Source organism: Paraburkholderia jirisanensis, from assembly GCF_054782355.1.
In genome coordinates this window covers 229,231-330,761 of sequence record NZ_BAAGSQ010000012.1, presented here as the reverse complement: position 1 = coordinate 330,761, position 101,531 = coordinate 229,231, and the positions used below count along the sequence as shown (strand labels likewise).

The following is a 101,531-nucleotide window of genomic DNA, read 5'->3' as shown; positions in this document are numbered from 1 at the left end:
GCCGCGCCCGGCGTGCGCGCCGCTGGCTCCCGCTGCCGCGACGGCCGCCGCGCCCGCCTCGTCCTTGCGCCACGGATGCCAGCGCACCAGCACGACGCCCACCACGCTCACCAGCACCGCCAGCAGCAGCCACCACACCACCCGGCCGCGCTGGCGCGCGCGGGGCGCCACGCGCGGCACGCTAGCCGGAGTCGGTTGGCGGGAAGGTTCCGAATGCTTTTGTTGTTCGTCCATCGGTTCGGTTCTGGTGGCTGGCGTGTGGTTGGGCGGACTCTGCGGCGCAGCGCGACGCGACCTGCGGCAGGCGCGCAAAAACGTGTCATCGGCTGGCGCGACGCCGATGACGGCTGCGATGCGGCGTGAAACGAGGGCAAAGAACGTAATTGCGGAAAGCGTGACTGCGATGCGTACGCCACGCGCAAGTTCCGGCGGCCTGCCGCGCCCGCGCGTGCAAGGCGCCGGCCGCCGACGGGGGAGCGGCAGGCCGCACGCTTCGCGGCAAGCCATCGAGGCTTGCAAAGCGCTTTCGCCGATTGGCATACCCCGCAAGAAAGCATGATGCTACGTCCCGCCCTGGTTACAGTCCAGCGCGGGTTTCTTTCGTCGGGTTACGCAGGTTACAGTTTGAAAACATGCGTGACGTGGCCGCCGCGATGCGGCCACCGGGGGACCCTGCGTCCCCCTGCGCGTGCTTCGCTAGTCGTCCAGCCGTAGTTGCGCGGTGCCGCCGATCTCCCGTGCGATCAGCTCGACACACTTGATGAGCGACGGCGCGCCGCGGTTCTCCAACCAGTCGCGCGGGCATTGCAGCGCCGAGCCGCCGCAGTTGACCGCGTAACGTTCGCCGGACGGACCGACGAAAGCGGTGGCGATGGCGTTCAGGCCTTCGTACCATTCGCCGATCGAGATCGCATAGCCGCGCGTGCAGGTTTCCTGCATCGCGCTTTCAAGACGATTACCGATCGCGGCCCAGTCGTCGCCGGCGGCCGTCTGCAGGCCGGTCAGCAGCTTCTGGCGTTCCGGCACGGCCAGCGCGCACAGGTAGGCGCGGCCCACCGAGGTGCGCGCCATGTCCATCCGCGAGCCGATGTCGAGGCGCGATACCAGCACCGCCGAGCGCGGCTTGATGGCGTCGATCACGACCATTTCGAGCCGGTCGCGCACGGCCAGATGCACCGACAGCGAGGTACGCTCGGCAAGCTCGGTCAGATAGGGCCGGGCCCGTGCGCGGATATCGAAGTTGCGCAGAAAGCCGTTGCTCAGTTCGAGCACCGACGAGGTCAGCACGAAGCGTTCGCTGTCCGGCAGCCTGAACAGAAAGCCGGCACTGACCAGCGTCGCCGTAATGCGCGACACGGTCGGTTTGGGAATGCCGGTTACTTCGGCGAGCTCGCGGTTGGAAAGCGGCGCATGCGCGCCGGCTACTTGCCGCAGAACGGTCAAGCCTCGCGCGAGCGCGGTGACCTCTTCTGCGGAACCGTCTTTTTCACGGGCGGGTTCGGTGAGAGGCGCGGCGATCATCGATTGCCTTTTCATGTAGGTTTTTTGAAACTGGATTTCGGATTAACAACATGCCGTATGGCGGTAAATATTTGGTGAGACGCCCGGCGGAGAAGGCTGCACGTGTTTAAGTGCCTGTTTCATTGTATTTGACATGCATTTTTTCCGGATCCACAGCTGGTCAGTTTTTGCTTGACTTAGTCAGCATAACCGTAAAAAATGGAACTTCATTCCGAAAGTGACTGTTTCAGCATACTGCACCGGCATGGTGTGACAAGCATTACGATTATCTGGTTCTGCCTGTTTCGTGCTGTGCCGGTGTCGTATCAGTGTCGTATCGCAGCAGTATTCTCGGCGCATATCGGGTTTCACAAAGCGCTGAATCAGCTGCCACGCGGTTTTTTCGGATCCCGTCTCTCAGGTTCTAGCACGGCCCTCGGAATGGCTAGAACTTTTTAAGGCGTCACGGTCACGTGACGCCTTTTTTTTCATGGCGGGAAGATTGGCTAGCGCCACGCAGGGCGGCTATTGGTGCGCCTGCGCCGTTACGGGCACGGGGGAGTGAGATGCGTCGCGGCGACGCAGTTTCAATGTCGCGACTTTGAAAGGCGATGTCCAAGTCCGAGATCGGTAGCGATTTGCCACGTATAGACGCGTGAGTAATGCACGCCGAAGCGCGTGCCGATCAGTTCGCGCAGCCGCCCATTGGTCCAGGTATCGCTGGGAAAGCCATGTTCTTTGGCTGAGCCGCGCAGGGCGTCGCCGATCCATTGGCGCGCCGCGTCGTCCAGTACCGATGAGCGTCCGCCGATGCTGACGCGGCGCAATGCATCGAGGCCGCCGTCATCGAGTATCGATTTATAACGTCGCACGGTGTAAGACGATATCTGCAGTGTGGTGGCAACCGTATCGACACTGGCGCCTTCAGTCAGCATCCGGCCTGCCATCATCCGGCGGGCCACGCTCGGCAGATTATCTGTAGTAGAGCGCATAGAGTCCTCGTATATGAAATCCGGTGGCGGCGGGGGGGAGCCGCTGGGCCGGTATGCTTTTTGTGATTTCCGCGCAAAGCGGGCCTTGCCATGAAACTGTTATCGGACATTGCAGCTTCACGGCAATCTTGAAACGAATTGGGCAGGGCGTTTTTTATTATTAATAGCGCTTTTTTACCGATTGTTGCAAGCATCAGCAAAAAAATCATCATTACATGTATGTAATCCGAATTTGCTATCGGCTTTTGATGCGCAGTGCATGGTATTGCGCAATACCTTTGCTAATCAATGATCCGTACGTGGTAAAGTTACCGACTGTATTCCTGCTGCGGCTCGAGCGAACTTGCTGTGTAGTCTGAGGGGCGGCTCGCATGTGATTATGCGCAGCGTTAAAGGTTTATCGTCATAAACCCCCGGTTAACGGTTAATCGCCGGTTTATTGATTTATAAACCGGATTGTTGACGTTTCTGAGAATTGCGAAATAAACACCGGCGCCATTCAGGTGTTTGAAATAATCCGATATTCAGCCGCCATTCCAGCCTCAGGTAAGCGCTGAAAATGGAAGTTCGGTGATCGCTCGCGTGGCCGGCTGTGGATTTCCCAATGCGGAAATCCACAGCCGGCCACTAACCGGCCGATGGCCGAGCGCCGGTGCTCCTAGCGTCCAGCCAGAGCGGGCGGTTGCGCCGGCTTCGGCACGTCACCCCATCCGCCGCCGAGTGCCCGGATCAGGCTGACCGTCGAAGCCGCCTGCACCCCTTCGAGCTGCACCGCGGCGCGGCGCGACTGCAGTACCTCGCGGTCCGCATCGATCACGTCGAGGTAGGCAATCGCGCCTTCGTCATACTGCACGTGCGACAGATGCGCGGCGCGCTGCGATGCCGCCACGGCGCGTGCCTGGGCCTGGGTCTGGTCTTCGAGAATGCGCAGATCCGACAGGTTGTCCTCGACCTGCTGGAACGCGACCAGCACCTGCTCGCGGTAGTTCGCAACCTGCTCGTCGAAGGTGGCGCGCGCGTTCGCGAGGTTGCCCTTGCGGCGGCCGCCGTCGAACAGCGGCACGGTCAGCGCCGTGCCGGCCAACGGTCCGGCGAGGAACGCCCAGCTGCTCGCGCGGAACAGGTCGCCCAGCGTCGCGGCTTCGAAGCCTGCGTTGCCGGTCAAATTCAGTGACGGGAAGTAGGCCGCCTTGGCCACGCCGATGCGCGCATTGGCCGCTGCCATCGCCCGTTCGGCCGCGGCGATGTCGGGCCGGCGCTCGAGCAGCGCGGACGGCAGGCCCGGCGGAATGCGCACTTCGACGGGCGTCAGCGGATTCGCGGCCATCGTGAACTCGGACGCGTTCTTGCCGAGCAGCACCGCCAGCGCATGTTCGGAAGCCGCGCGCTGCCGCTGCACGGTCATCGCATCGGAGCGCGCGCTTTCCAGTTCCGACTTCGCGCGCGCGACATCCAGCTCGCTGATCTCGCCGTCGTCGAAACGATGCTGCACCAGCTTGAGCGCCTGCTCGCGCAGCTCGACGGTGTTGGTGAAGACGTCGGTCTCGGCGTCGAGCTCGCGCAGCGCGAAGTAGTTCTGTGCGACGTCCGCCTGCAGCGCGAGCAGCACCGAGCGCTGCAGCGCCTCGCTTTGCTGCGCGTCGGCCTTGGCCGCGTCGTAGTTCGAATCGACCCGCCCGAACAGGTCGACTTCATACGATGCGCTGGCTTGCGCGCGCCAGATCGTTTGCTCCGGAACCGATGTGCCGTCCGGCTCCAGGAACGACACGGCGGAGATCTGCTGGCGCGTCGGCCCGAAGCCGGCGTTGACCGACGGGAAAAATCCCGCGCGCGCCGCCTCGGTCAGCGAGCGCGATTCCTTCACGCGGGCCAGCGCCGCCTTCAGGTTCTGGTTCGCGTCGTGCGCCTGCTGTTCGAGCGAATCGAGCGTGGCGTCGCCGAAGACTTTCCACCATTCGCCGCGCGTCAGGTATTCGGCCGGCTGCGCGGTTTTCCAGCTGCCGTCGGTGGGCACCTTGATCGCCGTTTCGCTGAAGTCGGGTGCGGTTTCGCGGAACGTCGACGTGATCGGCACGTCCGGCGTCTTGTACTCAGGGGCGAGCGAGCAGCCGGCCACCGCGAACAGCGCAGCCAGCAGCGTCGAGCCTTTTGCCAGGTTGGCCAGGTTAGCCAGGGTTGCTCGCTTTGCGACGTTTGCCCGCGCACCCATCGGAAGTGTGTTTCGCTTCATGTTCGCTTCATTCCTCATAGACGGCTGCGGGGACCTGCACGTGCGGATGATTGCCATGCTTGTCGACCAGATGTTCGTCGCCGCTCAGCTTGCGCAGCACCACGTAGAACACCGGAGTCAGCAGCAGGCCGAACAGCGTCACGCCGAGCATGCCGAAGAACACGGCGATACCCATCGCGCGGCGCATCTCCGCGCCGGCGCCCGACGAGATCACGAGCGGCACCACCCCCATGATGAAAGCGATCGACGTCATCAGGATCGGGCGCAGCCGCAGCCGGCTCGCCTCGATCGCGGCCTCGACGATCGAGCGTCCGTCCATCTCGAGCTCACGCGCGAATTCGACGATCAGGATCGCGTTCTTCGCCGACAAGCCCACCAGCACCATCAGGCCGATCTGCGTGAAGATGTTGTCGTCGCCGTGCGTGGCCCACACGCCGAGCAGCGCGGACAGCAGGCTCATCGGCACGATCATGATCACCGCGAGCGGCAGCGTCAGGCTTTCGTACAGCGCGGCCAGCACGAGGAACACCAGCAACACGCTGATCGGGAAGATCCACAGCGCCGAATCGCCGGCGAGGATCTGCTGATAGGTGAGGTCGGTCCATTCGTACTTGATGCCGCGCGGCAGCACTTCGGCCGCGATGCGCTCAGCCGCTTCCTGCGCCTGGTCGGACGAGTAGCCGGGCGCGGGGCCGCCGTTGATGTCGGCTGCCGTGTAGCCGTTGTAGCGCACCACCATTTCCGGCCCGTAGGTCGGCGTGACCTTCACCAGCGACGACAGCGGCACCATCTCGCCGGCGGCGTTGCGGGTCTTCAGCAGGCCGATATCGGTGGCGCTGGCACGGAACGGCGCATCCGCCTGCGCGCGCACCTGATACACGCGGCCAAAGCGGTTGAAGTCGTTGATGTACAGCGAACCGAGATAGATCTGCATCGTGTCGAACACGTCGGTGACCGACACCCCGAGCTGTTTCGCGCGTACCCGGTCCAGATCGACGTTCAGCTGCGGCGTGTTGATCTGGTAGCTGGAGAACGTGCGACCCAGTTCGGGCGTTTGCGCGGCTTTCGCGAGGAATGCCTGCACCGCGTGGTTGAGCGCTTCGTAGCCGAGCGCGCCGCGGTCTTCGATCTGCATCTTGAAGCCGCCCAGCGTGCCGAGGCCGAGTACCGGCGGCGGCGGGAACACGGCGATGTACGCGCCCTTGATGCCGGCGTACTTCTGGTTCAGCGCGGCGGCGATCTCGTCGCCCGATTCGCCCTTGCCGCGAGTGGCCGACGGCGCCAGCTTCGCGAACATGATGCCGGCGCTCGACGAGTTGGTGAAGCCGTTCACCGACAGGCCGGGGAACTCCACCGCGCGCTGCACGCCCGGCTGCTTCAGCGCGATGTCGGTCATCTCGCGCACCACCTGTTCAGTGCGGTCGAGCGACGCGCCGTTAGGCAGCTGCGCGAAGCAGATCACATAGTCTTTGTCCTGCGCGGGCACGAAGCCGCCCGGCACGACCTTCGACATCAGCACCGCGAGGCCGAGCAGCACCGCGTACAGGCCGAGCATCACCGAACGATGGCCGATCACGCCCTTGATGCCGCGGCTGTAGTTCTCCGAGCCGCGGTTGAAGACGTGATTGAAGCGCCGGAAAAAGCCGCCCAGCACCTTGTCCATCACGCGCGTGAGCCAGTCCTTCGGCTCGTGATGGCCTTTGAGCAGCAGCGCGGACAGCGCCGGCGACAGCGTCAGCGAGTTGAACGCGGAGATCACCGTCGAGATCGCGATGGTCATCGCGAACTGCTTGTAGAACTGGCCGGTGAGGCCGCTCATAAACGCGAGCGGCACGAACACGGCGACCAGCGTCAGCGCGATCGCGACGATCGGTCCGCTCACTTCGCGCATCGCCGCATAGGTTGCTTCGCGCGCGGATAGCCCGTTGCCGATATTGCGCTCGACGTTCTCGACCACCACGATCGCATCATCGACCACGATGCCGATCGCCAGCACCATGCCGAACAGCGACAACGCATTGATCGTGAAACCGAACGCCAGCATCAGCGAGAACGTACCGACGATCGACACCGGCACCGCGAGCAGCGGAATGATCGACGCGCGCCATGTCTGCAGGAACACGATCACGACGATCACCACCAGCACGATCGCTTCGATCAGCGTGTGGATCACCGCCTTGATACTGTCGCGCACGAATTCGGTCGGGTCGTAGGCGATCTGATAGTCGACGCCGTCCGGCATATCGGCTTTCAGCTCTTTCATCGTCTTGTAGACGTTCTGCGCGATCGCCAGCGAATTCGCCCCAGGCTGCTGGTTGATGATCATCATCACCGCTTGCTGGTTGTCGAGCATCGCGCGCAGGCCGTATTCCTGCGCGGCCAGTTCGACGCGCGCGACGTCGCCCAGATGGGTGACCGCGCCGTCCGGCGAGGTTTTCAGCACGATGTCGCGGAACTCTTCGGCCGAGGTCAGGCGGCCGCGCGCATTCACGTTCAGCTGCAGCGCCGCAGTGGACGGCGCACCGCCGACAATGCCCGCCGCCACCTGAATGTTCTGCTCGCGGATCGCGTTGATCACGTCGGTGGCGGTCATGTCGTGCTGCGCGACTTTCTGCGGATCGAGCCAGATCCGCATCGCGTAGTCGCCCGAGCCCCACAGCTGCACTTCGCCGACACCCGGAATCCGCCCGAGCCGGTCCTTCACGTTGATCAGCGCGTAGTTGCGCAGATACGTCATGTCGTAGCGGTTGTTCGGCGACACCAGGTTCACGCCCATCGTGAGTGTGGGCGAGCTTTTGATGGTGGTGACGCCAAGCCGCTGCACTTCCTCCGGCAGACGCGGCAGCGCCTGGTTCACGCGGTTCTGCACCAGCTGCGTGGCGAGGTCCGGGTCCATGCCGAGCTTGAACGTGACGGTAGTCGTCATGTTGCCGTCGCTGTTGGCCTGCGACTGCATGTACAGCATGTTCTCGACGCCGTTGATCTGCTCTTCGATCGGCGACGCGACGGTCTCGGCGATTACCTTCGGATTCGCGCCGGGATATTGCGCCTTGACGACCACCGAGGGCGGAATGATCTCAGGATATTCGGCCATCGGCAGATTCACGAGCGCGATGATGCCGCCTAGCAGGATCAGCATCGACAGCACGCCCGCGAAGATCGGCCGGTCGATGAAGAAGCGGGAAATATTCATGATGGTGTGTCCGTCTGGTGCGGGGCCGTCAGGCGGCGTCGCCGGCGGTGTGCGCGGCGGTCGCCATATCGACGTTGTGCGGGCGGATCAGGTCGCCGGGGCGTGCATGCTCGACACCGTTGACAACGATGCGCTCGCCCGGCTTCAAACCCTGGGTGACCACGCGCAGGCCGTCATGCAGGTTGCCCTGCTGGATCTCGCGGTACTGCACGTGATTGTTGCCGTCGACCACCAGCACGAACTTCTTCGCCTGGTCGGTGCCGATCGCGGCATCGTCGATCAGCACGGCGGGATGCTGCTGGCCGCCGCCGACCTGCACACGCGCGTAGAGGCCCGGCACCAGCGTGCCGTCCGGATTGTCGAAGCGCGCGCGCACGCGAATCGTGCCCGAGCTGGTGTCCAGATGGTTGTCGACGAAGTAGACCGAACCCTTGCGCGGATAGCCGGTTTCATTGGCGAGCTGCAGCGAGACCGGCACCGGATGACCGGTGTCGCGACCGAGGTAGGCGAGGTAGGTCTGCTCGTCGACGTCGAACGCCGCGTAGATCGGCGAGACGGAGACGAGCGTGGTCAGGACCGGTGCGTTGGCTCCGGTCGACACCACGTTGCCGAGCGTCAGCAGCGCGCGCGACACGCGGCCGTCGACCGGTGCGCTGATCTGCGTGTACGCGAGGTTGACCTTGGCGGCTTCGAGCGCGGCCTGCGCGGCCTTCACCGCGGCAGTCGATTCGAGCGCGCGGCTTTGCGTCTCGTCGTAATCGCGTTTGGCGATCGCATTGTCGGGCAGCAGCCGGTCGGCGCGCGCGGCGTCGGCGGACGTGTATTTCGCGTGCGCGACGGCTTGCGCGAGCTGCGCGGCGGCGCGATCGACTTCCGCTACGTAAGGGCGTGGATCGATCGTGAACAGCGGGTCGCCCTTCTTGACCAGCGCGCCATCCTTGAAATGCACCGCGACGATCGTGCCCGGCACCAGCGGACGGATCGACACCGAGTCGATCGCTTCGAGGCGCCCCGAGTATTCCTGCCAGTCGATGATCGGGCGCGAGATGACGGTGGCGACATCCACTTCGGCAGCGGGAGGCGCGGGGTTGTCTGCGGCTACGGCTTGCGAGACGGCGCCGCCGCCGTGATCGCGTAATGCGACGAGCCCCGCGGCTGCACCGATAACGATCAGGGCACCGCATGCCCCAATCAATCGCTTTGATTTTTTCAGCATATTGATAATCTCCGCCGGATCAGAATGGCGCTTGAAAACAAGGCAGATAAGTAATGGGCAAACGAATTGCGCACGTCTATTGCAAGACGCGCCGCGCTGATGCGCACCACCGGGATATCTGCCGCGAAAGAGCGTGACTACATACGCGTGACACCACGCGCGCGCAGTCCACACGAAGCACATAACACCCGACGCGGCGATTCGATGCCGGGCGGATTGGATTCAATGGGAAAAATATTCGATGCCGCGATATCCGCGGTTAATACGGACAATTCGGCGCGCACTTCCGGACACACTGGATGCTTGATCGGCATGCCCGCAACGGTTCGCAGGCAACTGCAAAAGCCGCCGATAAAACGCAGGGATTGTCGCCGTAAGCTGCAAGGTCCGTAAATGCCACTGCATCGACAAAGCTTTTGCGTGAAATGGCGGCTTTGTTTAATGTTTTGCGGGGAATAAAAAGCGCGGATAAACGTTCGCGAAGAGTCCGGGCGATTGCCGGATTGGTTCGCGGCGGCGCGGCGTCGGCGTGAAGCGACGACGTGAAGCGGCGACCGGCCCGACAATTATTCGTCGGTAAGCGGCGCTGTGTCGTGCATGTTGCGCGCGTTGCGATCGGTGCGCCCATCGCGTTCGCTACTCGGCGAGCCCAGCCATTCGCCGAGCGTGCGGCGCGCCCGGGAGATGCGGCTCATCACGGTGCCGGGCGGCACGCCGAGCGTACGTGCCGCTTCATCGTAAGTCATGCCTTCGATGCTGACCAGCAACAGCGTGACACGTTGCGTGTCGGGCAGGCGTGCCACCGCGCGGATCAGTTGCTGGTTCATCAGGTGCATCTCCGGCGTGCCGGCGGCATGATCCACCACGGCTTCGAGCAGGGCGTCGTCCCAGTTCACGCCGGAGCGGCCGCGCACGCTGCGCGCGCGCAGCTCGTTCAGCCATGTCGTATGGATGATCGAAAACATCCAGCTAAGCGGCGCGGTATCGGGCTGCAACTGGTCGGCCCGTTCCAGCGCGCGCACGCAGGCGCGCTGCACCAGATCCTCGGCATCGTGCCGGTCGCCCGTGATGCGCAGCGCGAATGCCCACAGGCGCGGCAGCAGTTCGGGAAGGATGCACGGTAAGTCGGGGCGGCTCATCGCCAGACTCCTTAAATCGCGTTGCCCCGCATAGGGTCTGCGCAACGCTGCGGCGGCGCCTCGATGCCGGATGTCGGGGCCGCGCAGATCATCGTTGACGACGAGCTTGCAGCCCGCTCCAGCCATCTGATGCAGCACATGTTGGCGTGCCGGTGTCGTTTATCAACACTGTCAATGACGGGCCCCGGACAATAGTGCTTTGCGAATCGGCAAACCTTGCACGCCGTGCGGTCTGGGTTTGCGAAGCGTGCATGACGCGCATTCGTACGCGTGTCGCCTGCGCGTTGCCGATGTGTTGCGTACATGTCGCACGACGGGGCGCGCCACACGTCTGCCGCGGCAAGTTTCGCTATCATGTAGCCCGAGTTGTCCGCCATCGTTCCGGAGTTTTCTTGCAGCCGCGTCTGTCCGATTCAGCCAATACCGACCGCAACCGCTTTACCGCGCTCTACGCATTGATGGCGATCGGGCTGTTCGTGGCGGCCGTGATGTTCGTCTATGAAGCGCGCACCATCGTCGCCGATGGCTTGCGCGACGAAGAGGCGTTCGGCGTGCTCGGCGCCGCGAACCGCATGCTGCACGATCTGGAGAATGCGGAGACCGGCCAGCGCGGCTATCTGCTGACCGGCGACGAGCGCTATCTGGTGCCTTACAACGACGGCGTGCGCGATCTCGACGATTCGGTGCTGCTGCTGCAGCAGGCGGTCGGAGACGATGCGAAATCGCTCGAGCTGGTACGTCGTATCGAACACACCAAGACCTTGAAGGTGACCGAGCTGGCGCGCTCCGTCGAACTGGCGAGCCGCGGCGAGCGCAGTGAGGCGATCGCGCTGGTGCAGACCAACGAAGGGCAGCAATACATGGAGACATTGCGCCACGATCTCGGCGAGCTGCTGTCGGACTGGCGCCAGACGCGCGCGCTCGCCGTGCGCGATGCCCATGACAGGCTGGTGTATGGCGCGGCGGCCGCTGCCGTGCTCGCGGTGCTGATCTGCGTGCTGCTGGTGTACACGCTATACGTGCAGCGGCGCGCGTTCGGCAAGATCAGGGCGCATAGCAAGGCGCTCGACCGGGCGGCCGCGCAGGATCCGCTCACCGGGCTGCCGAACCGTCGCAAGTTGCTCACCGAAATTGCCGAGCTCGGCAAACGCGGCGCAGCGGGCGCCGCCGACCTGCCGCGCATTGCGCTGCTGTACCTCGATGTCGACGGCTTCAAGAGTGTCAACGATGCGCTGGGCCACAGTGCCGGCGACGCGCTGTTGCGCAGGCTGGCCGACACCTTGCGCGCGGCGACGCGCCACGAGGAAACGCTCGCGCGCGTCGGCGGCGACGAGTTCGTGCTGCTGCTGCCCGGCTATAGCGACGACGCGCAATTGCGCGAGCTGGCCGGCCGTCTGATCGAACGTGTCCGGGAGATCGGCGAGCGCGACTATGGCGGGCGCTTCGCGCTCGGCGTGAGTATCGGTATCGCAAGCTGGCCGGACCGCGTCGATGCGATCGATCAACTGCTCGATGCGGCCGATGCGGCGATGTACGTGGCCAAACAGTCGGGCCGCTCGACGCATCGCTTTAGCGCAAAGGCCGGCCGGCATGGCGGCAATGTGGTGACGCTGCGCTGAGCGGCGGTTGGCTTGGCCGAAACGCGTAGCCGCTAGCGTGCGACGAGCGCCACCGTGCCGAGCCCGAGCAGTGTCGCGATCACGGAGGTCGAGACGTGGATCGCGATTTCTCCCATCGCCCAACCAAAGCGGCCTTGCTGCAGGTTCTGCACGATTTCGGCGGAGAAGGTCGAGAAGGTCGACAGCCCGCCCATCAAACCGGTGATCACGAACAGCCGCCATTCGGGCGGCAACTGCGCATTGCGTCCGAAATACGCGACCGCTACGCCGATGATGTAGCCCGCGATCACGTTCGCGGCAAGCGTGCCGAGCGGCATCACGGGGAACAGGCCGTTCAGGCGGATGCCGAGAAACCAGCGGAACAGTGAACCGAGTGCGCCGCCGATGCCGACGGCAAGAATGGACAGGAACATGGGAAGCCTGAATAAGTCGGAACCTCGACAAACCCGGCTGAACGACGACGTGATGATGCCGCGTCCGCAGTCATCCGGGCGAAGCAGGCATCATCAGCCACGAAGGCGGCTACCTGGAAAATGCAGTGACATGCGGGAGAATGCCATCTCCAGCGCGCGAGTCTAGCATTGAGCGTGGCACGCGGGGAAGAGCGGGGCAAGCGGCGTGGGCCGCCCTGTCAGCCCCGTCTATGCGCGCTCGCGTGGCGCTTGCCGCCTAGAGTACCGTCTCGCGCTCGGGTGTCGACGAGATCCGGTGAATCGACAGATCGGCGCCGTCGAACTCTTCTTCCTGCCCGAGTCGCAAACCGACCGTCACGCGAATCGCGCCATACACCAGCGTGCCGCCGGCCGTCGCGATCGCAATGCCGCCCAGCGTGCCGATCACCTGCGCGGCGAACGATACGCCGCCGAGGCCGCCCAGCGCGCGCAGTCCGAAGATGCCTGCCGCAATGCCGCCCCACGCGCCGCACAGCCCGTGCAACGGCCAGACCCCGAGCACGTCGTCGATGCGCCAGCGGTTCTGCACGCAGGTGAACATATAAACGAACAGCGCGCCGGCCAGTGCCCCAGTGATCAGCGCGCCGAGCGGATGCATGATGTCCGAACCCGCGCATACCGCGACGAGGCCGGCCAGCGGCCCGTTATAGGTAAAGCCCGGGTCGTTGCGGCCGGCCAGCCATGCGGTCAGCGTGCCGCCGACCATCGCCATCAGCGAGTTGACCGCGACGAGGCCGCTGATCTTGTCGATGGTTTGCGCGCTCATTACGTTAAAGCCGAACCAGCCGACCGCAAGCACCCACGCGCCGAGCGCGAGAAACGGAATGTTCGAAGGCGGATGCGCGGCGATCCGGCCGTCGCGCTGATAGCGGCCGTGGCGCGCGCCGAGCAGCAACACCGCGGGCAGCGCGACCCAGCCGCCGAACGCATGCACGACCACCGAGCCGGCGAAATCGTGGAACGGCGCGCCGAACGCGTGCGTGATCCAGCTCTGTATGCCGTAGCGGTCGTTCCACGCGATGCCTTCGAAGAACGGATAGATAAAGCCGACCAGCACGAAGGTGGCGAACAGTTGCGGATTGAATTTGGAGCGCTCCGCGATGCCGCCCGACACGATCGCCGGAATTGCGGCCGCGAAGGTCAGCAGGAAGAAGAAACGCACCAGCGCATAGCCGTTATGCGCGGCGAGCACCTCGGCGCTGTCGAAGAAGCGCACGCCATAAGCGATCGAATAGCCGATGAAGAAGTACGCGATCGTCGATACCGAAAAATCGACGAGGATCTTCACCAGCGCGTTGACCTGGTTTTTCTTTCGTACCGTGCCCAGTTCGAGAAATGCGAAGCCTGCGTGCATCGCGAGCACCATCGCTGCGCCGAGCAGCAGGAAGAGGGTGTCGGTGCCGGTTTTTAGAGTGTCCATGTGGCCTGAACCTGTCTGCGCAAAAAGCGGGCATGGAACGCAAGAAGCAGGCCAGAGATGAGCCAAGTTGGAGCGAAAAAGCGTTCAGGCGGTGCAGAGCCGCACCGAATTGGGATCTGATTTATCTGGCGAGCGCCAATCAGGTGTGGCGCTCGCACCAGATCGTCCGCATGAATGCACATAAAAAGTGCGAGTGATCCGAAAGTGGGCGTGCGTATGTTCCATGAATGGGCGAAATCTTCCATCCCGCTAACAAATCTCTATTTTGAATAAGAAAGCGGGCGATCTTTGTCATCCCACTCAAACGACGACATAATGTGCCGTTCCGCGTGCACCGCCCGCCGGATTGACGAATTTCCTCCGCGCCTGAATGAGACTGACCACCAAAGGGCTGTTGCTGATCGCGATACCAGCGGTATTCGAGCTGGCGTTGCTGTCGGGCATCGTCAAGGCGCAGGCGGACGCGCGCCTTGCCGAACACTGGAGCGCGCATAGCGAAGACGTGCTGCGCCAGACCACCGGGATTCTCGAGCCCGTGCTGCTCGATTCGCTGCGGCTGCGCGGCGCGGTGGTGGGCGGCGCGCGCGACGTTGCAACGCCGTTGTCGCTATGGGTCGATACCGACCGCCGTATCGACCAGCTCGCCGAGACGGTCTCGAACGATCCGGTGCAGGTCGAGCGCGCGATGCAGATCCGTCAGTCGGTTCAGGCCTACCGGCAATGGTCCGACCGAGTGCAGGACCTGTTGCGTTCAGGCCGGCGTCACGACGTGCTGCAACGCTTTCGCGACCTGTCGAGTGCTGATGTACTCGACAACTTCCGGGTGCAGGTCACCGCGTTCCAGAGCGAAGAGCGCCGCCTCGATACGCTGCGCATCACGGCCGCCGCGGCGGCACGCGAACGGCAGCAGATCCTGACCGTCGCGGCGGTATTCGGCTCGCTCGCCTTCGTCGCGGTCGCCTGCTGGCTGTTCGCGCGTGGCGTCGGCGGCCGGCTCGATCTGCTGACCGACAATGCCAGCCGGCTCGCCAGCAACGAACCGCTCGCGCCACTGTCGGCCGGCACCGACGAAATCGCCCAGCTCGATCACACGCTGCATGAAACCAGCCGGCGGCTGCTCGAAGCCGAACGCTTGCAGGCGCGCTTCCAGTTCGATCTCGCGCGCCGCGCCGGCGAACTGGCGCGCACCAACGAGTCGTTGCGCCAGCAGACCCAGGAAAACGAAACCTTCATCTACAGCGTGTCGCACGATCTGCGCGCGCCGCTGGTGAACCTGCAGGGCTTTTCGAAGGAACTGATCCACGCGTGCGACGACCTGCGTAAAGCGGTGCGGCAATCGTCGCTGACCGATGCGCAGCGCGACCATATCGAGCAGCTGATCGACGGCGACATCAGCGAGGCATTGCACTTTCTGCAGACAGCCGTGCTGCGCGCGTCGCACATCATCGATGCGCTGTTGCGGCTGTCGCGCGTTGGGCGCGTCGAGTACCGGCGTCAGCAGGTCGATGTGCGCGATATCGTGCAGCGGGTGGTCGATGCGATGCAGGTATCGATTCGCGCACGGCGGGCGCGCGTCGTCGTGCAAACGCTGCCGCGCGTATGGGGCGATCCGACCGCGCTCGAGCAGGTGTTTGCGAACCTGATCGGCAATGCGGTCACCTATCTGAATCCGCAGCGCGACGGCATCGTCGAGATCGGTACCGCGCCGTCGCCGCCGGGCGTGCAGTCGCTGCGCATTTTCTATGTGAAGGACAACGGTCTCGGCATCCCCGAGGTGGCGCTGCCGCGGCTGTTCAATGCGTTTCAGCGGCTGCACGGCGACCTCGCCGCGGGCGAGGGCATTGGGCTCGCGATGGTGCGGCGCGTGGTCGAGCGCCACGGCGGGCGCGTGTGGGTCGAATCGATGGAAGACGTCGGCACGACGTTCTTTCTGTCGCTGCCGGATGCCGCCGCGCGGGCGCCGCAGGAAGAAAACACCGCTGCCGAAGCCGACCTCGGCGGCCAGGAACTGGGCTTTGCGATCTGGCCGCTCAGTACCAGGTGAACAGCTTGCGCGGCCTGAGCAGCCGCGCGCCGCGTACGAACCAGTAGCTGCCGAGCGCGAGCAGCAGCAGCGCACCGAACAGCAGCGCCGATGGGGTGTAATGCGGTCCGTATTTTCGCCCAATGAACGGGATAAGGCCGTCCGCGCCATGCACGATGATCAGCAGCGCGCCCCACGACGCCACCACCGCCTGAATGATCAGCCGCGTACCGGTGCGGCGGCGTGCGCGATTTTCAAGCGACCATTCGGAGCGCGTGCGCAGGCAAAAATAGGCAACCCACAGCAATGCGGCTGCCAGCATGATGAGCCAGTTCGTCAGGTCCATTGCAAGGCATTCTGGAAGTCAGCCGTCGACTTTAGAGATGCCGCTGCGCCCGGACTATCAGATAACTCTCAATCGCGCGTTGCCGGGCACTGCAATTGCGCTGCGCATCGACCGCTATGCGCTACAGTTCGATGCGCGTGCCGAGCAGCACAAAGAACTGGCGCAGCCATTCGGGATGCGCGGGCCACGCAGGCGCGGTGACGAACGGCGCATCGGTCACCGCGGAATCGACCGGGATGTCGGCGTAATCGGCGCCTGCCATCCTGATTTCCGGCGCGCAGGCCGGATAGCCGGAAATATGCTTGCCGCGAATCACATCGGCGGCCGCGAGCAGTTGCGCCGCGTGACAGATCGCCGCTACCGGTTTCTGGTTCGACGCGAAATGGCGTATCACGTCGAGCACTTTCTCATTGAGCCGCAAATATTCGGGCGCGCGGCCGCCGGCGATCGCAAGCGCGTCATATCCGGCGGGATCGATTTCGTCGAAGGTCGCGTTCAATGCGAACAGATGGCCGGGCTTCTCGGTGTAGGTCTGGTCGCCTTCGAAGTCGTGAATCGCCGTTTTGATGCGCTCGCCGGCGCGTTTGCCGGGACATATCGCATGAACCGTGTGGCCGACCGCCTGAAGTGCCTGGAATGGCACCATCGTTTCATAGTCTTCGGCAAAATCGCCCGTCAGAAACAGGATTTTCCTTGCTGCCATCGAATGCCTCCAATGAGGATGGAACACGTTGAGCGCTAGCGAGTCTACTCCATCGAATTTGACCGACGCGTTAACGAGGCAGCAATGGCAATCAATCAGATCGAATGGCGAACCTTGCGGGACGGCGACACGCCCGTGCTCGCCCTGCTGTTTCGCGAAGCGGTGATGCAACTTGCCGCTTCGCACTACAACGAAGCCGGACGCGCCGCGTGGGCGCGCTCGGCCGACGACCTCAAGGAGTTCGGTGCGCGGCTCGCGCAGGGCCTGACGCTGGTCGCATGCGCGAACGACGGTATTGCCGCGTTCGGGCAACTGCATCCGAACGATCACGTGTCGATGTTGTATACCGCGCCGGCGTTTGCGGGGCGCGGCATCGCATGGACGCTGCTGGCGCGCTTCGAGGCGGTCGCGCGTGCCGCGGGTACGCCGCTGCTCACTGCGCATGCAAGCGCGAGCGCACGGCGCAGTTTCGAGCGCGCGGGCTTTCACGTGCTGTCGGAAGAGGACGTGGTGCGCAACGGCGTATCATTGAAAAGGTTCCGTATGCAAAAGCCGCTTGTCACGGCGCGAATTCCACAATGATCACTTCTCTTCGCTATCCCCTTGCGCGCCGCGCATTGTTTGCCGTCGCGCTGCTCGGCGGCCTCGCCGCCTGCCAGAAGAACGACGCGTCCGCGGGGCAGAGCGCCAGCAGCAAGCTCAACGACATGAGCCAGCAGGCCGGCCAGAAGCTCGATCAGGCCGCGAGCTACGTCGGCCAGCAGGTCGACACCGCGAAGGCCAATATGCAGGGCGGTATGGCGACGGCGGCGTCGGACGCTTCAAGCCCATCCACCACGATCAGGATCGATCCGAACCAGCTTGCCTCGACTGCGCAAGCCAATCTGCAGAGTGCGGCGAGCGCGACCAATGCGGCGCTCGGCAAGGCTGCGGGCACGGCCGGTGTCGGGCTCGAGTCGGCAGGGCGCAAGCTGCAGCAGTGGTCGAGCGATACCAGCGCGAATTCGGCTGCTGGCGCGTCGTCATCGGGCGATACCAGCGACGCGCAGAAGCAGATGGATAAGTAGCACTCTGAAGATTTTTTGAAGCGCAGGTGAATGGGCGGTTTCGATCGCCCGGCATCGCGTGTTGGTGTGTGTGCTTGTGCTGAATGTGCTGAATGTGCTGAATGTGCTGAATGTGCGATGCAGGATGGGATGTAAAGCGTGACGTGACGCGCGATGTAACACGTGATGTAACGCGTGTTGCTGCGCCGTGGAACCGCTGCCGCGCGGTTGTGCAAGCGCTCTAACAATCCGTTACGCATGCACGCGCCCTTGCACGGCAAGTGCGGCTAAACTTTGGCGTCCGCAGTTTTACACCGATCGTCATGAAGTCAATTCCGCCGCGGCGTAGTGGTCAGTGCGCGCGCCGAACTGCGCCGAATGCCTACGGTCGTTCGGCCAGCTACGCTGTCCTCCCTGTATGCGGCGCACCTGCTGTGCGCCACGCTTCTCTGCGCGCCATGCTCTGCGCGTGGTGCATTTCGCTGCTGATCGCCTGCTGCGCGCTGTCTATGCCGCGCGCCGCGTATGCGGCGGGGCCGGCCGTGCTGCCGGCGTTGCAAAGCCTGATCAATAGCGCCACTGCGGCGCCGGCATCGTCCGCGTCGGCAGCCGATGCGGCGTCCGCGCCGACACCTGCGAGCCAGGCCGAACTGTCGCGTTCGCTCGATAGCGTAATCAGTACCCTCGATAGCGATCGTCAACGCACCGCGCTCGTCACGCAACTCAAGAAGTTGCGCGAAGCGACCCAGACCGTCGGTCCGGTCGCGCCCGCGCAGCCGAGCCCAGGCTTGCTCGGCGCGATTGCGCAAGGCATCGCGTCGTTCGAGTCCGACGTGCATCAGGGCCGCACGCCGATGAACTACTGGTCGGGCCGCATCAATGCGGCGGCCAACGAGTTCTATACAATCGTGTCGAGCCAGGGGCGCGAAAAGTTCGGCCCGATCCTGCTCGACATGTTCGCCATGCTGGCCGGTTGGGGCGCGTGCGCAGCCGGGCTGATCTTCATCCAGCGCAGGGTGTATGCGCGCTATGGCATCGTGGTGCAGCTGAACGCGAATCCAACTACGCGTGAATTGCTGATCTTCGCGTTGCGCCGCGTCGGGCCGTGGATCTTCGCGTTTCTCGCCGCGCTGATGTTCGCGCGCGCAATGCCCGATGCACTCGGTCGCACCATCGCGATGGTGATCGCGTATGCAATCGTCGCGGGTGCGGTGTTTTCGGCGATCTGCCTGATCATGTTTTCGCTGTTCGGCTCCGGGCATCGGCGCGAGGCCGTGCATCTGCTGATCGAGCACGCGCGGCGCATGCTGTTCGCGATCGGCATCTGCAGCGCGCTTGGCGACGCGGCAGTCAACTACGACGTCGCGCATCAGCTCGGCACCAATCTCGCCGCGCTGGTGTCGACGGTGTCGAACATGACGGCCGCTGCGCTGACCGCTTACTTTGCGATCGCGTTCCGGCGGCCGGTCGCGCACCTGATCCGCAACCGTTCGTACGAGCAGCGGCACGGCCACAAGGTGGCGACCGATGCATTCGACGTGCTCGGCTCGCTGTGGCATCTGCCGATGCTGGTGCTCGCGATCGCGTCGGTGGTCGCCACCATCGGCGGCATCGGCAGCGGCGAGAACGTGCTGCAGATTTCGGTGGTCACCGCGCTGCTGCTGGTACTGGCGTTTTTCCTGTCGGCCATCGTGATGCGTGTGACGCGCCCGCAAAGCGCGCGGCGCCGCCGGCGCTCGCCGTATGTGACGCGGCTGCTGCGTTTCGTCGGCACGCTGACGATGCTGTTTATCTGGCTCGCGTATTTCGAGCTGGCCGCGCGGCTGTGGAACATCTCGCTCGCGCGCATTATCGAAGAGAGCGTGACCGCGCAAGGCATCGCGCATGCGACCACCGCGATCATCGTCACGCTGTTCGTGTCGTGGCTCGTGTGGATCCTGGTCGATACCGCGATTCTCGAAGCGCTCAATCCGAGCAGCCCGCGCAACAAGTCGCGCAATCCGAGCATGCGTGCGCGCACCATGCTGCCGCTGTTGCGCAACGTGTTGTTCGTGCTGATCCTGACCATCGCCGGCATCGTGACGGCGGCCAATCTCGGTATCAACGTGACGCCGCTGCTCGCCGGCGCGGGTGTGATCGGGCTTGCGATCGGCTTTGGCGCGCAATCGCTGGTGGCCGATCTGATTACCGGCCTGTTCATCATCATCGAAGATACGATCTCGGTGGGCGACTGGATCGATATCGATGGTGGGCACGCGGGGACCGTCGAGTATCTGTCGATCCGCACCGTGCGGCTGCGCGACGGGCAGGGCGCGATCCACGCAATTCCGTTTTCGCAGATCAAGATCGTGAAGAACCTGTCGCGCGATTTCGCGTATGCGGTGTTCGAGGTGCGTGTGCCGTTTTCCGCCGACGTCGATGAAGTCACGCAATTGATTCGCGCCGTCGGGGCGGATCTGATGGCGGACTTCCGCTATCGGCGCGAAATGCTCGGGCCGGTCGAGGTGTGGGGGCTCGATCGCTTCGATCCGAACTGGATGATCGTCAAAGGGCAGATCAAGACGCGCCCGCTGCAACAGTGGAGCGTCGCGCGGGCGTTCAATCTGCGCGTCAAGCGCAAGATGGACGAGGCCGGCATCGAAATTCCGGTGCCGCAGATGCGCATCTTTACGTCCGGGAAAGAGGCGAGCGAGACGCTGAATGAGGAGCTGGCTGAGGCTGCGGGCGCGGTGGAGCCGCTTGCGGAAGGTGCGGCGGCTTCTGTGCAGCCGATGAAGGGCGCCCGGGCCGCTACCACGCTGCGGCCGATGGCAGGCGCGGCCGTGCCGCCGGCGCGCGATGTGTCGCATGAGCCGCGGCCGGCGCCGCCTTCAACCGGGCAGACGGCTTCGGTGCCGCCGCAGATTCCGACTGCGGGTGACGGTGGGAAGGGGTGAGAGGCGAGGGTTGCCTCGCTTGCGCTTTTGCACTGACGCTTGCGCGAGCACGTGCGGCGAGTTTCAGCGGGCGGTTGGTTTGCTCAGTTGGCTAGCTTGCTGGAAAGGCACAATACATGCGCGCTCAGCCGGTGACGCGCACGCGCCGGGTTGGGTTGATTCTGGCGCGCGGCCGGACGCTCGCCCGGCCGAACGCTTCGCTTCAGGACAGCGTGCCTTCGTCGATGGCCGGGCAGCGCACGATGTCGTTCACATGTGTCGCGAACTGCGTTTCGTGCACGCCATAGACATGCAGTGAGATCGCGAGCGCATCGCTCGCATTGCCGAGCTGATGGATGCAGCCGCGGCCCGCGCGCGTGAACGACACTGCGCCGTGCGGGCGTGGCTGCGCGCGCATGTGCGTCGCACAGTCTTGCGCTTCATTCCAGTCATAGATCGATTCGCTCAGCGTGCCTTCGAGCACGACATAGCCGCACCACGTGTGATGCGCGTGCACGGGGCTCGCCTGGCCGGGCTGCCAGACCAGCGATGCGATCGCATAGCGGCCATCCGGGTCGGCGGCGAGAATGTGGCGCTGATATTTCTGCGGTGCGCTGACGCGTTGTGCAGGCGTCAGCAGGCTGGGGTCGGCGGCGGCTTCGACAAGGGCGATACGCACGCTGCGTGCGAAGCGTGCTTCGCGCGATGGATCGGCGCTGCCGCTGCTGGCGTCGAAGGCGGCGTCGAGCGCGGCGCGCAGGCGTGCGATCGCATCGGCTCGATACGGCGCGGCATCGGCGGATGGTGCGAAATGTTGTGCGCCGGCGGCAAGCGGCGAAGTGACAGGGTGGCGTTCGAAGGCGAGCGGATTGACTTCGTGGCTCATCGCGGGCTCCGGTTATTGCTTGTTTCTGCGTTGATTGGGCAGAAACATTTATACCGGTTTGCGCGGAGAAAGAGTTTTCATATAATTCCCTCTGATCCAGAAAAAGTAGAATATTTTTCTACCTGAAGGCGGGAATAAAAATGGACATTATCGATAGAAAGCTGCTCGAACTGCTGCAGCAGGACGCGACGATGCCGGTCGCGGAGCTCGCGCAGCGCGTGAACCTGTCGCAGACTCCGTGCTGGAAGCGGGTGCAGCGGCTCAAGGAGGCGGGCGTGATTCGCGCGCAGGTGGCACTGTGCGATCCGCGCAAGCTGGGCGTCGGCACGACGGTGTTCGTCGCGGTGCGTACCAACCAGCATACCGAGGCATGGGCGCGCGACTTCACGCGTGCAGTGCAGGACATTCCCGAAGTGGTCGAGGTGTACCGGATGAGCGGCGAGACGGACTATCTGCTGCGCGTGGTGGTGTCGGATATCGACGATTACGACAGGGTGTACAAGCAGCTGATACGGTCGGTGCCGCTGTACGACGTGAGCTCGAGTTTTGCGATGGAGCAGATTAAATATTCGACGGCGCTGCCGGTGCGCGCGGCCGCGGTGACGACGGGCGCGTGATGTGCGCTGCAAGCCGCCCGCAAGGCAGGGCGGCGTAGAATGCCCGCTTTGTTGTCGAATCCAAACCGCAGGCAGAGCTGTCAGATGAACCAACCGAACCAACCGCGCAAGAAGAATCCGACCTTCGGTGTATCGATACTGATCGTTGTCGTGGTGTCGCTGGTGATAGCGACCGTGCTTTACAACGCCATCACCGAAAAGCGCGAGTTCGACCGCGAGAATTCCGGCGATGCTACGGCTGCATCGACATCGGCGCCAGCGCCTTCGCCCTCTGCCGCTACGGCGGGCGCCGCGAGCAACGCGGCGCACTGAACATTGCGCTGCGGCGCATTGCCGCACGCGATGTCCTGTTTGCTCGTGTGCTTGCGTGTTGTCTTGTGTCAATTCTCCGGCAGCCGGATGACGCTTGCATCCTTACGTATCAGATAAGACGCCGCCAGCATCTGCTTGCATTGATGCGCGAGCTGCTTCAGCTCATTGAGCGCGTCGGCCTTGTCCTTGCTCTCCTGCGCTTTCTCGGCTTCGACGACCATCGTGTCAAGCTCGCGCGTCAACAGCTTGCTGATGTCAGCCTGATCGGTTGGCGGTGCGGTGCCGGCTTCGGCCAGCGACAGATTCTCGCGCACGATGCTTAACGCGCGCTGGAGCGGCTGCGGCGCCTTGCCGTCCGCCTGGATCAGCGAGCGCAGCAGCGGCGCGGCCACTGTGATTTCGGACGCCAGCACGTGGCTGCGCACCAGCAGATCGTTCAGTTCGGGAACGAACTTCTGCGCGGACTTCGGCTCGAGCATCATGCGCTGGAACGCCTGGCCGAGGTTCGCGAACGCGACATGCACGTTCTTGCGTGCGAGGCGGTAACGGTAGTCGCGATCGAGCGCGGTAGCGGCTGCCGCGGCGCCCGGTGACGGGCTCGCGGCGCGTGGCCCGGCGGCGCGCTGTGGTGCCGCTGCATCGCGCGCGGGAATCGCATTCGCGGTGGCCGCGGCGAGTGTGGCGACCAGCTCCGCCTGCCGGTTGTCGATGCCGTCGGTATCGTTGCCGCGGGTGGTGGTGGCGAGTTCGGGCGCGCGGCCGTTGGCGGCTGTCGCATCTGCCATCGCTACCGCCGACGCGCGCGCGCCCGCTTCGGTGACGGCCGCCGGCACCACGCCCGCGGTGGCCGGCTTACCACCCCACCACCAGCTTGCCTCGAGGAACTGGCGCGTGGCCGAGATCATGCTGTTCACGAGCGAGCCCATCAGCCGGTATTCCCAGTACGGAAACAGATGGCTCGCGGCAATCGCGATCGCGCCGCCCACCGCGGTGTCGATCGCGCGCTCGCCGATAATGCGCATGCTGCCCGGCGCAAGCAGATGGAACAGCAACAACACGTACGACGAAGTAAACACCACGCTCGCCGCATAGTTGAACAGCAACAGGCTGTAGCTCATCACCATCGAAGCGAACATCACGATGATCAGGATGTGCGGTTCCTTGACGAACATCATCAGCACGATGCTCGCCGCGCAGCCGATCAGCGTGCCGACGATACGCTGCCCGTTGCGCTGCTTGGTCAGCGAGTAGCCGGGCTTCAGGATGATGATGGTGGTCATCACGATCCAGTACGCATTGGTGAGCGGCAACAAACGCCCGAGCCAGAAGCCGATCGCGACCGCGAGCGTCACGCGCAGCGCATGCCGGAAGCTCGGCGAGGCCATGGTCAGGTTGGTGAAAATCTGCCGGAACGGCACACGCCGGCTCGACACGAAACGCGACAGCGCCTGGTCGACGCGCAACTCGGTTTCGGTGGCCGACGCTTCGTTGACAAGACTGTTGCGCATCCGGTCGATCAGCCGGGTTGCGCTCCACAGGCGCCGGAACGATTTGGACACGGCCGCGTAAGCGTCCGGGTTCTGCGTGGGCAGGCCCTGCTTGCGCATCTGTTCGAGCTCGTACTCGATCGCGCGCAGTTCAGCCTTCACGTTGATGCGCATGCGCGGCGCACGGTTTTGCAGCACCGCGAGGCCGATGTCCTCGAGATCGGCTGCCGCCTTGCGGATCAGATCGCGGTAGAAAATCAGCACGTCGGACCCGCCGAACGTATTGCGCACCAGCGGGTAATCGGTATGCGCGCCGACGAACAACTCGTGCAGGTCGACCGCATTGATGAACAGGTTGAACAGCGTAACGCGGTTCGGTTCGAGATGGCCGCTTTTCAGCTTTGGCAAGTTGCGCAGCACGATGTCGCGCGCGGCGTCCTGACGTTCGACTGCGGCGATCTGCTTCGTGACGAGATTGCGATAGCACTCGTCGAGGTTGTTATCCAGATCGAAGAAATCCGCCCGCGCGAGCAGATAGTCCGCGCAGGCGAACACGCTTTCGGCCAGCGCCTGCTGTTCGATCCGATGCATCATCCAGCGGCTCACCAGCGTGGACCAGTACGTGTACCACAGGCCGCCGAGCAGGATCCACGACGCGTTGACGAGCGCCTGCAGCGGCGTGAAATGCTCCTCGAGCGTGAGGGTCATCATGAACAGCGTGGCGAAGCTGATCTGCGGCCAGCGGTTGCCGTACACGACGATTAGCGACAGCACGAAGGTGAGCGGCACCACGGTGCACCACAGCGCAAACGGGTTGACCGTGGCGAGGCCGGTGGCAAGCGCGGACAAAAAGCCGATCACACTGCATGCGAGCATCTCGTTGTGCTTGTACTTCAGCGGCCCGGGCATGTCGACTGCGCATGCGCCGAGCGCGCCGGTGGCGATCGTGAAGCCCAGTTCGCGATCGTGAAACACCGTCAGGCACAGGATGGCCGGCAACGACACGCCGATTGCAATGCGCAGGCCGCCATAAAAATACTGGCTGTACAGAAACTTTTTTATTTCGACCGAATAGCGCATCGACGGACCGGACTCTCGTGCCTGGTGAGTGATTGAAGAACCGGGAAGCATGACAAAACCGCTGACGAGTCTAACTGATTTTGCCGTCGTTCTGACCTCGTCCGATCGGCCAGGTTTCGCGTGTCCGGACACGTTGTTATGCTGTCGCATCGTTTGTCGCACTGTCGGCGTGCGGGGTGCCGGGTCTGTGTGCGCTGGGTCTGTGTACACTGGCGTCCCATCGTTGCTGAGCCAATCATGAGCTGCCGCTATACCATTCCTCCAGGCGAAATCGAGTTGACTGCCGTGCGCGCGCAGGGCGCGGGCGGGCAAAACGTCAACAAGGTATCGAGCGCGATACATCTGCGCTTCGATGTGCATGCTTCTTCGCTGCCTGAAGTGTTGAAGATGCGTTTGCTGGCATTGTCCGATCACCGCATCACGCGCGAAGGTGTGGTGATCATCAAGGCGCAGCAGCACCGTACGCAGGAGATGAATCGTGCCGCGGCGCTAGCGCGGCTCGATGAACTGATCGACAGCGTCAGCGTGACGCGCAAGGCACGCGTCGCGACAAGGCCGACACGCGCGTCGAAGGAGCGCCGGCTCGACGGCAAGGCACGGCGCAGCGATACCAAGTCGGGGCGGCAGAGGGTAAGTGGGGAATGAGCGGGCAGCGAGTTGGGAGTGAACCTCGCAGCCTGCAAGCTTGCGCGTCGGTTTAACGTTCGGCGCCGCCGCGCTTGTGCGGCAGGAAGTCGACGCAAAACACATGCATCTGGCCATCCCGGTGCACCGCGACGGCAGCGGTGTAGCAGTCCTCGCCATCGGTCAGCGAGCAGTGCGGGCCCATCATTGCCACCCGGCCCGGTGCGGCGAGCGCGTGCTTGAAGTACTCGCGGCGCGACCAGTTATTGCGCGTATCGGGAAACAGCGGCGCGAGACGCGGTGACGGCGGTGGCGTATCGCATGCGGTGATCGACGGTTGCGTCTGCTCGCCGCGCTCGTTGAGCAGGAACACGCGGCGCGCGTCGGTGAGGCGGAACACCGGCTGCGCGGCCGCACGCAGATCGCCATTGGCCAGGTAGATTTGCGCGCCTGCCAGCACTGCTTCGGTGAAGCCTTCGAACTCGGGCCGCTCGTAGGGCGCATGGGTGCGTTCGAAGTCGGTAAAGCGCGCCCACATCTGCTCGATCAATTCCGGAATGCGTGCACTCGCGGTGTTGATCGAAGGCTTCGGCTGGCCGAACCAGAAACCCTGGACGAAATCGACATCGGCCTGCATCAGTGTCATCAGTTCGTCTTCGGTTTCGACGCCTTCGGCAAGCACCATCGTGCCGGACTGATGCAGCATCGTGATCAGATGATTGATCAACGCATTGTCGCCGTCGCGTCGACCGGCCCGCGCCACCAGCGAGCGGTCCAGTTTCACGATGTCGGGACGGAACCGCCATACGCGGTCGAAGTTCGAAAAGCCGGTGCCGAAGTCGTCGATCGCAATCAGGAAGTCGCGGGGTTGCGACGCGGCCAGCATGCTCGCTACCGCCGATTCGTCGTCAGCCGGCTGCTCGAGCACTTCGATCACGACGCGCTCCTGCGGCAAGCCGAAGTGCTGCGACAGTTCGTCGATGAACGGCCGTTGCGGCCAACCGGTTTCGAACACCTGGGGCCGTGTATTGAGGAACAGCCAGCCGGTGTCGATGCCCTGTTCCATGAAGTTGGCCACGTGCAGACAGCGCGCAAGCCGATCGAGTGCGCGCGCATCGGTGGTCGAGCGGGTGCCTGAAAACAGGACGGCGGGGGAGATCGGATGGCCGATCGGATCGGACGCGCGCAGCAGCGCTTCATAGCCGACCACACGCTGATGTGTAATCGACACGACCGGTTGAAACACACTGCGCAGGGTAATCGTGCGCCACGGCGCGGCCCAGCCGGTCTCTTCCAGCACCATGTGCTGCAGAAGGCCAGTGAGCGTCGTATCGTCGACGTTTGGCATGGCGTCTAAGTGTCCTATGCAGCGTGCGGCGCGTGGTCAGGCTGAGTGTCGGGATGGCCCCGGGGATGGCCGTCGAACGAAGCGCGCGGCGCGCGACAAGGCGCAGCGCGGAGTTCGCAATCGTGCCGGCCGGATTCGTACTAAGCCAGTTTGACGAAAGCAGTCTAACAGTTCGTATGCTACGCGAATGTTCGGGTTATCACAGACCCGCGGAAGAATTCCAGTCTGTCGAATGGCATGCGGTGAATCGGCTCGATACGCGCGGCGAGATTTTGTCGCGACAGGTATGCTGCTGATTTTGCACAAATCACGGAGGTCGGCAATGAGTGAAATCGCAGTGGTCGCTATCTCGGTTGCAAAGCCGGGTTTCGAAGAGCAATTGCGTGCACAACTCGAAGGCATCGTCGGGCCGTCGCGCAAAGAGCACGGCGCACTGCAATACGATTTGCATCGCGATCTGCGCGAGCCGCGCCGCTTCGTTTTCTATGAACGCTGGGAAAGTGAAAAAGCGCTTGCCGCGCACGCCAAATCCGCGCACATCGCCGTGTATCGGGCGGCCGTGGCGGAGTGGCTCGAGCACTCGGAGATTCGCGTGCTCAACAAGATTGTCTGATCGACCCGGCGCGACGCGCGGCACGCAACACGCGCGCCGTTGCGCGTCAATGCGTAGCTTGCGGGACGTCGAGAATAAGGATGATGGTCCAGTCGGCATCGCCTTCATGATGATACTGGCGCTCTGCGACGATGAACGGCTGTTGTTTGCCGGCCGGGCCGAGGAATAGCACGTCGCCTTCCATCGGCAGGCATTCGACCGGCGGCAATGCGAGGAACGCTTCCTGATTGCCGCGCGGCATCAGCTTTTCGATCTTGCGAGATGCCGCTTCGGTCCATTCGATATCGAGCTGGATGTTGCTCATGCTTGGTCTCCGCACCACAGGTGCGCATGGGTTGAGTTGGAGTCAGGTGCGCGACTTTAGCACACCGTCTACTGGCGCCTGAGCGTACCTGAAAGCAATGCAAAAGGCCGGAACCGTCGGCGACGGTTCCGGCCCTGGACCCTGCGTGTTGCGCTTATTGACTCTCGCCGGACTCGCCTTTCTTCTTGTGATGCATTTGTCCTTTGTGATGGCGCGGCGCCGGCGTGCTCGGCATCGCTTGCTGACGCGATTGCAAATCCTGCGCGCGTTGTTCGATGTCCGCGGCTTTCGATGGGTCGGTGCTCATCGTAATGCCGCTATTGTCGGTTTGCGCGTAAGCCGCGCTGGTCAATGCCGTAAAGGAAACCAGGACTGCGAGGGACACTTTCTTCATCGCGACCTCCGGAGAGAGTGGTTATGGACCCAGGTGTGGCCTGTCCAACTGGAAAGACAGTGCATTCTATCCAGCAATGTCCGCTCCAGCAGGCGAGGTGTAACAGAATTCACAGACCGTTACGTTTGGTTACAATAGCTCGGCGTAGCGGCAAACGCCCGTCCATACACCTTTTCGGCCGCGCACGATTCGTGCCGCGTGTTAAGGTTTAATCTGCTGAAAGGTAAAAATGGGCGATCGTGGGTGACGAATCGCGCACGCGGCTGGCAGGGATGTTAAGGGTCGTTCGCATAAACGCCGCATAAATTGAATCGGATCGCTAAGCAAAATTTTATCGAGACATTTACGCGTTTCGCGCTAGTGTCGATTTTCAACATGTCAAAACCAGCCGAGCGCGCGATACACGTGAAATTGTGCAATGCCGATTAATTCGTGAAGTGCGAGTTCGGCGCCGGCGAGATTGTCGAGGCGCGGCAGCACGCCGCGCCGTGCGTGACGTGTATTCGCTATCGCAGGCTGCGGCGCAAGGCCGAACAGGTGGAAGTCGAGCAGCGCGCGCGGCATATGGTATGCAGAGGTGACGAGCATCAACGAATCGTAATATCCGTGCGGCAGAATGGCCGCTACGTTGCGCGCATTTTCGTAGGTATTGAGGCTGCGGTTCTCGAGAATGACGTCAGTACGTGCGACGCGCTCGCCGAGCAGCCATGGCAGGTACGTGTCGGCTTCCGTCGCTTCGTGTCGCTGCGGATTACCGCCGCTGACGATCACCGTACACACCGCGGCCGTGCGCTTGCATTGCGCGTACAGTTGGGCGCTTTTGTCGATGCGCGCGCGTGCGTCGCGCTTCGGGATCAGGGTGCCGTCGTCGTCGTATTCGGTGCCGCCGCCCAGCAGAATGATCGCGGTGCGCGGCGCGAAGGCGACCGTGACGCTGCTGCCCGGTGCGCCCGGCGGCTGCGCCTTCGCCAGCAGCGGCGCGGCGAGCCAGCCGGCCGCGAGGAGCCAGAACAGCAGTGCCGCGCCGATCGCAATAGCGGCGCGAGCGCGCCTCATCAGCAGAAATGCTGCTAAAAAAAGCGCCAATAAAGTGAAAAGAATCAATTTGATTGGGGTAACGTAATGGTTTCGGAACCTCGGGTTCCGAAGCAGTCGCAAGGGCGGGATCGCGCCGCAACGGCAGCATCACCGCAACGCGAGGTGGGACGTTACCATGCCGGTCAACGGGGTCCGGAATAAATAAACCGCGGCCGGTGCAAGGGCTGCGAGGCGCGCGACACGCTTGACGTGTTTCGTCAGCGTCGCTAGGTGGTAGGCCAGGTGTCGCGCAATATGTGTCATGGCTGCACTTTAAGAAAGAAGTGAGATGACCACTTATTCCAACGAAGCCGTACTTGAAGCGCTGCGGCGGGCGCAATATCGCCAGGTACCGTGGGCTAAACGCCCGGGCGTATTCGAATATCTGCGTGCTCTCGGCATGATGGACACGGTACGACAGCGTACTGTTGCGCCCGCTCCGGGCTTTCATGCTCCCGTCGACATCGCTGTGCTGACCGAGCTCGGCCGGGCCGAGTTTGCGCGGCTCGCGCGTGACGAACAAACGATGGACTGGAGTAATCGCCGGATGAGCGATTACGTTGTCGCGCGCCCGCGTGCGGCTGTGATGTAGCGACGCATTCCGGCTAGTTCCCCGACGCCTGGATTCCTGCGCCGGCCCGTGCCACACGGCGATTGCGCCGAGCGGCGGCGCGAGCGTCCATTGTGCTTCGTGCTTTATGCCGATTCGATGCGCGTGCCCGAACCCGCCATGGCACGCGGTGCCATACCTGCACTGGCGCATGCCCGCAGCCGCTCTGACGAGCGGCAAAAAAAAGCCCGTATCACGAGGATACGGGCGTACCGGATACTTCTGCCACGCTGTGCTTATGGCAAGGAATCAGACTGGCGCAACGAGCGGTGGTTCCCAGCTTCGTCAAAGCGCAAGCCAATCGACATCGACCCCAAGCCAACGTATCGCAAGCGGCGTCACGGATGCGTTTGCTGGGGGCGGCGGCGCGCACCGTCGCCACGCTGTGCTTCGGGGCGCGCGCGCACATTGCTCGCGATGTCGCCGCGCAAGTCACCGCGCGGCGCTGGCGGCGTGAACTCGTGGTTACGCGTTTCAGCCTGCTGCCACGCCTCTACTGTGGCGGGCTGGTCAGGCTTCCAGTTCCAGCCTTGCGGCCGTTGTTGGGCTACGCAAGGCGCGGCAAGCGCAGAAACGACAATGCCGCACAGAAGCAACATTGATCGCATGTGAGAGGGCTCCCGTCAGGCCGTGGAGGTACCGACTGGTTGGCATACCTGTACCGTATGCCTGCCTGAGAAAGCATGCTGTAAATAATAGTAAATGGATGTTTCATCCCCGGGCGTGGCGCCAGGCTGGCTGGCGCACCTTGGCGCGTGCGTCGACGTGGGGATCGGGCGCCTGCTGGCGAACTGCATCGCAATGCGGGCACGGGTGCGCAGAGGAATCTATCGGCCGGGATGGCTCGACGATGCGCATTGCATTTCGGCGACGGGGCTGGCTGATGTCGCCACGCGGCGCGACATCCGATTTACGCAGATACAAATCGGGCGCCGACAGGCGCCCGCGGTCGGATCAACTGGCTGCGCTCAAGCCATCTTGACCGGCGCGCGCCACGATTCCGGATTGGTCCAGAACGCGCCGCGCAGACGGTCGCGGCTGGGCGGTGCAGGCGGCTTGGCGGCGGTGGCGCCGATCCGGCCGCGCAGCGAGATCTGCCGGCCGCTGGTGCCGAGCCGTTTGACTACTTCGGCAAGCGTGCCGTCGGATTGCCACTCGTCGAAGCGGCGGCGGCAGGTCGGCGGCGACGGATAGCGGCCCGGCAGCTTGGACCAGCCTTCGCCCGTCGACAGAACCCACAGCACTGCGTTGACGACAGCGCGCGCTTCCACTCGGGGCCGCCCGCGGCGTTCGCTCCGTGCCGGCTCCGCACAGAACAACGCTTCGACCAGGGCCCACTCGTTGTCTTTCAAATCGTCGAACAGCATCATGTTTCACCTCAGCGAAGCTAACTCCGGTGCGCTGCCCCGCGCCGCGCACTCTCGATGCACTCGAAACGAGTGCCAGGCGGGGGTCGGGCTTGCCGCGGCGGGCATCCGGGTGAACCGGATTCGGCGCCGACCCTTGTGTCAATCGCAACGCATGAAGTGTGCCAATGGGTCGGTTAACGCCTTGAAGCCCCGTGCTAACAGGCCGACACGGGGGCTAGCCAGGCCCGTATGAGAATCCAAAAAGCCCCCGACGGAAATCAGGACTATCACCAATCTTGTGCAATGAAGCCCGCCTGCCGTGCGTTTGCGCCTTATTTTTGAGACGTAGCGAAAGAGGGCACAATGGCTGTCCAGCAGCCGCAAACCTCATACAATGCGCATCAAATACTCGCATTGATGAGGTAGCCAAATGAATGTGACGCTGCGGCAGCTGCGCGTCTTCATCGAAGTCGCGCGGTTGCAGAGCTTCAGCCGCGCCGGCGATGAGATCGGCCTGACCCAGTCGGCGGTAAGCCGTTGCGTGCGCGAACTGGAGGCGGAACTTGGCTTGAAACTGGTCGACCGGACCACCCGCGAGGTGCAACTGACCGACGTCGGCGGCAACCTCGTCGCGAGCGTGTCACGCCTGTTGACCGATCTGGACGACGCACTGCGCGAAATCCGCGAAATCGGCGAGCAGCGGCGCGGGCGCGTGGTGGTGGCGGCGAGTCCGACGATCGCGTGCCGGCTGATGCCGCAGGTGATTGCCGCGTGCGGGCGGCAGTTTCCGTATATCACGCTGGGTTTGCGCGACGACGTGCAAAGCGACGTGGTGCGCAAGGTGAAGTCCGGCGAGGTGGATTTCGGCGTGGTGGTCGGGCCGATTGCCGCCGACGACCTGTTCATGGTGCCGCTGATGACCGACTCGTTTTGCCTCGTGTCGCGCGCCGATCATCCGCTGGCTGCGCGCAAGCAGGTCGAGTGGAAGGCGCTGGAAGGGCAGCGGCTGGTGATGCTGGATCAGGCGTCGGGCAGCCGGCCGATCATCGATGCGGCGCTCGATGCGCATCACGTACGGGTCGACGTGGTGCAGGAGCTGGGACATCCGGCCACCGTGTATGGGCTCGTCGAGGCGGGTATCGGCGTGAGCGTGCTGCCGTGGCTGGCGCTGCCGCTGCCGGCCGACGCCACGCTCGTCGCGCGGCCGTTGACGCCGCGCGCGGAACGCACGGTCGAACTGGTCCGGCGCCGCGACCGCTCGCTGTCGCCGGCGGCCGAGTCGGTATGGAGCCTGATCACGCAGGTTCCGGCGCGCACCGAAGACCTGCTTTGAATTGGTGCGGCCGGTGCCCGGGCGGGCTGAACCGGTGCGGCGGGTTGGTCCCGCGCTCAAGGCCCGCCCAGCGCAACGGGCGGGCGTCGACAGGGCAGCGCGAATTTCGACGCAGCATGCCGCCTGAGCAGGCTGCGGCACACGCTAAACTGTTGCCTTTCGACGACTTTGTCAGGATGCCTTCGATGAGCGAAACGGGCCGGTCTGGTGTGTTCCTGCCGAATGCGCGTGACGCGGTTCGTGCGCTGCGGCCCTCGCAGATTCGCGAAGTGGCGAACGCAGGTCTTGGCGTGGCGGACGTACTGCCGTTCTGGTTCGGCGAATCCGACCGCGTGACGCCGCCATTCATCCGCGATGCCGCGAGCGAAGCGCTTGCGGCCGGCGCAACTTTCTATACGCACAATCTCGGCATCGCACCGTTGCGTGCCGCGCTTGCCGATTATGTGAGCGGCCTGCACGGCGCAACCGCGGTCGAACACATCGCGGTGACGAGTGCCGGCGTGAACGCGCTGATGCTGGCCGCGCAACTGGTGGTCGGCGCCGGCGACCGGGTCGTCGCGGTCACGCCGCTGTGGCCGAATCTCGTCGAGATTCCGAAAATTCTCGGCGCGCAGGTGGAAACCGTCGCGCTCGAATATCGTGCGAACGGCTGGGCGCTCGATCTCGACCATCTGCTGGCGGTCTTGACGCCCGACACGAAGCTGCTGATGGTCAATTCGCCCAACAATCCCACCGGCTGGGTGATGACGCGCGACGAGCAGCGCGCGGTGCTCGAGCATTGCCGCCGTCACGGCATCTGGATCGTCGCGGACGAAGTGTACGAGCGGCTTTACTACGGCGGCCCGCAGCAGGACGCTGCGCGCAGTGCGCCGTCGTTGCTCGATCTCGCGGCGCGCGACGAGCGCGTGATCTGCGTCAATTCCTTTTCGAAGGCCTGGCTGATGACCGGCTGGCGGCTCGGCTGGATCGTCGCGCCGGCTGCGCTGATGGACGATCTCGGCAAGCTGGTCGAATACAACACGTCGTGCGCGCCGGCCTTCGTACAACAGGCGGGCGTGGCCGCGGTACGGCACGGCGAGGCGTTCACGCAACAGCTGATCGGCGAGCTGAAGGCCTCGCGCGATCATCTGGTGCAGGCGTTGTCGACGCTGCCGGGCGTCGATGTGAAGGCGCCGCCCGGCGCGATGTATCTGTTCTTCGCGCTGCCGGGCGCGGCGGCGGGCAGTCTCGAGTTGTGCAAGGCGCTGGTGCGCGAAGTGGGGCTCGGTCTTGCGCCAGGCAGCGCCTTCGGCCCGGAGGGCGAGGGTTTCGTGCGCTGGTGCTACGCGTGTGATCCGGCGCGCCTCGATGAAGGCGTCGCGCGCCTGCGCCGCTTTATTGGGCGGCATGCGCAATGAGTCGCTCGCGGGGCGCTTGCTGCTGCACAGGCGCCCGCTCTGTAGCGCAAGGCGCTGCGACAGGCTGTCGCTCAGTGCATTCTTAACGTTTCTGATCGAAAACGCGTGAAGCTTCCGCGATTCAGCGCTACCGCGCACAAGTGGGTCCGGCCTCGCTTTACGCACGGAATGTTTTTGCGTAATATGGCAGCCAGTCACGCGACTCCTTCCCGGAATATCGCTGTTTCGTCGTCCGGCTGGGATGGCCCGAAAGCCTTTCATGCCTCCCCCCGGTGCGTGCTCCCATCAATATGACCGATCAAAATCGGGCGAGCGCGTCTTCTGTTCTACATCGTCTGCTTGTCGTCTGTTTGATCCGGTTCTTTGACCACAGGGTCTGACCTAGCTGCATGAATACCCAAGAGGCGAAGATCGTCCTCGAGACCGCATTGATCTGCGCGCAGGAGCCATTAAAGCTTGGTGAGTTGCGTAAGCTCTTTGCCGACAACGTGTCGGCTGATACGGTTCGCACGTTGCTTGAAGATCTGAAGCACGACTGGTCGGGACGCGGCGTTGAACTGGTCGCGCTCGCGTCTGGCTGGCGTTTTCAGAGCAAGCCGGCAATGCGCTCGTATCTGGATAGATTGCATCCGGAGAAACCGCCCAAGTATTCGCGCGCCGTGCTCGAGACGCTTGCGATCATTGCGTACCGGCAACCGGTCACGCGCGGCGATATCGAAGAGATTCGCGGCGTGACGGTGAATACGCAGGTGGTCAAGCAGCTCGAAGATCGTGGCTGGATCGAAGTGATCGGGCATCGCGACGTGCCGGGACGCCCGGCGCTGTATGCGACCACCCGGCCGTTTCTCGACGACCTCGGGCTGAAAGCGCTCGACGAACTGCCGCCGCTGGATGATCCATCGGCGCAGGCGAACATCGATCTGCTCGCGCAGCACTCGATCGAGTTTGCGGACGGGGAAGGTGGGACGGCGGCTGGTGCCGGTGCGGCTGGGCATGAGGGGCTAGCGTCGAACCATGTTGAAAGTGCGCCAGCCGATGCAGACGAAGCCGCGCCTGATGCCACATCGGCATTGGCGGCTGGCCTGGCAGTAGCGCCGGACACGGCAACCGGTTTGCAATCGCGCGAGGCGGAGCAAGGTGAAGCAGGCTCGGCGTTTGCGCAGCAGCACGGGGCGGGCGATGCGGATTCGACGTCGACGAGCGTAACGGAGGTAACGGAGCAGGCGCAGACCGGCGCCTTTGCCGATGCGCAGACGTCCGCGGCGAAGCACGCGCACGACGAGTCCGATGGCGGCGTGCCGGCTCAGGCGGATGCCGGCGTCGACTCCGAAGCAGTGGCCGATGCAGCGCACCCGGAACACCTTGCGTACGAGCGCTCTGACGACGAGCCCAGTGCATTACCGGCGACGCCAGCAACAACGCAAGCGGCCGACGAAACAGCGCCGGCACGCGGGAACGCAGCCGCTGCGCAAGAAGAACCAGCAGTTGCAAAGAATATGACCGGAGACGACGAACCTGCACCTACAGTGCAAGCGTCGTCATCCGAACCCGCTGCGCACGAGCCTGAACCGCACGTCGCAGCGAACGCGCAACACGAGCCCCACGCGGGTGCCGCCGGACTGGATCACGAGCCCGGCGCCCAGCCGGGTCTCGCCCCAGCCGCACGCGAGCCGGACGCACTTCGCGCCGACGCGGAGCAGGCGGCCGAGCCGCACTCGACACAGGCGGCGCACGACGGTTCAGAAGACCGTCGCGATGCCGCTCAGGATGATGGCGTGATGACGGACGACGAACCCGAATCGCGCAGCGCCTGACATAAACCGAACCGATGCCGCGTCCGCAATGGGCGCGCGCCACCAGACTTTTTTGAGGTTGTTTTGACAGACATCCACGACACCGATTCGTCTGAATCCGAGCGCGCCGTGCGTGCCGCGCCTGTGGAAGACGCGCGCACCGCGCCCGCCGCGAATGGGGCCGAACGCGCGAGCGACGCGCCTGAAACCGAAGGCGACGAGCGCCCACGCCGCGGTTTGCGCCGCGGCCCGCGCAGCCTGATCGCGCGGCGTCGCGCCGGCGCGAAGGGCAAGCCGGCCGGCGCTGAAGGCGCCGCCGCACAGCCGGCACCGGCTGTGCCGGAAGCGCCTCCGGACGGCGAAGTCGTCGCGCAGGTGCGCATGCCCCGCAAGGATGCGGGCGCGAAGACGCAAGGCGGGCGCCGCAACGGCGCGAAGCGCGACGATGGCCAGGCGGCGCAACCGCGCGACGGCCGGCCGCGCCAGAATCGCCGCGGCGGCGACGACAAGGCGCCGCAGGGTGGTGCGCAGAACGCCGCGCCAAGCCCCGCTCAACAGGATGACCTGTTCTCTTATGTAAGTTCTCCGGCATTCGACGCCGACAACGACGCCGGCGGTGCGCAGGGCGGCGGTGTACGCGCCCCGATGTTGCGCCGCGGCCGTCCGGCCGCGCCCAAGCGCGTGCTGTCGCCGGACGACGACGCGCCGAAGCTGCACAAGGTGCTCGCCGAAGCCGGCATGGGCTCGCGCCGCGAGATGGAAGAGCTGATCGTCGCCGGCCGCGTGTCGGTGAACGGCGAGCCGGCACACATCGGCCAGCGCATCATGCCGACCGATCTGGTGCGCATCAACGGCAAGCCGATCAAGCGCAAATTGGCCAACAAGCCGCCACGCGTGCTGCTGTATCACAAGCCGACTGGTGAGATCGTCAGCCATGCGGATCCGGAAGGCCGCCCGTCGGTATTCGACAAGCTGCCGCCGATGAAGACCGCCAAGTGGCTCGCGGTCGGTCGTCTCGACTTCAACACCGAAGGTCTGCTGATGCTGACGACCTCCGGCGATCTGGCCAACCGCTTTATGCACCCGCGCTATAGCGTCGAGCGCGAATATGCGGTGCGGGTGGTCGGCGAGCTGGCCGAAGGGATGCGCCAGAAGCTCCTGTCCGGCGTCGAGCTGGACGACGGCCCAGCAAATTTTCTGCGCATTCGCGACGGCGGCGGCGAGGGCACCAATCACTGGTATCACGTCGCGTTGGCCGAAGGGCGCAACCGCGAAGTGCGGCGCATGTTCGAAGCAGCTGGCCTGATGGTGAGCCGGCTGATCCGCACGCGGCATGGCCCGATCACGTTGCCGCGCGGCCTGAAGCGCGGCCGCTGGGAAGAACTCGAAGAAAACGACGTGCGCAGCCTGCTGGCATCGGTCGGGCTGAAGGCGCCGGCTGAAGAGAAGGGCGCCCGCAATGCGGCGCCGGAGCGGCGTCAGCCGGACCCGATGCAGACGTCGATGGGCTTTATCAACCGTGAGCCGGTGCTGATGTCGCATGGCCGTTTCGACTCGCAGCCGCGCGGCGGCGCGGGCGGTGGCGGCCGGCGCGGCGCGGCGGGCGGCAGTGCGTTCAACGCGCTGAACGGCGGGCTGGGCGGCGGTCCCGGCGGCCGCAACGGCAATCGCACGGACAGCCGGCGCAGCAACAGCGGCGGCGGTAGCAACGGCACCAATGGCCGCGGCGCACGCGACGGCCGCGAGGTCGACGGCAACCGTGCGCCGACCAGTGGCGGCAATCGTGCGCCGACCGGCGGCGGCGGTCGGCCGGGCGGTGGCAATCGCATGCAGGCGGGTAATCGCGGCAATGCAAACCGCGGCGGCAGTGGCGGCGGCGGTGGCGGCAATCCGAACGCTGGTGGCGGCAATAATCGCGCCCCGCGCGGCCGCACGCGCGGTCGCTAGGCGCAGGCACCACCAGGGCGCACGCGGCGGCAGGTGCTACACAAACTGCCGTCGGCCCATGCGTAACCCGCGCGGCGTCAGATGCGCCGCCGCGGCTTGAGAACGCAGCGGCGCGCAATCAGGTGGCAGATCATGCGCTCCGCGCGTGGCAGGCGGGGTGTCGATACGCGATCCGAAGCGCCAACCTCGCACCCCAACGCGATGCCGACCTGAAAGCCAATTGCGCCCTTGCCGCGATCCTCGACATCGAAGCACTCAAACGCGGGCTTTTGCAGCAAGGATTGGCGCCAAATCGCGCGCGAATGCGCGGGTCCCGCGCGTCGGGTGGTTTGCGTTTGGGCCGAAAAATGGCTACAATCACAAAGTCGCTGGGCGTGCGGTTGGTAAGAAGTTCTTCGCGTGCGGCTCAGGTGCGACCACCGGCAATAAGATGATGGGCGTTTCGCCCATTTTTTTTTGCCGCGCAGGTTCGAATACGGCGAGCTTTTACGGCTCGCTCGCTATATCGGCAGCGGGGTTCGGCATCTTGAGTGGCACGGGCACCGTGCGCCGGCCTGGCGCGCAGCCCGCAGGTGTTCCGATGGCAACCCGGCACAGGCTCGCCGCGCGAACATCTTAGAGGGCACTGTGCAACTGACGGAACTGATTGAAACGACGGTCGTGGGTCTCGGCTACGAGCTGGTCGATCTCGAGCGCACCGGGCGCGGCATGATGACCATCTATATCGACCAGCCTGCCGGCATCGCGATCGAAGACTGTGAAAAAGTCACGCGTCAGCTCCAGCACGTTCTGACGGTCGAGAATATCGATTACGAACGGCTCGAAGTGTCGTCGCCTGGCCTCGATAGGCCGCTCAAGAAACTGGCAGACTTCGAGCGCTTCGCAGGCAGCGAAGCGGTGATCACGTTGAAAAAGCCATTAGACGGTCGGAAATCGTACCGCGGCATTCTGCATGCCCCGCAGGGCGAGACGATCGGTCTTGAATTTGAAGGGAAGGAAGGCGCCGCGTTGCTGGATTTCACGCTCGCGGATATCGATAAAGCACGCCTTGTTCCGAAAGTTGACTTTAGGAGCCGCAAACAATGAGTCGCGAAGTGTTGATGCTGGTGGATGCGCTGGCACGCGAGAAAAACGTCGACAAGGACGTGGTATTTGCCGCGCTCGAAGCGGCGCTCGCGTCGGCATCCAAGAAACTCTTCGACGAGGATGCGGACATCCGCGTCCAGATAGACCGTGAAAGCGGCGAGCACGAAACTTTCCGGCGCTGGCGTGTCGTGCCGGATGAAGCGGGCCTGCAAGAGCCGGATCAGGAAATCCTGCTATTCGAAGCGCGCGAGCAGAAAGCCGATGCGCAGATCGACGATTTTCTGGAAGAGCCGGTGCCGTCGATCGAATTCGGTCGGATCGGCGCACAGGCCGCCAAGCAGGTGATCCTGCAGAAGGTGCGCGACGCGGAACGCGAGCAGATCCTGAACGACTTCCTCGAGCGCGGCGAAAGCATCATGACCGGTACGGTCAAGCGTCTCGACAAGGGCAATTTCATCGTCGAATCGGGTCGCGTCGAAGCGCTGCTGCGCCGCGACCAGCTGATCCCGAAAGAAAACCTGCGCGTGGGCGACCGCGTGCGCGCCTACATCGGCAAGGTCGATCGCACCGCGCGCGGCCCGCAGATCGAGCTGTCGCGTACCGCGCCCGAATTCCTGATGAAGCTGTTCGAGATGGAAGTGCCGGAAATCGAGCAAGGTTTGCTCGAGATCAAGGCCGCCGCTCGCGATCCGGGCGTGCGCGCGAAGATCGGCGTGGTCGCCTATGACAAACGCATCGATCCGATCGGTACATGCGTTGGCATTCGCGGCTCGCGCGTGCAGGCAGTGCGTAACGAGCTCGGTGGCGAAAACGTCGACATCGTGCTATGGTCGGAAGATCCCGCCCAGTTTGTAATCGGCGCGCTCGCGCCGGCAGCCGTCCAGTCGATCGTCGTTGACGAAGAAAAGCATGCGATGGACGTCGTCGTCGACGAAAACGAGCTGGCGGTCGCTATCGGCCGCAGCGGCCAGAACGTGCGTCTTGCCAGCGAATTGACCGGCTGGCAGATCAACATCATGACGCCGGACGAGTCCGCCCAGAAGCAGAATCAGGAACGCGGTATCCTGCGCGACCTGTTCATGGCGCGTCTCGATGTCGACGAAGAAGTAGCCGACATCCTGATCGACGAAGGCTTCACGAGCCTCGAAGAAATCGCCTACGTCCCGCTGAACGAGATGCTCGAGATTGAAGCGTTCGACGAGGACACGGTGCACGAATTGCGCAACCGCGCGCGCGACGCGCTGCTGACGATGGCGATTGCTAACGAGGAGAAGGTCGAGGGTGTTGCGCTCGATCTGAAAAGTCTCGACGGCATGAGCCCGGAATTGTTTGCGACGCTCGGCGAAAAGCAGATTCACACGCGTGACGATCTGGCCGAGCTGGCAGTAGATGAATTGGTCGAAATGACCGGAATTGAAGAGGACGCCGCCAAGGCGTTGATTATGAAGGCCCGTGAACACTGGTTTGAGTGACGACATGACCATGAACCACTGACCTGAACGCGGCCCTTCGATGCCGCCTCGAAGCCTGCGCTTTAACCGTGCGCATTTGCCATGTGTATTTGCAATGTGCATTTGCCACGATTAAAGCCTGCTTTGAAGCCGCCTCGAAGTGATATGGCCGCACGACCCGATGCTAACCGCAAGGAACTGGTCCTTGCACTAAGAGGAATGAATGGCGAGTAACAACGTAGCCCAATTTGCCGCGGAACTGAAAATGCCTGCAGGCGTGCTGCTCGAGCAGCTGCAGGCGGCGGGGGTCGAGAAAGCAAGTGAAGACGACGCTTTGTCCGAAACGGACAAGGCACGTCTGCTCGACCACTTGCGCAAGTCGCACGGCTCGAACGATGCCGACAAGCGCAAGATCACGCTCACGCGACGGCACACGTCGGAAATCAAGCAGTCCGACGCGACGGGTAAGGCTCGAACCATTCAGGTCGAAGTGCGCAAGAAGCGTACTTTCGTGCGTCGGGACGAGGCAGGGGACCAGGAAGCGGCACCCGGTCAGGCGCTTGATCAGGCGCCTGAAGCGGAAGATCTCGAGCTGCAGCGTCGTGAGGAAGAGGCGCGCCACGAGGCCGAACTGCTCGAACAGCAGGCTCTGGAGCTGAAGGAACGCCAGGAGCGTCTGGAGCGCGAAGAGGCGGAACGCCAGGCGCGCGAACAGGCGGCCGAGGCCGAGCGCCGCCGCGCCGAAGAAGAAGCGAAGAAGCGTACCGCGGCATTGGCCGAGGCCGCTGCGCGCGAGCAGGCCGAGCAGCAGGCGACGCAGGCTGCCGAACAGGATGACGAGCGTGCGGCCGCCGAACGCGCCGCGCAACGCGAAGCAGCGAAGAAGGCTGAAGACGCTGCGCGTGCCGCTGCCGACAAGACGCGCGCTGAACAGGAAGAAGTCGCGAAGCGCCGTGCGAAGGCCGAAGCCGAAGCCCGTGCGATTCGCGAAATGATGAATACGCCGCGCAAGGCCGCGCAAGCCAAGACACCGGAACCCGCGCCGGCACCGAAGCCGGTCGAACAGCCGAAGGCGGCCGAAGCGAAGGGCACGCTGCACAAGCCGGCACGTCCGGCTGGCGAAACCGCGCCGGCGCGTCCGGCGGCGAAGAAGCCTGCTGCAGCAACGCCGGCTTCGACCACCACGCCTTCGTCGGCGCCCGGCGCCGACAAGAAGAAGCCCGGCGGCGGCAAGGGCGGCTGGCAGGACGACGCAGCCAAGCGGCGCGGCATCAAGACGCGTGGCGACAGCAGCGGCGGTGTCGACCGCGGCTGGCGCGGCGGCCCGAAGGGGCGCGGCAAGCATCAGGATTCGACCACCTTCCAGGCGCCGGTCGAGCCGATCGTACGTGAAGTGCACGTGCCGGAAACCATTACGGTGGCCGACCTCGCGCACAAGATGTCGGTGAAGGCTTCGGAAGTCATCAAGGTGATGATGAAGCTGGGTCAGATGGTGACCATCAACCAGATGCTCGATCAGGAAACCGCGATGATCATCGTCGAGGAGCTGGGTCACCGCGCAGTGGCGGCGAAGCTCGACGATCCGGAAGCGATGCTGGTCGAAGGCGAGGCAACCGATGCGGAAGCACTGCCGCGTCCGCCGGTCGTCACGGTGATGGGCCACGTCGACCACGGCAAGACCTCGCTGCTCGACTACATCCGGCGCGCCAAGGTGGCGGCCGGCGAAGCGGGCGGCATTACGCAGCATATCGGCGCTTACCACGTCGAAACGCCGCGCGGCGTCATCACGTTCCTCGATACGCCGGGTCACGAAGCGTTCACGGCAATGCGTGCACGTGGTGCAAAAGCAACCGACATCGTGATTCTGGTGGTCGCCGCCGACGACGGTGTGATGCCGCAGACGAAGGAAGCAATCTCGCACGCGAAAGCGGGCGGTGTGCCGCTCGTCGTGGCGATCAACAAGATCGACAAGCCGGATGCGAATCCGGATCGCGTCAAGCAGGAACTGGTGGCCGAAGGCGTGGTGCCGGAAGAATACGGCGGCGATTCGCCGTTCGTGTCAGTGTCGGCGAAAACCGGCGCTGGCATCGACGATCTGCTCGAAAACGTGCTGCTGCAGGCCGAAGTGCTGGAGCTGAAGGCACCGGTCGAAGCACCCGCCAAGGGCCTCGTGATCGAAGCGAAGCTCGACAAGGGTAAGGGTCCGGTTGCGACGATTCTCGTGCAGTCCGGTACGCTGAACCGCGGCGACGTCGTGCTGGCAGGTAGCGCCTACGGTCGCGTGCGGGCCATGCTCGACGAAACCGGCAAGGCCACCAAGTCGGCAGGTCCGTCGATCCCGGTCGAAATCCAGGGTCTGTCGGAAGTGCCGGCGGCCGGCGAAGAAGTCATCGTGATGCCGGACGAGCGCAAGGCTCGCGAAATCGCGCTGTTCCGTCAGGGCAAGTTCCGCGACGTGAAGCTGGCCAAGCAGCAGGCCGCGAAGCTCGAGAACATGCTCGAACAGATGGGCGAAGGCGAAGTGCAGAACCTGCCGCTGATCGTCAAGGCCGACGTGCAGGGTTCGCAGGAAGCGCTGGTGCAGGCGCTGCTGAAGCTGTCCACCGACGAAGTGCGGGTGCAGATCGTGCACGGCGCGGTCGGCGGCATCAGCGAGTCGGACGTCAACCTCGCGACGGCTTCGAAGGCGGTCATCGTCGGCTTCAATACGCGGGCCGATGCGCAGGCGCGCAAGCTGGCGGAAACGAACGGCGTCGACATTCGCTACTACAACATCATCTATGACGCTGTGGATGAGGTTAAGGCTGCGATGTCCGGCATGCTGCCGCCGGAGAAGCGCGAAGTCGTCACCGGTACGGTCGAGGTTCGCCAGGTGTTCAAGGTGCCGAAGGTCGGTTCGGTGGCCGGCTGTATGGTCACGGACGGCGTGGTCAAGCGTACGTCGTCGGTGCGCGTGCTGCGCAACAACGTCGTGATCCACACCGGCGAGCTCGATTCGCTGAAGCGCTTCAAGGACGACGTCAAGGAAGTGCGCCAGGGCTTCGAGTGCGGTATGTCGGTGAAGAACTTCAACGACATCGTCGAAGGCGATCAGTTCGAAGTCTTCGAAGTCACGGAAGTCGCGCGTACGCTGTAAAAACGCGGCGCCGCGCATAAAGGGGCGGAGCGGGCGCAAAGCCGGCTCCGCCCTTTGTTTTATCGAGCCATCACATGCCTAAAAAACGTACTTCCCCGAATCGCAACGTGCAGATCGCCGATCAGATTCAACGCGATCTGTCCGATCTGCTGCGCGAGGTTAAAGATCCGCGCGTCGGTCTCGTGACGATCCAGAGCGTCGAACTGACGCCGGACTATGCGCACGCCAAGGTGTATTTCACGACGCTGACCGGCGACCCGGAGCAAACCCAGGTCGCGCTGAATCATGCGGCCGGCCATCTGCATAATCAGTTGTTCAAGCGCCTGCATATTCACACGGTGCCGACGCTGCACTTCCACTACGACAAGACGATCGAGCGCGCGGTGCAGATGTCGCGTCTGATCGACGAAGCGAACGCCGATCGCGCGAAAGACGACTGACGATTGACGTTCCGCCTGTGCCGATATGACTGAAGCCTCAAAGAAAGAGCAGCGGCCGCGCGTGCCGCGCCGCGCGTTGGATGGCGTACTGCTGCTCGACAAGCCGGTGGGCCTGTCGAGCAACGATGCGCTGATTCGCGCGAAACGTCTGTATCTGGCGAAAAAAGCCGGCCATACGGGCACGCTCGATCCGCTCGCGTCGGGTTTGCTGCCGCTGTGTTTCGGCGAAGCGACCAAGTTTTCGCAGGACCTGCTCGAGGCCGACAAGACCTACGAAGCGACCATGCGCCTGGGCATCACCACCGCCACCGGCGATGCGGAAGGCGAGGCGCTCGAAGTTCGCGAGGTTCAATGCACGCAGGAGCAGGTGGTGCATGCGCTGGCGCGTTTTCGTGGCGACATCGTACAGGTGCCGCCGATGTATTCCGCGCTGAAGCGCGACGGCAAACCGCTGTACGAATACGCGCGTGCCGGGAAGACGGTGGAGCGCGAAGGGCGCCAGGTGACGATACACGCGCTCGAGATGAGCGCGTGCGCGTTGCCGGACGTCACGTTCCGCGTGACCTGCAGCAAAGGCACGTATGTCCGCACGCTGGCTGAAGATGTCGGCGCGGCGCTCGGCTGCGGCGCGCATCTGATCGCGTTGCGGCGCACCGCTGTCGGCGCGCTGACGCTCGAGCACGCGGTGACGCTCGACGCGTTGTCCGACGCCGCCGAAGGCGAGCGAGACCAGTGGCTGCAACCGGTCGACGCGTTGTTGTCGACGTTTCCCGAGGTGCGGCTCGATGCCGAAGCGACGCGCCGTTTTTTGCATGGCCAGCGCTTGCGTCTCGCGGATCTGTCGATCAGCGACGCGGCGCGGCAGGCGCCGCGCGTGCGCGTGTATGCGGCCGAAGACGCGCGTCTGCTCGGCGTTGCAAAACCGGGCGAGGGCGTGCTGGCGCCGGAGCGTCTGGTGGTGAGCGCGGCGTCCTGAGCCGCAGCGACGACAATTGCGACGGGCAACCGCAGCAACCCGCACCAACCGCAACCCGCACCAACCGTAGCATGCTGCACGCACCAACCACCCCACATCGCGGCGCGCTCACAGGCGCCGCCGCCCATCACTTCTTGATATCGTCCGGGTTATACGTGACGTACATCTTCGTATAACCCTTCGTATCGAACGTGCCCGTCCAGCCGCGCGGCAGCGTGACGGCTTCACCCGCATGCACGGTCATTACCGAGCCATCCGCCGACGTCAGCGTGACGCTGCCCGAGATGAAGTACATGAACTCGTTGTACGGGTAGCCACCCGCCATATCGTCTACTTCATGCAGCGGCCCGGACCGGTACATGCCGGTCTGAAACGCATTGTCTTTGGACGTGAACGTCACGACGTCGGTGGTTGCGTTGCCGTTCTTGTTCTCGTGCACCGCATCCTTGCGCTGAAAGAGGTTCCCGGCGATCTCGGTCTGGGTGGCCTTGATCGGTTTGATCACTTCCGCGTGCGCGGCGCCCGACAATACGGCAAAGCCGAGCGTGACGCCCGCTGCAAGCCGGTTCAGAAAACGACTGTTCATAAAGGTTCGGCAAAAAGCCATCGGCAGATATTGAGATAGCCGAATCTACCGTTTCGGCGTGTTCAAGTCACTTGACCGGCGCGGCCGGGTTCGCGTACGTACGGTTCCGTTTCGCGTGCGTACGCGTTGATCGCGTCGATGCCTCGTGCAGCACACTTCAATGCGCCGCCGAGGCAGCCGCGCCCGCATCGCCGCCGCCCGAGCGCTCAGGTTTGGTGATCCAGATCAGCGCAATCAGCGCGAGGAAGATCCCCGCCGAGATATAGAACAGATCGTTCACGCCCAACTGCGCGGCCTGCTGCGTCGCCATCGAATTGAACAGGCCATACGCCTGTTGCTGGCTGAGTCCTAACTGGCCCATCTGTTGCACCGACGCATCGAAGGTCGGGTTATACGGATTCGCCTGCGTGGCGAGCCGCGCATGATGCAGGATCGAGCGATGATCCCACGCGGTCTGGAAGATCGACGTGCCGATGCCGCCGCACATGATCCGCACGAAGTTCGACAACCCCGAAGCAGCAGGAATCCGGCTACCCGGCAGCCCCGACAGCGTCAGAGACACGAGCGGAATAAAGAAGCCGGCCATCGCGACGCCCTGGATCAGCGTCGGCACGGTCAACGCGAACGTGTCGACGCCGGTCGTATAGCGCGAACGCATCCAGAAACACAGCGCGAAGATGATGAACGACGCGGTCGCGATATAGCGCGGGTCGGTGCGCGGCAGTATCTTGCCGGTGACCGGCGAAAGGAGGATCGCGAACAGCCCGACCGGCGCCATCACAATGCCGGCGTCGGTGGCCGTATAGCCGAGGTCGGTCTGCAGCCACAGCGGCAGCAGCACGAGATTGCCGAAATACAAGCCATAGCCAATCGATAGTGCGACCGTGCCGCCGGTAAAATTGCGCAGCTTGAACAGCGACAGGTCGACCACCGGATGCGCGTCGGTCAGTTCCCACACGATAAAGAACGCCAGCGCGATCACCGCGACCAGCGCCAGCACGACGATCGTGGTCGACGAGAACCAGTCGAGGTCCTTGCCTTTGTCGAGCATGATCTGCAGCGAGCCGACCCAGGTGATCAGCAGCGCGAGGCCGACCTTGTCGATCGGCGCTTTTTTGATAATCGAATCGCGCTCACGGAAGATGGCCCATGTCGCGAGCGCCGCGATGATGCCGACCGGAATGTTCACGTAGAAAATCCACGGCCATGAGATGTTGTCCGAAATCCAGCCGCCGAGAATCGGTCCGGCGACCGGCGCGGTCAGTGTCGTCATCGCCCACATCGATAGCGCCATCGGCGCTTTCGCGCGCGGGTAGCTGGCCAGCAGCAAGGTCTGCGACAGCGGAATCATCGGGCCGGCCACCGCGCCCTGGAACACACGCGACGCGAGCAGGAACGGCAGGTTCGGCGCGAGCCCGCACATCCACGACGAAATCACGAACAGCACGATCGACGCCATGAACAGCCGCACCTGGCCGACCCGGTCGGTCAGCCAGCCGGTGAGCGGCACGGAAATCGCATTGGCGACCGCGAACGACGTGATGACCCACGTGCCCTGATCGGATGCCACGCCGAGGTCGCCGGAAATGGACGGAATCGACACGTTGGCAATCGACGTATCGAGCACGTTCATGAACACCGCGAGCGATACCGCAATGGTGCCGATTACCAGCCGTGCGCCTTCCAGCGGTGGATGGGCAACCGGTGCTTGAGCCTGAGCCATGGGCGAGCGTGCCTTATAGCGAGAGTGGAAGAGGCGTCGCGCTTACATGACCGCCGCGTTTTTCGGGCCGCGTCCGGCCGCGGCCTTTTGCGGCGCGTTCGCCGCGGGTCCGGCGTTCTGCGCGATGATGCGGGCGATCTCCGCATCGGCTTCGTCGCCGTACTTCGCGAATACGTCGGTCTGGTAGATGGTGTTCTGCGCGTTGCCGAGCTGGCCGCCGTTTTCGTTCTTGATGTCGACGTCGGCCTGCATCGACAGGCCGATGCGCAGCGGGTGCTGCTCGAGCTCATGCGGGTCGAGCTCGATGCGCACCGGCAGGCGCTGCACTACCTTGATCCAGTTGCCGGTGGCGTTCTGCGCCGGCAGCAAGGAAAAGGCGGAACCGGTACCAGCGGAGAAACCAACAACTTTTCCGTGGTATTCCACCGACGATCCGTACACGTCCGCGGTCAGCTTGACCGGCTGGCCGATGCGCATGTGCTTGAGCTGCACTTCCTTGAAATTGGCGTCGACCCATACCGCGTTGAGCGGCACGATCGCCATCAGCGGGGTGCCGGGCGATACGCGCTGGCCGACCTGCACCGAACGCTTCGCGACATAGCCGGTGACCGGCGCAGGCAGCGTATTGCGCGCGTGGTTCAGATACGCGTCGCGCACCCTGGCCGCTGCCGCCATCACGTTCGGATGGTTGGCGATGGTGGTGTTCGCGGTCAGTGCCTGGTTCGACGCGAGTTGCTGCTGCGCGGCGTCGAGTGCGGCCTGCGCGCTGCGCACCGCGTCGCGTGCGTGCGAGATTTCTTCCTGCGATACCGCGCCGGTTTGCGCCACCTGCATGCGGCGGTGCAAGTCGTCTTCGGCACGCGACAGGTCGCTGCGACGTACCGCTACTTGTGCCATGTACTGGTTGTCGTCGGCGAACAGGCCGCGCACCTGGCGCACCACCTGCGCGAGGTTCGCTTCGGCCTGCTGCAGTGCGACCCGCGCATCGGCCGGATCGAGCACGACTACCGGGTCGCCGATCTTCACGGTCTGGGTGTCGTCGGCGTTCACCGCGATCACGGTGCCGGTCACCTGCGGCGTGATCTGCACGACGTTGCCGTTCACGTACGCGTCGTCGGTCCCCTCGACAAAGCGCGCGACGAGGAAGTAGTACAGACCGTATGCGAGCCCCGCCAGCAGGATCACGATGACGATCAGCGTCATCATGAACTTGCGTTTGCCGTTACCGGCGGGTCGTGCGCTCGGGGCGGGTGGTTGAGGCGTGCTCATGGTGTGCTCCGTATACGTTCGTTTCGTGTAATGGACGCGGACCGGTCGAGCCGGTCAGCGTGCCGCCTGGCCCATGGCGGCAGTGGTGGTATCGGCTTGCATACTTGCGCCGGAGTCGGCGTGGGTGACGGAGTGGTCGGTGCTTGCGCTGGCATTGCCGTTAGCGCCGCCCGGCGCCGCGGCTACCGCCGGCGCGGAAGCGGGCGCCGGCGCCGGCGTGGCAAGCCCAGTCCCGCTCGCGTCGAAGCCGCCGCCCAATGCCTTCACCAGCCCGATCTGCAGATCGCGGCGGCGCATCTTCAGGTTGGTCACCGCCTGCTCGGCGGCGAGCCGGTTGTCGTCGGCGTTCAGCACCTGCAGCTGCGGCGACAGCCCGGCCTTGTAGCGGATTACCGCCAGTTCGTATGCCTTGCTCGACGCATCGAGCGCACGCTGCGCATCGGCGGATTGCCTGTCGTTCGAACGGATCGACGAAACCTGCGTCGCGACTTCGTTCAGCGCATTGATCAGCGTCTGGTTGTAGTTCGCGACGTCGAGGTCGAAGTCGGCGTAGTTGCCTTTCAGTTTCGCGCGCAACGCGCCCGCATCGAAGATCGGCAGATGGACCGCCGGGCCCACCATCACCTGGCGGCTGGACCACGTGAACAGATCGCTCCAGCCGAACGCATCCAGCCCGAAATTGCCCGTCAGGCTGATATCAGGGAAGAACTCCGCCTGGGTGCTCTTCACGTCGTGCAGCATTGCTTCGACCTGCCAGCGCGCCGCGACGAGGTCGGGCCGGCGCGACAGCAGATCGGCCGGCACGTTGTCCGGCAGCGTCACCGCGCCGCCCGGATGGACGATCGGCTCGGCGATCTGCAGACCGCGGTCCGGGCCCTTGCCGAGCAGCGCACCCAGCTGGTAACGCACCACGGTGATCTGGCCGTCGAGCTCGGTCAGGCTCGACTGGCTGGTCGCAATATTGCCGCTCGCGGTCTGCCGTTCGACGTTGGTGTCGAGCCCGGCGGCGACGCGTCCGTTGGTGATCGTGCCGATCGTCTGACGGTTGTGGATTTCGCGCGCGGCGATGTCGCGCAGCGCATAGAGCTGGGCCAACTGGTTGTAGGTGCTCGCCACGCTGGCCGACAGCGTCACGCGGACCTGCTGCACTTCGGCTTGCGCGACCTTTTCGCGCGACACCGCGGCGTTCAGCTTTGCGCGGTTCTTGCCCCACAGGTCGAGGTCCCACGTCGCGCTGGCGAGCAGGTTGTGCTCGCTGTCCCACTTGCCGCCGATCGGCGCGACGAACAGGCCGTTCGGCGAATAGCGCTCGCGGGTCCACGAATAGCTGGCGTTGAGTTGCGGAAACAGCGCCGAGCGCGAGTTCTCGATATACGAAGCCGCCTTCGCGAGACGCGCCTGCGCCTGCGCGATCGACGGGCTGCCTTGCAGCGCCTCGTCGATCAGCCTGGGCAACTGCGGGTCGCCGAACTGCTCGGCCCAATCGAGCGTCGGCCATTGGCCGCCCTCGGACGGCAGGCTTTGCGCGGAGTCGAACTGGCTGGCCGGCGCGAGCTGCTTGTCGCTTTTGATGCCCGCGTAGTTCACGCACCCGGCCAGCGCGAACACGGCCGCGGCCGCGGTTGCCGCTGCAACGACGGCGGCAGCCCGACGCGGCTGGCCGGGCTGCAATGAGAAGTCAGACTTCATCTCTCCCATCCCTTTGTTATCTAGTCGATCCGGATCTGGGTCATGGACACTGCAAGCAATTTCCTACGGCTTCAGCTCGGAATTGATTGCCGTGTCACGGGTTATGCCCGCTGCATCGACGTTGTTGTTGGCCAGTACCCGCCTCAGCAGGCTTTTCAGAAAGCCGGTTTCTTCGGGCGAGAAGCCGGACAGCAGCTTGCCCGTTACGTCGTTGAAAATGGCCGGCAGGCGCGCGGCGATCGCACAGCCCTCGTCGGTCAGCGCGAGCCGCACGACGCGCCGGTCTTCGCTGCTGCGCACCCGCGTGAGCAGCCCGCGTTTCTCGAGCCGGTCGATCAGACGGGTTACCGCGCTGGCGTCGATGCCGTATTCGCGCGCCAGTTCGGCGGCCAGCAGGCATTTGCCGCTTGCCACCATGAACAGGATGCTGGCCTGCGTGCTGGTAATGCCGAGTTCGGTCATCGCGCGCTGCGTGACCATGTTGGACATCGTCGATTTCACGCGGGAAATCAGATAGCCGACGCTTTCCGCGAGTTGGTAGTCGCGAATCTCTTGCGGCGGCGTGGGGGACGGGTCGCTCATGGATTCTCGTGAAACGGCAATGGTTGACTAGGCATGAGTATATGAATGCTTAATTGACATGGCAAGCGTTTTTTGCAGATCGGGGAAAGGTGTGTTGCCGGATGCGGCGCGGCCCAGCTGCGGCGCGATGGCCACATGCTGGCTGTGCGATTGCGTCGATTCGCCGGCGCGGTAGAGAGCAGGGCGAGCGCTTTCCGTAAGGGATTACCAGAAACCCGACATGTGCCCATGCTATAATGTGAGGTTCCCAGAAGCCCGTCCGCTTTTATTCCGGTGTCCATCCAGGCCCGACAGCTGGCGCGCTCATTCGTCCCCAGGTTCCTATGTCCCGCGCTCTTCGCAACATCGCCATCATTGCCCACGTCGACCACGGCAAGACTACCCTCGTCGACCAGCTGCTCCGCCAATCCGGCACCTTCCGCGAGAACCAGCACATCGCTGAACGCGTGATGGATTCGAACGACATCGAAAAGGAGCGCGGCATCACGATTCTTGCGAAGAACTGCGCGGTCGAATACGAAGGCACGCACATCAACATCGTCGACACGCCGGGCCACGCCGACTTCGGCGGCGAAGTGGAGCGCGTGCTGTCGATGGTCGATTCGGTGCTGCTGCTGATCGATGCGGTCGACGGCCCGATGCCGCAAACCCGCTTCGTCACGCGCAAGGCGCTTGCACTCGGCCTGAAGCCGATCGTCGTCGTCAACAAGATCGACCGGCCGAGCGCGCGTCTGGACTGGGTGATCAACCAGACCTTCGATCTGTTCGACAAGCTCGGCGCGACCGAAGAGCAGCTCGACTTCCCGGTGGTGTATGCATCGGCGCTGAACGGCTATGCCGGTCTCGAACCCGACGTGCGCGAAGGCGACATGCGGCCGCTGTTCGATGCGATTCTGCGCCACGTGCCGGTGCGCCCGGCTGACCCGGACGGTCCGCTGCAGCTGCAGATCACGTCGCTTGACTACTCGACCTACGTCGGCCGGATCGGCATTGGCCGTATCAATCGCGGCCGTATCAAGCCGGGCCAGCAGGTGGCGTTGCGCTTCGGCCCGGAAGGCGAGGTGCTGAACCGCAAGATCAATCAGGTGCTGTCGTTCGAGGGTCTCGAGCGCGTGCAGGTGGAAGAGGCGCAGGCCGGCGACATCGTGCTGATCAACGGCATCGAGGAAATCGGCATTGGCGCGACGATCTGCGCGCCGGACAAGCCTGAAGCGCTGCCGATGATCACCGTCGACGAACCGACGCTGACGATGAACTTCCTCGTGAATTCGTCGCCACTGGCGGGCAAGGAAGGCAAGTTCGTCACGAGCCGCCAGATTCGCGACCGTCTGATGAAGGAACTGAACCACAACGTTGCGCTGCGCGTGCGCGATACCGGCGACGAAACGGTCTTCGAAGTGTCGGGCCGCGGCGAGTTGCACCTGACCATCCTGGTCGAAAATATGCGCCGCGAAGGCTTCGAGATGGCAGTGTCGCGTCCGCGCGTGGTGCTGCAGGAAATCGACGGCGTGAAGCACGAGCCGTACGAAATGCTGACGGTGGACGTCGAAGACGGCCACCAGGGCGGCGTGATGGAAGAGCTTGGCCGCCGCAAGGGCGAAATGCTCGACATGGCGTCGGACGCGCGCGGTCGCACGCGCCTCGAGTACCGCATTCCGGCGCGTGGCCTGATCGGCTTCCAGAGCGAATTCCTGACGCTGACGCGCGGCACCGGCCTGATGAGCCACGTGTTCGACGCATACGGCCCGATCCGCGAAGGTTCGGTCGGCGAGCGCCGCAACGGCGTGCTGATTTCGCAAGATGACGGCGCGGCCGTTGCATACGCGCTGTGGAAGCTGCAGGACCGCGGCCGCATGTTCGTGAAGCCGGGCGATCCGCTGTATGAAGGCATGATCATCGGCATTCACAGCCGCGACAACGATCTGGTGGTGAACCCGATCAAGGGCAAGCAGCTGACCAACGTGCGCGCGTCGGGTACCGACGAAGCAGTGCGCCTCGTGCCGCAGATCCAGATGTCGCTCGAATACGCAGTCGAATTCATCGACGACGACGAACTGGTCGAAGTGACGCCGGCTTCGATCCGTCTGCGCAAGCGCCATCTGAAGGAACACGAGCGCCGCCGCGCCAGCCGCGAAACAGCGGAATAAGGTTGTGAGAGAAAGGCGCCCTCGGGCGCCTTTTGTTTTTATGGCGTCAGCCACTGCATCAAGTCGCGATGCAGTGCAGTACGCACACGAAGCGCGGCCGGCTGTTCTTAGTAGCGCACGATTTCGGGGTTCGTCCGGGTGCGATTGCCGTCCTTGTCATAGTCGAACTCGCGATCCCTCACGAGAATTCCGCCATCTCGCACCTGCTGATCGGATTCGTGCGTACGCTTGCCGTTCGTGTCGAAGTCGTACCTGACCGAATTACCGTTTTCGTCCTCCAGATACTCTGATTTCATCGTCTTCTTGTCGGGGTAGTAGCTGGCTCCGCCGGTGACGGTAGTGCCGTAGAAGTCCGGCTTCGGATCCGGCTGCGAGAGTGCAAAAGCGGGGTATGCAGCGCCTTGCTGGGCGGCTCCGGTTTGCGGGGCGGCAGCGGGCGCTTCCGGGTAGTTTTGCAGCGCCGTCGAAGCAGCAAGGGTATTGATATTCATAAAGCTCCTTTCGATCAAAGGTAGTGAGTGCCTGGGCGCGCGACGCCAGATAGGGTGTCGCGGCCGCAGCCCAGCGGCATAACGAATACCGTGGATACGGCACCGGCTGGCTGGGCATCTCGACTATGCGCAAGTCGCGTCATGCGTGGGCAACGCCGTTGCACTACATCCCAATCGCGTTGCCTTGATGCAGAAAGTCCGCCTATACCGCGCTATACCGTCTTTGCGCGGCTATTTCTATTTAAGCAACTGCCTATTGTCTTTACCTTTTGGCAGACTGTTGCAAATGCGCCGAACCCCGCGCACAGGCCCGTCTTGTCAGGCTCCGAGCCCTTTCCCAGAAAGGCTTCGACCCTTGTCAATCGGGCATTCCGCATAGTTCTGTGCTATTCTCCGCGGATGCCAGTTTTAGGTCCTTCCAAGCAAGACTTGATTCGCGCAATCCGCTAAACGGTCAGGCCGTGTCGCGGAAGGTTCAACAACCCGCTATTTCTCGAGAAGCTCGAAGAAAGGTGAGCGTAAACATGATGAAGCAATTCCAGCTGAACTCGTATCTGTTCGGCGGCAATGCTCCGTACGTAGAAGAACTGTACGAAGCGTATCTCGACAATCCGGCGTCAGTGCCCGAGAACTGGCGCAGCTATTTCGACGCGTTGCAGAACACGCCTGCGTCGGATGGCACGAACATCAACGACGTAGCTCACGCTCCGATCGTCGAATCGTTTGCGCAGCGCGCCAAGGCCAACGCCTTTGTGCAGCGCCCCACCGGCGGCGCAGCTGAAGATTCCACCGCGCGCAAGCAGGTGTTCGTCCAGTCGCTGATCGATGCCTATCGCTTCCTGGGCTCGCAATGGGCCAATCTCGATCCGCTCAAGCGTCGCGAACGTCCCGCCATTCCCGAACTCGAACCCGCGTTCTACGACTTCACCGAAGCCGACATGGACCAGGTGTTCAACGCGAACGCGCTGTACTTCGGCGTCGAGCAGGCATCGCTGCGCGATATCGTGAAGAATCTGCGCGACACGTACTGCGGCACGATCGGCGCCGAGTACATGTACATCAGCGACCCCGAGCAGAAGCGCTGGTGGAAAGAGCGTCTGGAGTCGATCCGCTCCACGCCGAATTTCACCAACGACAAGAAGAAGCACATCCTCGGCCGCCTGACCGCGTCCGAAGGCCTCGAGCGCTTCCTGCACACCAAGTACGTCGGCCAGAAGCGCTTCTCGCTGGAAGGCGGCGAGAGCTTCATCGCGTCGATGGACGAAGTCGTGCATCACGCGGGCGCTGCGGGCGTGCAGGAAATCGTCATCGGCATGGCCCACCGCGGCCGTCTGAACGTGCTGGTGAACACGCTGGGCAAGATGCCGGCTGACCTGTTCGCCGAGTTCGAAGGCAAGCACGTCGATGACCTTCCGGCAGGCGATGTGAAGTACCACAAGGGCTTCTCGTCGGACGTCGCGACCGAAGGCGGCCCGGTCCACCTGTCGCTCGCGTTCAACCCGTCGCACCTCGAAATCGTCAACCCGGTGGTCGAAGGTTCGGCGAAGGCTCGGATGGATCGCCGCGGCGACGACATGGGCCTGCAGGTGCTGCCGGTGCAGATCCACGGCGACGCGGCCTTCGCGGGCCAGGGCGTCGTGATGGAAACGCTGAACCTCGCGCAGACGCGCGGTTACGGCACGCACGGCACGCTGCACATCGTCATCAACAACCAGATCGGCTTTACCACGTCGGACCCGCGCGACTCGCGCTCGACGCTGTATTGCACGGACGTGGTCAAGATGATCGAAGCGCCGGTGCTGCACGTGAACGGCGACGATCCGGAAGCGGTCGTGCTGGCCACGCAGATCGCGATCGATTACCGGATGCAGTTCCACAAGGATGTCGTGGTCGACATCATCTGCTTCCGCAAGCTGGGTCACAACGAGCAAGACACGCCGGCGGTCACGCAGCCGCTGATGTACAAGACGATTGCGAAGCACCCGGGCACGCGCGCGCTGTACGCTGAAAAGCTGGTTCAGCAAGGCGTGATCACCGCGGAGCAGGGCGACGAGTTTGTCAAGGCGTACCGTAAGGCGATGGACGAAGGTCACCACACGGTCGACCCGGTACTGTCGAACTACAAGAGCAAGTACGCAGTCGACTGGGTGCCGTTCCTGAACCGCAAGTGGACCGACGCAGCCGATACAGCCGTGCCGCTCGCGGAACTGAAGCGCCTCGCGGAACGCATCACGACGATTCCGGACAACTTCAAGGTGCACCCGCTGGTCGAGCGCGTGATCAACGATCGCCGTGCGATGGGCCGTGGCGAAGCGGCACTCGACTGGGGTATGGGCGAGCATCTGGCATTCGCGTCGCTGGTCGCATCGGGCTACGCGGTGCGTCTGACCGGTCAGGATTCGGGCCGCGGCACGTTCACGCACCGCCATTCGGTGCTGCACGACCAGAACCGCGAGCGCTGGAACGACGGCACCTACGTGCCGCTGCAGAACGTCGCCGAAGGTCAGGCGAAGTTCTCGGTGATCGACTCGGTGCTGTCCGAAGAAGCGGTGCTCGGTTTCGAGTATGGCTACTCGACCGCCGAACCGAACACGTTCGTCGCATGGGAAGGCCAGTTCGGCGACTTCGTCAACGGTGCGCAGGTCGTGATCGACCAGTTCATCTCGTCGGGCGAAGTGAAGTGGGGCCGCGTGTCGGGCCTGACGATGCTGCTGCCGCACGGCTACGAAGGCCAGGGCCCGGAGCACTCGTCGGCGCGTATCGAGCGTTTCCTGCAGCTGTGCGCAGACCACAACATGCAAGTGGTGCAGCCGACCACGCCGGCGCAGATTTTCCACCTGATGCGCCGTCAGATGATCCGCCTGTTCCGCAAGCCGCTGATCGTCTTCACGCCGAAGTCGCTGCTGCGTCACAAGGAAGCGGTGTCGGACCTGTCGGAACTGGCGAAGGGCTCGTTCCAGCCGGTCATCGGCGAAGTCGACGAAGCGATCGAACCGAAGAAGGTCAAGCGCGTGCTGGCCTGCTCGGGCCGCGTGTATTACGACCTGGTCGCCCATCGCCGCGAAGCGAAGGCGAACGACGTCGCGATCTTCCGGATCGAGCAGCTGTATCCGTTCGCGCACAAGCAGTTCGAAGCGGAAATGAAGAAGTACGACAACGCGACCGAAGTGGTGTGGGTGCAGGACGAGCCGCAGAACCAGGGCTCGTGGTTCTACATCGAACACCATCTGAAGGAAGGCATGAAGGAAGGCCAGAAGCTCGCGTACAGCGGCCGTCCGGCATCTGCATCGCCGGCTGTCGGTTACTACGCGAAGCACTACGAGCAGCAGAAGGCGCTGGTCGAAGGCGCATTCGGCCGTCTGAAGAGCGCAGCGATCGTCAAATAACGAGAACACGCGAACCGGGAAAGCGCAGCACGCTTTCCCGCACCGCCTTCAACGGTCCTGCCGCGAGCCATGAACTCATCGACCCCTCGCGACAGCGCCCCGCGGTGCGGCAGGTTCGCCTAAACCGCCGTTACCCATAAGCGCGTCTACGCGCCTATACGAATACCCAGGAAAATCAAATGGCTATTGTAGAAGTCAAGGTTCCCCAGCTGTCCGAGTCCGTCTCGGAAGCCACGATGCTGCAGTGGAAGAAGAAGCCCGGCGAAGCCGTCGCGCAAGACGAAATCCTCATCGAAATCGAGACCGACAAGGTCGTGCTCGAAGTGCCGGCACCCTCGGCCGGCGTGCTCGCACAAGTGATCAAGCATGACGGCGATATCGTGACCGCCGACGAACTGATCGCCAAGATCGACACCGAAGGCAAGGCTGGCGCCGCTGCCGCCGAAGCCGAAGTGAAGCCGGCACCGCAAGCGGCTGCTGCCGCACCGGCTGCTGCTGCACCGGCTGCCGCCGCTGCTAACGCAAATGCCGCTTCGTCGCCTGCCGCGACCAAGCTGATGGCCGAGAAGAACCTGTCGGCTGGCGACGTCGCCGGCACGGGCCGCGACGGCCGCATCACGAAGCAGGACGTGCTGGGCGCGGGCGCTGCTGCGCCGGCACCGGCTGCTGCCAAGGCTGCTCCGGCTGCCGCCCCGAAGGCTGCCAAGCCGTCGCTGCCGGACGTCAAGGCGCCGGGCGCCGACCAGTGGCTGCACGACCGTCCGGAACAACGCGTGCCGATGTCGCGTCTGCGTGCGCGTATCGCCGAGCGTCTGCTCGAGTCGCAGCAGACCAACGCGATCCTGACCACGTTCAACGAAGTGAACATGGCTCCGGTGATGGACCTGCGCAACAAGTACAAAGACCGCTTCGAGAAAGAACATGGCGTGAAGCTCGGCTTCATGTCGTTCTTCGTGAAGGCAGCGGTGCACGCGCTGAAGAAATTCCCGCTGGTGAACGCGTCGATCGACGGTAACGACATCGTCTACCACGGCTACTTCGACATCGGTATCGCAGTCGGTTCGCCGCGCGGCCTCGTGGTGCCGATCCTGCGCAATGCAGATCAGCTGAGCCTCGCCGACATCGAGAAGAAGATCGCCGAATTCGGCCAGAAGGCCAAGGACGGCAAGCTGTCGATCGAAGAAATGACCGGCGGCACGTTCTCGATCTCGAACGGCGGCGTGTTCGGCTCGATGCTGTCGACGCCGATCATCAACCCGCCGCAGTCGGCGATCCTCGGCGTGCACGCGACCAAGGAACGCGCCGTGGTGGAAAACGGCCAGATCGTGATCCGCCCGATGAACTACCTCGCGCTGTCGTACGACCACCGCATCATCGACGGCCGCGAAGCGGTGCTGTCGCTGGTCGCGATGAAGGATGCGCTGGAAGATCCGGCGCGCCTGCTGCTCGACTTGTAATCGTTCGTACCGCACGCCACATACGCGTAGTGCAATGCGCGTAGTCAGTCAGTAACGAAGCGATGCGCGCCACGAAACGTGGCCGCGCATCGCTTCGCCATCGAAAGGATAGTCATGTCCAAAGAATTCGACGTCGTCGTGATCGGTGCCGGTCCCGGCGGCTATATCGCGGCAATCCGTGCCGCGCAGCTCGGCAAATCGGTTGCCTGTATTGAGAAGTGGAAGAACCCGGCCGGCGCGCTGAAGCTCGGCGGCACGTGTCTAAATGTCGGCTGTATTCCGTCGAAGGCGTTGCTTGCTTCGTCGGAAGAGTTCGAGAACGCATCGCACCATCTCGCCGACCACGGCATCAGCGTGGAAAACGTGAAGGTCGACATCGCGAAGATGCTGGCCCGCAAGGAAAGCATCGTCGAGAAGATGACCAAGGGCATCGAGTTCCTGTTCCGCAAGAACAAGATCACGTGGTTGAAGGGCCATGGCAAGTTCACCGGCAAGAGCGACGCCGGCGTGCAGATCGAAGTGAGCGGCGAAGGCGAAACCGAAACCGTCACCGCGAAGAACGTGATCATCGCGACCGGCTCGAAGGCGCGCCATCTGCCGAACGTGCCGGTCGACAACAAGATCGTCGCCGACAACGAAGGCGCACTGACCTTCGATACGGTTCCGAAGAAGCTCGCCGTGATCGGCGCCGGCGTGATCGGTCTGGAACTCGGCTCGGTGTGGCGCCGCCTCGGTGCCGACGTGACGGTGCTCGAAGCGCTGCCGGAATTCCTCGGCGCGGCTGACCAGGCACTCGCGAAGGAAGCCGCCAAGCAGTTCAAGAAGCAGGGCCTCGACATCCACGTCGGCGTGAAGGTCGGCGAGATCAAGACGACCGACAAGAGCGTGTCGATTGCCTACACCGACAAGGACGGCAACGCACAATCGCTCGACGCCGACCGCCTGATCGTGTCGATCGGCCGCGTGCCGAACACCGATAACCTCGGCCTCGAAGCGATCGGCCTGAAGGCCAACGAACGCGGCTTCATCGACGTCGACGACCACTGCGCGACCAGTGTGCCGAACGTGTACGCGATCGGCGACGTGGTGCGCGGCCCGATGCTCGCGCACAAGGCCGAAGACGAAGGCGTGCTGGTGGCCGAAATCATCGACGGCCAGAAGCCGCATATCGACTACAACTGCATTCCGTGGGTGATCTACACCGAACCGGAAATCGCATGGGTCGGCAAGACCGAGCAGCAGCTGAAGGCCGAAGGCCGCGAAGTCAAGACGGGCCAGTTCCCGTTCATGGCGAACGGCCGCGCGCTTGGCATCAACAAGGCGGATGGTTTCGTCAAGATGATCGCCGATGCGAAGACCGACGAACTGCTCGGCGTGCACATCATCTCGGCGAACGCATCGGACCTGATCGCCGAAGCCGTGGTGGCGATGGAATTCAAGGCGGCGTCGGAAGACCTCGGCCGCATCTGCCATCCGCACCCGTCGCTGTCCGAAGTGATGCGCGAAGCGGCGCTCGCCGTCGACAAGCGCGCACTGAACATGTAATTCCGTAAAGCCCGATTCCTCGCATTGGGTATCACGACGAAGGCGGGCAGGGTGACAACCCTCCCGCCTTTGTCATATCTTGCTGCCGCTGCATAAGATGAACGTCACCGAATACTACGAAAACGAACTGCAGACGCGGGGCTACCAGTCCGATCCTGCGCAACGTGCCGCGGTCGATCGCCTGCAGCGCTGCTACGAAGAGTGGCAGGCGTACAAGGCGCGCCGGCCGAATGCGTTCATGAAGCTGATCATGCACCCGGACTTGCCGCGCGGCGTGTACATGTGGGGCGGCGTTGGGCGCGGCAAGAGCTTCCTGATGGACAGCTTCTACAAGATCGTGCCGCTGACGCGCAAGACGCGTCTGCACTTCCACGAGTTCATGCGCGAGGTGCACCGCGAACTCGAGGAACTGAAGGGCCAGGCCGATCCGCTCGACGAGCTCGCGCGCCGCATCGCGAAGCGCTACCGGCTGATCTGCTTCGACGAATTCCACGTGTCGGACATCGCCGACGCGATGATCCTGTACCGCCTGCTCGACCGGCTGTTCAACAACGGCGTGCAGTTCGTGATGACCTCCAACTACGATCCGGACACGCTGTACCCGGACGGCCTGCATCGCGACCGGCTGCTGCCGGCGATCGAGCTGATCAAGAGCAAGCTCGACGTGATCAACGTCGATGCGGGCGTCGACTACCGGCAGCGCACGCTATCGCAGGTCGAGGTGTATCACGCGCCGCTCGGACAGGTTGCAAGCAACGCGCTGCGCGATGCGTATACACGCCTCGCCGCGGTGCCCGACGAAAGCCCGCTGCTGCGCATCGAGAAGCGCGAGCTGAAGGCACTGCGCCGCGCGGACGGCGTCGTATGGTTCGATTTCGCAACGCTGTGCGGCGGCCCGCGCTCGCAGAACGACTACCTGGAGCTGGCGTCGCGCTTCCACGCGGTGATCCTGTCGGACATCCCGCAGATGACGCCGCGCATGCAGTCCGAAGCACGCCGCTTCACGTGGCTGATCGACGTGTTCTACGACCACAAGGTCAAACTGCTGATGTCAGCCGCAGTGCCGCCCGAGCAACTGTACGTCGAAGGCCCGATGGCCAACGAATTTGCGCGCACCGTGTCGCGCATCGTCGAGATGCAGTCGCAGGAATATCTGGATACGCCGCGGCGTATTGTCGACACTTCGCTGACCTGAGCGGCGCGCCGCGCGCGCCAGGCTGAACGGGACAGACAGGCGCCGCCCTATGCCAAATGGCATAGGGCGGCGTCGCATTTTCAAGATTCGGATTGTTCTGATATCCGGGCCAGGGGCGAGTCGATATCTTCGTCGAGGTATCGACAGAGGAGAAAAAGACCTTGACCCCGTACCGTGATATCACTGATGAAGAGTGGCTGCGCGTCGCGCCGCTGCTCCCCGAACTGAGACCGCGTGCCGAATTGCGCGGCCGTCCTTTAGCCAACACCCGCTCCGTCCTCAATGGCGTGCTGTGGGTAATGTTCAGCGGCGCCACCTGGTCCGCCATGCCGCGCAAATACCCGTCCTATCAAACCTGCCACCGGCGCTTCAAGGCGTGGCATCAATCCGGTGTGCTAAAGCGTGTGCTCGAACAGCTGTTCGGCACAGCCGCGCACGACCTGTGCGATTCGATGGAAGCGCGCATGCGCCTGAATGTGCCGGGCCCGGTAAAGGAGATGCCGGCCGTACCGGCCGAAGCACCGTCCGTACCGCTTACCTATACGCCGGCGCAGGGCACGCCGCTGGTGTCTCCGGCCTTCGACTTTGCGCGTTCGTTCAAGCGCGCGGCGTGACGCGGTGTAGGCCGCCATGCCGCGGGTGGCAGCTCGGGTCAGCCTGACGTCGATCGTCGTCAGGCTGCCGGGCTGCCCACGCCATCTGCGCCAGCCGCGCGCGAAACATAAATACACATTTTCTTCTTGCTGTTCGCCATCGCGACGATCAGGGTTTCCATTCGGAAGACCGGAACACGCGTCACCCGATTCTCCTAAGAGGAATACGATGCCGCGCATCCTGTTGCGCAACGCGCTTGCGTGTCGGCGGTGAAGCGGCGGCGAAGCCGACAAGCACAGTCTGATTGAATCACCCCATAATTGGCATGATCTGCGAAGCCAACGGACCATGACCAGAGCGGGAACGATATGGATCGACTCGATGCGATGGGCGCCTTCCTTGCCGTGGTGGACGAGGGCGGGTTCGCTGCCGCCGCCCGCAAACTGAAGATCTCGCCGCCGGTGGTCACGCGTGCGGTCAGCGATCTGGAAGCGGCGATGGGGGTGCGGTTGCTGATCCGCACGACGCGCATCGTGCGGGTCACCGAAATCGGCGCGCGTTACGCCGACGACTGCAGGCGCATCCTTTCCGACATCGCCGCCGCAGAGGAAACCGCGGCCGGTACACACGGCTCGGTGCGCGGCCGTCTGGTCGTGACGGCCTCTGCGCTGTTCGGCAGAATGTACATCGTCAGTATTCTCAACGAATACCTGTTGCGCTATCCGGAAACGGAGATCGACTGCCGCCTGGTGGATCGCGTCGTCAATATGGTCGACGAAGGTGTCGACGTTGCGATCCGCATCGGCCCACTGCAGGACTCCAGCTATCAGGCGATTCGCGTGGGCGAGGTCCGGCGCGTGGTTTGCGCATCGCCGGCGTATCTGGAGCAGCATGGCGCACCCATGTCGCCTGACGAACTGGCGCGGCACACGGTGATTTCCTCCGCCGGCGTGACGCCGTCGAACGACTGGCAGTTCATGCGTGACGGGCAACCCGTTACGGTACGCATTCAACCAAGGCTGAATCTCACCACCAACGACGCCGCACTCGCTGCCGCACTCGACGGCTTCGGCATCGTTCGCACGCTGTCCTACATGGTGGCGCAGGATCTCGCCGCCGGGCGTCTGGTCGAACTGCTGCACGACTTCCGGCCGCCTTCGCTACCTATCCATGTGATGCATCATGAAGGGCGCCATGCGGCGCAGAAAGTGCGCGCCTTCCTCGATATGGCGATCGAGGCGCTGCGCAGCGACCCCGCCTTGCAGTGATCACTCTGCCGAATTCACAATCTCACACCGGCACGCAAGTGGCTGCTTGACCTTCCCGCCACGGGAAGCTTGAACCTTGAGGCGTACCCCAACCTCAAGGAGTCTTGTCATGCAAAGCATCCAGTCCACCTCTGCCTCCGCTTCGATCGAACGCGTCGAGCTCGACATTCAAGGCATGAATTGCGCATCGTGCGTACGCCACGTCGAACATGCGCTGCGTGAAATCACATCGGTCAGGAAGGTCGTCGTCGATCTCGCCTCCGGCCGCGCGAGCATCGATTCGATCGATGCGATTGATCCGGAACAGCTGATCGCCGCCGTAGAAGAAACCGGCTATACGGCCACCGTCGTTCAAGGCACGGCACATGGATGACCCGGTCACGTTCCAGTTTCCGGTCTCAGGCATGACGCACGCAAGCCGTGCGGCCGAAGTCGAGCAGGCACTGCGGAAAGTCGACGGAGCGGGCAAGGTTTGCGTCAGCTTCGTCGATCAGCAGGCTCGTCTGCAGGCTCCGGCCGGCAGCTTGTATGCGTTGCTCGACGCCGTGCATTCGGCGGGCTGTTGCGTACCGGAAAACGCGCTGGAGCTGTCGATCGTCGGCATGACATGGGCCTCGTGCGTCGGCCGGATCGAACGCGCGCTCGGCGAGGTGCCGGCAGTCAAAGGCGCCCGCGTCGATCTCGCCACCGGGCGTGCGCTCGTCAAGATCTGCGGGAGCGTCGATCCCGCCGTGCTTGTCGCTGCCGTCGCGAAGATGGGCTACGCCGCCCGGCTCGTTCAGAACGCCTGAGCCGAACCACTCTACTGCCTGGCCGCAAGGGTCTATTCGCGCTCAGAGCGATTCTCACGATCAGGTAACGAGAGGATATTGAATGCAGCGGAACAATATCGTTCTCCGATGGTTCCGGTCCGACAAGGCAGTACGACTGACTGCATTGATTCCCGACACACCTCACATCAATGGAACTGAAAATGACCCAGCAGGCACTTATCGTCGTAGACATCCAGAACGACTATTTCCCGGGTGGAAAATGGCTACTGGCCGGCGTCGACGCCGCAGCGGATAACGCGGCACGCATCATCGACCACGCGAGAAAGAATGGCGATGCCGTCATTCATGTTCGCCACGAAACGCTCGGCGGCAACGCACGCTTTTTTGTGCCGGGCAGCGAAGGCGCGCAGATTCACCCCAAAGCAAAGAATCTCGCAGACGAACAGGTCATCCTCAAGAACCAGCTGAACCCGTTTCGGGAAACGGCGCTGAAAGAGGTGTTGGACAAGCTGGGCATCGAACGCGTGGTGGTGGTCGGCAACATGAGCCACATGTGCATCGATGCAGTGACCCGCGCCTCCGACGATTTCGGCTATCAGACCACGGTGATTCACGATGCGTGCGCGACGCATGACCTCGAATTCAACGGCGTAAAAGTACCGGCTGCCTACGTGCACGCTGCTTTTATGGCCGCGCTGGAATTCGGTTATGCAAAAGTCGTCTCGACGGATGAGTTTGTGTCGCAGGCGTGATATCGAAGCGCGCGATGACGTGCCGGCGCATCGATAGTCGATGGGCCGGCACGCGCCACGCAGTCTAGAGACATCGCTTTCCCGAGAAAGATATGGACCGCTTCAGGGCAATGGAAACCTTCGTGGCAATCGCCGATGCGGGCAGCTTTACGATTGCCGCCAATAAACTGCAAGTGTCGCCGTCGGTGGCGACCCGGCTCGTGAAAGAACTGGAGAGCCACCTCGGCACCCGCTTGCTGACGCGCTCGACACGGATGTTCAGATTGACCAGTGCGGGCACACAGTATCTGGCGGAGTGCCGCCGGCTGATCGCCGACATCGTCAACGCCGAGGTATCGGCCGCCGACGCGCATGGTTTGCCGCAAGGGCGACTGACGGTGTCCGCACCGGAGTCGTTCGGCAAGTTCTATGTGACGCCGGTGGTTTCGGAGTACCTGTTGCGCTTTCCTGACGTGCAGGTGGTCGCATGGTTCATGAACCGTTCGATGAACCTGTCCGACGACGGAGTCGATGTTGCGTTCCGCATCGGCAAGGTGCCCACCACGAATTTTGCAGCCGCTACGGTAGGCAACGTGCGCCATGTGCTGTGCGCGTCGCCCGGGTATCTCGAACGCTACGGCACGCCTGTGCGCCTCGATCAGCTGACGGAGCATCGCATCATTCATGCGGTGGGCGGGTCGTCATCGCCGGAGTGGCGCTTCTTCGACGGCGTAAACCCGCTCGCGATCCGCTTGCGTCCGCGGCTGACCACCACCAGCGAGTCCGCTATCGATGCCGCTGTCGCGGGCCTGGGCATCACCCGCATGTTGTCGTGCCAGATTGCCGATCAGTTGCGCGACGGTTCGCTGAAGATCGTTCTGGCCGACTTCGAACCGCCCGCGCTGCCGGTTAGCGTGGTCCATCGCGGTGGCCTGTATGTCGGCCGCAAGATCAGCGCCTTTATCGACCTTGCCGTGGATACCTTGCGTTCAGACCGTTCGCTTAACTGAGCGCGCGGTGCACGTATCCGCAGCAGAATTTCTTTGGCAGATGTGATGTGATGGACCGAATCCATGCGATGACCACCTTTGTCTCCGTCGTCGACGGCGGCAGTATTTCTGCCGCCGCGCGCCGGATGAACACGTCGACATCGGGTGTCAGCCGGACCATTTCCATGCTGGAAGCTCGGCTGAACGTCAACCTGATGATCCGCACCACGCGGGCATTGCGCCTGACCGATGCTGGATCCGTGTTCTACGACGAATGCCGTCGCATCCTCACCGACATCGAAAGAATCGAACTGCTGGCAACCGGTACGCACACCGCGCCGCGCGGACCGCTTACGGTGACTGCGCCGGCGCTGCTCGGCAAGATGTATGTGGTGCCCATCCTCACCGAATACCTGCGGCTGTGTCCGGAAGTCGATATCGATTGCCGGCTGGACGACCGCGTGGTCAATCTGATCAGCGAAGGGGTGGACGTGGCGATCCGGGTCGGCGAATTGCCTGATTCGTCGGCACAGGCTATCCAGGTTGGAAAGTTGCGACGCGTGGTGTGCGCGACGCCGGCGTATTTTTCCCAGCACGGCATGCCGCACAAGCCGAAGGATCTTGCCGAGCACGTGACCATTCACGCGGCGGGTTTGCTGGGCTTGCCGGAGTGGCGCTTCCTTGTCGATTCGACGCCGGTCGGCATTCGCTTGCGGCCGCGCCTGACGACCAGCACCACCGAATCCGCGATTGCCGCGGTGAAATCGGGGTTTGGCATTGCGAGCCTGTACGCGTACCAGGTCGACGAGGCCTTGCGCAACGGCGAACTGGAAATCGCGCTTGCGGAATACGAACCGCGACCGTTGCCGATTCATATCGTTCATCGCGAGGGTATGTACGCGGCGCAGAAGGTTCGCGCCTTCATCGATCTCGCGATCAGGCGTTTGCGGTTAGAGGATTCCTTGAATGGCCGCCTGTGACGGCTAGCACTTGCAGCGCGACTCTAGCGATTCTGCGGGAAAGTGCATTCGCCAACGTGAATATTCTAAAGCGGCTGTAACGGGAGGATATTGGTTACAGCAGGACGTGCCTTCCCGTATTTTGGAAACGAAAAATCTCTTTATTGACGATCCGATCGAGCCTTGCCATGACGTCCAGAACTCAAGCTACCCCCACACCCGAGCCGACGCGCGGCATGCCCGGATGGCTGACTTTCCTGCTTGCCGCAGCGTGCGGCCTGATCAGCGCGAATCTGTACTACGCGCAGCCTTTGATCGGCCTGATTGCGGCCGACCTCGGCATGTCGCCTCAACTGGCCGGCTTCATTGTTACCGTCACGCAGCTTGGCTACGCGATCGGCGTGATCCTGATCGTGCCGCTGGCAGACCTGATCGAGAATCGCCGTCTCGCGCTGATCCTGATCGGCGTCAATGTCGTCGCGCTGGCGGGAGCCGCATTCTCGACGGATGCCCAGCTGTTTCTGATAGCCGCATCACTGGTGGGTCTTGGCTCGGCCGCGGTGCAGATTCTGGTGCCGTACGCGTCGCATCTGGCACACGCAAGCGTACGCGGCCGCGCCGTGGGCAGCGTGATGAGCGGCCTGATGCTCGGCATCATGCTGTCGCGTCCGTTTGCGAGTTTTCTGGCCGACCATGCTTCATGGCACACGGTGTTTCTGTGCTCGGCGATTGCGATGGTCTTGCTCGCGATCGCGTTGCGCATCGCGATTCCCAAACGGGAGCCGCACGGCACGCATAGCTACGCAAGCCTGCTGGCGTCGATGCTGACGCTGGCGCGCACAACACCAGTCTTGCAGCGGCGCGCAATCTATCACTCGTTCCAGTTCGCGGCCTTCACGCTGTTCTGGACGGTCACGCCGCTGCTGCTCACCGGCCCCGTGTTCCGTTTGTCGCAAACCGGCGTCGCGCTGTTTGCACTCGCGGGGGTAACCGGTGCGATCGCGGCACCGATCGCCGGCCGGATGGCAGACCGTGGATGGACCCGCCCGGCGACCGGCATCGGCATGCTGGTCGTTGCAATCGCGTTTGCCATCACGCGTTTCGCGACGCACGGTTCGCCGCTGGCGTTAGCGTTGCTGGTGATCGCCGCGGTGCTGGTCGACTTCGGCATCACGACTACGCTTGTCACCGGGCAGCGCGCGATCTTCGCGCTCCGCCAGGAAATACGCGGCCGCCTGAACGCGCTCTATATGACCACCTGGTACATCGCCGGCGCAGCGGCGTCAACGATCGGCGGATGGGCCTACGCCAAGGGGGGTTGGTCACTCGCTTCATGGATCGGGCTGGCACTGCCTGTCGCGGGATTGCTGTACTACTTCACCGAGCAGCGGCAGCGGGTCAGCGACGCGGTGATCGAGTCATGAAACAGACGCCTGTTTCATGTTCGCGGAGTCATCCCGCGCCCCACAGGGAGTGTTAAATGCTTGCGCTCGTCCGTACCGCACTCAAGCGGCCGTATACCTTCGTCGTGCTGGCAATCTTCATTGTGATTGTCGGGCCGCTTGCCGCGCTCAATACGCCGACCGATATCTTCCCGGATATCCGCATTCCGGTGATCAGCGTGGTGTGGCAATACACGGGTCTGCCGCCGGACCAGATGGCCGGCAGAATCCTGTCGCCGTATGAACGGGTGCTGACGACGACCGTCAACGATATCGAGCATATGGAAGCGGAATCGGTCAACGGCTTCGGTATCGTCAAGCTGTTCTTTCAACCCGGTGTGAATATCGCCAGCGCCAACGCGCAGGTGACCGCGGTGTCGCAGACGATGTTGCGCCAGCTGCCGCCGGGCACCACGCCGCCGCTGATCCTGAACTACAACGCGTCCACGGTGCCGATCATCCAGCTTGCGCTGTCGGGGCAGGGGCTGTCCGAACAGAACCTCGGCGACCTTGGGCTCAACCAGTTGCGGCCATCGCTTGTGACGGTGCCCGGTGCGTCGATTCCGTATCCGTTTGGCGGCAAGACCCGCCAGGTGCAGATCGATGTCGACCCGGCCGCGCTGCAGTCGCACGGACTGTCCGCGCAGGATGTCGCGAACGCACTGGCGACGCAAAACCTGATCACGCCGGTCGGCACGCAAAAGATCGGCGATTACGAATACGTGGTGCAGTTGAACGACGCGCCGTCCACCGTAGCAGGACTTGGCGACATGCCGATCAAGGCCGTCAACGGCACAACGATCTATATGCGCGATGTCGCGAGCGTGCGCGACGGCAGTCCGCCTCAGACCAACATCGTGCACGTGAACGGTCGTCGTTCGGTGTTGTTGTCGGTGCTGAAAAACGGCGTGGCGTCCACGCTTGGCATCGTGTCGGGCATCAAGGACCACGTGCAGGACGCGAAGCGCTGGCTGCCGGAACGGCTCGACATCGACGCGATCGGCGATCAATCGGTGTTCGTGCGTGCCGCGATCGGCGGCGTCGCTCGCGAAGGCGTGATCGCCGCGGCACTGACCAGCCTGATGATCCTGCTGTTTCTCGGCAGCTGGCGTTCCACGCTGATTATCGCCACATCGATTCCGCTTGCGATTCTCGGCTCGATCGCAACGCTGTCGGCAGTCGGCGAGACGCTCAACATCATGACGCTGAGCGGGCTGGCGCTGGCGGTCGGCATTCTGGTCGACGACGCCACCGTCACGATCGAGAACATCAACTGGCATCTCGAACAGGGCAAGGAAGTCGAGCCGGCGATTCTCGACGGTGCCGCACAGATCGTCACGCCGGCGTTCGTTTCGCTGCTGTGTATCTGCATCGTGTTCGTGCCGATGTTCTTCCTCAAGGGCGTCGCGCGTTTTCTGTTCGTGCCGATGGCGGAGGCGGTGATCTTCGCGATGATCGCTTCGTTCATCCTGTCGCGCACACTGGTACCGACGATGGCGAAGTATCTGTTGCGCGCGCATCGACACGATCGCGACGCGCCCGAAACCCGCCGCCCGGGTCTGCTCAGCCGCTTTCAACGTGGCTTCGAAGCGCGCTTCGAGCGTGTACGAGGCCGCTATCATGGGCTGCTTCAGTTTGCGCTCGAGCATCGCGCACGCTTCGTGATCGGCTCGTTTGCGTTCGTGGTGATCTCGTTTGCGTTGACACCGATGCTGGGGCGCAATTTCTTCCCGGCTGTCGATGCAGGACAGATCGTGCTGCACGTGCGTGCGCCAGTCGGTTCGCGCGTCGAGAAGAGCGGCGAGATTTTCGCCGGCGTGGAACGTGCGATCCGGCAGATCATCCCGCCGTCGGAGCTGGGTACGGTGGTCGACAACATCGGCTTGCCGGTCAGCGGCATCAACCTCGCGTACAACAATACGGGGACCATCGGCTCGCAAGACGGCGATATCCAGATCGCGTTGAAAGAAGGCCACCGTCCGACCGCCGGCTACGTGCGCGAGATGCGCGAACGTTTGCCGCTCGCTTTCCCTGGCGTGACGTTCTCGTTTCCGCCCGCCGACATCATCAGCCAGATCCTGAACTTCGGCTCGCCGGCACCGATCGACGTGCAGGTGCGCGGCAACGATCTGAGCGCGAATTTTGCGTACGCGAACCAGTTGCTGCGCGACATGCGGCGCGTGCCTGGGGTGGTGGATGCGCGGATTCAACAATCGCAGAACGTGCCGACCCTCGACGTCGACGTCGACCGCACGCGTGCGCAACTGGTCGGCATCACCGAGCGCGACGTGACCAACAGCATGGTGGTCAATCTCGCGGGCTCGAGCCAGGTCCAGCCAACCTACTGGCTGAACGACAAGAACGGCGTGCAGTATCCGATCGTGATCCAGACGCCGCAGTACAGCCTCAATACGCTGGCGTCGTTGCAGAACCTGCCGATCACCGCGGGCACGCAGGGTACGCCGCAGATTCTCGGCGGCCTCGCGTCGCTGCAGCGAACCACCACGAATGCGGTGTTCAGCCAGTACAACATCCAGCCGATGGTCGAAATTTTCGCGACCACGCAGGATCGCGATCTGGGCGCGGTGGCAGCCGATATCCAACGGGTGCTGGCCCGCAACGCGAAGGCCTTGCCCAAAGGATCGTCGGTGGCTGTGCTCGGCCAGGTCCAGACGATGAGCAGCGCCTTCGCCGGCATGTTGTTCGGCCTGCTGGGCGCGGTCGTGCTGATCTATCTGCTGATCGTGGTCAATTTCCAGTCGTGGGCCGATCCGCTGGTGATTGTGTCCGCGCTGCCTGCGGCGCTGGCGGGCATCGTATGGATGCTGTTCGTCACGCACACGCCGCTGTCGGTGCCGGCGCTGACCGGCGCCATCATGTGCATGGGCGTGGCGACCGCCAATTCGATCCTCGTCGTGAGCTTCTGCCGCGAACGTCTGGCCGAGCATGGCGACGCATTTCTCGCTGCCAGCGAAGCCGGCTTCACACGCTTTCGCCCGGTGCTGATGACTGCGCTGTCGATGATCATCGGCATGGTGCCGATGGCACTGGCGCTCGGCGAAGGCGGCGAGCAGAACGCGCCGCTCGGGCGCGCGGTGATCGGCGGGCTGATCTTTGCTACTACCGCATCGCTGTTTCTGGTTCCGGTGGTCTTCTCTATCGTTCACGGACGCCTGCAAAAGGCCGGCATTCCGTCACCCATCACGCGGGGTCCCGACCATGTTGTCTGATACTGCCACTCGCTACGTCGTGCCGCGACGCAAGCTGATTCTGGTTACTGCCGTGGGCGTTGCGATTGCCGTGACGCTGGTGGTCGCGGGCGTCGCGCTGCGCATGGTCGACGCGCGCAACCTGCGCAACTGGACCGATACACAGGCAGTTCCAGCGGTCGAGGTCGTCAAACCCGCTGCGATACCCAGCGGCCCGACGCTCGATCTGCCTTCGCGGCTCGAAGCGTTTTCGCGCGCGCCGATCTTCGCGCGAGTGAACGGCTATCTGAAATCGTGGAGCGTCGATATCGGCACACCGGTGAAAGCCGGCCAGTTTCTCGCCGAGATCGAAACCCCCGAGCTCGATCAGCAATTGCTGCAGGCACGGGCCGACCTCGTGACCGCTCAGGCGAACTACGATCTGTCGGCCACCACCGCCAAACGCTGGCAGGCGCTGGTCGATACCGATTCGGTGTCGCGCCAGGAAGTGGACGATCGCCTTGGCGATTTCGCCGCGAAGAAGGCCACCGTCACTGCGGCGCGCGCGAATGTCGAGCGGCTGGTCGCGATGAAGGGATTTCAGCGCATCGTCGCGCCGTTCGATGGGGTCATCACGTCGCGCAACACCGATGTCGGCGCGCTGATCAATGCCGGCAGCGGCGGCGCCGGACAGCAACTGTTCACGGTCTCCTATGTGAGGCAACTGCGTCTCTACGTGCAGGTGCCGCAGAACTACACGCCGTTGATCCGGGTCGGCACGACTGCGACGCTGACGGTGCCTGAGCATCCGGGCGAGAAATTCACCGCGCGGGTGATCGCGTCTGCGGAGTCCGTCGACGTGAACTCTGGAACCACGCTGGTCCAGCTGCTGGTCGACAACAGCGAAGGGCGCCTGTTGCCGGGCGGCTATGCGAGCCTGCATTTCAGCTTGCCGGTGGACACGAACGCAGTGCAGGTGCCGGCGACGGCGCTGGTATTCGATCGGCGCGGCCTGATGGTCGCGACCTTGACCGCCGACAACCATATCGCTTTCAGGCAGGTCACCATCAGCCGCGATCTTGGCGATGTGGTCGACATTGGCTCAGGCCTTTCCGCTGCGGATCGCGTGATCGATACGCCGCCGGATGGCCTTGCCAATGGCGACGCGGTGCGTGTAGCACCGCGGGCCTCTGCCGCGAACGCGTCGAATGCGACCGCCGCTGCGCCTCGCGCCGCATCGGGTCCGGGCCGGGTGAGCACTGCGAGGAGCCCGAATCATGGCTAACCGTACCGGACCGGTCAGGTCGCGCGGTCGTTACAGGCTGCCGCTGATGCTGGCTGCACTCGCTGTCGTTTCCGCCTGTTCGTTGGCCCCGACCTACGAGGTGCCGCCCGCACCGGTCGCCGCGCAATACCGCACGCTCGGGCCATGGGTGAGCGCGGAGCCCGCCGATCGTTTGGATCGCAACGGCTGGTGGAAGATGTACGCCGATCCGCAGCTCGATCAACTGGAGCAGCAACTGCTCGCCAACAACAGCGATCTTGCCGCGGCTTATTCGCACTATGCGCAGGCCCGTGCATTCGTCGACCAGGTTTCGTCAGCGCTTTATCCGAGCGTATCGGCTTCGGCGGTACCGCAGCGCAGCCGGCAGTCGGACACGCGCCCGTTGCGCGCCGGCGGTCCCGACAACTACAACTCGGTGACGATCGATGCCCGGGTCGACTATGAGCTTGATCTGTGGGGACGCGTGCGCGACTCGGTAGCGGCCAGCAAGGAGGCTGCGCAGGCTTCCGCGGCAGATCTGGCATCCGTCCAGCTGAGCCTGCAAATCGCGCTGGCAGACAACTACATTCAATTGCGCGGCCTCGATCAGCAGACCGACTTGCTGACGCAAACAGTCAGCGCCTACCAACGCGCGCTTCAACTGACGCAGACCCTGCATAACGGCGGCGTCGTTTCGGCACTCGACGAAAAGCGCGCGCAGACGCAGTTATCGTCGGCGCAGTCGCAACTGTCCCAGAACCTCGGGCAGCGCGCGCTGATCGAGCACGCGATCGCCGTACTGGTCGGCGCGTCGGCATCGGAGTTCCAGCTTGCGGAGCAGACCGCGCTTATCAAGCTGCCGGTGGTTCCCGCGGGCATTCCGTCGACGTTGTTGCAGCGGCGGCCCGACATCGCCGCAGCGGAACGCCGCGTGGCCGAGGCCAATTCCAGAATCGGCGTAGCGCGAGCCGCGTACTACCCTTCGATCATTCTGAGCGCGCAGGGCGGCTTGCAGAGCACCGCCTACGCCGGTCTGATCAGCGCACCGAATCTGTTCTGGACCGTCGGTCCGCAAATCGCGCAATACGTATTCGACGGTGGCATGCGCCGCGCGAAGCTGGCGTCGTCAAAGGCCGCGATGGCGGAGGCCGGCGAGCGGTATCGGAGCGTCGTGTTGGGCGCGTTCCAGCAGATCGAAGACAATCTGAGCCTGCTGCAGGACCTCGGAACAGCATGGCAGCAGCAACAGGACGCAAGCGTCGCGGCACAGCAATCGGTGGCACTCGCGCTGAATCGATACAAGGGCGGCGTGGTCGGCTATCTCGACGTGGTGCAGGCACAGACCGCGCAACTGGACGCACAGCGCGCCGTACTCGACATTCAGACCCGGCAGTTGAGCGCCAACGTTCAGCTGATCAAGGCGTTAGGCGGCGGCTGGTCTGCCGACACGCTTGCCGATAGCGACGACAAAGGCCACACGCGCAGCCGCGCGAATTGAGCTCATGGATACCGCCTGCTTCCGGCAGGCGACCATCGCGCCAGGATGCGTCAGGCCGGCCAGCGAGTGTCGCTGGCCGGGCGTACGCATTCACTGGCCCAGCAGCTTGCCAAGCAGCCGGCAAAGTTCGTCAAACTCCATCGCCGAAAACGAACGAAGGCGGCTATTCAGCACACCCGGAACGATTTCGGCAACGCGCAATGCGACTACCCGGCCGGCTTCCGTCAGATGCAGATTGACGGTGCGGCGGTCTTTGCCATCACGCGAGCGTGCCAGCAGCCCCTGTTTTTCGAGGCTGTCGAGCAACCTCGTCATCAGCCCGGAATCCAGCCCGAGATGCCGCGAGATATCTCCGGGCGTTCTCGCCGTGCCGCGAAACAGCGACATCAGGATACCGATATGCCGTGCTTTTACGTTCAGGTCCTTTAGCGCTGCATCGACATCGAGCATGATGACGTTGCGCGCCTTGTTCAGTGAAAATCCGACGCTATCAATCTGGTCGAAATTGTCTTGCGTGTAGTACGACATTTCCAGTCCACTTTATTTAAATACAGTTGCTGATGCGTCAGCTTTAGGCGAGTAAGTCATTGTCTGTGAGGGGCAGCAGGAAACCTGAATACTAAGGCAGTGCGCACGCCTGTGAGCTCGCATGACTTTACTTTTTCACGAAAAGTGATTTCTAGAATGCAGTGAGACGATGCGCAATGAGCCGGAATTTCCTAAGCGCCCGGTGTTTGTGTCGGGCGATATCCGCCTGCATGGGCTGGCACGGCTAGCGGCGATCGCGGGTCTTTCTTCTCCAGGCTGTTGGCGTATCGCCAACCAGACGTTTGAAGGTCGCGCTGAAGTGCGCATGCGAGCGAAAACCGCTGCGAAAAGCGATGTTGATCACGCTGTCGTCGGACTGCAGCAGCAGATATCGCGCGTGTTCAAGCCGCCGGTGCAGCAGGAATTTGTGCGGAGAAAGTCCGGTCGCGGCGCGAAACTGTGCGGCAAAGTGCATACGCGAAAGGCCGATGCTGGCAGCCACGTCGGCCAGACCGATCGGCTCCGGCAAGTGGGCTTCGATATAGTCGATCGCCCGCCTGACACGCGGTGGAGACAACGCATTGGCAGCGCCGACCGGTTCGGTTTGCAGGTGCGTGAATTGACGGGCGAGCAGCCGCGAGGTAATCGCATTGCAGATACTGTCGGCGTAGAGTCTGCCGAACAGCGGGTCGTATTCCTGCACGCTGGCAAGCGCGCTCGCCAGTTTTTCAAGCGCGGGGTCGTGGGTCAGGCGATGGTCGGCGATCACGATGTCACCGGGGTGCGCATGGCCGCATGCTTCCTCATAAAACTCGGAAAGCGTGGCCTGCGGCACGAACAGATGAAGCGAGTCGCAGCCCGAATGAAACACCGCCGCGACGCTGCGCCCCGGGCTCGTGACTTGCGTGGCGCCCGGCCTCGCGTGGCCGTCGAAGACCACCCGGCCGCCGACGCGGAATGTCAGTGTCATCGGCGCGAGGCTCACGCAGACCGTGTGATGATCGGCGCCCGAGCGGACGACTTCGGTCGGATGCGCACCGTCGAGGCTCCAGCGCGAGACGACAATGCCGTGCTCCGGATGCGACGGCTCGGTGCCTGCCGCAACCGGGCAACGCCAGCGCTCTTCCGCACCGACCATGTCGAGGCTGGCACGCTTGACGGCGACGGATTGATCGATGGGCTGGTCGACTTCGGTGTCGACATTATCTTCAAGACATGATGCGCTCATTGCTCGACCCTGCTCGCGGGAAACTCCTGATGCAGCTGGTGATCGGGACATGCTGGTCGGACGATCATAGTGGAAATAACGGCAAACGAGCGCTGACACGAGCGACGGTCATGGCATTCGTTTATCTGTAACGTCAGTTGCTGATCGCGAAGTATGAGGAATCAATTTATCTCGTATTGCAGTTGCGTCGTATATCTTTTGATTAAGGCATTTAAGAAAATCCGCTTCGATGCAATTGTGCGTAAACTGGTAGGTCAACGCTTAAGGATCCGCACGGGAAGCTATTGATATCGCCCGATGTTTGTCGATGCAGTTGTCATCGTTAGTTAGGCTATTCGTGCGTAAGCTAAACTAAAAATCAAAAACCTAAGCGTGGCGGGCAATTCGTCCGTGACAATCAGGTCGGACGATTCACATTGAGCGGCGCGGTCTGGCTAATGAATATGTCGAACCCGATTTTTTTCACCCTACCTTTAGAGATTGCCCATGATGAATCGACGGACCTTCCTTGCAGCTTCCCTCGCGGGCATGTCGGGGCTGTCCGGGTGCGCGGGTGTGAAGTCCGGCGCGACGCAGGCAAATGCAGCGCCAGGCGCGGGTACGGCGCGGCGTCTTATCGTCGACCAGCGTTCGATCGAAGTACGAGGAAAGGCTGCCACCGTGTTCGGCTTGCATCAACCGGACGGCACGCGTGGCGTGCTTCTGAATCCCGGCGAACGGTTCTGGGTCGATCTCGACAATCGCGCGGCCGAGCCGACTTCGGTGCACTGGCATGGCCAGACGCCGCGTCCCGACCAGGATGGCGTCGCTGAATTCGGCGTGTCGGCGATTCAGCCATCCGGGCGCCGCACGTACGACTTCGTGCCGCTGGCCGGCACGCACTGGATGCATTCGCACGAAGGGTTTCAGCACCAGAGCTTGTTGTCGGGGCCGCTGATCGTCCGGACCGACGCGGAGGTGCGGTCGGACTCGCAAGAGGTCGTGATTTTTCTCGAAGACTTCATGTTTGCCGATCCCGCGTCGGTAATGGCGAAGCTCGAGAAGGGGCCGGCGCAAACTGCTGCAACCACACCGAAGCCGAGCCCGGGCCCGATGAAGATGGCGCCGTCCGGCGCGATGCCGGCGGGCGGTATGAAGATGGATATGCCAGGTATGGCCGCAGGCGGCAAGATGGACCTGAACGACGTCGACTACGACGCGTATCTGGCGAATTCACGCACCCTCGACGATCCCGAGATCGTACGCGTGGAGCGCGCGGGGCGGGTGCGCCTGCGGGTGATCAACGGCGCGTCGTCCACTAACTTTCACATCGATCTCGGCGCGTTGAACGGCACCGCGATCGCCGTGGACGGCGATCCGATCCAGCCGATGCAGGGACGGCGCTTCGCGCTCGCGATGGCGCAACGCATCGACATTCTGATCGAGTTGCCACAAGGCGATGGCGCATGGCCGATTCTGGCTTTGCGCGAAGGCTCGCGTGACCAGACCGGCATAGTGCTCGCGACTTCCGCCGCGAATGTCGCCAGGATTCCGGGTCTCGCGGCGCTGGAAGCGGGCCCCGTGGGTTTCGATCAGGAGATCCGTTTATCGGCGCTGCGACCGCTCGCGCCCCGGCCAGTGGACGCGACCTTCATGCTGATGCTGGGCGGCTCGATGCAGCCCTATGCGTGGACCATCAACGGCAAGCGCTGGGAGAACCGCGATCCCGTCCAGGTGCGCGCCGGCCAGCGCGTGGCCCTCACGTTTCACAACCTGACGATGATGTCCCATCCGATGCATCTGCATGGTCACCATTTCCAGGTGGTCAATGTCAACGGACAGGCTTTTTCCGGCGCGCGGCGCGACACCGTGCACGTTCCGCCGCAATCGAAAGTGACGGTCGCGTTCGACGCGGACAACCCGGGCCGCTGGCTGCTTCATTGCCACAACCTCTATCACATGGAAGCCGGCATGATGACCGAAGTCAAATACGTCGCATGACAGGTGCCTCCAATCCGCTGTGTTCGTTTTCCTGAAAGGAGCAACGCATGAATGTCAAAGACTCAGTCGCCTTTGTCACGGGCGCCAACCGGGGCCTTGGCCTCGCCTTCGTCGAAGCGCTGCTGGCTCGCGGCGCGAGAAAAGTATATGCAGGCGTGCGAGATCCGGGTGCCAGCGTATTGCCGGGTGTCGTGCCGGTCAGGATCGATGTAAGCGATACCGCATCCGTCGCAGCAGCGGTCGCGCAATGTACGGACACGACGCTGCTGATCAACAACGCGGGCATCGCACGCGTGATGGGAAGCACGCTGGACCCGGCATTGATCGATGCCGCGCGCGAGATCTTCGAGACCAATTTCTACGGTTTGATCCGCACCACCCAGGCGTTCGCGCCGCTTCTGACTGCGCATGGCAGCGGTGCGGTGGTGAACGTGCTGTCGGACGCGAGCTGGTTCTCGCGGCCGATGCTCGCGGCGTACTCGGCGAGCAAGTCCGCTGCATGGAGCTATACCAATGCATTGCGTGTCGAGTGGCGGGAGCAGGGCATTCAGGTGCTCGGACTGCATGTCGGCTTTATGGATACCGATATGATCCACGGCTTCGACATGAAGAAGACCAGCCCTCAGGCGGTTGCTATGGCCACGCTCGAAGCCCTCGAGCAGGGCCGCGAAGAAGTGCTGGCCGACGCGGGCACGCAAGCGATGAAACAGAGATTGTCCGGCGAACGGCCAGACTATCTGTACCCGCCTGAGATTGCCTGAGTAAAAGGTAAGCGAAGCGGACCTGCACGGTTCGAAGCGCTCGTCGTTCAACGAGTGCCGTTGGGCACTGTTGCGTTCGAAGCGCGAACGCGACGGGCCCGGCCTCGTCCCCGTTTTGTGCGCATCGGTTCAAGCGCGCGCTGCCCGCATCACTACCCACCCTAAGAAACAAACCAGCATGAAACTCTACTATCACAATCTGTCCGGCCATTCGCACCGGGCACGCCTGTTTCTGTCGCTGCTCGACGTGCCGCACGAACTGGTGTTCGTCGATCTGAAACAGCGCGAACAAAAATCGGCAGCGTTTCTCGCGCTGAACCGGTTTGGCCAGGTGCCCGTGCTGCAGGATGGCGAAACCGTGGTCAGCGATTCCATTTCGATCATGGTCTATGTTGCCAAGTCCCTTGGACGAACCGACTGGCTGCCGGAAACCGCGCTTGCCGCGGCCCGCGTGCAGCGTTGGCTGGCAGTCGCGGCCGGCGAGCTTGCGCGTGGTCCGGTGGCGGCGCGGCTGGTGACGGTATTCGGCGCGCCGCTCGACGCCGGGGACGCGATCCGGCGCTCGCATGCGGTGCTGACGCTGGTCAACGAAGAATTGTCCGCGGCCCAGTGGCTCGCAACGGACCATCCGACGATCGCCGACGTCGCGCTCTACAGCTACATCTCGAGCGCGCCGGAGGGCAACGTCGACCTGTCCGGCTATCCGCACGTGCTGGCATGGCTGGCGCGTGTCGAGGCGTTGCCGGGTTTCCTGCCGTTCGACAAGACCGCTGTCGGGCTTGCCGCCTGAGAGGACCCGCATGACGGCGTTACCCGAAGAAGGCAGTCAGTCGCCATGGCATGAAGGGGAGCTCACGTTGCAGCGTAGCGTGGGCGTGGTCGAGCGCATGGTTAGCCCGGGCCTGCGGCAGATGTCGCGCGCCTACATGCCCGACCAGCATCGCGAGTTCTATGCGCAGCTGCCGTTCGTGGTGTTGGGCAGTGTCGACCCGAACGGCGACGTGTGGGCGACCTTGCGTGCCGGGCCGCCCGGCTTCATGCAGTCTTCGATCCCGGAGCGGCTTCGACTGACGCTCGCGCGCGAGCCGGACGATCCGGCGGACGCCGGCATGGAAGAGGGCGACGGCATCGGCATGCTGGGTATCGAACTGCATACGCGCCGTCGCAACCGGCTAAACGGCAACGTGCGGCGCACCGCCGGCGACGGATTCGAGATCGAAGTCACGCAGGCGTACGGCAACTGTCCTCAGTACATCCAGTTGCGCAACGCGTCGTTCGTGAGCGAGCCGCCCGGCAGCGTCACGCATATGACGACGCTTTCGCCGCAAGCGCGGACGATGATCGAAGCGGCCGATTCGTTCTACGTGGCTTCGTATGTGGTGCGCAACGGGGTTCGCCAGGTGGATGCTTCGCACCGCGGCGGCAAGCCCGGCTTTATCGCTGTGAGCGACGACGGCACGCTGACCATCCCCGATTTTTCCGGCAACCTGTTTTTCAACACGCTTGGCAATTTTCTGCTGAATCCGCGTGCGGGGCTGGTGTTCGTGAATTTCCGCAGCGGCGATCTGCTGCAGATGACCGGCAGTGCCGAGGTGGTGCTGGACGCGCCCGAAATCGCCGCGTTCATGGGCGCGGAGCGGATGTGGCGGTTCCGGCCGCGCACGCTGGTGTTCCGGCCGGCGGCCTTGCCGCTGCGCTGGCACGACATCGAGCAGGGTATCTCGCCGAACGTGCTGCTCACCGGCAGCTGGGACGATGCGGCGGCGCGGATGAAGGCCGCCGAGCTCGCGCAGCAATGGCGCCCGTATCGGATCGAGCGGATCGTCGACGAGAGCGTGCTGGTGCGCTCGTTTTATCTGACGCCGTCCGATGGCGCGGGGATGCCGCAATCGCTGGCCGGGCAGCATCTGCCGATCCGGCTGGCCTTGCCTGACTCGCCCAAACCGGTGATCCGCACTTATACGCTGTCGAGCGCGCCTTCCGATCCGCGCTTGCGTATCAGCGTGAAGCGCCAGGGGCCGGTCTCCGCGCACCTGCATACCGTGCTCAACACAGGCGATATCGTCGAGGCGCGTGCGCCTGCCGGCAGTTTTACCATCGATGCGTCGGTACGGCGGCCCGCGGTGCTGATTGCGGCGGGCATCGGCGTGACGCCGTTGCTGTCGATGGCGCGGCACCTGATTCACGAAGGCAAGCGAACGCGTTATCTGAGGCCCGCGTGGCTGTTTCAAGCGGCACGAAACCGGCTGGAACGCGCATTCGACGACGAACTGACGAAGCTGGTAGAGGAAGCCAAAGGTGGCTTGCGCGTGATCCGTGTGCTGACCGACACCAGCGGTGCCGAGGCGGGCAAGGACTATGAAGAGTCCGGACGGATCGACGTGGATGTGCTCAAACGCCACTTACCGTTCGAAGACTACGATTTTTATCTGTGTGGACCGGCCGGATTCATGCAGCAGATGTACGACGCACTGCGCAACATGAGCATCGCAGACAGGCGCATTCATGCGGAAGCGTTCGGTCCGGCGGGTGTGACGCGCACAGTGGACCAGAGCGTGGCCGCTGTTCCGGCCGGCAAGCCTGCGAGCGGTCCGGTGCCGGTCCTGTTCATGCGGTCGGCCAAGGAGGCGCGTTGGGAGCCGGGCGGCGGCACCTTGCTCGAACTGGCGGAACAGCGCGGCCTGTCTCCGGAATCGAGCTGCAGAGGCGGCAGCTGTGGCACGTGTCGAACGCGGATTCTCAAAGGATCGGTTGTCTATACGCTGGTTCCATCGTTTGACGCGCCTGTGGACGAGGCACTGATCTGCTGTTCGCTGCCGGCCGAAGGGTGTACGGCTTTGCATCTCGACCTCTAAGGCTTCGGGCGCCGCGCGGTGGTGTCTGCCTGTTCGCGTTTGCGCAATTATGAATTCTCGCGCGAGCAATGCGATGCCTTTCAGGCGTAACGCGCGCCGCGCTATGTCCAGTCCGATCGCCACGCAGCGGGCCTCTGCGCGATTCGGCACAATCGCGCCCCGTTGTGTCGACCAGGATGGTTGCGGCCACAACCATTCCGGGAACGTCAAAATCGCGCTTGACCTTCCAACAGTGGAAAGCTTGATTCTTGAAGCCATACCACTGAAGGGGAATTGCCATGTTCGGTTTTGATTTTTCCGACCTCGATTCGCTGTACTTGCATTCGATGTACGACAGTGTCGACCGGTGGGTCGACGGGGCGCGCGTCGTTGCCGACATTGACGATCGCGACGCATCCGATGCCGGTCATCGGCACGCCCACACCGATGAGGTTGACCATGTCTGATTCGATCACTTTCGATTTGCCGATCTCGGGTATGACCTGCGCAAGCTGCGCGGGACGGGTCGAGCGTGCGTTGACGCAGGTGAGCGGCGCGTCGGCCGTCAGCGTCAATTTCGCAACGGAAAATGCGCGTGTGCAGGCGCCGGCCGACAGCTTGCCGGCTCTGCTCAAGGCCGTCGACACCGCAGGCTACGCGGTGACCGACGCGCAGGTGGATCTGGAGATTGGCGGCATGACGTGTGCGTCTTGCGTGGGACGCGTCGAGCGCGCAATCGGCAAGCTGCCTTCGGTCAAGAGCGTGAGCGTCAATCTTGCCAACGAGCGTGCGCATATCGCGACGATCGGCAAGGTCGATCCGGCGATCCTGATCGCTGCAATCGAAAAGGCGGGCTATACGGCGAGCGCCGTGAAAGATCGCGCAGCGGGCGCGGACCATCGCGCTCACAATCTTGCGCGGGAGCGTTGGGCGTTGTGGCTGGCGATTGCGCTGTCCGTGCCACTGGTCGTGCCGATGTTGCTGCAGCCGTTCGGCGTGCATTGGATGTTGCCTGCATGGGTGCAGTTTGCGCTGGCTACGCCCGTGCAATTCGTGCTCGGTGCGCGGTTCTATGTCGCGGCATGGAAGGCGGTGCGAGCGCGTGCCGGCAATATGGACCTGCTGGTCGCGTTGGGTACCAGCGCCGGTTATGGGCTGAGCGTATACGGTTGGGCGTTCGCTGAACCCGGCAGCATGCCGCATCTGTATTTCGAAGCATCGGCGGTGGTGATTGCGCTCGTGTTGCTTGGCAAGTACCTCGAGAGCCGCGCGAAACGTCAGACCGCCGGTGCGATCCGGGCGCTTGAAGCCTTGCGTCCGGAACGTGCGACGCAGTGGGTCGATGGCCAGGAGCGCGAGGTTGCGATCGCGGCGCTGCATATCGGCGATATCGTCATCGTCAAGCCGGGCGAGCGCTTTCCAGTGGACGGCGAGGTGCTCGAAGGCCGCAGTCACGCTGACGAGGCACTGATCAGCGGCGAGAGCCTGCCGGTTCCGAAGCAGCCGGGGGACAAGGTCACCAGCGGCGCGATCAACGGCGAAGGGCGCCTGATGGTCAAGACCAATGCTGTCGGCGCAGAGACGGTGCTGGCCCGCATTATCCGCATGGTGGAAGACGCGCAAGCGGCCAAGGCACCGATTCAGAAGCTGGTGGACAAGGTCTCGCAGATCTTCGTTCCGGCCGTGCTCGTGCTGGCTGCTATCACGCTGGTGGGATGGTTGCTTGCCGGCGCGTCGCTGGAGATCGCGGTGATCAACGCTGTCGCTGTGCTGGTGATCGCGTGCCCTTGTGCGTTAGGGCTCGCAACGCCGACGGCGATCATGGCGGGTACCGGTGTCGCAGCGAAGTTCGGTATTTTGATCAAGGATGCAGAGGCGCTTGAACGCGCTCATGAAGTCACTTCGGTGGTGTTCGACAAGACCGGCACACTGACCTCCGGCGCCCCGCGCATCGCACATTTGCACGCGGTCAATGGCGACCAGGACGAATTGCTCAAACTGGCCGGCGCCTTGCAACGCGGTAGCGAGCATCCGTTGGCGAAAGCCGTGCTCGATGCTTGCGACGAGCATCAGTTGAGCTTGCCGCCGGTGCAGGACAGCAGTTCGCTCGCCGGCCGCGGTATCGCGGGCATCGTGCAGGGCCGCGACCTCGTGCTCGGCAATCGGCGTCTGCTGGAAGAAACGGGTTTGACGGCGGGCGCGCTTGCAGATTCAGCACGCGATTGGGAAGCCGAGGGTCGTACCTTGTCGTGGCTGATCGAGCGTGGCGAACACGCTAACGTAGTGGGCCTGTTCGCGTTCGGCGATACGCTTAAATCCGGCGCCGGCGACGCGATTCAGAAGCTCAGGAGCCGCAACATCGGCAGCCATCTGCTGACCGGCGACAACTGGGGCAGCGCTCGCGTGGTGGCAGAGGCGTTGAATATCGACGACGTCTATGCGGAAGTGCTTCCAGAGCAAAAAGCGGCCACCGTAACCGCGTTGAAACGCACGGGTGTGGTGGCGATGGTCGGCGACGGTATCAACGACGCCCCGGCGCTTGCCGCTGCGGACATCGGCATTGCGATGGGCGGCGGCACCGACGTGGCGATGCAGGCAGCCGGCATCACATTGATGCGCGGCGATCCGCGTCTGATTCCGGCCGCGCTGGAGATCAGCCGCAAGACGTACGCGAAGATCCGGCAGAACCTGTTCTGGGCGTTCGTCTACAACCTGATCGGTATTCCGCTGGCCGCCTTCGGTTTGCTGAACCCGGTACTGGCGGGCGCGGCGATGGCGTTGTCGAGCGTGTGTGTCGTGAGCAATGCGCTGTTGCTCAAGTCATGGAAGCCGAAGGACATCGGTTAAACAGACATTGGTTTTGGATATGGACGGAGACGCAACATGAACATCGGACAAGCAGCCATGCGTGCTGGCCTGAGTGCAAAAATGATTCGGTACTATGAGTCGATCGGGTTGCTCGCGATGGCACGTCGCAGCGATAGCGGTTATCGTGTGTACACGGAAGAAGACCTTCACACGTTGGCTTTTATCAAGCGCGCGCGGAATCTGGGATTTTCGCTGGAGGGCGTCGGCAAACTGCTGACGCTCTGGCAGGATCGGGACCGGGCGAGTGCCGAGGTCAAGGCGCTCGCAGCAGAACATATCGCCACGCTCAACCAGAAGATCAGCGAGTTGCGGGCGATGAGCGAGACGTTGGAAGCGCTGATCGAGCATTGTCAGGGCGACACGCGACCCGACTGCCCGATCCTGCTCGATCTGAGCTCGTGCAACGCGTGCGCGCGGTCATAGCCTGCTGTGAAAGCTTAAGCGAAACCCCTCAGCGGATCGCCCGGGCATCCAGCTATTCGCCGGGATATTTGCCAGACGACCGACGAGGCAAGGTCGCGCCGAACCGGCGCGACCGGCACGCGCAAGTCAAACCGCTACCTGTTCAATGTTCCGCGAGCAGTTCGGCGAGCTTCTGGATGTCGACGTTGCCGCCGCTGATCAGGATGCCGACACGCTTGCCCGCAAGCTGATCCTTCAACTGGCGCGCGGCAGCGAACCCGAGACAGCCGGTCGGCTCGACCACCATCTTCATCCGTGCTGCAAAGAAGCGCATGCACTCGACGAGCTCGGCGTCGCTCGCGGTGAGCACATCGCTCACGACGTCGCGAATGATCGGGAAGGTGTGGTTGCCCAGGTGCTGGGTCTGCGCGCCATCGGCGATGGTCTTCGGCGTGTCGATATGAACGATTGCGCCGGAGCGGAACGATTGCTGGCCATCGTTGCCGGCCTCCGGTTCGACGCCGTACAACTTGCAGGCGGGCGACAGCGCCTGGGTGGAAAGCGCCGAGCCGGACAGCAGTCCGCCGCCGCCGAGCGGCACGAAAAACGCATCCAGCGCGCCGACTTCTTCGAACAGTTCTTTTGCCGCGGTGCCCTGGCCCGCGATGACGTCGGCATGATCGTAGGGCGGAATCAGCGTGAGGCCGTGCTTTTCCGCCAGTTCGCGGCCGATCTGCTCACGGTCTTCCTTGTAGCGATCGTAAGTCACGACATTGCCGCCGTAACCCTTCGTTGCAGCGACTTTCATGGCCGGCGCGTCGTGCGGCATGATGATCGTGGCCGGTATGCCGAGCAGCCTTGCGGATAGCGCGACCGCTTGCGCATGATTGCCGGAGGAGAACGCGACGACGCCACGCCGCCGCTGATCGGCATCGAATTTCGACAACGCGTTGAACGCGCCGCGAAACTTGAAGGCGCCCATGCGCTGGAAATTTTCGCATTTGAAGAACACTTCGGCGCCGAATTCCTCGTTGACCGTGCGCGAGGTCAGGACGGGAGTGCGATGGGCGGCACCGGCAATGCGCTGGGCGGCTGCGACGACGTCGTCGAAAGTAGGCAGGGAAAGCATGGCGGAGAGATTCAGTGAGAGTTCGACAGTGTAGCGGCGGCGGTGCAGGAGCATGCATTCCCACGTGTGCGGGGACATGCAGGCAGACATGAACGCGGTATGGTTCAGCGCTGCGGTTCGCCGTCGCTAATAGGCTGATGCGGCCCATGGCGAGCCGACTCTCTACACTTTATTTGGATGATCTGTACACGTCAAGACGATTTGTAAAATCCTGCGTCCTGGCGATTGAGAAGGTGACCTGCGCAATCCGGCAAAGCGAGGCCACCATCGATCGGTCCACGTACACACGTTGCGTGCGTAGCGCGTCACACGTCACATGTCAGTTCTGGCGAATCCAGGTCTGCGACCGTCCCAGCAACGACACACCGATATAACCGCGCACGACGAGCTTCTGGCCGCCATCCTCGGTGTGCATCTTGCACTTGTAGAGCTTGCCGTTTTCCGGATCGAGGATCTGGCCGCCCTCCCAGCTATCGCCGTCCTTCTTCAGGCCGGTGATGATCGTCATGCCGAGAATCAGCTGATCTTTGCGCGCATCCGTGCAGGCAGTGCAGCGTTTGTCGGGGTTGTCGTTCGGGTTGAGCCCTTTGATCACCTTGCCGCTTAACTCGCCGTTTTCGTCTTGCGTGATCTGCACCAGCGCCTTGGGCTGATGCGTGTGATCGTCGATGGTTTGCCACGTGCCGACCGGCGTGCCGGTTTGCGCGAATGCGGCAGCGGCACTTGCGCACAGCAGGCCAGCCAGCGCTACGTGGCGCAGCGCGCGGCCGGCGAGGCCCGTGCGCGCAGAGAGTTGCATCATGTTTGTCCTCCTTGATCAAGATCGTCGCGATACGTAGATGCACAGTGTCATCCGGCTGGATGCATTGTGGACCAGATTCGCTGGGGGCTTCTTGCGGCCGCTTCGCTTGTTTGCGTGTTGCTACGCAAGCTCCGCGCGGTGCTGCAACACATTGATGACGCGCCGTCGCACCGGCATCGGAGTCGGCAGAATACGTGAAAGCGCGCGCGCCGTTTGATAAGAAAACTTCTAATTGCGACGGCGCGCCGGCCCGCTCAGTTCAACTGATACGAGAAGGTCGCATTGATCCGCGGGCTGCGTGACGGGCTTTCGACCGGTGCATCGCCAAGCGCCTTGGCGACCGACAGATCGAGGCTGTAGTACTTCGCATCCGTGATCCGGAAGCCCAGCGCAATCGACGATAACCGCGAAGGCGAAGGCGTACCTGCGTGCAGATACACACGCGCCATGTCGTACGACACGTACGGCGTGATGGTGCGCAGATAAGTAAAGCCCAGCGCGAACGCGCGGTTTACTTCGAACGACGCGGCCCAACCCGAATCACCCGAAGTCTCGCCGGGTTGATAACCCTGCGCGAAGCGCTGCGCGCCGAACGAAATCTGTTCGGAGGTCGGCAGCGAATCGGGGCTGTACTGGCCGGTCGCGGCGACCGTGGTACCGATCCCGAGCGGCCATTGATTGCTTTGCGACACGCTGGCGCCGGTGCGCACGAACGTGATCGATGCGGGATTGACGGGCGGCGCCGCGCCGGCCACGTTGGTATCGCCCGACTTCGACGCACCGAGAATGTTGAACGCCTTGGCGACGTTGACGCTGGCCTTGCGCACCGTGCTGCCGTCGACATCCGCGTAATCCGCCTGCAATTGCAGCACACGCACCTGCGAGCGCAGGCCGACCTGTGCGCCGCTGTTCTGATCGTGATAGCGGTCTTCGTCATGCGACGCGTAGCCGCTGACCGTGCCGGTCAGATTGCGGGTATTCGACAGGATCAGCGGGTAGGCCATCGACAACGCGAGCTTGTCGTTGATCACCGTACGCTGGATGTTCGACGGCAAGCCGGGGTTGTCGCTCGGATTGCCGCGGTAATGCGATGCGTCGACCGCGGTGCTGAGGCCGTCGTTGCCGATCGGCAGTCCGCCGTGCGCGGCGAGGTACGTGACGTTGTCGCGGCCCTTAGGCAACAACGCGGACACGCTCAACTGTTCGCCAAGCGAAGTCAGGCCGTTTTCGCTCGCCGTCAGCAGGCCTTGCACACCCGGCCGGTTGAATTCGATGCCGGCGCTGACGTCCAGCGGCTTATGATCGACGTTCAGTTCGAGCGTGGTCGCGCCATCGGTGCTTTGCGGCGGCGGCACGTTGGCACCGACCTTCACGCCGGGCAGACGTCCCATCAGGTTGATGTAGCGTTCGAAGGTCGCGCGGCGCAGCGGCCGGTCGGCGCTGATGTGATCGGCGAGCGCGCGGATGCGATCTTCCAGCGCGCCGGGCTTGCCGGTCAGCTTGACCTGCGAGACATAGCCTTCGACCACCGTCACGCGTACCACGCCGTCGTCGAAGCTCTGTGCCGGAATGAACGCGAACGACAGCGCGAAGCCACGCTCCTGGTACAGCTTCGTCACGCCATTTGCGACTTCGATCAACTGGCCGATCGTGATGTCCTTGCCGACCAGCGGTGTGAAGCGTTGCGCGACGTCGTCGAACGGCAGCGATTTCACCCCTTCGACCTGCACCTTGGTCGGCGTCAGATGCCGCTCGAGTAACTGCTGCAGGGGCGGCGCCTGCTGCTCGACTTGCACGGTGACGTTCGGCTTGTCCGGTGCCTTGATTTGCGGAAGCGCTTCCAGCGGATTGCCGCTGACCGCGGGCCGCGATTGCGCATACGCACCGCTTGCGAGCGCCGCTGCGACGAGCAGCGCCCAGTGTTTTTGCCCGTATTTCATGGGTCTTTCCTCGTTGGCCGATCTTGTTGTGTGCGCGTGCGTTCTGGCTCAGCGGCCGCGCCCGCTCATTGGCTTGATTGCGCCCGTCGTGCGATGCCGCGGGCGCTTTTGTACTGGCGACTGCTGGTGCTGCTACGGGTGCGACGACTGATGCAACTGCGCTTGCAACCGCTGATGCGACGTCAAAACAGCCTCACGTGCCCCGTCCGGCGTGGAGCACGTGAGAAGCTTGCCTGCTTACTTACGCGCCGCCGGAGCAAGGCCGCCGAGCAGTCCCCCAACTGCCGACGTGAGGCTGGCCAACGGGTTGTTAGCACCGCTGGCGGTATTCGAGGGCGCGGTGGCGTTAGCCGTCGGCCCCGGGTTCGAGTGCGTGCCGCCCGGCGTGCCCTGCGGCGTGACCGCGACCTGCACGCTGCCGGTGATCGCCGGCACGAGACCGGCCACTGCGCCGAGCAGACCCTTGCCGGCGTTTGCGTTGCCGCCGCTATTGCTGGCGCCGCCCGAGCCGGCACTGGCTGGGGGCGCGCCCAGCACGCCGCCGACCAGACCGACGATCGGTGCGAGCAGGCCAGCTGCCGGAGCGCCGCTGCCGCCGCTGCCGCTGTTGCCACCACTGGCGCCGGTGAGTCCACCGAGTCCGCCGAGCCCACCCAGCACGTTGGTCAGCGGTGCCAGCGGGCCGCTGCCGCCGGTGCTGCCGTTGCCACCGGTCAGGCCGCCGAGTGCCGTGGTGAGCGGCGCGAGCGGGTTGCCGCCGCTGCCACCCTGCAACAGGCCGCCGGCTGCGATCACGGTGTTGCCGGCATCGGCGACGACGTTGCCAAGACCTGAGGACACCGCATTGCCGCCCGTCGACGTGCCGAGCGTCGAACCGGTTTTGACGAGGCCGTTGCCGACCGTGGTCAGCAGGTTGTCGAGCGGCTTGCCGAGCCCGGTCACATTGCCGACCGTCTGCGTGGTGGCCGCAACCGTTGCGGTGATCGGCGTGATCAGCGAGCTCACGCCTTGCGTGACCTGCTGCACGGCGCCGGTGGTCAATGCGGTGCCGAGCTGGGTGCCGAGATTGGTCACGCCGCCGCCGACCGCATCGACTACGCCGCCAAGCGCCGTGGTGACCGGAGCGAGCGGCTTGAGCGGGCCGGTGCCGAGGCTCGAGACGAGGTTGCCGGTGCTCGACACGGTCTTGCCGACGTCGCCGACCACACCGCCGAGACTGCCGACCGTGGTGCCGAGCGGATCCTTCGACGCGCCGAGTTGCCCGAGTCCTGCCGCGACGCCGTTGCCGAGCGTCGAGACGGTGTTGCCGAGGTTCTGCACGACGCCGCCGAGCGCCTGCGTCGTTTGCGGGCTGACGATCGGCAGCGGCGCGGAGCCGACCGTGCTGCCGAGACCTGACACGGTGTTGCCGAGATCGGTGACGATGCCGCCTGCATTGCTTGCGACATTGCCGACCTGATTGGCTGCGGTGGGCGTGGTGGTGCCGCCGCCGCCGGGAGGGTTGGTGCCGCCGCCCGGAGGGTTGGTGCCACCACCCGGGTTGTTGCCGCCGCTGGGATTGTTGGTGCCGCCGCCGGTGGTGTCGGTGCCGCCCGTGCCGCCGGTGCCGGTGCTGGCGGTCGTGTCGCCAGCGCCGCCGGTGCCGTGGCTAAGCGAGCCGGAGCCGCCGCATGCGCCGAGTGAAATCATCGTGGTGACGGCTGCGGCCAGCAGCGTGATGCGTAGCGTGTTGCTCGTGATCGTGGTTTTCATGGTCGCCCTCGGAATTGCGTTTGTTGTGGGTGGTCTTGCACACCCACTTCTGCAACACCCATGCCATTGCATGTGCGACACCGCTTGCACGCGACACACGCAGAGGGCCACACGTGTGCTGGCATTGAGGTGCGGGGCTTTTGCGCGAGCTGCCAGGCCGTGCGGGAAATCGCTGGCCACGTGCGTTTGCGAACCGACGTAACGTAACGATCCGTGTGCGCCGTTACGGCGACAGGTGACGCGTAACGGGGGACGTGAGGCCGCACGCAAGAGGAGACATGCGTGCATGCGCGCTGCTTTAAACGGGACATCGAATGCGTTCTGCATTAAACGCGCACCAGGGGTTAACTGCACTGCAGTGCTTTACATTGGCGGTCGTTATCCTGTCAAAGAAAATATGATGCGTGTGCAACGTTTTTGAATATCTGGTTTAGCACGATTGATTATTCGAAATGACCAGGCTATAAACGAGGCACGCTTCATGTTGTCAGCAGGAGGCGCTATCGAATCTATAAAACACTACTGAGAGAATTCTTACGAGACGGGGATGCTGTTTCGTAGGGCGATCCGACACGCTCGTGTCATATCGTTCGTATCGCTAACAGCCGCTGTTCGTGTATGCGAAATGGATGCACCAACATAATGACGAGGGCCGAAATGAAAGTATCAATCAAAAAATTCCTGAGAGAAAACCGGGGCGTGACTGCGCTCGAGTATGGGTTGATTGCCGGATTAATTTCCATCGCAATCGCAACGTCGGTGGGCCAGATCGGCGATCGGCTGTCCGCTCTGTTCACTAGTATCTATACCAACCTGCCCGCTGCTCCCGCAGCAGGCGGAGGTGGTGGTGGCGGCGGCGCGCAACAATAAGCGAAAAAGAAAGTCACCCGAAACGCCTATTGGCGCGAACGTCTCTATGACGTTCGCGCCTTATCGGTACGTTTGGCGGAAACCAAATCGCGCCATCGGTTGTGGCCGAACGCTTTATTTCGTCTGCCGGATTTTCTATGACTGTTCTGGTCGAGTGCATGCTATTCGTCGTTTGGGCGGCGACGGTGGCCGTCTGCGATTTGCGCAGTAGAAGCGTCGGCAATTTGTGGATACTCGCCGGCTTAATTGCGGCGCTGGTTTGCGCGTCGACTGCGCGCGCGCCATTCGGTATCGGCCTTGCGCAGGCGGCGCTCGGCGCAGCGGTTGGTTTTGCCGCGCTACTGCCGTTTTATCTGTTGCGCGTAATGGGCGCAGCCGACATAAAAGTATTCACCGTGCTCGGCGCATGGTGCGGTCTGGCCGTGCTGTTTGAGGTATGGATCGTCGCGAGCATTTTCGCCGGCGTGCATGCCGCATTCATATTGCTTGTCACGCGCACGCGGGTGATGGCCTTGATGCGTCGCGACGGCCCGACATTCGAATTGAATGGCTATCGCGGCACGCCCTATGTGACCTGTCTCGCGGCAGGCGCACTGATCAGCCTCGTTACGCGCGTCATTGGAGGGGCGCCGCTATGACGCGCTATCGTCCACTTGCGCATCATGCGCCGCGCGTACGCTACGCACGCGGCAACACCGCTGTCGAGTTCGCGCTGTTGTTCCCGCTTTTCTTCATGGTCCTCTATGGGATCGTGACGTTCAGCCTGATCTTCGTCGCGCAGCAGAGCCTGACGCTGGCCGCCCAGGAGGGCGCCCGCGCGACGCTGAAATACCAGCCGGCGAAATCCGACGCCGACGCACTCGCCGCGCGCGTAAATGCCGCGTGCCCCGTCGCAAACGGCCTGACGAACTGGCTCGCCGACATCGCGAAATGCACGACGACAACGGTCAATTGCAGCTACGACGCGACGATGACGTGCGTAACGGTCACGCTCAGCTACGACTACGCGTCGAATCCGCTCGTGCCGGAGGTGCCGCTGCTCGACGCGGTGTTGCCGACGCGGCTCACGAGCAGCGCGATGATTCAGCTCAATCCGGGGTATCTGCTATGAACGGGCCACTCGCGATGCGCCCGATTCTCTGCCCGCACGCGTTGCCGCGCCCACGCGCGCACCGCTGCGCCCGCGGCACACCGCCACGCTTTGCAATCGCCAACACCCCATGCAGAACCTGAACCGGATCATCGCCGTGTTATTGATCTGCGCCGCGCTGCTGCTTGGCCTGTTTGCGTGGATGCTCGCACGGCGTCCACCGCCGAAACCTGCCGCGTCAACGGTGGCGCAAGCCACTTATCCAGTGGTGGTGGCGACGCGCGAGTTGCCGGCCGGCAAGCCGATCGCGGTCGATGCGCTGCGTGTCGAGCGTTTGCCGATCAATCCGATCGGCGGCTTCAGCGACCCCGCGCTGCTCGCGGGCCGGGTGCCGGTGACCGCGATCGGCGTGCAAGCGCCGGTGCTCGATACGCAGTTGTCGTCGGGGCTCGCCGAACGCATCGAACCCGGCGAGCGCGCGGTGGCCGTGCGCGTCGACGAAAGCAATGCGGTCGGCAGCCGGCTGCGGCCGGGCAATCTGGTCGACGTGTTTTTCACGCTCAAGCGCGACGGCGCGATGGGCGGCAGCGGCGAAATCGAGCGCAGCCAGGCGCGCCTGCTGCTGTCGCGTGTGCGAGTGCTCGCGTTCGGACAGGGCGGCAGCACGGATGCAGGCGGCGACATCAACCTGGCGGCGCGCACCGCGGTGCTAGCAGTGCCGGTTGCCGATGTCGATCAGCTAACGCTTGCCGAAGGTTCCGGGCGCCTCGTGTTCGCGCTGCGCAACCCACGCGACGACGAGGTGGCCGACAACAGCGCACTCCCTACGCCCGGCCCGCTATTGAAGACCGCGGCCGGCGCGGGTGCGGCACAGGCGTCGCCGTCGACGCGCGCGGCGGCCGGCGTGGCGCTCGACCAGTTATCGGGTAGCGCACGCATGGCGCCAACCGCACCACCAAAAAACAACGCAACGCACGCGCCCGCACGGATCGTCGCGGGCATGCGCAACGATATCGAAGTGATACGGGGAGGACGCGCCGAAACCGTCGCATGGTAGGCAGCGCAGCGGCAACGTGTCCACCTGCGCGACAACGCGCGTTCATGACTACGCCATGAGAAAACAGCTTCTTGCTTTAAGCATGATGGCGGCGCTTTGCGCAGCGTCGCTGGTGCTCGTGCCGGCGACCGGCGAGGCAGCCGGGGCCGCACCTGCATCAGGCGGAACCACCGGCGCAGCCACGGGCGCCATACCGATGCTCGACCTGATGATCGGCGAACAGAAACTGCTGGCCGCCGGCCGCTCGCTGCAGCGGGTCGCCGTCGGCGACCCGTCGGTGGCCGACGTGCTGATCGTCAAGGGCGAGCGGCGCGGCGGCGTGCTGCTGGTCGGCAAGGCCGCGGGCGCGACTAACGTGATGCTGTGGGAGCGCGGCAGCGACACGCCGCTGGTCTATTCGGTGAAAGTGGCATCGGCGGCTGCGCATGCGCTGCTCGGCAGCGACAGCGGTGATGTCGCGGTGCTGGGCGGCAACACGGTGATATCGGGCAGCGCGGCGACGATGGAAGCGCATCAGCGTGCAGTGGCGGTTGCGGGCGATGGCACCGGCGTTGGCAAGGACGGCAAGAGCGCCGCGGTAATCGACACGTCGACCATCGCCACCCGTCCGGTCGTACAGGTCGACGTGCGGGTGGTGGAGTTCAGCCGCTCCGTGCTCAAGGAGATCGGCTTCAACTTTTTCAAGCAGAACGGCTTTTCGTTTGGTTCGTTCGCGCCGTCAGCGCTTGTGTCCACGCCACCCGGCGCGCCGACGGTGGCGACAATGCCGATCTCGTCCGCGTTCAACCTCGTGTTCGGCACGAGCGCGCACGACCTGTTCGCGAACCTGAGCGTGATGGAAAGCAACAACCTCGCACGCGTGCTCGCCGAACCGACGCTCGTCGCGTTGTCCGGACAGAGCGCGAGCTTTCTCGCAGGCGGCGAGATTCCGGTGCCGGTGCCCGAAGCGCTCGGCACCACGTCGATTCAATACAAGCCGTACGGCGTCGGCCTCACGCTGACGCCGACCGTCCTGTCGCCGCAACGCATCGCACTGAAGGTCGCGCCCGAGGCGAGCGAACTGGACTTCGTGCACGCGGTGACGGTGAACGGCGTGTCAGTGCCGGCGATCACGACGCGCCGCGCCGACACGACGGTCGAACTCGGCGACGGCGAAAGCTTCGTGATCGGCGGGCTGATCGACCGCGAGACCGCGTCGAACGTCAACAAGGTGCCGATCCTCGGCGATCTGCCGATCATCGGCGCGTTCTTCAAGCAGTTGAGCTATCAGCAGACTGACAAGGAGCTTGTCATCGTCGTCACGCCGCATCTGGTGGCGCCGCTTGCGAAGGGCGCAGCCGTGCCGGATACGCCGGGCGCGCGCTCCGAACAGCGCGACGGGCCGGTGTGGCGTTCGTTGCTCGGCGGCGTGTTCTCCGTCGATGCGGCGCCGGGTTTTTCGAAATGAAGATGGGCATGCACACGTGATCGATGGTGTTGCAACCGGCTTGCCGCGATCGTGCGGTAGCGCCGCCGCAGCAACGAGGTGAGCAAGATGAACGCGAGAGTGAATGCTTTGACTGAACACGCCGCAGCGGAATATTTCGTGTTTGCGTCGGCCGACGAGCGGCATGCGCAGTGGCTCGCGGGCGCACTAGCCGAAGCCGGCGCGCTCGAACAGGTGGCGCTCGACGCAACTGCATTCGTGCAGCGCATCGCGGCGGTCAACCCATCGCTGGTGTTCGTCGATTTTTCTGGCGGACGCAGTGTGGCCGCAGCCGCGGCCGTGCAGGCGGCGCGCGCGGCGTCGCCGGGTTTGCAGGTGATCGCGGTCGGCTCGGTCGCCGAGCCGGACAGCGCATTGGCCGCACTGCGCGCCGGCGTGCGCGACTTTATCGATCTGTCGGCGTCGCCGCAGGAGGCGCACACGATCGCGCGCCAGGTGATCGACAGCATCGTCGAGCCGATGAGCCGGCAAGGGCGTCTCACGGTGCTGCTCGGTGCGCGCGTCGGCATGGGCGTCACCACGCTCGCGGCGAATCTCGCGGTGCTGCTGCAGCAGCGCGGCGCGGCGCACAAACGCGAGGCGCTGCTGTTCGATCTCGGCCTGCCGGCCAGCGACGGCACGCTGCTGCTCGATACCGAGAGCGAACTGCATTTCGTCGAAGCCGTGCGCAATCTGCGCCGCTTCGATCACACCTTCGTGCACACCGCGCTGTCGCATCACACAAGCGGCCTCGCGGTGACCACGCTGCCACCCGACCTCGCGGAGTTGCGTCAGGTGTCGTACGCGGCCTCGATCGGCTTGCTGAACCGCCTGCGTGCCTTCTTCGACCAGCAGATCGTTGACCTCGGCGGCTTTCCGAACAGCGAATTCATCGGCAACGCCGTGCAGGCCGCCGACGAGACGTGGCTGGTGTGCGATCAGAGCGTGGCGTCGATCGTATCGGCGGCCGCGGTGCTCGAAACGCTCGAAGCGGGTGTAGTGGATCGCGAACGTCTGCGCAGCAAGCTGCGCCTCGTGGTCAGCAAGCACGACCGCGAGCTTGGACTCGACGCGCAGCAGATCGCGCAACGCCTGAACCTCGAACTGCTTGCGACGCTGCCGGAGCGGCGCGTCGCGCTCGGCCGTGCAGCCAACCAGGGGCAACTGCTGGCTGAGACCACACCGCGCGACCCCTACGTGCGTGCGCTCGACGCACTGATGGAGCGGCTCGACGGCATGCCGTCGCGCGCGCCCGCGTCGCGCGGCGCGGCGGGGCCGGCAGATGCGGCACGCGCACGGGCGACGGGGCCCGACGCCGCCGCACCTCGTACGGCGGCATCCGGCACGGCGAGCGGCAACGCCGCGGCGCCCGGAGCTGCGGTGTCCGGCACTTCGACAGCCGCTGCCACGCGCGTGCTCGGCGCGTTGCGGCGCTTCATTCCAACCTCGAACAAGCGGTCATAAACGATGGCAAAAGACCTCGAATTCGCCGACGACGTGCCGGCCTTCGCTCACAGCCAGCAGTTCCAGGACATCAAGAACGCGGCACACGAACATCTGCTCACGCGTATCGAGGAACTGGGCGCGGAGTTTGGCCGCTGGTCGCGCAACGCGATCAACCAGTTCGTCGATCTGGAAATGGACAGCTTCGTGCGGCTGCGGCGCGTGCCGATCAACGAGAGCGAAGTGCGGCTGATCGCGGAATCGTTGACCAAGGAGCTGGCGGGCTTCGGGCCGATCGAGGATCTGCTGAACGACCCGGCGGTCGAGGACATTCTGGTTAACGGCTATAACGACGTGTACGTATCGCGCCACGGCATCCTCGCGAAGATCCCCGTGCGCTTCGTCGACAACGCGCATTTGCTGCGAATCGTGCGACGCATTCTGGCGCCGATCGGCCGGCGCCTCGACGAATCGAACCCGATGGTCGATGCGCGGCTGCCCGATGGCGGACGCGTGAACGTGGTGATCGAGCCGCTGTCGATCGACGGCCCGGTGCTGTCGATCCGCAAGTTCCGCAAGGACCCGCTGCGCCCCGACGATCTGCTCGGCAACGGCACCTACAACGAAGAGGTCGGCGCGCTGCTCGAAGCAGCGGTCGAGGCACGCTGCAATGTGCTGGTGTCGGGCGGCACGAGCTCGGGCAAGACGTCGCTGCTCAACGCGCTGGCGTTTCACATTCCCGAGCGCGAGCGCGTGGTGACGATCGAGGACACCGCCGAGCTGTCGCTGAACCACCCGCACGTGGTGCGGCTCGAGAGCCGCCCCGGCGGCTTCGACGGCACCGGCCTCGTGACGATCCGCGACCTGTTGCGCAACACGCTGCGGATGCGGCCGGATCGCATCATCGTCGGCGAAGTGCGCGGCGGTGAAGTGCTCGAAATGCTGCAGGCGATGAACACCGGCCACGACGGCTCGATGGGCACCGTGCACGCGAGCTCGCCGCGCGAGTGCCTGTACCGGCTCGAGATGCTGGCCGGCTTTGCGGGCTTTCAGGGCGCCGAGTCGAGCCTGCGCCGGCAGATCTCGAATGCGATCGACTTTATCGTGCAGATCGGCCGGCTGTCGAACGGCCGGCGGCGGATTCTTTCGATTACCGAAGTGACCGGCATGTCCGACGAGATCATCGCGACGCAGGAGTTGTATCGCTACGATCCGGTCACGACGCCGGAAGGCGATGAGCTCGATCGCTGGGTCTCGCTCGGTATTCATCCGCATTCGCCGAAGCTCGCGCGGTTCCGGCAGACGCTGGGCGATGTGACGGGCGGCGGTTTTAATGCCTCGTTCCGTGGCGACGGAGGCTTCAATGTCTAGCGCCGCCGTGCTGGCGGCCGCGCTCGCGCTGTTGTGCGTGGCGTCGGCGCTGTGGTTCGCACAGCGCGGCGCGCGCCGCGCGGGACGCACCAGCACCGAGCGTTTCATCGACAGCCATATCGGTGCCGCGGCGGCCGGTGGCCGGGGTGGCGCGATGGCGGCGGCAGGCGTGGGTACGGGCGCGCCGCGTGGCGGCGCGGGCAGTGCGGGTACGGGCAGCGCAACGGGTATCTCGGGTGCCGCGGCCAGATCCGGCGCGACGGCCATCGCAGGAACCGGCCATGCGGCAGCCGCAGGCGCGGCCGGTATGGCCGGGAGCGCGCCCGCTGCCATGCACGGATCTGCCGCGACGGCGCGCCCACCGGCATCGGCTTCATCAGGCGTATCGACCGCATCCGCTGCGTCTGTCGCGCGCGCTTCCGGCTCGCAGCGCAACACGGGATGGCACGCCCGTTGGCACACATGGCAAAGCCGTGCCGCCAACGGCTTGCACAACGTATTGAGCCGCGCAGGCCTGGTTCACGCGCGCCCGCCGTTGTTTATCGCGCTGGCGTGTGCGCTGCTGCTGAGCGTGCTGGCCGGTGGCTACGGTGGCTTGCCGGCGCTCGCTGCCGCGCTCGGCGCCAGCGCGCTCGCGCTGTACGTGCTGGTGTCGTGGCGCACGCGCGCCCGCCGCCGGCGCATCGTGCGGCAGCTGCCGTCGTTTCTCGACGGCATCGTGCGTCTCGTGGTGCTCGGCAACAGCGTGCCGGCCGCTTTCCAGGCCGCGCTGCAGACCACCGAGGCGCCGCTGCGCGAATGTCTCGATCATGTTTCGCGGATGCTGCGCAGCGGTGTCGAGATCGATCGCGCGCTACAGCACGTCAGCGAGTTATATCGCGTCAGCGAATTTGAACTGGTCGGTGCGGTGCTGCGTCTGTCGGTGAAATACGGCGGCCGCGCGGACACGATGCTCGACCGGATGGCGTCGTTCATGCGCGATCTCGAACAGGCCGAGCGCGAACTGATCGCGATGTCGGCGGAAACGCGCATGTCGGCATGGGTGCTCGCGCTACTGCCGATCGGTATCGGCGGCTTTCTGATCGCGTTCAATCCGCACTACTTCGCGTCGATGTGGAACGACGGCAGTGGCCGCACGCTGGCCTATTGGGCGTTCGGCATGCAGGCGCTCGGCGTCCTGCTGCTGTACCGGCTCGCGCGCCTGAGGAACTGACCATGACCTCCGACCAGATCGTCGCTGTCGCGCTGGTGCTCGGCGCACTTGCGTTGTTGCTGCTCGCCGGCGGGCTGCTGCGGCGGATCGCTTCCGGTGAGCGCAGTGCACGCACGCTCGCCGATGCGCTCGAGCGGCGCGGCGCACAGCCGGCCGCGTCGGCTGCCGTTGCGGCGGGTGCCATGCCGCCGGGGCGAGCAGCGGCGGCACCGGCGGGTGACGCTTCGGCGGGCACGCGAGGGGCTGCGCAAACTGAGCCGGGCGGTGGCATGCGCGCAACGGCGGCCGGCGCCGCACCGGGGTTCACCGCGCATGCGCAGGCTGCGCCGCAGGGCGGCACGCCGCCCACGAACTCGCGTAAGCCACAACAACGGGCGCAAGCGGCTCACGGGCCGCGCCGCGGCATGTGGCGCGTGCTGGACCACGTCGCGCGCACCGGCACTGCGTGGCTCGATACGTCGCTCGGCCGCCAGATCGTCGCGAGCGAAGACCGGCGGCTGCTCGAGCAATGCGGCTTCGTCGACGCACGGGCACGCGGTCTCTTCCTGATCGCGCGGCTTGCCTGTGCAGCGCTGCTGCCGCTCGTTGCCGGCCTGCTCGCCAGTGGTCATCTCTCCGGCCTGCGCTTTACGGCGCTGATGGCGGTTGCGCTGGCTGGCGGCTTTATGGTGCCGAAGCTGTTCATCCAGCGGCGCGCATCGGCGCGCCGTGCCGCCGTGGTCGACGAGTTGCCGATGCTGGTGGACCTGCTGCGGTTGCTGCAGGGCGTCGGGTTGTCGCTCGATCAGAGTTTGCAGGTCACGGTCAGCGAATTCCGCCGGATGCTGCCGGTGCTGTCGAGCGAACTCGAAATCGCACAGCGCCAGTTCGTCGCGGGGCGCACGCGCGAGCAGTCGCTGCAGCGCCTCGCGTCGAGTTTCGACAACGAGGACTTGCGTGCGGTGGTGCGCTTGCTGGTGCAGGTCGACCGGCACGGCGGCGCCGTGCAGGAGCCGCTGCGCCAGTTTGGCGACCGGCTGCGCGAAGGGCGCCGCGCGCTGTTGCGTGAACGGATCGGCCATCTGACCGTGAAGATGACGGGTGTGATGGTCGTGACGCTGTTGCCCGCGCTATTGATCGTTACCGCGGGGCCCGGTGTGCTTTCCGTACTGCATGCGTTGTCGCAGCCGCATCAGGGTTTTCAGCATCGCTAAGGAACGTTAATCATGGTCGATCCGATCGGGAATCCCTCCGTAGCCGCACTGCGCCGCCTGCCCGTGCTGCTGGTGCCGCTCGTGTGCGCGCTGATAGGCGCCTGCTCGGTCAACCCGTCGGGCTACGGCGTCGGTCCGCAGGCTGAACGCGCGGCGATGCAGCAGCAAGGTACGCACGAGCCTGCGCCCGACACGCCCGGCATGTATCTCGCGCTGATCGACAGGATGCAGGCGCAGGGCCTCTACTACGCGTCGCTCGCGCATATCGATGCGTACGACAAGCAGTACGGCGTGTCGCCGGACTCGATCCTGCTGCGCGCCGATGCGCTGCGTGCGACCGATCAGTCCGCGGCGAGCGTGGCGGAGTACACGAAGTTGCTGGATACGCCGCTCGCCGCGCGCGCTTATCGCGGACTCGGTCTGCTGGCGGGCAGCGCCGGCGACTTCCGCACCGCGGTCGACGCGCTCGCCCACGCGGCGCAGCTTGCACCGACCGATGCTGCGACGCTGTCCGATCTCGGTTACGCGCGGCTGCGTGCCGGCGACATCGCGGGCGCGCGCGTGCCGCTGATGAAGGCGGCCGAACTCGACAGCCGCAATCCGAAGATCGTCGGCAACGTGGTGCTGTATCTGAACGCAGATGGGCAGGGCAAGCGTGCCCAGGCGTTGATGAACGAGCAGCAGCTGGCGCCCGCGGTGCGCGCGCGGATTCGCGACGAAACGCTGAAGGTGCAGGCCGCGGCGAGCCGCGCGCGGGTCTCGCAAGCGGATGCGCGCACGCCTGCGGTGGCGAGCGCGCGCAATAACGAACTCGTCGAGCCGTTGCTGCAGCGGTTTGCGCAATGAGCGGGCGTCAACGGGTGGGGGGCGAAATCATGACGGGATCCGGATGGCTGGACGGGGGGCGACGCGCGGGCGCAGTGCTGCGCGGCGCGTTGGGCGTTGCGTTTGTGGTTGGGCTGCAAACGCTGGCGGCGCAGGGCGCCGCTGCGCAATCGGCTGGGCCGCAGTCGGCTGGGCCGCAGTCGGCTGGGCCGCAGCAGAACCCGGTCGCGCAAGGACCAGCGGCGGCCGCGCCCGCAGCGTCTGCGCCAAACGGCCGGGCGCGCCGCACGCCGCGCGCCAGCGAAATCGGCCATGCGACCACCGGATGGCTCGACCTGCAACGCAGCGACGCCGAAGCAGGCCGCGAACCGACCACGCTCGGCGCCGAAGCGACACTCGCGTACCAGCGCTATCTCGATTCGTTCAAGAACAAGATTCCGAGTTCGTTCGGCTCGTCGGTGGGCAGCGGCGACGCCGGCAATTCGATGCAGGGCGGCGGCTATGGCAACGGCGGCGGGGCGCAGAACTGATATGCCGCGGCAGGCGCCCATCCGACGCGACGCACGGCCAGGCCGCGTCGCCCATGCGCACCGGCAGCGCGGCGTGGCCGCGGTGGTGGCTGCGCTGTGGCTGGCCGTCGCGGTCGCAGCGCTCGGTGCGCTGGACATCGGCAACGTCTTCATGGTGCGCCGCCAGCTGCAGCGCAGCGCCGACCTGTCCGCGTCGGCGGGCGCGCAGGCGATCGGTGGCGCGAATGCCTGCGATGCGGCACGCACGGCTGCCGGTGCGATCGCGACGGCCAACGGCCTGCCGGACGGTGTGCTCGATGCCAAACCGCCCGCGAGTGCGACGATGACGGTTGTCTGCGGCCGCTGGGATGTACCGTCGGCCGGCAGCGCGCCGGTGTTCAGCACGACCGGCGCGCCGCTGAATGCGGTACAGGTCTCGAT

The 101,531-nt window shown here is 63.9% G+C and carries 86 protein-coding genes, 1 pseudogene and 1 riboswitch (1 of these 88 running past the window's edge); of the genes and pseudogenes, 54 read left to right on the top strand and 33 right to left on the bottom strand.

Annotation, left to right across the window (positions count from 1 at the left end):
- The 7 genes and pseudogenes from ACYVNQ_RS08160 to ACYVNQ_RS08130 form a co-directional block, all read right to left on the bottom strand.
- Positions 1-234 (bottom strand): annotated as a pseudogene (locus ACYVNQ_RS08160) (MdtA/MuxA family multidrug efflux RND transporter periplasmic adaptor subunit); the annotation flags it as partial.
- Between the two features lie 462 nt (positions 235-696).
- Positions 697-1,536, bottom strand: a complete 840-nt coding sequence (locus tag ACYVNQ_RS08155) for an IclR family transcriptional regulator (protein ID WP_460901981.1) — start codon at positions 1,534-1,536, stop codon at positions 697-699.
- 551 nt (positions 1,537-2,087) lie between these two features.
- The gene (locus ACYVNQ_RS08150; RefSeq protein ID WP_460901980.1) at positions 2,088-2,492 is read right to left on the bottom strand and encodes a helix-turn-helix domain-containing protein; all 405 of its coding nucleotides are present in this window, start codon (positions 2,490-2,492) and stop codon (positions 2,088-2,090) included.
- A 658-nt stretch (positions 2,493-3,150) separates the two neighbouring features.
- The gene (locus ACYVNQ_RS08145; protein ID WP_460901979.1) at positions 3,151-4,722 is read right to left on the bottom strand and encodes an efflux transporter outer membrane subunit; all 1,572 of its coding nucleotides are present in this window, start codon (positions 4,720-4,722) and stop codon (positions 3,151-3,153) included.
- Between the two features lie 7 nt (positions 4,723-4,729).
- Entirely contained in the window at positions 4,730-7,915 is a 3,186-nt protein-coding gene (locus tag ACYVNQ_RS08140) for an efflux RND transporter permease subunit (protein ID WP_460901978.1), read from the bottom strand.
- A 28-nt stretch (positions 7,916-7,943) separates the two neighbouring features.
- Positions 7,944-9,131: an efflux RND transporter periplasmic adaptor subunit gene (locus tag ACYVNQ_RS08135; RefSeq protein ID WP_460901977.1), complete on the bottom strand. Its 1,188-nt coding sequence runs from the start codon at positions 9,129-9,131 to the stop codon at positions 7,944-7,946.
- 566 nt (positions 9,132-9,697) lie between these two features.
- Positions 9,698-10,270 carry an RNA polymerase sigma factor gene (locus tag ACYVNQ_RS08130; protein WP_460901976.1) on the bottom strand — a complete coding sequence of 191 codons (573 nt, stop codon included), beginning with the start codon at positions 10,268-10,270 and terminating at the stop codon, positions 9,698-9,700.
- 392 nt (positions 10,271-10,662) lie between these two features.
- Between ACYVNQ_RS08130 and ACYVNQ_RS08125 the strand changes: the two genes are divergently transcribed.
- Positions 10,663-11,889: a diguanylate cyclase domain-containing protein gene (locus ACYVNQ_RS08125; RefSeq protein WP_460901975.1), complete on the top strand. Its 1,227-nt coding sequence runs from the start codon at positions 10,663-10,665 to the stop codon at positions 11,887-11,889.
- A 32-nt stretch (positions 11,890-11,921) separates the two neighbouring features.
- Here the strand turns inward: ACYVNQ_RS08125 and crcB are convergent, their stop codons facing one another.
- A complete protein-coding gene (crcB, locus tag ACYVNQ_RS08120) occupies positions 11,922-12,302 on the bottom strand; it encodes a fluoride efflux transporter CrcB (protein ID WP_460901974.1) in 381 nt (126 codons plus the stop codon).
- A 77-nt stretch (positions 12,303-12,379) separates the two neighbouring features.
- A riboswitch (Fluoride riboswitch) is annotated at positions 12,380-12,462 on the bottom strand.
- A 96-nt stretch (positions 12,463-12,558) separates the two neighbouring features.
- On the bottom strand, positions 12,559-13,761 hold the full coding sequence (locus ACYVNQ_RS08115; protein ID WP_460901973.1) for an ammonium transporter: 1,203 nt from the start codon (positions 13,759-13,761) through the stop codon (positions 12,559-12,561).
- A 32-nt stretch (positions 13,762-13,793) separates the two neighbouring features.
- Between ACYVNQ_RS08115 and ACYVNQ_RS08110 the strand changes: the two genes are divergently transcribed.
- Together ACYVNQ_RS08110 and ACYVNQ_RS08105 are read left to right on the top strand one after the other, a co-directional pair.
- A complete protein-coding gene (locus ACYVNQ_RS08110) occupies positions 13,794-13,958 on the top strand; it encodes a hypothetical protein (RefSeq protein ID WP_460901972.1) in 165 nt (54 codons plus the stop codon).
- Between the two features lie 173 nt (positions 13,959-14,131).
- Positions 14,132-15,805 (top strand): sensor histidine kinase, encoded by a 1,674-nt coding sequence (locus ACYVNQ_RS08105; RefSeq protein ID WP_460901971.1) that lies wholly within the window; start codon positions 14,132-14,134, stop codon positions 15,803-15,805.
- On the opposite strand, the gene ACYVNQ_RS08100 is transcribed toward ACYVNQ_RS08105, so the two are convergent.
- Entirely contained in the window at positions 15,792-16,130 is a 339-nt protein-coding gene (locus ACYVNQ_RS08100; RefSeq protein ID WP_460901970.1) for a hypothetical protein, read from the bottom strand. The two genes, ACYVNQ_RS08105 and ACYVNQ_RS08100, sit on opposite strands and share 14 nt — an antisense overlap.
- A gap of 121 nt (positions 16,131-16,251) precedes the next feature.
- Complete coding sequence (locus ACYVNQ_RS08095) at positions 16,252-16,833, bottom strand: DJ-1/PfpI family protein (RefSeq protein WP_460901969.1); 582 nt, start codon at positions 16,831-16,833, stop codon at positions 16,252-16,254.
- A gap of 84 nt (positions 16,834-16,917) precedes the next feature.
- Here ACYVNQ_RS08095 and ACYVNQ_RS08090 point away from each other — a divergent pair, with 84 nt between their 5' ends.
- The 3 genes from ACYVNQ_RS08090 to ACYVNQ_RS08080 all read left to right on the top strand — a co-directional run bounded on the left by ACYVNQ_RS08090 (position 16,918) and on the right by ACYVNQ_RS08080 (position 20,815).
- Positions 16,918-17,415: a GNAT family N-acetyltransferase gene (locus ACYVNQ_RS08090; RefSeq protein WP_460901968.1), complete on the top strand. Its 498-nt coding sequence runs from the start codon at positions 16,918-16,920 to the stop codon at positions 17,413-17,415.
- Positions 17,412-17,900 (top strand): hypothetical protein, encoded by a 489-nt coding sequence (locus ACYVNQ_RS08085; protein WP_460901967.1) that lies wholly within the window; start codon positions 17,412-17,414, stop codon positions 17,898-17,900. Before ACYVNQ_RS08090 ends, ACYVNQ_RS08085 begins: the two co-directional genes overlap by 4 nt.
- Before the next feature lie 302 nt (positions 17,901-18,202).
- Positions 18,203-20,815 carry a mechanosensitive ion channel family protein gene (locus ACYVNQ_RS08080; RefSeq protein WP_460901966.1) on the top strand — a complete coding sequence of 871 codons (2,613 nt, stop codon included), beginning with the start codon at positions 18,203-18,205 and terminating at the stop codon, positions 20,813-20,815.
- A gap of 202 nt (positions 20,816-21,017) precedes the next feature.
- Here the strand turns inward: ACYVNQ_RS08080 and ACYVNQ_RS08075 are convergent, their stop codons facing one another.
- Positions 21,018-21,680 carry a cysteine dioxygenase family protein gene (locus ACYVNQ_RS08075; RefSeq protein ID WP_460901965.1) on the bottom strand — a complete coding sequence of 221 codons (663 nt, stop codon included), beginning with the start codon at positions 21,678-21,680 and terminating at the stop codon, positions 21,018-21,020.
- A 140-nt stretch (positions 21,681-21,820) separates the two neighbouring features.
- On the opposite strand from ACYVNQ_RS08075, the gene ACYVNQ_RS08070 reads away from it, so the two are divergent.
- Together ACYVNQ_RS08070 and ACYVNQ_RS08065 are read left to right on the top strand one after the other, a co-directional pair.
- A complete protein-coding gene (locus ACYVNQ_RS08070; RefSeq protein ID WP_460901964.1) occupies positions 21,821-22,297 on the top strand; it encodes an Lrp/AsnC family transcriptional regulator in 477 nt (158 codons plus the stop codon).
- Between the two features lie 84 nt (positions 22,298-22,381).
- A complete protein-coding gene (locus ACYVNQ_RS08065; RefSeq protein WP_460901963.1) occupies positions 22,382-22,609 on the top strand; it encodes a hypothetical protein in 228 nt (75 codons plus the stop codon).
- A 68-nt stretch (positions 22,610-22,677) separates the two neighbouring features.
- Here ACYVNQ_RS08065 and ACYVNQ_RS08060 read toward each other — a convergent pair whose 3' ends face one another.
- Positions 22,678-25,176 (bottom strand): FUSC family protein, encoded by a 2,499-nt coding sequence (locus tag ACYVNQ_RS08060; protein ID WP_460901962.1) that lies wholly within the window; start codon positions 25,174-25,176, stop codon positions 22,678-22,680.
- A gap of 237 nt (positions 25,177-25,413) precedes the next feature.
- On the opposite strand from ACYVNQ_RS08060, the gene arfB reads away from it, so the two are divergent.
- Entirely contained in the window at positions 25,414-25,821 is a 408-nt protein-coding gene (gene arfB / locus ACYVNQ_RS08055; RefSeq protein WP_460901961.1) for an alternative ribosome rescue aminoacyl-tRNA hydrolase ArfB, read from the top strand.
- Between the two features lie 52 nt (positions 25,822-25,873).
- On the opposite strand, the gene ACYVNQ_RS08050 is transcribed toward arfB, so the two are convergent.
- Complete coding sequence (locus tag ACYVNQ_RS08050; protein WP_460901960.1) at positions 25,874-27,148, bottom strand: EAL domain-containing protein; 1,275 nt, start codon at positions 27,146-27,148, stop codon at positions 25,874-25,876.
- Between the two features lie 322 nt (positions 27,149-27,470).
- Between ACYVNQ_RS08050 and ACYVNQ_RS08045 the strand changes: the two genes are divergently transcribed.
- Positions 27,471-27,761, top strand: a complete 291-nt coding sequence (locus ACYVNQ_RS08045; protein ID WP_460901959.1) for a putative quinol monooxygenase — start codon at positions 27,471-27,473, stop codon at positions 27,759-27,761.
- A 46-nt stretch (positions 27,762-27,807) separates the two neighbouring features.
- Here the strand turns inward: ACYVNQ_RS08045 and ACYVNQ_RS08040 are convergent, their stop codons facing one another.
- The 3 genes from ACYVNQ_RS08040 to ACYVNQ_RS08030 form a co-directional block, all read right to left on the bottom strand.
- Entirely contained in the window at positions 27,808-28,065 is a 258-nt protein-coding gene (locus ACYVNQ_RS08040) for a DNA-binding protein (protein WP_133663663.1), read from the bottom strand.
- 154 nt (positions 28,066-28,219) lie between these two features.
- Complete coding sequence (locus ACYVNQ_RS08035; RefSeq protein WP_460901958.1) at positions 28,220-28,459, bottom strand: hypothetical protein; 240 nt, start codon at positions 28,457-28,459, stop codon at positions 28,220-28,222.
- Positions 28,460-28,837: 378 nt separating this feature from the next.
- On the bottom strand, positions 28,838-29,563 hold the full coding sequence (locus tag ACYVNQ_RS08030) for a YdcF family protein (RefSeq protein WP_460901957.1): 726 nt from the start codon (positions 29,561-29,563) through the stop codon (positions 28,838-28,840).
- 262 nt (positions 29,564-29,825) lie between these two features.
- Here ACYVNQ_RS08030 and ACYVNQ_RS08025 point away from each other — a divergent pair, with 262 nt between their 5' ends.
- Positions 29,826-30,128: a hypothetical protein gene (locus ACYVNQ_RS08025; RefSeq protein WP_460901956.1), complete on the top strand. Its 303-nt coding sequence runs from the start codon at positions 29,826-29,828 to the stop codon at positions 30,126-30,128.
- 356 nt (positions 30,129-30,484) lie between these two features.
- On the opposite strand, the gene ACYVNQ_RS08020 is transcribed toward ACYVNQ_RS08025, so the two are convergent.
- Both ACYVNQ_RS08020 and ACYVNQ_RS08015 read right to left on the bottom strand, forming a co-directional pair.
- Positions 30,485-30,754 carry a hypothetical protein gene (locus tag ACYVNQ_RS08020; protein ID WP_460901955.1) on the bottom strand — a complete coding sequence of 90 codons (270 nt, stop codon included), beginning with the start codon at positions 30,752-30,754 and terminating at the stop codon, positions 30,485-30,487.
- A 360-nt stretch (positions 30,755-31,114) separates the two neighbouring features.
- On the bottom strand, positions 31,115-31,516 hold the full coding sequence (locus ACYVNQ_RS08015) for a transposase (RefSeq protein ID WP_460901954.1): 402 nt from the start codon (positions 31,514-31,516) through the stop codon (positions 31,115-31,117).
- Between the two features lie 409 nt (positions 31,517-31,925).
- Between ACYVNQ_RS08015 and ACYVNQ_RS08010 the strand changes: the two genes are divergently transcribed.
- From ACYVNQ_RS08010 to rluB, 4 genes are all read left to right on the top strand, one after another.
- Positions 31,926-32,828: a LysR substrate-binding domain-containing protein gene (locus ACYVNQ_RS08010; protein ID WP_460901953.1), complete on the top strand. Its 903-nt coding sequence runs from the start codon at positions 31,926-31,928 to the stop codon at positions 32,826-32,828.
- A 185-nt stretch (positions 32,829-33,013) separates the two neighbouring features.
- A complete protein-coding gene (locus ACYVNQ_RS08005; protein ID WP_460901952.1) occupies positions 33,014-34,225 on the top strand; it encodes a pyridoxal phosphate-dependent aminotransferase in 1,212 nt (403 codons plus the stop codon).
- A 389-nt stretch (positions 34,226-34,614) separates the two neighbouring features.
- Positions 34,615-36,039 (top strand): SMC-Scp complex subunit ScpB, encoded by a 1,425-nt coding sequence (gene scpB, locus ACYVNQ_RS08000; protein WP_460901951.1) that lies wholly within the window; start codon positions 34,615-34,617, stop codon positions 36,037-36,039.
- A 63-nt stretch (positions 36,040-36,102) separates the two neighbouring features.
- Complete coding sequence (gene rluB, locus ACYVNQ_RS07995) at positions 36,103-37,965, top strand: 23S rRNA pseudouridine(2605) synthase RluB (protein ID WP_460901950.1); 1,863 nt, start codon at positions 36,103-36,105, stop codon at positions 37,963-37,965.
- A 77-nt stretch (positions 37,966-38,042) separates the two neighbouring features.
- Here the strand turns inward: rluB and ACYVNQ_RS07990 are convergent, their stop codons facing one another.
- Complete coding sequence (locus tag ACYVNQ_RS07990; protein WP_460901949.1) at positions 38,043-38,243, bottom strand: hypothetical protein; 201 nt, start codon at positions 38,241-38,243, stop codon at positions 38,043-38,045.
- A 349-nt stretch (positions 38,244-38,592) separates the two neighbouring features.
- Between ACYVNQ_RS07990 and rimP the strand changes: the two genes are divergently transcribed.
- From rimP to truB, 5 genes are all read left to right on the top strand, one after another.
- On the top strand, positions 38,593-39,051 hold the full coding sequence (gene rimP / locus ACYVNQ_RS07985) for a ribosome maturation factor RimP (RefSeq protein ID WP_460901948.1): 459 nt from the start codon (positions 38,593-38,595) through the stop codon (positions 39,049-39,051).
- Positions 39,048-40,523, top strand: coding sequence for a transcription termination factor NusA (gene nusA, locus ACYVNQ_RS07980; protein WP_460901947.1), 1,476 nt, complete (start codon positions 39,048-39,050; stop codon positions 40,521-40,523). Before rimP ends, nusA begins: the two co-directional genes overlap by 4 nt.
- A gap of 202 nt (positions 40,524-40,725) precedes the next feature.
- Positions 40,726-43,638, top strand: coding sequence for a translation initiation factor IF-2 (infB, locus tag ACYVNQ_RS07975; protein WP_460901946.1), 2,913 nt, complete (start codon positions 40,726-40,728; stop codon positions 43,636-43,638).
- Between the two features lie 74 nt (positions 43,639-43,712).
- Complete coding sequence (rbfA, locus tag ACYVNQ_RS07970; RefSeq protein ID WP_460901945.1) at positions 43,713-44,078, top strand: 30S ribosome-binding factor RbfA; 366 nt, start codon at positions 43,713-43,715, stop codon at positions 44,076-44,078.
- A 25-nt stretch (positions 44,079-44,103) separates the two neighbouring features.
- Positions 44,104-45,054, top strand: a complete 951-nt coding sequence (gene truB, locus ACYVNQ_RS07965) for a tRNA pseudouridine(55) synthase TruB (protein ID WP_460901944.1) — start codon at positions 44,104-44,106, stop codon at positions 45,052-45,054.
- Positions 45,055-45,181: 127 nt separating this feature from the next.
- Here truB and ACYVNQ_RS07960 read toward each other — a convergent pair whose 3' ends face one another.
- From ACYVNQ_RS07960 to ACYVNQ_RS07940, 5 genes are all read right to left on the bottom strand, one after another.
- The gene (locus ACYVNQ_RS07960) at positions 45,182-45,640 is read right to left on the bottom strand and encodes a cupin domain-containing protein (protein WP_460901943.1); all 459 of its coding nucleotides are present in this window, start codon (positions 45,638-45,640) and stop codon (positions 45,182-45,184) included.
- Positions 45,641-45,797: 157 nt separating this feature from the next.
- Complete coding sequence (locus ACYVNQ_RS07955) at positions 45,798-47,363, bottom strand: DHA2 family efflux MFS transporter permease subunit (RefSeq protein WP_460901942.1); 1,566 nt, start codon at positions 47,361-47,363, stop codon at positions 45,798-45,800.
- A 42-nt stretch (positions 47,364-47,405) separates the two neighbouring features.
- Complete coding sequence (locus ACYVNQ_RS07950; protein ID WP_460901941.1) at positions 47,406-48,632, bottom strand: EmrA/EmrK family multidrug efflux transporter periplasmic adaptor subunit; 1,227 nt, start codon at positions 48,630-48,632, stop codon at positions 47,406-47,408.
- Between the two features lie 54 nt (positions 48,633-48,686).
- Positions 48,687-50,321: an efflux transporter outer membrane subunit gene (locus ACYVNQ_RS07945; protein ID WP_460901940.1), complete on the bottom strand. Its 1,635-nt coding sequence runs from the start codon at positions 50,319-50,321 to the stop codon at positions 48,687-48,689.
- A 63-nt stretch (positions 50,322-50,384) separates the two neighbouring features.
- Entirely contained in the window at positions 50,385-50,903 is a 519-nt protein-coding gene (locus ACYVNQ_RS07940; protein WP_460901939.1) for a MarR family winged helix-turn-helix transcriptional regulator, read from the bottom strand.
- A gap of 323 nt (positions 50,904-51,226) precedes the next feature.
- On the opposite strand from ACYVNQ_RS07940, the gene typA reads away from it, so the two are divergent.
- Positions 51,227-53,050, top strand: coding sequence for a translational GTPase TypA (gene typA / locus ACYVNQ_RS07935; RefSeq protein WP_460901938.1), 1,824 nt, complete (start codon positions 51,227-51,229; stop codon positions 53,048-53,050).
- 107 nt (positions 53,051-53,157) lie between these two features.
- Here typA and ACYVNQ_RS07930 read toward each other — a convergent pair whose 3' ends face one another.
- Complete coding sequence (locus ACYVNQ_RS07930) at positions 53,158-53,541, bottom strand: hypothetical protein (RefSeq protein ID WP_460901937.1); 384 nt, start codon at positions 53,539-53,541, stop codon at positions 53,158-53,160.
- 524 nt (positions 53,542-54,065) lie between these two features.
- On the opposite strand from ACYVNQ_RS07930, the gene ACYVNQ_RS07925 reads away from it, so the two are divergent.
- The 15 genes from ACYVNQ_RS07925 (at position 54,066) to ACYVNQ_RS07855 (ending at position 73,830) form a co-directional block, all read left to right on the top strand.
- Positions 54,066-56,927, top strand: a complete 2,862-nt coding sequence (locus ACYVNQ_RS07925; protein ID WP_460901936.1) for a 2-oxoglutarate dehydrogenase E1 component — start codon at positions 54,066-54,068, stop codon at positions 56,925-56,927.
- Positions 56,928-57,106: 179 nt separating this feature from the next.
- Positions 57,107-58,384 carry a 2-oxoglutarate dehydrogenase complex dihydrolipoyllysine-residue succinyltransferase gene (odhB, locus tag ACYVNQ_RS07920; RefSeq protein WP_460901935.1) on the top strand — a complete coding sequence of 426 codons (1,278 nt, stop codon included), beginning with the start codon at positions 57,107-57,109 and terminating at the stop codon, positions 58,382-58,384.
- A 114-nt stretch (positions 58,385-58,498) separates the two neighbouring features.
- Complete coding sequence (lpdA, locus tag ACYVNQ_RS07915) at positions 58,499-59,929, top strand: dihydrolipoyl dehydrogenase (RefSeq protein WP_460901934.1); 1,431 nt, start codon at positions 58,499-58,501, stop codon at positions 59,927-59,929.
- Between the two features lie 97 nt (positions 59,930-60,026).
- Positions 60,027-61,124 carry a cell division protein ZapE gene (gene zapE, locus ACYVNQ_RS07910; RefSeq protein ID WP_460901933.1) on the top strand — a complete coding sequence of 366 codons (1,098 nt, stop codon included), beginning with the start codon at positions 60,027-60,029 and terminating at the stop codon, positions 61,122-61,124.
- Between the two features lie 161 nt (positions 61,125-61,285).
- On the top strand, positions 61,286-61,738 hold the full coding sequence (locus ACYVNQ_RS07905) for a transposase (protein ID WP_460901932.1): 453 nt from the start codon (positions 61,286-61,288) through the stop codon (positions 61,736-61,738).
- Between the two features lie 348 nt (positions 61,739-62,086).
- A complete protein-coding gene (locus ACYVNQ_RS07900) occupies positions 62,087-62,986 on the top strand; it encodes a LysR family transcriptional regulator (protein WP_460901931.1) in 900 nt (299 codons plus the stop codon).
- A gap of 109 nt (positions 62,987-63,095) precedes the next feature.
- Positions 63,096-63,359 (top strand): heavy-metal-associated domain-containing protein, encoded by a 264-nt coding sequence (locus ACYVNQ_RS07895; RefSeq protein WP_460901930.1) that lies wholly within the window; start codon positions 63,096-63,098, stop codon positions 63,357-63,359.
- Positions 63,352-63,777 (top strand): heavy-metal-associated domain-containing protein, encoded by a 426-nt coding sequence (locus ACYVNQ_RS07890; RefSeq protein WP_460901929.1) that lies wholly within the window; start codon positions 63,352-63,354, stop codon positions 63,775-63,777. Before ACYVNQ_RS07895 ends, ACYVNQ_RS07890 begins: the two co-directional genes overlap by 8 nt.
- A gap of 182 nt (positions 63,778-63,959) precedes the next feature.
- Positions 63,960-64,511 (top strand): cysteine hydrolase family protein, encoded by a 552-nt coding sequence (locus tag ACYVNQ_RS07885; protein WP_460901928.1) that lies wholly within the window; start codon positions 63,960-63,962, stop codon positions 64,509-64,511.
- A gap of 92 nt (positions 64,512-64,603) precedes the next feature.
- Entirely contained in the window at positions 64,604-65,500 is an 897-nt protein-coding gene (locus ACYVNQ_RS07880) for a LysR family transcriptional regulator (protein ID WP_460901927.1), read from the top strand.
- 68 nt (positions 65,501-65,568) lie between these two features.
- Positions 65,569-66,459: a LysR family transcriptional regulator gene (locus ACYVNQ_RS07875; protein ID WP_460901926.1), complete on the top strand. Its 891-nt coding sequence runs from the start codon at positions 65,569-65,571 to the stop codon at positions 66,457-66,459.
- A gap of 167 nt (positions 66,460-66,626) precedes the next feature.
- Complete coding sequence (locus ACYVNQ_RS07870; RefSeq protein ID WP_460901925.1) at positions 66,627-67,862, top strand: MFS transporter; 1,236 nt, start codon at positions 66,627-66,629, stop codon at positions 67,860-67,862.
- Positions 67,863-67,918: 56 nt separating this feature from the next.
- A complete protein-coding gene (locus ACYVNQ_RS07865; RefSeq protein ID WP_460901924.1) occupies positions 67,919-71,110 on the top strand; it encodes an efflux RND transporter permease subunit in 3,192 nt (1,063 codons plus the stop codon).
- Complete coding sequence (locus tag ACYVNQ_RS07860) at positions 71,100-72,353, top strand: efflux RND transporter periplasmic adaptor subunit (protein WP_460901923.1); 1,254 nt, start codon at positions 71,100-71,102, stop codon at positions 72,351-72,353. Before ACYVNQ_RS07865 ends, ACYVNQ_RS07860 begins: the two co-directional genes overlap by 11 nt.
- Entirely contained in the window at positions 72,346-73,830 is a 1,485-nt protein-coding gene (locus ACYVNQ_RS07855) for an efflux transporter outer membrane subunit (protein WP_460901922.1), read from the top strand. The genes ACYVNQ_RS07860 and ACYVNQ_RS07855 overlap by 8 nt, the downstream gene beginning before the upstream one ends.
- A 90-nt stretch (positions 73,831-73,920) precedes the next feature.
- Here ACYVNQ_RS07855 and ACYVNQ_RS07850 read toward each other — a convergent pair whose 3' ends face one another.
- Both ACYVNQ_RS07850 and ACYVNQ_RS07845 read right to left on the bottom strand, forming a co-directional pair.
- Positions 73,921-74,358: a MarR family winged helix-turn-helix transcriptional regulator gene (locus ACYVNQ_RS07850; RefSeq protein ID WP_460901921.1), complete on the bottom strand. Its 438-nt coding sequence runs from the start codon at positions 74,356-74,358 to the stop codon at positions 73,921-73,923.
- Between the two features lie 244 nt (positions 74,359-74,602).
- On the bottom strand, positions 74,603-75,586 hold the full coding sequence (locus ACYVNQ_RS07845; RefSeq protein WP_460901920.1) for a helix-turn-helix domain-containing protein: 984 nt from the start codon (positions 75,584-75,586) through the stop codon (positions 74,603-74,605).
- A gap of 486 nt (positions 75,587-76,072) precedes the next feature.
- Here ACYVNQ_RS07845 and ACYVNQ_RS07840 point away from each other — a divergent pair, with 486 nt between their 5' ends.
- The 4 genes from ACYVNQ_RS07840 (at position 76,073) to ACYVNQ_RS07825 (ending at position 81,182) form a co-directional block, all read left to right on the top strand.
- The gene (locus ACYVNQ_RS07840) at positions 76,073-77,566 is read left to right on the top strand and encodes a multicopper oxidase family protein (RefSeq protein WP_460901919.1); all 1,494 of its coding nucleotides are present in this window, start codon (positions 76,073-76,075) and stop codon (positions 77,564-77,566) included.
- A 47-nt stretch (positions 77,567-77,613) separates the two neighbouring features.
- On the top strand, positions 77,614-78,327 hold the full coding sequence (locus tag ACYVNQ_RS07835) for an SDR family oxidoreductase (RefSeq protein WP_460901918.1): 714 nt from the start codon (positions 77,614-77,616) through the stop codon (positions 78,325-78,327).
- Between the two features lie 178 nt (positions 78,328-78,505).
- Positions 78,506-79,117, top strand: coding sequence for a glutathione S-transferase family protein (locus ACYVNQ_RS07830; RefSeq protein WP_460901917.1), 612 nt, complete (start codon positions 78,506-78,508; stop codon positions 79,115-79,117).
- A gap of 10 nt (positions 79,118-79,127) precedes the next feature.
- Positions 79,128-81,182, top strand: coding sequence for a 2Fe-2S iron-sulfur cluster-binding protein (locus ACYVNQ_RS07825; protein ID WP_460901916.1), 2,055 nt, complete (start codon positions 79,128-79,130; stop codon positions 81,180-81,182).
- A gap of 206 nt (positions 81,183-81,388) precedes the next feature.
- Here ACYVNQ_RS07825 and ACYVNQ_RS07820 read toward each other — a convergent pair whose 3' ends face one another.
- Positions 81,389-81,622, bottom strand: coding sequence for a hypothetical protein (locus tag ACYVNQ_RS07820; protein WP_460901915.1), 234 nt, complete (start codon positions 81,620-81,622; stop codon positions 81,389-81,391).
- Between ACYVNQ_RS07820 and ACYVNQ_RS07815 the strand changes: the two genes are divergently transcribed.
- Positions 81,621-84,008, top strand: a complete 2,388-nt coding sequence (locus ACYVNQ_RS07815; protein ID WP_460901914.1) for a heavy metal translocating P-type ATPase — start codon at positions 81,621-81,623, stop codon at positions 84,006-84,008. The two genes, ACYVNQ_RS07820 and ACYVNQ_RS07815, sit on opposite strands and share 2 nt — an antisense overlap.
- 36 nt (positions 84,009-84,044) lie before the next feature.
- Entirely contained in the window at positions 84,045-84,452 is a 408-nt protein-coding gene (gene cueR / locus ACYVNQ_RS07810) for a Cu(I)-responsive transcriptional regulator (protein ID WP_460901913.1), read from the top strand.
- Positions 84,453-84,594: 142 nt separating this feature from the next.
- On the opposite strand, the gene ACYVNQ_RS07805 is transcribed toward cueR, so the two are convergent.
- The 4 genes from ACYVNQ_RS07805 to ACYVNQ_RS07790 form a co-directional block, all read right to left on the bottom strand.
- Positions 84,595-85,560 carry a threo-3-hydroxy-L-aspartate ammonia-lyase gene (locus ACYVNQ_RS07805; protein ID WP_460901912.1) on the bottom strand — a complete coding sequence of 322 codons (966 nt, stop codon included), beginning with the start codon at positions 85,558-85,560 and terminating at the stop codon, positions 84,595-84,597.
- Positions 85,561-85,879: 319 nt separating this feature from the next.
- Positions 85,880-86,362 (bottom strand): DUF2147 domain-containing protein, encoded by a 483-nt coding sequence (locus tag ACYVNQ_RS07800; protein WP_460901911.1) that lies wholly within the window; start codon positions 86,360-86,362, stop codon positions 85,880-85,882.
- Positions 86,363-86,616: 254 nt separating this feature from the next.
- On the bottom strand, positions 86,617-88,302 hold the full coding sequence (locus tag ACYVNQ_RS07795; protein WP_460901910.1) for a ShlB/FhaC/HecB family hemolysin secretion/activation protein: 1,686 nt from the start codon (positions 88,300-88,302) through the stop codon (positions 86,617-86,619).
- Between the two features lie 237 nt (positions 88,303-88,539).
- Positions 88,540-90,054: a collagen-like triple helix repeat-containing protein gene (locus ACYVNQ_RS07790; protein ID WP_460901909.1), complete on the bottom strand. Its 1,515-nt coding sequence runs from the start codon at positions 90,052-90,054 to the stop codon at positions 88,540-88,542.
- 657 nt (positions 90,055-90,711) lie between these two features.
- On the opposite strand from ACYVNQ_RS07790, the gene ACYVNQ_RS07785 reads away from it, so the two are divergent.
- The 12 genes from ACYVNQ_RS07785 to ACYVNQ_RS07730 form a co-directional block, all read left to right on the top strand.
- Positions 90,712-90,924 carry a Flp family type IVb pilin gene (locus tag ACYVNQ_RS07785; RefSeq protein WP_460901908.1) on the top strand — a complete coding sequence of 71 codons (213 nt, stop codon included), beginning with the start codon at positions 90,712-90,714 and terminating at the stop codon, positions 90,922-90,924.
- A 137-nt stretch (positions 90,925-91,061) separates the two neighbouring features.
- Positions 91,062-91,562 (top strand): A24 family peptidase, encoded by a 501-nt coding sequence (locus ACYVNQ_RS07780; RefSeq protein ID WP_460901907.1) that lies wholly within the window; start codon positions 91,062-91,064, stop codon positions 91,560-91,562.
- Positions 91,559-92,035: a TadE/TadG family type IV pilus assembly protein gene (locus ACYVNQ_RS07775; RefSeq protein ID WP_460901906.1), complete on the top strand. Its 477-nt coding sequence runs from the start codon at positions 91,559-91,561 to the stop codon at positions 92,033-92,035. Before ACYVNQ_RS07780 ends, ACYVNQ_RS07775 begins: the two co-directional genes overlap by 4 nt.
- 109 nt (positions 92,036-92,144) lie before the next feature.
- Complete coding sequence (gene cpaB, locus ACYVNQ_RS07770) at positions 92,145-93,071, top strand: Flp pilus assembly protein CpaB (RefSeq protein ID WP_460901905.1); 927 nt, start codon at positions 92,145-92,147, stop codon at positions 93,069-93,071.
- A 55-nt stretch (positions 93,072-93,126) separates the two neighbouring features.
- Positions 93,127-94,518 (top strand): type II and III secretion system protein family protein, encoded by a 1,392-nt coding sequence (locus ACYVNQ_RS07765; protein ID WP_460901904.1) that lies wholly within the window; start codon positions 93,127-93,129, stop codon positions 94,516-94,518.
- Positions 94,519-94,605: 87 nt separating this feature from the next.
- Positions 94,606-96,000: a P-loop NTPase family protein gene (locus tag ACYVNQ_RS07760; protein ID WP_460901903.1), complete on the top strand. Its 1,395-nt coding sequence runs from the start codon at positions 94,606-94,608 to the stop codon at positions 95,998-96,000.
- Between the two features lie 3 nt (positions 96,001-96,003).
- The gene (locus ACYVNQ_RS07755) at positions 96,004-97,350 is read left to right on the top strand and encodes a CpaF family protein (RefSeq protein WP_460901902.1); all 1,347 of its coding nucleotides are present in this window, start codon (positions 96,004-96,006) and stop codon (positions 97,348-97,350) included.
- Positions 97,343-98,563, top strand: coding sequence for a type II secretion system F family protein (locus ACYVNQ_RS07750; RefSeq protein WP_460901901.1), 1,221 nt, complete (start codon positions 97,343-97,345; stop codon positions 98,561-98,563). Before ACYVNQ_RS07755 ends, ACYVNQ_RS07750 begins: the two co-directional genes overlap by 8 nt.
- A gap of 2 nt (positions 98,564-98,565) precedes the next feature.
- On the top strand, positions 98,566-99,756 hold the full coding sequence (locus tag ACYVNQ_RS07745) for a type II secretion system F family protein (RefSeq protein ID WP_460901900.1): 1,191 nt from the start codon (positions 98,566-98,568) through the stop codon (positions 99,754-99,756).
- Between the two features lie 12 nt (positions 99,757-99,768).
- Entirely contained in the window at positions 99,769-100,602 is an 834-nt protein-coding gene (locus ACYVNQ_RS07740; protein WP_460901899.1) for a tetratricopeptide repeat protein, read from the top strand.
- Positions 100,603-100,631: 29 nt separating this feature from the next.
- Positions 100,632-101,111, top strand: a complete 480-nt coding sequence (locus ACYVNQ_RS07735) for a DUF3613 domain-containing protein (protein WP_460901898.1) — start codon at positions 100,632-100,634, stop codon at positions 101,109-101,111.
- Position 101,112: 1 nt separating this feature from the next.
- Positions 101,113-101,531 carry the 5' end (the start) of a TadG family pilus assembly protein gene (locus ACYVNQ_RS07730; RefSeq protein ID WP_460901897.1) on the top strand. Its footprint extends 1,375 nt past the window's final position, so the window shows 419 of its 1,794 coding nt (coding positions 1-419); its start codon is at positions 101,113-101,115; its stop codon lies off the right edge, out of view.

Excerpts from the sequence above, each read along its gene's own strand:
- ACYVNQ_RS08155 (WP_460901981.1), bottom strand. The coding sequence starts at position 1,536 with ATGAAAAGGCAATCGATGATCGCCGCGCCTCTCACCGAACCCGCCCGT.
- ACYVNQ_RS08150 (WP_460901980.1), bottom strand. The coding sequence starts at position 2,492 with ATGCGCTCTACTACAGATAATCTGCCGAGCGTGGCCCGCCGGATGATG.
- ACYVNQ_RS08145 (WP_460901979.1), bottom strand. The coding sequence starts at position 4,722 with ATGAAGCGAAACACACTTCCGATGGGTGCGCGGGCAAACGTCGCAAAG.
- ACYVNQ_RS08140 (WP_460901978.1), bottom strand. The coding sequence starts at position 7,915 with ATGAATATTTCCCGCTTCTTCATCGACCGGCCGATCTTCGCGGGCGTG.
- ACYVNQ_RS08135 (WP_460901977.1), bottom strand. The coding sequence starts at position 9,131 with ATGCTGAAAAAATCAAAGCGATTGATTGGGGCATGCGGTGCCCTGATC.
- ACYVNQ_RS08130 (WP_460901976.1), bottom strand. The coding sequence starts at position 10,270 with ATGAGCCGCCCCGACTTACCGTGCATCCTTCCCGAACTGCTGCCGCGC.
- crcB (WP_460901974.1), bottom strand. The coding sequence starts at position 12,302 with ATGTTCCTGTCCATTCTTGCCGTCGGCATCGGCGGCGCACTCGGTTCA.
- ACYVNQ_RS08115 (WP_460901973.1), bottom strand. The coding sequence starts at position 13,761 with ATGGACACTCTAAAAACCGGCACCGACACCCTCTTCCTGCTGCTCGGC.
- ACYVNQ_RS08110 (WP_460901972.1), top strand. The coding sequence starts at position 13,794 with ATGGAACGCAAGAAGCAGGCCAGAGATGAGCCAAGTTGGAGCGAAAAA.
- ACYVNQ_RS08105 (WP_460901971.1), top strand. The coding sequence starts at position 14,132 with ATGAGACTGACCACCAAAGGGCTGTTGCTGATCGCGATACCAGCGGTA.
- ACYVNQ_RS08100 (WP_460901970.1), bottom strand. The coding sequence starts at position 16,130 with ATGGACCTGACGAACTGGCTCATCATGCTGGCAGCCGCATTGCTGTGG.
- ACYVNQ_RS08095 (WP_460901969.1), bottom strand. The coding sequence starts at position 16,833 with ATGGCAGCAAGGAAAATCCTGTTTCTGACGGGCGATTTTGCCGAAGAC.
- ACYVNQ_RS08090 (WP_460901968.1), top strand. The coding sequence starts at position 16,918 with ATGGCAATCAATCAGATCGAATGGCGAACCTTGCGGGACGGCGACACG.
- ACYVNQ_RS08085 (WP_460901967.1), top strand. The coding sequence starts at position 17,412 with ATGATCACTTCTCTTCGCTATCCCCTTGCGCGCCGCGCATTGTTTGCC.
- ACYVNQ_RS08080 (WP_460901966.1), top strand. The coding sequence starts at position 18,203 with ATGAAGTCAATTCCGCCGCGGCGTAGTGGTCAGTGCGCGCGCCGAACT.
- ACYVNQ_RS08075 (WP_460901965.1), bottom strand. The coding sequence starts at position 21,680 with ATGAGCCACGAAGTCAATCCGCTCGCCTTCGAACGCCACCCTGTCACT.
- ACYVNQ_RS08070 (WP_460901964.1), top strand. The coding sequence starts at position 21,821 with ATGGACATTATCGATAGAAAGCTGCTCGAACTGCTGCAGCAGGACGCG.
- ACYVNQ_RS08065 (WP_460901963.1), top strand. The coding sequence starts at position 22,382 with ATGAACCAACCGAACCAACCGCGCAAGAAGAATCCGACCTTCGGTGTA.
- ACYVNQ_RS08060 (WP_460901962.1), bottom strand. The coding sequence starts at position 25,176 with ATGCGCTATTCGGTCGAAATAAAAAAGTTTCTGTACAGCCAGTATTTT.
- arfB (WP_460901961.1), top strand. The coding sequence starts at position 25,414 with ATGAGCTGCCGCTATACCATTCCTCCAGGCGAAATCGAGTTGACTGCC.
- ACYVNQ_RS08050 (WP_460901960.1), bottom strand. The coding sequence starts at position 27,148 with ATGCCAAACGTCGACGATACGACGCTCACTGGCCTTCTGCAGCACATG.
- ACYVNQ_RS08045 (WP_460901959.1), top strand. The coding sequence starts at position 27,471 with ATGAGTGAAATCGCAGTGGTCGCTATCTCGGTTGCAAAGCCGGGTTTC.
- ACYVNQ_RS08040 (WP_133663663.1), bottom strand. The coding sequence starts at position 28,065 with ATGAGCAACATCCAGCTCGATATCGAATGGACCGAAGCGGCATCTCGC.
- ACYVNQ_RS08035 (WP_460901958.1), bottom strand. The coding sequence starts at position 28,459 with ATGAAGAAAGTGTCCCTCGCAGTCCTGGTTTCCTTTACGGCATTGACC.
- ACYVNQ_RS08025 (WP_460901956.1), top strand. The coding sequence starts at position 29,826 with ATGACCACTTATTCCAACGAAGCCGTACTTGAAGCGCTGCGGCGGGCG.
- ACYVNQ_RS08020 (WP_460901955.1), bottom strand. The coding sequence starts at position 30,754 with ATGCGATCAATGTTGCTTCTGTGCGGCATTGTCGTTTCTGCGCTTGCC.
- ACYVNQ_RS08015 (WP_460901954.1), bottom strand. The coding sequence starts at position 31,516 with ATGATGCTGTTCGACGATTTGAAAGACAACGAGTGGGCCCTGGTCGAA.
- ACYVNQ_RS08010 (WP_460901953.1), top strand. The coding sequence starts at position 31,926 with ATGAATGTGACGCTGCGGCAGCTGCGCGTCTTCATCGAAGTCGCGCGG.
- ACYVNQ_RS08005 (WP_460901952.1), top strand. The coding sequence starts at position 33,014 with ATGAGCGAAACGGGCCGGTCTGGTGTGTTCCTGCCGAATGCGCGTGAC.
- scpB (WP_460901951.1), top strand. The coding sequence starts at position 34,615 with ATGAATACCCAAGAGGCGAAGATCGTCCTCGAGACCGCATTGATCTGC.
- nusA (WP_460901947.1), top strand. The coding sequence starts at position 39,048 with ATGAGTCGCGAAGTGTTGATGCTGGTGGATGCGCTGGCACGCGAGAAA.
- infB (WP_460901946.1), top strand. The coding sequence starts at position 40,726 with ATGGCGAGTAACAACGTAGCCCAATTTGCCGCGGAACTGAAAATGCCT.
- rbfA (WP_460901945.1), top strand. The coding sequence starts at position 43,713 with ATGCCTAAAAAACGTACTTCCCCGAATCGCAACGTGCAGATCGCCGAT.
- truB (WP_460901944.1), top strand. The coding sequence starts at position 44,104 with ATGACTGAAGCCTCAAAGAAAGAGCAGCGGCCGCGCGTGCCGCGCCGC.
- ACYVNQ_RS07960 (WP_460901943.1), bottom strand. The coding sequence starts at position 45,640 with ATGAACAGTCGTTTTCTGAACCGGCTTGCAGCGGGCGTCACGCTCGGC.
- ACYVNQ_RS07955 (WP_460901942.1), bottom strand. The coding sequence starts at position 47,363 with ATGGCTCAGGCTCAAGCACCGGTTGCCCATCCACCGCTGGAAGGCGCA.
- ACYVNQ_RS07950 (WP_460901941.1), bottom strand. The coding sequence starts at position 48,632 with ATGAGCACGCCTCAACCACCCGCCCCGAGCGCACGACCCGCCGGTAAC.
- ACYVNQ_RS07945 (WP_460901940.1), bottom strand. The coding sequence starts at position 50,321 with ATGAAGTCTGACTTCTCATTGCAGCCCGGCCAGCCGCGTCGGGCTGCC.
- ACYVNQ_RS07940 (WP_460901939.1), bottom strand. The coding sequence starts at position 50,903 with ATGAGCGACCCGTCCCCCACGCCGCCGCAAGAGATTCGCGACTACCAA.
- typA (WP_460901938.1), top strand. The coding sequence starts at position 51,227 with ATGTCCCGCGCTCTTCGCAACATCGCCATCATTGCCCACGTCGACCAC.
- ACYVNQ_RS07930 (WP_460901937.1), bottom strand. The coding sequence starts at position 53,541 with ATGAATATCAATACCCTTGCTGCTTCGACGGCGCTGCAAAACTACCCG.
- ACYVNQ_RS07925 (WP_460901936.1), top strand. The coding sequence starts at position 54,066 with ATGATGAAGCAATTCCAGCTGAACTCGTATCTGTTCGGCGGCAATGCT.
- odhB (WP_460901935.1), top strand. The coding sequence starts at position 57,107 with ATGGCTATTGTAGAAGTCAAGGTTCCCCAGCTGTCCGAGTCCGTCTCG.
- lpdA (WP_460901934.1), top strand. The coding sequence starts at position 58,499 with ATGTCCAAAGAATTCGACGTCGTCGTGATCGGTGCCGGTCCCGGCGGC.
- zapE (WP_460901933.1), top strand. The coding sequence starts at position 60,027 with ATGAACGTCACCGAATACTACGAAAACGAACTGCAGACGCGGGGCTAC.
- ACYVNQ_RS07900 (WP_460901931.1), top strand. The coding sequence starts at position 62,087 with ATGGATCGACTCGATGCGATGGGCGCCTTCCTTGCCGTGGTGGACGAG.
- ACYVNQ_RS07895 (WP_460901930.1), top strand. The coding sequence starts at position 63,096 with ATGCAAAGCATCCAGTCCACCTCTGCCTCCGCTTCGATCGAACGCGTC.
- ACYVNQ_RS07890 (WP_460901929.1), top strand. The coding sequence starts at position 63,352 with ATGGATGACCCGGTCACGTTCCAGTTTCCGGTCTCAGGCATGACGCAC.
- ACYVNQ_RS07885 (WP_460901928.1), top strand. The coding sequence starts at position 63,960 with ATGACCCAGCAGGCACTTATCGTCGTAGACATCCAGAACGACTATTTC.
- ACYVNQ_RS07880 (WP_460901927.1), top strand. The coding sequence starts at position 64,604 with ATGGACCGCTTCAGGGCAATGGAAACCTTCGTGGCAATCGCCGATGCG.
- ACYVNQ_RS07875 (WP_460901926.1), top strand. The coding sequence starts at position 65,569 with ATGACCACCTTTGTCTCCGTCGTCGACGGCGGCAGTATTTCTGCCGCC.
- ACYVNQ_RS07870 (WP_460901925.1), top strand. The coding sequence starts at position 66,627 with ATGACGTCCAGAACTCAAGCTACCCCCACACCCGAGCCGACGCGCGGC.
- ACYVNQ_RS07865 (WP_460901924.1), top strand. The coding sequence starts at position 67,919 with ATGCTTGCGCTCGTCCGTACCGCACTCAAGCGGCCGTATACCTTCGTC.
- ACYVNQ_RS07860 (WP_460901923.1), top strand. The coding sequence starts at position 71,100 with ATGTTGTCTGATACTGCCACTCGCTACGTCGTGCCGCGACGCAAGCTG.
- ACYVNQ_RS07855 (WP_460901922.1), top strand. The coding sequence starts at position 72,346 with ATGGCTAACCGTACCGGACCGGTCAGGTCGCGCGGTCGTTACAGGCTG.
- ACYVNQ_RS07850 (WP_460901921.1), bottom strand. The coding sequence starts at position 74,358 with ATGTCGTACTACACGCAAGACAATTTCGACCAGATTGATAGCGTCGGA.
- ACYVNQ_RS07845 (WP_460901920.1), bottom strand. The coding sequence starts at position 75,586 with ATGAGCGCATCATGTCTTGAAGATAATGTCGACACCGAAGTCGACCAG.
- ACYVNQ_RS07840 (WP_460901919.1), top strand. The coding sequence starts at position 76,073 with ATGATGAATCGACGGACCTTCCTTGCAGCTTCCCTCGCGGGCATGTCG.
- ACYVNQ_RS07835 (WP_460901918.1), top strand. The coding sequence starts at position 77,614 with ATGAATGTCAAAGACTCAGTCGCCTTTGTCACGGGCGCCAACCGGGGC.
- ACYVNQ_RS07830 (WP_460901917.1), top strand. The coding sequence starts at position 78,506 with ATGAAACTCTACTATCACAATCTGTCCGGCCATTCGCACCGGGCACGC.
- ACYVNQ_RS07825 (WP_460901916.1), top strand. The coding sequence starts at position 79,128 with ATGACGGCGTTACCCGAAGAAGGCAGTCAGTCGCCATGGCATGAAGGG.
- ACYVNQ_RS07815 (WP_460901914.1), top strand. The coding sequence starts at position 81,621 with ATGTCTGATTCGATCACTTTCGATTTGCCGATCTCGGGTATGACCTGC.
- ACYVNQ_RS07820 (WP_460901915.1), bottom strand. The coding sequence starts at position 81,622 with ATGGTCAACCTCATCGGTGTGGGCGTGCCGATGACCGGCATCGGATGC.
- cueR (WP_460901913.1), top strand. The coding sequence starts at position 84,045 with ATGAACATCGGACAAGCAGCCATGCGTGCTGGCCTGAGTGCAAAAATG.
- ACYVNQ_RS07805 (WP_460901912.1), bottom strand. The coding sequence starts at position 85,560 with ATGCTTTCCCTGCCTACTTTCGACGACGTCGTCGCAGCCGCCCAGCGC.
- ACYVNQ_RS07800 (WP_460901911.1), bottom strand. The coding sequence starts at position 86,362 with ATGATGCAACTCTCTGCGCGCACGGGCCTCGCCGGCCGCGCGCTGCGC.
- ACYVNQ_RS07795 (WP_460901910.1), bottom strand. The coding sequence starts at position 88,302 with ATGAAATACGGGCAAAAACACTGGGCGCTGCTCGTCGCAGCGGCGCTC.
- ACYVNQ_RS07790 (WP_460901909.1), bottom strand. The coding sequence starts at position 90,054 with ATGAAAACCACGATCACGAGCAACACGCTACGCATCACGCTGCTGGCC.
- ACYVNQ_RS07785 (WP_460901908.1), top strand. The coding sequence starts at position 90,712 with ATGAAAGTATCAATCAAAAAATTCCTGAGAGAAAACCGGGGCGTGACT.
- ACYVNQ_RS07780 (WP_460901907.1), top strand. The coding sequence starts at position 91,062 with ATGACTGTTCTGGTCGAGTGCATGCTATTCGTCGTTTGGGCGGCGACG.
- ACYVNQ_RS07775 (WP_460901906.1), top strand. The coding sequence starts at position 91,559 with ATGACGCGCTATCGTCCACTTGCGCATCATGCGCCGCGCGTACGCTAC.
- cpaB (WP_460901905.1), top strand. The coding sequence starts at position 92,145 with ATGCAGAACCTGAACCGGATCATCGCCGTGTTATTGATCTGCGCCGCG.
- ACYVNQ_RS07765 (WP_460901904.1), top strand. The coding sequence starts at position 93,127 with ATGAGAAAACAGCTTCTTGCTTTAAGCATGATGGCGGCGCTTTGCGCA.
- ACYVNQ_RS07760 (WP_460901903.1), top strand. The coding sequence starts at position 94,606 with ATGAACGCGAGAGTGAATGCTTTGACTGAACACGCCGCAGCGGAATAT.
- ACYVNQ_RS07755 (WP_460901902.1), top strand. The coding sequence starts at position 96,004 with ATGGCAAAAGACCTCGAATTCGCCGACGACGTGCCGGCCTTCGCTCAC.
- ACYVNQ_RS07750 (WP_460901901.1), top strand. The coding sequence starts at position 97,343 with ATGTCTAGCGCCGCCGTGCTGGCGGCCGCGCTCGCGCTGTTGTGCGTG.
- ACYVNQ_RS07745 (WP_460901900.1), top strand. The coding sequence starts at position 98,566 with ATGACCTCCGACCAGATCGTCGCTGTCGCGCTGGTGCTCGGCGCACTT.
- ACYVNQ_RS07740 (WP_460901899.1), top strand. The coding sequence starts at position 99,769 with ATGGTCGATCCGATCGGGAATCCCTCCGTAGCCGCACTGCGCCGCCTG.
- ACYVNQ_RS07735 (WP_460901898.1), top strand. The coding sequence starts at position 100,632 with ATGACGGGATCCGGATGGCTGGACGGGGGGCGACGCGCGGGCGCAGTG.